The following is a 111,946-nucleotide window of genomic DNA, read 5'->3' on the forward strand; positions in this document are numbered from 1 at the left end:
CGACGAAGTCCTCCATGTCGCGGTAACCGTCGCGCGACCCGATGCACTCGACCTCCAACCAGCGGTCAGGGTCCTCGAGATCGTCCTCGCTGAATTCATCGGTGACGCCAAAGTCCAACAATTCGTCCGGCCAGGTCTGCCCGGTCTGGAGGTCTATGCGGCCGCCGCCGTGCGCGATGTCACCTTCCAGCGACGACGACAGATCCTCGAGATCGATCGGCAACGGACGCAACATCAGGGTGGTCGAGTTCAGCGTGGATTGCATCTGCTCGGCCAGTTCGGCGTCGCCCTCCCAGCCACGGACCTCGAGGGCCGCCACACACTCGCCGGCCACCTCCCGGGCCCCCGCGACGTCGTCCTGGACGGCCTTCATCAGTGCGTCGCCGACGTGTTGGAGCGCGGCATGAAATGGTCTCGACCGCAACAGATCAACGAGCTCGGCACCACCGGAGTAGATCGCACCTCGCAGCGCCGTCACCGACGCATCATCCCAGGGCGGCGACTGTGCGGAGCCATCCCGTGACCCTCCGGTGGCTCCCGGGTATCCGTTTTCCGCGTCGGCGATCCGTTGGTCCAGCCATGTTTCGATGTCGTCGACGGCCACCGCGGCCACCGGCGTCGGATGCGCAGTGAAGCCATGTGGTGCGTCCGGATACACGCGGAGGTCGACGTCGCAGCCGGCGACCGAGAGCCGGGTCGCCATCGCCATGTTGTCCTCCAGCAAGATGTCTCGCTCCCCGATGACCAGCAGCATCGGCGGCAGCTCGTGGAGGTCGGCGTAGATGGGGGAGACGTCGCCGACGGTGCGGTCAGACACCTCACCGGCGTATGCCTGCAGGAAGTACTCATCGGCTATCCGACGTCCCGCGGGTGTGGTGCCGCTCAGATCCCAGGTGCCGAACTGCAGTGCAGCACCGACGATCTGATCCGCCATCCCCGCGTCGCGCAACCTCACCAGCGTGGTCATGGCCAGGGTGGCCCCGGCGGAGAATCCGCCGAGTGTGACGGTCGGAGTCCCGAATCGAGTCTCGGCGAGGTTGACGACCCAGAGCGCCGCCGTGCGGCAGTCATCGGGGGCGGCCGGCCACGGGTGTTCGGGTGCCAGCCGGTAGTCCACGCTCACCACGGCGATCCCCAGCGCCTCGGCCAGCTTCCGGTTGCGCGTGTCGTCGTCGGCCGCGGCACCCATGTAGAAGCCACCGCCGTGAAAGTCGAGGTGCACGGCACGGGCCGGCCTGCTGCGAGGTGTGATGATCCGGATCGGCACACGACCAGGTCCGACCTCAGCGATCTCTTCTACGACCTCGTCGTCGGTCGCGGTCGATGTTCGCCGCGCTCGGGCCTCTCGGAGCTCATCTGGGCCGTCAGGTCCACGGCCCCTCGGTGACGTGCTGTAGAAGGTTCTCGTCTCTTCCAGCGCCGGGTCAGACACGGGTACCATGACGTCGTTCAGCCTCAACCGCATGTGTCCTCCTCGCTGTTCCACGGTACTCAAGAACCCCTCGAGATCGAAGGCAACCCGGGCCCGCGCCGTCATACGTCGGGCGCAAACCGACGGTAGATGAACCAGGAAGACGCCCCCACGATAGGCACCACGATGATGACCGTCATCCACAGCGCGCGCCGCGACCCGGGCATCTCCTTCTTGGCAAGCGAAAACATCGCCGAGGTGGCAGCCACAATCCACATCAAGAGTGCGATCGGTCCGAAGAATAAACCGATCAGGAATGTGCCGAAGCCCGGCATACAGTTGTCCATGCCGGCGTCGACGCAGTCCTGTATCCCCGCAGCCACCTGCTCATGCTACTGATTCCCACACCGACTACCGTGCCGCTTCGGACAGATGGTGACGTCGACGGCACCGGCGGAACCGCAGTAGCTTGCCTCGGCTACCGACGGCTGACCGCGTAGGTCAGGTGGGTCACCTGCCGCGTCGCCTCGGCGCGGACCTGCGCGAGGGCAAGACTGTTCGCCTCCACGTGCTCGAACAAGCGTATCCCGGAGCCGAAGAGCATGGGGGAGAGCGCGATCGAGAACTCGTCGATCCGGCAGGCGTTGAGGTACTCCACGATCGTTGCGCCTCCGCCCGCAATGCGGACGTCTCGCTCAGCGGCGGCGTCGCGGGCCTGATCGAGCGCGGTCTCGATGCCGTCGTTCACGAAGTGGAAGGTGGTCCCACCCGCCCGCACCCAGGGCTCACGCTTGTCGTGCGTGACGACGAAGACCGGTGTGTGGAACGGCGGCTCCTCCGGCCACGCGTGCTCACCGGCATCGAACATGCGTTTCCCCATCACGCTTGCTCCGGTGCGTTCGAATGTCTCCCGCAGGATGTCGTTGTCGCGCCCTTCATCGCCGCCCTCGCCGAGCTTCAGATTCTCCCGGAAGAACCGCTGCGGGAAGATCCACTGCTGCAGTTCCATCCACTGTGGGCCCATCAAGTCCTCGGCGGACTCGGGCGCCACGAACCCGTCCACCGACATCGTCACGCTGAAGAACACCTTTCCGGCCATCAGTCGTCACCTACTCGCCGACCGATCACGGCGACATAGTCGGCGAGGTGACGCAGGGTCTGCTGACCACCCTCGATTGCGTGATACTTCTCGACGGCCTCGTCGCGCGACTCCTTGGTGGGAAACACCGTCCGCATCTCGATCCGGGTCGCCGGTCCGTCGGATGCGAACGTGAGAACGGACTCGAACGCGTTCGGGTCATCACGGAACTCACCGTGGCGCAGTGTGATCCGCTCCGGTGAGGAGATCTCGATCCAGGAGATCCACTCCGGGTAGTCCGTCCCGTCCGGTCCATGCATCACGAACTCCCACTCACCCCCGACGCGGAACTCGAATGCCCGGGTGTTCGTGGTGAACCCGTCCGGTCCCCACCATTGCGCCAGATGCCTGACTTCGGTGAACGCCTCGAACACCAGCTCTCTCGGGGCACTGATGACCCGAGAGATCACGACCTCGCGGTCCGCTGTCGCCGATTGTGCCGGCGCGTTCCGTGCAGTTGCTGCCATCGGTCACTCCTGTTTCCGTGATTGCTTGAGGTCTTGTACGTACGCGTCCAAGCGGTCGAAACTCTCGTTCCAGAACTGCTCGAACCCTCCGGTCCACTCGTGCACCGGGCGTAATCCTCGTGCGTCCAGGCCGTACAGGCGTTGTTTGCCCACCTTGCGGTCCCGCACCAGCCCGACCTCACGGAGCACCCGGAGATGTTTGGACGCTCCCGGCTGCGCGATCCCCAGCTGCTGGGCCAACTCGGTCACCGGTCGCTCACCCGCACGCAGCAGCACGAGGATCTCCCGACGTTGCGGCTCGGCGATCGCGTTGAAGACGTCCGATGTCGTCGCTGCTCGTGCCATTCTCCCATCATATTCCCATATCGGAATGCGTCAAGACCGGATCGCCGAACGGAGGACCGGATGTGGCCGCGTCGGGAACCGTCAGGTCAGCTGATCGACGAACCAGTCAGCGGTGAGCGCGTCGCGTTCCTCGGCGTGGTTGTGCAGGGCGTGGTCGCCATCGGGCCAGATCTGCAGATCTCCCTGACCACCGGCCGCGTCGACGAAGGGTTGCTGGATGTCGGGTGAGACGATCAGCGGGTCGCTGCCGCCATGGAGGACGCGGACCGGACAACCGATCGGGTGGGCATACGGGTCGAAACGCAATTCGGTGAGCACGCGATCAACCTCGTCGGGGTCGGAGGTGCCCAGGGCGGCCGCGAATTGTTCACGGATACTGCGGAACTCCGGCAACGTCGGCGCGGCGGGCGCACCGTTGACCACGCACGCGCGGATTCGGTCGTCGGCGGCGGCCAGGTGGGCGGCGAAGAGGCCTCCGGAGCTGTTGCCCTGCAGTCCGATCGCGCCGCCGAGCCGCGGGTCGCGTGCCACGACCTCGACGAACCTGGCAAACCCTTCGACGACTTTCGCGTCGATGAACAGTCCGTCTCGCAGGCGTGGTTCCCCTTGGCCGGGCCCTTCGGCGAGCAGACACGCAAGTCCGCGCTCGGCCAATGCGTCGGCCGACCGCAGATACAGCGCACCCCAGCCACTGAGTCCGCCCCACATGATCACCGTGCCGTTGGCGGTGCCGGTGTCGGGCAATCGCAACCAACCGACGAGATGGCCATTACGGTAGGGCGTTTCGATCCGCTCCAGTACGGGGGGCCGCAGCGAAACCAGCTGTCGGACATGATCGACGTATCGGCCGTAGAGCGAGCGCTTGAGGTCGGTATCGGCGTTCTCGGCCATCTGGGCGAATGCCGCGGCGCCGACAGCCCATCGTTGCATCAGCTCCGCTGTGCGGTTCTGCCCTCGGGCCAGAGCCTCCGCTGCCGCGCCGGCCCGCCGGTCCGCCAGGCACGATGCCGTTTCGGACCAGTTCGTGCCTGACGCGGTTTCGGCGAGCAGCGAGCGTGCGTCGGAGGGGTTCATCCCGCCATCGGTCAGCCGGCTGTACGACATCGCCCGATGAAGCGCGGCGGTGGCCGCACCCATGTCCTCGATGGCCGCCCCGCTGCGCTCACCCGGCGAGGTCATGGCGACACCCCCGTCGTCGGCAACTCGTCTCGCGTGGCCACCGCGCGAATTCTACGGCTCGCAGACCCGACCTCGAGCCGGAATGCGGGGGTTGATTCGATGGCGACCTGGTCACCTCCCTCTCGGTGATAGCTATCGACGACCGCCTACGGTCGCCCGGCATGCCCGACCGGGACCTCGACGGCGCGGATCGTCGCCTCCCGAGCGGCCGACCGTGCATGCTCATCGAAATCCGGTGCGCAGCAGATGAACAACGTGGTATCCGCGCTTCCACCGAGCATGCACGCAAAGGCGCCGGTGTCGAGTGCGACCTCATCGACGATCTCACCGCCCTCGCGGACCCGGATCACCCGGTTGCCCACGGCATCGGCGGCCCACAGGCACCCGTCGGCATCCAGACCGCAGCCGTCAGGCGCGACCACAGCTCCCGCCAGCACGTCGCCGAGTACGTTCGTCGCCGGTGGATCGCCGAAGGTCGCCCAATCGCGCCGGGAACCCAATGAACCGTCCGCTGCGATGGCGAACGCACTGATCCGGTTGCCGAGGGTCTCGTCGACCAACAGGGTGGCGCCGTCGGGCGTCACCACGCTGCCGTTCGGGAAGTAAAGCCCTGCCGCAACCGTCGTGACAGTTCCGTCCGGGTCGATGCGCAGCAGATCGGCGGTCTCGAGGTCGGCGCCGGCCATGAGGTCGAAACCGAAATTCCCCAGCCATGCACGGCCCTGCTCGTCGACGACCATGTCATTGGGGTGTCCGGTGACGTGGCCACTCACGTCGGCATGCACCGCGACCGCGCCGTCGGGTTCGACCCGCAGAATCTTCCGGTCCTTCATCGACACCACCAGCAGTCGACCATCCGGAAGCCACCCGAGCCCCGACGGCTGTGCCGGCACGTCGAGCTCGGTGCGCAGATCCGTCCCGTCGGCGTTCACCGAATTCACGGTGTGGGTGTAGAAGTCGACAAACCACAGACGATCGTCATGCCAGCGTGGGCATTCGGTGAAGGACATGCCGGAAACCACGGTGCGGATCTGCGATGAACTCATGGAGCGACTATAGGCAGGCGTGGCGGCCGCTCGATGGTCATTCGACCTGGTTCTCAGTCCGCCGCCATCACTGTCTGGTCCATCCACATGATCTGCCATGAGTGACCGTCGAGGTCGTCGTAGCTGCGGCCGTACATGACCTCGTTACCCTCGGCGTCGCCGGGCTTGCCTCCCGCGGCGATTGCTCGGTCGACGAGTCGATCGACGGCCTCGCGACTGTCGACGTCGAGGCAGACAACGCACTCCTTGCTCATGGTGGCGTCTGTCGTCTGCACTGGGTGGAACGTGTCGAAGAAATCGCGCTGCAGAAGCATTGCGACCAGATTCTCACCGAGTACGACAGAGACCGCTCTGTCGTCGGAGAAGTTCTCGTTGAACGCATATCCGAGCTCGGCGAAGAACGCGCGCGAACGCGCGACGTCGGCCACGGGCAGGTTCACGAACATCATGGTGTGCATCGGGTTTCTCCTGGGGTCTGCGACGTCCGCTGGTGAACATCGTCAGTGAGGTGGACACCGGACTGCGGCGAAACTCATCGGAGTTGTCGATCGTCGGCTCACGACAACGGGCGGCGATCGGCGGCGAATGCGATGCCCGCACGCATCATCGCGAGTTCTGCATGGATTCGCGGTCGCCAGGGTCGATCAGTGAGCCGGCTCAGCGATCGCTCTGTTCGGACCGTGTAATCTCGGCCACCACACGCTGCGCGGACTCGAGGGCGCCTTCGATATAACCGGCGTGTTCGGCGGCGGTCTCGGTTCCCGCCCAGTGGATGTCACCGACCGGGAAATGCTCGACGGCGTAGAACCCTTCGCGCGTCCCCAACCGAGGCAGGGACGCGTATCCGCCACCGACGAACGGGTCCAGATGCCATGCCTTGTCGTGCCAACCGATGGGCCGCCGTTTGCCTGCCCCCAGGGAGCTTTCGAGTCGGTCGAGCAGCAGCCTCATGCGTTCGTCGACGGGCAGATCGCCGACACGGCGGGCCCCGGAGCCACCGACGAGCAGGGTGAGATGACCCGGACCGTCCGGTGGTGAGGAATCGAAGACGGCGCAGCCCGGATCGCCCGACACGATCATTTCGGCTTCGGTGTGATCGCGCCAGAACGGCGTGTCATACACCGCGAGCGCTTTGTACACCGCACCCATGTAGGTGTTGCGGTGCAGTCGGTTTCGGCTGTCCGGCAGCGGGGGATCGAACGTTATCCGGGCTGCGATCGGCGGAGGCACCGTCACGACGACATTGGCGGCGGTGATCGTCGCATCCGCCGTCGCAACGGAGACTCCGCGGTCGTTCTGCGCAATCGCGGTCACCGCACTGTTGAGGTGCACCCGGTCGCCCAGCCTTTCGGCGAGTCGGCCGGCGAGTTCACCCGCACCCTCGACGAGTAGCGAATCCTGAGCACCGCCAGTTGTTTTCATCATGGTCATCAGACCACCCTGGAAACGGATGAGCTTGAGGAACGCCGTCAACGACAGCTCGTTGGTATCCGCGCAGCAGGTGACCGCGATGACGACGTCGAGTATTCGTCGCGCACGGGCCGACGGAATGCGGTCCAGCCACTGCCCGATGGTCATCGTGTTCTGTTTGTCCCCGGTCGGCAGATGCGAGGCCAACTCGAACCCCACCAGAGTCGCGTTGGCTGCCAGCATCGCCGGGGAGATTGCGCTGATCGCGCCGTCGTCGTCGGCCACCATCGGCGACTTCGGACTACGCATCTGATATTGCGTGACGCCCAGCTCAGCGGCCAGTTCTTCAAACCGGTGGTGACCCTTGCCGACCCACTGGCCCCCGAGGTCGACAGCCGAGCCGAGGGCAGTGGTCTCCACCATGACACGCCCGCCGACCCGGTCAGCCGCCTCGAATACGACCACATCGATGCCCCTGTGGTGCAAGTCGTCGGCAGCGGTGAGACCGGCGATGCCGGCGCCGACCACCACCACCTCAGCGTGCCGGGGGAGTGGCGAACTCGCGGAATCCATCAGTGCTTCCCGGTGCCGGCGCGGTCAGTTGCTGCCGTCGAGGATCTCGGCGGCAGCGCGATAGCCGGATCGGACGGCGCCGTCCATGTAGCCATTCCAGATGTCGGAGGTCTCCGCTCCGGCCCAGTGGATACGACCGACCGGAGCGGCGACGGCCTTGCCGTAGTTGGTCCACACACCGGCAGCGAGTCGGCCCCCATAGCAGCCTCGGGTGAATTCCTCGGCATTCCAGTCCAATTCGATGATCTCGATCGGATCCGCAGCCCGCTCGCCGAAGTACTTGACCAGATCGCCGAGGATCAGTTCGCGACGCTGCTCCGCAGTGAGCTCGGCAGCAGCACGGGCGTGGCGGCCTTCGAGGAACCCGACGAGCACGCCACAGGAGTCGTCGTGCGGCGAGTTGTCGAGTACCACATTGAACGAGTCATCGAGACTCATCACCAGTCCGTTGAGGCCGTCCTCCCGCCAGAACGGCGTCGGGTAGGCGATGTTGACCTTGATGACCGACCCGGCGGGAAACTGTTGGGTGACCCCATCCCGGGCGGCGGGCAAGGGCGGCGAGTACCGCAACCGCCCTGCGAGGGTCTGCGGGATGGCGACGACGGCGTGGTCGGCGGAGACCTCGCCGCCATCGAAGGTGACGATCACACCGGTGTCGGTCTGGGCGACACCGGTGACCACAGTGCCCAGGTGCACCGCATCGCCGAGGTCGGCGGCCATGCGTTCGGAGATCTGGTGGGTTCCGCCGACCACGCGAGACTCCTGGGCGCCGCCGGTGGTGGAGAGCAGGACCTCGAGGCTCGTCCCGGACTTCATATAGAAGAGAAAGTGCAGCAGGGACAGTTCGTGTGATTCTGCGGAGAACAGGGCGGGTACGACCAGGCGGAAGAAGCGGATGACGACGTCGTTGGCGGTTTCGGCGACCAGCCACTGGTCGAAGGTCTGCCGGTCGAGGTCCTCGGCGCCAGTGGTGGTCCACGGCGTCGCCAGCTCGACACTCTCCGCGAGTACTGTGATCGTCTCCCAGAGCCGGCCGATCTCGGTGACGTCGGCTTCGGCCAGACCGAAGCTTTCGTCGGTGTATCGGTGGGCTGCCCCGTCGTAGTAGGTGATGGCCGCACCGGTGTCGTAGGACCGATAGGTCTTCAGCCCGAGTTCGGAGATCAGCGCCAGAACGGCGTCCTGCGTGCGGCCCACCCACTGGCCGCCCATCTCGATCGGGACGCCGTTGCCGAAGGTGGCGCCGTGGTTGCGCCCGGCGACGCGGTCGCGTGCTTCGAGCACCGCGACGGTCTTTCCCGCCCGCGTGAGTCGGCGGGCGGCCGACAACCCGGACAGGCCGGCTCCGACAATGACGACATCGACGTGATGCATGGTGAATCTCCTTATACAACAAAGTGGTTGAGTGGCGGATGACTGGCGACTGGAACTGTCGATCCTGGAGCCTGGGTGATGCCGCCGCCCGTCTCGTGCATGCCCGATGGCCGCGGGCGGTATCCGGCTCGCCGCGATGAACCTGTTCTCAGTCATACAACCGACTGAAAACTAGGCTAAGGGAGGTTCAGGTGATCTGCAATACGCTCGGCGAAAATTTGCTGATACTCTCGCCCGCCGACGTCCGGGGTTCGTGCCGGCACCATCGGGACGGCACGCCGCGCGTCTGGGCGCCGCACCGTTCGGCGGTGCCGATTGGGTCAGTGCTTGTTCGTCGTCGCCGATCGCGGTGCCGCGAGTCCGACGAGCATCTCGGTGATCGTGTCCAGGTCCTGGTCGGCACGTTCGTCGTCAGGGTCGCACACGTATTGCAGGATGAGCCCGTCGATACAGGCCACGATGATGCGCGCCAGCTGGGGGAGCGGTATCGCAGACACTTCACCAGCCGAGGTCGCCGCTTCTGCACACCAATTGGCCACGACGTCGGCATAGGACTCGTACTGCCATCGGGCGAGTTCCTCTTGCCCCTCGGTCCGCAGCGAGTAGGTCGTCAGTTCGTACTGCATGACCTGCAGATCTCGATTGGACACCAGTCGCTTCCAAAAGGCCCGCACCCCGTCGCGAATCGCATGGGCGAGCCCATCACCGGTGTGCGCAGAATCGGCGAACACGTGGCCGATCTCGGTCACCACGTCCTCGATCACTGCGCGTAACAGCAATTCCCGGGAGGGGAAGACATACTGCAATGTGCCCAGCGGAACGTCACCTTCGGCGGCGACCGCGCGCAGCGGCGTGTTGGCGACACCGTCACGAGCCAACACATCACGCGCTGCTGCGACCAGTTGTCGGCTGCGAACCGCCGCCTCGACACGCGCCATCGGCTGCCCTTTCGCCCGGTGACCTGGCTGTTTCAGTCAGTTGTATGACTGCGAATGTAGGCCCTCGGAGCGCCCGCCACAACTCATCGGTACTTCAATCCAGCGTCAGCCCCCGCCATAGGGGCGCGTGATGATCTCGAGGCTGTGCCCGTCGGGATCACTCCAATAGAGGCCTCGGCCACCGTCGTTGGTGTTGATCGTGGCGGGTTGTCGGTGAAACGGATCGGCCCAATAGTCGAGACCACGATCGACGATCCGGTCGTGGATCGCGTCGAATTCGGCCTCTGTGACGAGGAAGGCGTAGTGCTGGGGAGTCACCCGCTCGGCATCGGCGTAGTCGAGCGAGAGTCGGCCGACCTGGACAATCTGGAACGGCCCGAACGGTTTCGGCGTCGGCAGGTCGAGGATGTCGGCGAGGAACCGGGCGGACACGCGACTGTCGCGTGCGTACACGATCGTGTGGTTGAGTTCGACGGTCACGGACGACACCTCGCTCGGGGATCTGGCGATCAGACCTGCTCGTGGTGGCACCAGTTTACCGGCACCCCCGTTCCCGATGGCCACATGTGCGATTCTCGCACATGTGTGCGAACATGGTCAGCGTGAATTCGCGCAGACCGATCGGTTTGACTCCCGACGACCTCGAGTCTCTGTCCGCGGGACTTGCCGCCGGCAAACGCGTCACCGTCTATCTCCGTGATCCGATGCCGTCGTTGGACCTCGATGCCGGCGCGTCGGCGCGCGTCGTGTCCATCGAGGGATCCACGGTCACGGTGAGCCCGAAGGGGGTCGACGATCAATTGCCGTTCGAGCCCGACGAACTGCTGAGAACACGTGCCGCAGCAACGTCCGCCACGTCGGCGAGACGGCGACCGGCCAAGGCGGCGTCCACGTCTGGGCCGATCGCCAGGTCATCAAGAACCGTTGTGACCGAACCGAAGCCGACGCCCGAACCTGCACCGCCCACCGAACCCGCACCTGCACCTGCACCGCCGAGACCAGTGAAACCGAACCCCGTCCAGGCGAAAGCGCCGCGACGTTCCAAGGCTCCGGGCGCGCCGGTCAGTGTGACCGTCACATCGACAGGGGAGAGCACGTGGACGGTCTCGGTATCCCACGGCGCCAAGAAGCATGGCAAACCCACCGAGGTGACCGCCGACCGGGTCGCGCGAGCCATGCGCGAGCTCGGCGACGACGCCGCGATCACCGCGGTCGACGGGGCGATCGAGTCGGCGCGTGCGGCCGCCCAGAAGAGAATCGACGAGCTCAGCCGCGAACTCGAAACCGCACGAGCAGCGCTGGCTCATCTCGACAGCAAGGTCACCGATAGCTGACAGCGGCGGGTGCAGCAGAGCCGGATCGCGTTACCTGATGCGCACCCCTTGCGGGCTGCGCAGGTGTCGATCGGGCAGTTGTCAGACGAGACCCTTTGTCAACGTAGCCCTTTCACGACGTCACGGACGCCAGCAGTGAGCGTGCACCAAGGATTGCTCCCTCTATGTCGTCACCGAGAGTGTTGTCGGGCAGCGCCCCGATCTCATCACTCAAGAGATCGACATCCTTCACGAGTAGGTCGAACTGAACATCGATGAAGTTGTCGCTCATCCAACTCTGGCCTGTCGAGGCACCGATCACGTCGAGAAGACTCGTCGCCGGCGTCCCCAGTTTCTCCGCGAGACTCAGCATTCGTGCTGTCGCCGCGAGATTGCACGTCGCCAACATGTTATTGAGCAATTTGACCAGTGCGGGCTGTCCGTAGGATTCCAACCGGAAGGTGCGGCCCGAGATGTTCTGCAGGAGAGCATCCTCGGCAGCGGAGGTCGGAGGGCCACTGAGAAATATCGACAGGGTGCCTTCGCGAGCACCTCGCGGTCCGCCCGATACGGGTGCTTCGAATACGCGCCAACCTTCGGGTGCGCACGACATGATTCTCCGCGCGTCGGTGGGAGCGAGGGTGGTGTGGACGAACACTGTCAGCGGTCGCGCGGTATGTGCGGTCAGCGCATCCACGACGGCGCTGACCTGATCAGCCAGGCGCACTGCGATGTGGACGCTGTCGACCGTCGTCCACTCCACTTCTGCCACACTGGTGGCTGCCGGCGACCCGGTTTCCGCGGTCCACTCACGGACCCGCTGAAGGTCGAAGTCACAGCCATAGACCGGCTGTCGCTGTTCGGCAAGATGTGCGCCGATGTTCCCGCCGATGGGGCCGAGACCGATGATGAGATGCATGTGCCTCTCCGATTCTGTAGATGCGATCGGTTGTCAGACGTCTGCTGGGACCAGCCCTCGCTCGGCCATCACCTGCTGCAGGAGCGTGAGGGCGTTGAGCACGCGGGGAAAGCCGACGTACGGGATGCAGTGAATGAGAGCACCGACGATTTTCTCTCTCGTCAGACCCACGGTGAATCCCGTGTTGATGTGCAGTTTCAGTTGCGGCTCGGTCCCCAAGGCCACCAACGTGGCGATGGTGATGAGCGTTTGTTCCTGTTGGCTCAGACTCTTTCGCGAGTAGATGTCGCCGAAGGCGAACGAGACGATGTAATCAGGAAGGTCGGGATCGAGATCCTTGTAAGCTTCGATGAGTTTGGCGTGGTCGAACGTGTTGGAATGCTCGGTGGAGACGAGTTCCATCATTCGGTCGAGGCCGTGCTGGTAGCGATCTGTGATCATGTGTACTGACCGCCTACTGGTGGTTCGGATTACGGACGAGCTTCTTGTTGGCGAACTCGGTGAAGCCGTATCGGCCGAGTTCACGGCCGAAGCCCGAACCCTTGACGCCGCCGAACGGCAGGTCGGGGGAACTCTTGCTGGTGTCGTTGATCCACACCATTCCGCTCTCGAGTTCTGCGGCAACCCGATCGGCCATGTCGAGGTCACTCGTGAACACGGTGGCACCGAGACCGAACGGCGAATCGTTGGCCAGATCGATTGCCTCGTCGACAGAGTCGACTGCGTAGACCACCGCCACCGGGCCGAAGAGTTCCTCGTCGAAGGCCCGTGCCTCACGGGTGACGCCGGCCAGCACGGTGGGTGGATAGAACGCGCCGGCTCCACCGGGTCGATCGCCGCCGAGCAGTACCTCGGCTCCGGTCGACACCGCATCGTCGACGAGGTCGGCGAGCTCGTCGACGGCCGACATCGACGACAGAGGCCCGAGTTTGACGGTGGCGTCGGTCGGGTCGCCGGGCTCCCAGGCGGCCATTCCCTGTACGAGCTTGGCGACGAACTCGTCGTACACCTGCTGCTCGACGATGAATCGTTTGGAGGCGGTGCAGGCCTGACCGACGTTGGCGAGCCGACCGATGACTCCCGCGCGGGCGGCCTTGTCGATATCGGCGTCGGCGAGCACGACGAACGGGTCTGAGCCGCCGAGTTCGAGGACGCATTTCTTGAGATGCCGACCGGCGACTTCACCCACGGCCGAGCCTGCCTTCTCCGACCCGGTCAAGGACACTCCTTGCACTCGCGGGTCGGCGATGGCCGCGGCGACCTGAGTCGAGGAGATGAAGGCGTTCAGGTACACACCGGACGGCAGTCCGGCTTCGGAAAGGATCCGCTCGATGGCCAGCGCTGACTGCGGGCAGTTTCGTGCGTGCTTGATGATGATCGTGTTGCCCAGCGCGATGTTCGGGGCCGCGAAGCGCACCACCTGGTAGAAGGGGTAGTTCCACGGCATGACACCGACGAGGGGGCCGATCGGTTCGGTGCGAACGACGGCTGTGCCCGTCCCGGCGATGTCGAGAGTTTCATCGGCGACGAACTCGGCGAGATGGTCGGCGTAGTACTGGTAGATCGAGGCGACCAGTGCCACCTCACCCTTGGCCTGGGCGATGGGTTTGCCCATCTCGAGGGTGGCGAGTTTGGCCAACTCGTCGGCCTGCTCGCGGTGCAGATCGGCGACCCGGGCGAGCAGGGTGCGCCGCTGGTCGAGGTCAAAGGTGCGCCATTCTCGATAGGCCATCGCGCTGTGGCCGATCAGGTCGTCGAGTTCGTTGTCGGATATCTCCGGGTACTGTGCTTGTTGTTCGCCGGTGGCGGGGTCGGTGGTGGTGTACACACCCACGGGTGTCTCCTATTGCTGTTGTGCGCGGCGGGTTGTCAGATGACGGCATCGCGCCGCTGAGGTGTCGTGGTCAGGCGTCGACTGTCTGAGGGGACTTCACGTCGAAGCCCCGGTAGCCGGTGGCAGCGACGTCGGCGAGGACTGCCCGATAGTTTCCGAGGCCCCCGAGGTAGAACAACACGCTGGGCTTCTTGCCCGGAATATTGGCGCCGAAGATCCATGAGTCGACCTTGGTGAACAGGGTGGCGTTGGCGATCGTCGTGCAGGTATCGGTCCATTCCGCCTCGGCTTCCGGCGTCGGCTCGATCGCCGAAACACCCCAACGCTCGGCGTATTCGATTGTCTGACTGATCCATTCGACCTGGGTTTCGATGCTCGGCGGCAGATTGGTGAACGGGCCGTTGGGCCCAAGGACCATGAACCAGTTCGGAAAGTTGGCGGTGGCCACGCCCAGGTAGCTGGTCGGTTGCCCGTTCCAGTGGTCATTGATGGCCAGACCGTTACGGCCGCGGATGTCGATGCGGCGGTAGTTGCCGTCCACAGCGTCGAACCCGGTGGCGAAGACGAGGACGTCGAGTTCGTGCAGGACTCCATCCTGGGTCACAACTCCTCGCCGGGTGACCTCGCGGATGGGGGTTTCGCCGATGGCCACGGCTTCGACATTGGGTCGATTGAACACCTCGTGGTAGCCGTCATCGCAGAGCGGGCGGCGGGCGAACAGTCCCGTCGGAGTCAGTTTCCGAGCGGTTTCCGGGTCCTTGATGACTTCGGCGATCTTGGCGCGGATGAACGATGCGGCCGCCTCATTCGCCTCCTCGTCGGTGGCGATGTCGCCGAAGGTGCCGAACATGAACCGGAAGCCGCCGCCGTGGTTCCAGGTGTCCTCGAAGACGCGTTGCCGTTCCTCGGCGGATACCCTCATCGCCGGCACGGTGCTCTCTTCGAAGCCGAACGCCACACCGGAACTCTTCACCTGTTCCCAGATCTGGTCATAGTCGGCCTTGACAGCATCGATCTGTTCGGGTGTGACCGGCCGCTTGCCGACAGGCACCGAGTACTGCGGCGTCCGCACGAATACCGTCAGGTGCTCGACGTCGGGGGCCAGCGCGGTGATGACCTGCTGGCCGGTCGAACCTGTGCCGATGACACCGACGCGACGGCCCGAGAGATCCCTGCCCTCGGGCCACGCGGCGGTGTGGATGACCTCTCCGTCGAAACTGTCCAGACCCGGCAGTTGCGGCAGATTGATCGCCGAGAGCAGCCCGACCGCGTTGACGACATAGGTTGCGCGGTACACCTCACCGGTGCCGGTGGTGACCTCCCACGATTCCTCGTCGTCGAGGTAGATCGCCGAAGCGACCTCCGTTCCGAACCGGAAATGACGACGCAGGTCGAAACGGTCGACGACACCTTCGAGGTATTCGAGGATCTCTGGCTGGGTGATGTAGGTGTGTTTCCATGACCCGTCGGCCAGCAGATCCTGATCGAAGGAGAAGCGGTAGACATGGCTCTCGGTGTCCGACAACGCACCTGGATAGCGATTCCAGTACCAGGTACCGCCGGGGCCGTCTGCCTTGTCGAATCCGATGGTGGAGAGTCCGAGATCGTTGGCCAGTTTGTGGACGGCGTAGATGCCGCCGAACCCGGCGCCGATCACGATCGCGTCGACCGTCTGGATGCGATGCTCAATGGTCATGATCAATCCAATTCCTTTGCGCTGGTGATGAGGTGAGATCGGGATGTCAGGCGCGGTGCCACGCGGCGAGTGCATCGAGTTCCGCCCGGACCAGTGCCGAGCGTCCGGCCAGGAACGGGTACACGTGTTGCTGACCTTCGGCGATCGACAAGGTCACGTCGACGCCGGCGGCCTCAGCACGCTCGGCCAACCTGGTGGCGTTGTCCAGAAGCGACTCAACGCTTCCGGCCGTGATGTAGATGCGAGGAAAACCGGCGAAGTCGGCGTGCAGCGGGTTCGCCAGAGGCGTGGCCGGATCAATTGTGCCGCCGAGCACGCCCTCGAGTAGTTCCGGGGTGATCAATGCGTCGCTGTCGTTGTTGGTGATCAACGTTTCATCCTTGTTCTCCATGTCGAGCCACGGAGAGAAGGCGATGACCGCACCGGGTCCTGCCTTCTGCCGGCCACTCAGGGACAGGGCGATCGCGATCGCGAGGTTGCCGCCGGCGGAGTCGCCGATCGTCGTGATGTCAGCCGGTTTGATCCCCGATTCGACCAAAGCCGAGAAGACCGCGACGCCGTCCTCGACTTGAGCCGGATGTGCGAACTCGGGGGCGCGGCGGTAGTCCGGTACGAAGCTGTGGGCGCCAAGGGCAGCGGCGACGTGGCCCGCCAATTTGCGGTGGCTGGCTGCCGAGCCGACTGCGAACCCGCCGCCGTGGGTGTAGAGCAGCACCTTTGCCGCGTCGGCTCCCTCGGGTAGGCACCAGATGCCCGGCACGCCACCGACGGTGTCTTCCCGGTAGGTCACGCGCTCCGGTTCTGCGGTGGGTCGATGCCACTCGTCGAACAACGACCGAAGCAGCCGGATCGTCAGTTCGGGTGTGGACGCCATGATCTGTGACCAGTCCGCGTATAGCTCACGCAGTGCATCGGAGCCGTCGTCGCCGACAGCTGAGAGGTCGATCTGTTCGGACATGGTGGTGTTCATCAGGGCCCCTTGGCGTAGTGCGCCGAGCCGAGTCTCATCCCGGCGCAAATGTGTTGTGACAACACGTGGCGGCCGCAGATGTGATGGCGACCACGTTCTCCAGATCAACGCTAAGGGCGTATCGAGAAACACATCTGTTCCGATGTGGAACACTGCGGTGAGCGTCGTCGTCGATACCGTGAGGTGTGTCCACACACGACCGACACACGAAAGAGACTGTCTCGCATGCAATCATTCGCCCTACAGCCCGACGACCCCACTATCCATGACCTGACCCTGCCGACACCCGAGCCCACCGGCCGAGAGGTGCTCCTGAGAGTGTGTCGTGCGGGCGTGTGCCACACCGATACCCATCTGCGAGCCGGCGGATACGACCTCGGAAGCCGAGGTGTCATGAATATGAAGGACCGCGGAATCCCTTATCCGATGGTGCTCGGTCACGAAGTTGTGGGTGTGGTCGACGAGGTGGGCGACGACGTCCGAGGTGTCGTGAAGGGCGATGTTCGGCTCGTCTACCCGTGGATCGGTTGCGGCGATTGCCGCCGGTGCCGCGGCGGCGAGGACAACAAGTGCGTCGCCGGGCAGAACCTCGGCGTGGCGCGCCACGGCGGGTATGCCGAGTACATCGTCGTCCCCGACGAGAAGTATCTCGTCGACATCGCCGGCCTCGACTACAGCTGGGCCGCCACTCTCGCGTGTTCCGGCCTCACTGCGTACAGCGCGGTGGACAAGATCCTGCCGCTCGACTCGAACGAGCCGGTCGTGGTCTTCGGTGCCGGCGGTCTTGGTCTGACCGCGATCGCGTTGCTACGGGCACGCGGCCACGGCAACATCTGCGTCGTCGACAGGTCCGAGCAGAACCTGACGCTCGCGCGCGATATGGGCGCCACCACCACGGTGCTGTCCGGACCTGACACGGACGCGGGGAGTATCCGCCGGTCCGCCGGTGGCCCCGCCGGCGCCGTGATCGACTTCGTCAACAACGGGGAGACGGCGACCGCCGCGTTCGATGTGCTGATCAAGGGTGGCATCATGATTCAGGTCGGCTTGTTCGGCGGCGAGGTCACGGTCCCCACTGCGCTCCTGGCCTTGCGGATGGTCCGCGTCGAAGGCAGCTTCGTGGGCACATTGGCGCAGCTCAGAGCTCTGGTGAAGGTGGCACAGGGCGGTTCTTTGCCTGACATTCCGCTCGTCGAGCGTCCGCTGTCGGCGCCAGAGGTGTCCCGGGCTCTCGATGAGTTGACCGCCGGGGGAGTCGCTGGACGCATTGTGTTGTCTGCATCACACTGACATGGTGAGGCAGGATCGGTTCGATCGCGAAGATGCGATACGGAGTGCGCGTGAGCAGTTGCTGACCAAGGGACTTCTGCACGCCTCCGTTCCTGCCTCGCTGGTCGCCACAGAGATCGAACAGAGTTGGCGACGGTCGGTTTCGCTCCAGGTGGATCCGGGTACCGGCCCCCACGTCATGGGTGAGATCGATCCCGACAGTTCCATCCTCCGCGCCGCCGGCCGGATCCTCGACCAGTGGCAGACCAATCTCAGCGACTCGCGGATGACACTCTTCCTCGCCGATGGCGATGGCCGGATCGTGTCTCGCCGAATCGTGGACGCCCAAGACCAGAAGGCACTCGACAAAAGCCAATGCCGCAGAGGGTTTCGACTTCTCCGAACAGGCCCTCGGTACCAATGGCCTGGGCACACCCATCGAATCGAGAGGAGTCGTCTTCGTCCGCGGCAGCGAACACTTCAACGACGGCTTGTCCAGCCTGGCCTGCGCCGGCGCACCGATCAGACATCCGATCACCGGCCGGATAGTGGGTTCGCTGTCCATCGCCTCCCACGTCGACTCCGCAAGTCCGCTGATGGTCGCCATGGTCCGCCTGGCCGGACACGAGATCTCCGAGGCGCTCGAACTGATGGCGGATTCGCGAGACCTCGAACTCGCCCGGACTTATCGCAGTTTCCGGTCATCCACGCACCCCGTCCTGGTCATGAATTCGGGAACGGTGATGACCGACCTTCCCGCGCTCGCCCACTTCGACGCCGATGCCCACGCCCGCCTCTGGGACACGCTCCGCAAGCAGCACTGGGATCAGGACCGTCTCCAGCTCGAACTCCCGTTGCTCGGCGCGCAGGCTATCGTGCGCCGGCTGGGTCGATCGGGAGCCGATGCGATCTTCGCTCTGGAGTTCACCGAGACTGACGGAGCGGACCGAGAAGACGCCGATGATCAACCTGTTCGGATCGGCTCTCCGAGCGACGAACGCGATGTCCGGCCCACCCCGTTCAGCCGCTACGAACAGGCCGAGCGAGATGCAATCAGTGCCGCGCTCAGCGACGCCGGCGGTAACAGATCCCGTGCCGCAGAGTTGCTGGGAATCGGTCGAACAACCCTTTACCGGAAAATGCGTGCCCTGAAGATCAACTCTTAGGAGTTGTCACAGGTGAGTATGCGCCCGCCGTGGCCGCACCACGCGAGCTCCGACAGCGGGAAGCGCTGCCGGAGCTCTCGCATCACGATCGGGCGTATCAACCTCTGAGCGCAGAAGCGGGGCCCTCGACCGGCACGACAACCGAATCGGCTGCCGCCTCGCCGAGCAGTTCGGTCCTGCTCCGCCCACCGAGTAGTTCGGTTGGAGTCAGGTATGTCTCGCGCATTGCAGCGACTGCCAGAGCTGCGATCGCTGTGGCGACTGCTCCGAACACTGCGACCGGCACCCATCCGGAAGGGCCCTCTGCGAGGATGACCGCGGCGATCAGCGGTGCGAATCCGGCGAGGAGGTTGCCCAGTTGGTTACTGACGGCCATCCCGGTGAATCGTACTGGGGCCGAGAACTGTTCGGGGAAGAACGACGTCCAGACACCGTTGTAGCACGTGAAGAACAGTGTCATGTTGATGAAAGCGAACACCGCGATCAACGGCACGTTTGCCGACGAGATTGCCCACAGGTACCCGAAGATGCTCAACCCGCATCCGCCACAAGAGATCAGCATCGCCGGCTTCCGGCCGATCTTGTCCGACAGATGCCCGGCCGCGGGAATCCCGATGATGGTCAACGCGATTGCAGCGGAGATGATCGCAAGCATCGCTCCCTTGTCCACGCCTGCTGATGTTGCGTACGAAAGGCTGAACACCGAGAACAGCGTTTGAATCGAAGCCATGAGAGTCGCCCCGGCAACGCAGATCACGTCGCGACGATGGTATGTGAAGACGTCACGGAGCGGTCGTCTGCGCACCTGATCGGCACTCTTGGCCTCGACGAACGCAGGGGTTTCATCGAGGCGGCTGCGCACGTAGTAGGTGATGACCACGACAGCTGCGCTGAGCCAGAACGGAACACGCCAGCCCCAGGCGTAGAGCGCATCATCAGGCAACAGTGCAACAGGCAGGAAGACCACCGTTGCCAACGAATTGCCCACCGCGTAGCCGACCATGACGAAGCTCGCGAAGAAGCCACGGCGGCCCGCCGGCGAATGCTCCACCGTGAGCGTCGATGCCCCTGCCGATTCGGCTCCGGCCGAGAAGCCCTGCACGAAACGTAGTGCCACCAACAGAGCAGGAGCGAGAGCTCCGACCTGACCGAAGGTCGGAAGGCAGCCGATGGCGAAGGATGCGGCACCCATCATCAGCACCGTCGCCAGCATGACTCGTTTGCGCCCGAGACGATCTCCGTAGTGACCCATCACGACCGCCCCGACCGGCCGGGCGACGTATCCCACCGCGAACGTGGCGAATGACGCGATCAAAGCCACCGCGGGGTCACCCGAGGGGAAGAACAGCACATTGAACACCAGGGCGGCTGCAGCGCCATAGATGAAGAAGTCGTAGTACTCCAGCGCACTGCCGAGCAGTGCGGCAGTCGCAGCGCGCCGGGGAGTCATCACCGGCGACGATGAGCTTTTCATTGATTCTCCTAGTTGTAACGGGGGTGATTCAAAGCTAGGAGTGAGGGCCCGGTCACAGTTGTTCCGATCTGAAACAGGTCCTCGTCGATTGGGAACCAGATGGCGCCATGGCAACGTATATCGATTGGCTACTTCACAAGATGGTTGGTCAGTGCCACGCTGGAGAGTGTTTCGAATTTCTCAAATACGAACGGTAGAAAGGTTTTTTCAGCGTAATCAACAAGAGCACGACTGATCTGTTGAGGAGGAAGTCATGGCTCGTGTGGAAGGTTTCGAACCAGCGCACAGTGGACAATCACCCACCGACCCCTGTGGGGTGTGGGGTGACTCCGACACTGGCGCAGGAGTTTTGGGTACGAGCGGAGTTCTCCCGGCGGGGGAGTTCAACCCGCCGACCGGCACCGCCGGCGTGGAAGGACATGGTGTCGACAGTCTCGGAGTGTACGGCCGCAGCCAGAACGCGACCGGCATCCTCGGCGTCACGTTCTCGCAGGAGGGCGGAGCCTCGGGGGTCTTCGGCTCCAGTGTCGCCGAGGGTAACGGGGTGACGGGTTTTGTCGGCAGCGCCACGGGAGTCCGTGGATCGAGCGTTCGCGGCGGTGGCGTGCACGGGAGTGGCGCCACGTACGGTGTGCAGGGCGAGACCTTCGGCGGCCGCAACGCGGTCGCCGTCGAAGGCCGCGCCGGCAGCGGCCTGGGCGTACGCGGAAAGAGTCAATCCAACAGCGGCGTCGTCGGCGTCACGACCGGCTCGGGTTACGGCACCTTCGGGCTCCACTTCTCGGAGGACGCGGGTACCGGGGTCTTCGGCGAAAGCGTCCTGGGCGACGGCGTGGAAGGTCACAGCTTCACCCGCTTCGGTGTGCGCGGCGAGGGAAGAGGTGGTGGGGTCCACGGGGTTTCCACGTCCACCGACCCCGCCGCCGCCGGGATCGTCGGCGAGAACCCGAGCGGCTATGCCGGGACCTTCTTCGGCGACGTCCGCGTCACGGGCTTCGTCTCCAAGGCGGGCGGCGGTTTCGAGATCGACCATCCAAGCGATCCGACCAACAAGTACCTCAGGCATTCGTTTGTCGAGAGCCCGGACATGCTGAACGTGTACAGCGGCAACATCAGCACCGACGACGACGGCGCGGCCAGTGTCGAGCTTCCCGACTACTTCGAGGCACTCAACGAGGACTTTCGGTACCAGCTGACTGTCATCGGCGAATTTGCGCAGGCCATCGTGGCGCAGCAGATCGCGGACAACCGATTCGTCATCAAGACCGACCGACCGAAGGTCCGGGTCTCCTGGCAGGTGACCGGAACACGAAAGGACAGGTGGGCCGCCGCTCACCGACTCACCGTGGAGGGTGACAAGCCCGCAGCGGAGAAAGGCCGCTACCTACATCCAGGATTGTGGGGACAACCCGAACACGGGACCACCGATCCAGAGTCCAAGCTCGAGAACCATCAGCGGCAACTGACCCAACTGATGCCCGAACATCTTCGACACCGCGTTGAACCGGCTCTACGAGAGGCCGAGCACAGCGATGGCAGCGCGTTGCGGCGGCTCGTGGCGGACATGGTGGCGGAACTGCATCCGCAAGCGAGTGAAGAAAGGGAGCGCGTTCTGCGTGGTCGTGTCGAGGAGGAGCTGCGGAGGGTCCACGAGGGACTGGGCGGGGTGACGCCTGGTGGATCCGGCGCCTGACCGATGAGTTCCGCATTCGTATGAATCCATTTCCGATCTAACTGCTGCGTTCGTACGAGGTCGGCGTTCTGCCTGATGGTCGCCCGAAGCCCGCGACCCGCTGACTCGGTGGAGGCCGCGCCCGGCACGGTCGCGCTGTGCCGAGCGGCCGTAGCCGGACGTGGGGTTGACCATCGTCTGGGGTAGCCATCACGCCTCCTGGTGGTCGGCGAACTGCGGGTCAGGCGTCTACGGGACCACCGACAGCAAACATCGCCGATGCAGTGGAACGGCGGTTCGCGCGATCATTGACTGACTCTGTCCCCGTTCCGACCTCGTTCACACAAAGTCGAAGATCGGTGGGAGACAGACCACCACGAGAGCCGCCCAGATGCCGAAGACCGGCAGATAGCGCGTCTGCCAACCTTCCATCGCGCTGAATCCACAGCGGCCGCGGAGGAAACCGAGGAGCAGCCATGCCGACCAGCTGAGGTTGACCAGCAGGACGACGTTCATGCCGAGTGCGGCCGCCTTGTTGGGGGTGAAACCCCACTCCGCGATCCTGCTGAGCATGACGACCAGCATGAGCGCGTCGACCGCCAGAGCACTGCCGACCAGGACCAGTTGCAGACGGTCGAACACATTGGGCGCCAGCAGCGGGTCGCGGGCCGAGATGGCGTACAACAGCAATCCGAAAACGAGAACGAGGATGACGTCCATCAGGATCAGCAGGTTGCGGTCGACATCGACGACGCTGCCCTTCATCGCGAGCGCGACCAGTAACACCAGCAGCATGAGAGTCGTCAGCGGGGTGAACACTCGTGTGAGCACGGGGGCGATGTTCTCCACCACATTCTGTTTGGCCTCCACCAGCCATGCGGCGATGATCATCGCGCCTGCCGCGCCGAACGGCACGATCCAACCCTCGGCCGCCCACTCGACATCCATGCCGAGAGCGTCGAAGGCCTGGATCGTGAGCGCGATCAAGACCCCGCCGCCGAGACCGAGCAGGACGAGATAGACCAGCCATTCTCCGGTGAATCGAATGAAATCCATTCGCCGCCGGTCGGATCGCCATTGGCCACCGACATACGCGATACCGACGACGAACCACAGCGCGATCGGCGCGTGCAGCGCCGCAATCACTTCCGTCGCACCCTCCGCGGCGAAGGGGTACACGTTCAGTACGATCGCGGCAACCGCGAACGGCAGCAGCAACGCCGCGGCGCCGCGCGGTGTCATCTGCCGCTTCCAGGCGAAGTATGCCGCGAGGAAGGGCAGCACGAAAAGGCTCGCATTGCGGGCGAATACGTCGTCTGCGAGTGTCGCCGAACCGATCTTCAGAGCGATCGCCGCAGCGCCTGCGAGCCCGATTGTCACCATCAGTTCGCCCTGGGGACGGCGGCCTTCGGCGTCGGCAGGCTCGGGCATCAGCACGAGCTGTTTCCAGAGGCGATCAGAATGCTCGCGCGCGAACTCACGCGATATGGCGTTGACGTCGCCCATGCGTTTGACCGCGACGAGAAACGCCTCATCGGCCATCAGCCCGCCGGCGGACAAGTCTGAGATCTGGTCACGCAGATGGTCTTCCATCTCGTCGACGTCATCGGCCGATATCGCACGGTGACGTTCGACGAAGCCGCGCCACTGTCCGATCTGCGATTCCAGGCCGGAGTCAGCTTCCATCAGGTCCACCCCTCGGCAGCCGGTGGCAGCTGGACGCTCCGCCACACCTGATCGAGGGCATCGGCCACGACATCCCACTGAGCGCGCCGTTCGGCCAGCATCTCGAGGCCTGCGGCGCTGATCGCATAGTGTTTGCGGCGACGGCCGCTGTCCGAGACGCCCCACGACGCCGACACGAAGCCCAGCCTCTCCAAGCGATGCAGCAGGGGATACAACATCCCATCCGTCCACTGCATCTGCCCGCCGGAGAGTTCGTTGACCCGCTTCAGGATCGCATAGCCATAAGACTCGCCGTCGGCGAGAATTCCGAGCACCAGCGGGGTCGCCGAGGCCGCCACGAGGTCCTTGTCGATGAACATCTGCGCTCCCATACCTAGAACAGTGAGGGTAGCAGCTCTAGGTATCGGTCGTCACGGACCCTGGCCATCGGCGACGAGGTGCGGTGGGATGGCCGATGTCGACCGGTCGGTTCCGAACTTTTCGGTCATGACACTCAGTCGGGAATGCTGGTTAGTGTGAGGATGCCGGCTCGGGTGCCGGTGGACGCCGATGCCGGATCAGGGGACCACGATGACGAAGACCGCGGTGATCACGGGTGGCGCCGGTGGGATGGGACTGGCCACTGCAAAGTTGATGGGCGGCGACCATCGGATCGTGATCGCCGATGTGGACCAAGAACGCCTCGACGCCGCGGTCGAAGAGCTGACCGCGCTCGGTATCGACGCGAGTGCGGCGAAATCCGACATCACCGACCGCGCATCGGTGGACGCCCTGTTCGATGAGGCCGAGTCCGGTGGTCATGTTCGTGCGGTCGTCCACGCCGCCGGCGTCTCGCCCCAGATGGGCGATGCAGCGTTCATCGCCCGCATCAACGCCGTCGGTACGGTCAACGTCTGCGAGTCGTATCTCCGGCTCGCCGGGGATACGGACGCGATCGTCAACGTCGCCTCGATCGCCGGGCATATGACCCCCGGGTTTCTCCAGCCCACCCGGACCTTCAAGCTGGCCATGACCGATGTCACGAAGTTCGCCGAGAAGATCGAACGGTCGGCGAAACTGTTGCCCAACTCGGCCCGTCCAGGGGGCGCGTACAGCACGAGCAAGGCGTTCGTCATCTGGTATTCCCGGCAGATGGCTGCCGCTTTCGGCGCGAAAGGCGCACGCATCCTGTCGGTCTCGCCTGGATCATTTGATACCGCGATGGGGCGGCTCGAGGAGAAGTCCGGCTCCGGCAAACTCGTCCAGTACGCCGCACTCAAACGATTCGGCACTCCCGAGGAGGCCGCCGCCGTTCTGGCCTTCACGGCGAGCGAGGAACCGGGGTACCTCACCGGCACCGACATCCTCGTCGACGGAGGCGCCACAGCCGGTCTGACCCTCAAGGGCATGATTGCCATGGCTCGCGGCGACTGACGCGCGACGACGGAAGGTCGCTCGGTCGGCCATCCGCCTTCCCCTCACCGGCGGTCGCTTCGCGTTTTGCCGATGCCCGCGAACGAGCACTGCGGCCGCCACTCCCACCACGACACCGATCACCGTATCGATCCCGCGCGCCACCAACAGCGCTGTTGCGTCGCCGGGATCAGCGAGTTCAGTCATCAGCATGACGAGCGGGGTGAAGAAGCCGATCGCCACGGCGTAGTGGCGTGTCATGAACAGTTCGGTCGGGAACAGCAGCGTCATCATGATCGCAGCGAGGATGCTCGGCCCGAGATCACAGGTCAGCAGGATGGCAGTCGCGACCAGACCCGCGAACGTCCCTTCGGTACGGTGGATCGCGCGGACCAGCACGAGTCGAACCTCGCGTTCGGACGGGCGCCCGACGTCCATCGCCCCCAGCGGGACGGCTGCCGACGCCATCGCCCAGTTCACGTGATCGAAGCCGAAGAACATTCCGAGCCCACCCGCGGCACCCACCGCGACGGCGTATCGCGCCGCGTGCACGAGCGAACCACGCGGCAGTCGCCGACGTGCGCGGTGCGTCGTGTGGGCGTTCCGAGGCGCCCCGACGAGTCCGATCACCAGCGACAACGCCGCCGCGGCCACGCAGATCCCGATCGCGGAGGGCGGAGCCGCCAGAGACGGCGGAACGGTGGCAGTGGCACCGAGCGCGAAAAGGAAGAAGAACGGCCCGGCCGGCCGCAGCTCCAGTGCGTCGGCGATCACCGAGGCCGAAGCGGCGAACACGACGCCGACGACGACCACCACCCACATCAACGCCGACGACGAGCCCAGTAGAACGCCGAGCGACACCCCCGCGGTCAAGAGCACCGCTGCCCGGACCTGCTGGCCGATGCGTTGCCCACCGGTGCAGGATCGTCCGTACATTCCCGCAAATGATCCGAACGCGGCGTAGACCATCAGCTCTGGGCGCCCCGCGGCCAGCAACGCGACCCCGGGGACCGCGAGTCCGACTGCGACGCGCATGGCATGGCGTCTGTCGGCGGTGTCGGGCCGAATGGCCGTGGGCATCGTGAGTGCTTCCACGAGATCGTCGTTCTCCCATCCGGCGTCACCGATGTGTCTGCGGCTCATGTGCGCCCGATGCGCAACTCCTCGACAAATGTTCCGCCATCAGGCGACACCACGTCCAAGTGATAACCCAACTGAGCCGATCGGCGGCGCCTATCGCCCGTGGTAGAACGGTTTCATGCTGTTTCGTCAGCTCGAATACTTCGTCGCGCTCGCGCGGGAGCAACATTTCGCCCGCGCCGCCGCTGCCTGCTATGTGTCACAACCGGCACTGTCGGAGGCCATCCGCAAACTCGAACGGGAACTCGGGGTGCCGCTGGTGCGGCGGGGATCGAGTTTCGAGGGCCTGACTCCCGAGGGAGAACGGCTCGTCCTGGGTGCTCGGCGCATCCTCGCCGAACGTGATTCCCTCGAACACGAGGTGGCGGCAATGCACACGGGCCTCACGGGCGAGATACGGATCGGCGCGATTCCGACCGCGACCACCAGCGTCGCCGACCTCATCGGACCATTCTGTGCCACGCATCCACTGGTGCGTCTGCGACTGGAAACAGCGTTGCGCTCCGACGAGATCATCGAGCGGATAAACCGATTCGAGCTCGACGCGGGGGTTGTCTACATCGACGGTACCGATACCGCGGGTCTGGTCACCACAAGCATCTACGACGACCACCACGTGCTCCTCGTCGCCGAGGATCTGATCGCCGGGGTGACCGGACCGGTCACCTGGCGGGACATCTGCGAGTTGCCGATGTGCCTGCTGCACAGAGGGATGCGCGGCCGCGATCGTATCGAGGAGGTCGCCGCGCAGCATGCGGTGACCATCTCACCGCGTCTCGAGGCCGATTCGATCGCCACGCTGCTTGCCATGGTCGACCACGGCGGGTGGGCGACCATCGTCCCACGCGCCTGGGCCGATGCCCGGTCCACAGAGGGCACCCGGCGCGTCTTCGAACTCGACGGCGCCCCGCTCGGCGGCCGCATCGCGCTGGTCCGGGCCGCCGGAGACCCGGCGTCGGTGCTGGTGAAGGCGCTCGAGGAGGTCGCCGTGGCCACCAGGTTGTCCCCGCCGGGGTGAGTCACGCCTGCCCGTGATCGGAATCGCCTATCGTGACGTCGAAGCCATTTCTCAGACGAACGCTCTCGACGAATCGCGAATGAAGGACCTTCATCCGCGATTCGTCGGCGTTGCGGTGACCGGCGCGCTCGGCCTACCGGTATTCCGGATTCTGGAAATCGTAGCGGCACCCCGCGTCCCAGCCCGAACGGATATTCCCGTACGCGGGGACACCGCCGGCATCTTTGAGCACCCGCGCGAGGTGGATCAGGTTCCAGGTCATGAATGTCGTGTTGCGATTGGTGAAATCGTTCTCCGGGCCACCAGAGCCGGGGTCGAGGTAGGAGGGGCCGGGGCCGGCCTCACCGATCCAGCCGGCGTCGGCCTGGGGCGGGATCGTGTAGCCGATGTGCTGCAGCGTGTACAGCACGTTCTGTGCGCAGTGCTTAATGCCGTCCTCGTTGCCGGTGATGAGGCACCCGCCCACTCGGCCGTAGTACAAATACTGTCCGGCATCGTTGAGTAGATGTGATCCGCCGTAGAGCCGTTCGTGCACTTTCTTCATCACGGAACTGTTGTCGCCCAACCAGATCGGTCCAGCCAAGACGAGGATCTCCGAGGCGAGCACCTTCTCGAAGATCGGGGGCCAGTCGTCGGTCGCCGCGCCGTGCTCGCGCATATCGGGCCAGACCCCGGTGGCGATGTCGTGGTCGACGGCCCGTACGACCTCGACGTCAATGCCATGGGCGGCCATGATCCTCGTGCTGATATCGATCAGGCCCTGAGTGTTGCTCAACTCGGGCGACGGCTTCAGCGTGCAGTTGATGAACAGCGCCCGCAGGTCGCTGTAGTCGGCGGGCGGATTCGGCTCTGACATGGTCCCGATTGTCCCGCTCCGGGACGCGCGACATGCCAGTATTGCGGAGATAATTCCGCTGCCGGGGCCCGAGTCCGGACCGACACTCGTGCACTCGCCAGAAACCGGGCCGCTGCGCAAATCGGGCACGACGGCCGACGCGCGAGAGAATACTGGGGTTGTGAGCCCGCTGCATCGCTACATCGCCGAGGAGATCGCCACCGATCACGCCGACGGTCTGCTGACACGTCGCGAAGCGCTGCGCCGATTAGGACTGATGGGCTTGTCGGCAGTCGCCGCATCGTCGCTGCTCGCGGCCTGCGCCGGCGACGACAACGGCGGATCTGCGTCGCCCAGCAGCCCGGCGCCCAAGGCCACAACGACCGGTAGTCCCCGCGCGGACGCACCTGGAATGGATACCGCAGTGGCCACCGAGCCGATCACCTGGGCAGGACCGCGCGGTGAACTGCAGGGCGCATGGGCGGCCGCCGCCGATCCGCGCGGCGGCGTGGTGGTCATCCACGAGAACAAGGGCCTCAACGACTGGGTCCGCTCGGTCGCCGGCCGGCTCGCCGGTGTGGGTTACTCAGCCCTGGCGGTCGACCTGTTGTCCGAGGAGGGTGGCACGGCAACCTTCGACGACCCCGCGGCGGCGACGGCCGCACTCGGCAACGTCGCCCCCGAACGGCTGATCGCCGACGTCGGGTCCGCCCTCGGCGAGACCGCCAACCGCTTACCCGACAAACCGCTCGCCGTCGTCGGCTTCTGCTTCGGCGGTGGAGTGACCTGGCAGCTGCTCGCGGCCGGCGAACCACGCGTCGCGGCCGCCGTGCCGTTCTACGGCCCTGCCCCGGACAACCCCGATTTCTCCGGATCCCGTCAGGCTGCGGTTCTGGGTTTCTACGGCGAACAAGACGCCAGGGTCACCGCCACCCAGGCCACCGCGCAGCAGGCCCTCGACAACGCCGGAATGGTGAACGATCTCGTGGTGGAGCCGGGCGCCGGACACGCCTTCTTCAACGACACCGGGCCGCGCTACAACCCGACGGCCGCCGCCGATGCGTGGCAACGGCTCCAGGATTGGTTCGCCGAGCACCTGGGTTGAGGGTCGTTGTAGACCGCAGCACGGCTGCCGACGACGGAACGGTAGTCGTTTGGTCGGGGTCGAAATGAGAAAGGACGACCTGTGCACAGCACTGATCATGTCGACGGCATCGAGGTCCTGTGGCGTCCCGGCTGCCCTTTCTGCGTGCGCCTGCGGAGGGGTCTGCGTCGGCGCGACATTGCGACCACGGAGTTCAACATCTGGGACGACGAGAACGCCGCCGGACGCGTCCGCGACGTCACCGGCGGTGATGAGACGGTTCCGACAGTATTCGTCGGGACGGTCGTCATGGTCAATCCGAGTGTCCGGCAGGTCGTCGCCGCCATCGAATCGGAGTTTCCCGATCGCACCCACGAGTTCCTCGGCGAGCAACGAGGCCCAACACGAAAGTCGTGGTGGACGCTACTGCAGCGCTAGGGGCAGCCGAATCAGCGCGCCGTACAAATGATTCGATGATGAGAACACTGGCAGATCACCAGGTGGAGTACGCGTCAGACAGGTCGACGCGCGGCACACCGTCGTCGCGGGAAGCAAACCCACCGATGGCGGTTCGGGACGCGCGGTGGTCGCAATTGGCGGCGTTCAGAGATTGATCTGTGGGATGCAACCGAGGCTGCCGAAGAAGAAGTAGCCCGGAGGCAGAGCGGGTCCGGAATCAACGGGCTCGCAGGTGATTGTGAGTGCGGATGCGGGTGCCGCTCCACAGACGAACAAGGCACTTGCGGTCAGCAAGACAGTGGCGAGAGCGCGCTTCATGTGACATCTACTCCTGCGTGATGAGAAGAAATGGTCGGCGCCGGTGCCGAGTGGTGCCTAGATTAGAGCATTGCGCGGCGCAATTTCGTCGTCCACATGGGCGACTCCGGCATCGCCTCGGCGATGCCGGGTGCTGACGCACGGCCGCAGATGTGGGAAGTGATCGATGCGAATCTCGGCCGATGGGTCGGACACAACATCGACGACTTCAGGCCGGCTCCAGCGCGCGCTTGGCCTTCTCCAACGCAGCGAGCGTCCGCAGCACGAACTCACGTTTCGCGGTCAGCTCGGACACCTTGGCCTTGCCGCCCAGACCGGCGTCCTTCTGCGCGGCAGCAAGTCGGTCCTCGATCTCGGTGAGCTGCGCCAACAGGCCCTCGGCCCGGCTCGCGAGCTCGGCTCGGTCGGGCCGAGAAATGTCCGACGGTCGAGTCGCCGTCGACGTGGCCTTCTGCGCCCTGCCGGTCGCCGCCTTCACATCGGCCTTCGGGGCGGTGGGCGCGGATCCGGGGGAACGCTGCCCAGACCGCGATGTGCGGCGCGGGGGAGTGTGTGTTCGGATCCGGGTGAGCTCCGCCGACGCCTCGCGAGCTGCGACCCGATGCTCGCGCTCTTCCTCGTCGTCGGACTCCACGGACCCGCCCAACGGTCGCAGACCGTAGTAGCCGACGAACTCGCGCGCCGCAGCGATGGTTTGTTCCGCGGCGCGGCAGCGCGCGCACCGCGGTTCATTGCGAAGGTCCGCGACGTCGTCGTCGGACGAGCACCACACGCATATCCGGGAAGTGACGTCGGTCATGGGGGCATCGGCAGCGCGGGGGATCACGGGTGAAGAGAGTACGACACAAAGCTTTTCACATCGAAATCGGGGCTTCACTCACACCGGTGTTCCGGTGTGAGATCGGTGGGCTCGACGTCAGCCGTGCGCTCCCGGTAGGTCACCACGAGCGGGGCGTGATCGGACAGGCGCTCGGCCGGGAGCGGTTCTTTGTCCACCACGACCTCGGTCGCGCGGCGAGCGAGATCGGGTGTGGCGAGTTGGTGGTCCACGCGCCAGCCCACATCCTTGGTGAACGACTGTCCCGCCCAACTCCACCACGTCAATGGCCCCGGACGATCTCCATGCACCCGTCTCACCACGTCGACGAGCCGACGGCTGCCCAGGATCGAACTGAACCAGTCACGGTCTTCGGGCAGGAAACCGTCCATGGTCCGAGCGGCACGCCAGTTGGTCACGTCGTGCTGTGTGTGCGCGATGTTGAGGTCGCCGACCAGGAGGAACTCGCGCCCCTGGCGCAGCGCCACGAGACGGTTACGGTTCAGTTCGCGGGTGAACGAGGTCAAGAACCGCTGTTTGCGCGCATACTTCACGCCGCCGTCCGGCTTGTCACGCATCGCTCCCGACCGCTGGCGGTCCGCGGGCAATCCGCCCTTGGGGAGGTAGAGGCATGCGACCGTCACGGGTCTGTCGGCGAGGTCGACCTCGATGTATCGGCCGTGCGTGGCGAACTCGCGGAGCCCGCGTGCTCGCGGCGGATCGGTCACCCATGTGCGCACCGCCACGGGAGGCAGTCGTGTCAGCACGGCCACACCATTGCGGCCGGCCACGGATCCGACATCCGCCGCCACCGAATAGCCCGGGAAGTCACCGAGCTCGGACTCGCGACAACGCAATTCCTGAATCGCGATGACATCAGCCGACCGCGCTGCCAGCCAACGATCGAAACCGCGACGTCGCGCCGCCCGGATCCCGTTGACGTTGAAAGAAACGACCGTGAACGAATCGGTGGTTGCGGGACTCACACCGAAACTGTGCCGGATTCAATAGAATGCCGAACATTGAGGGGCTCTCAGATCCTGCGGGATACCGCCGAACGACGTCAGTCGTGAGGCTCGCGCCGCCAGGTTATGTCGCTGGATTCTCGACCGTCCGTGCCAGGATTCCGAGCGTCGCACGCAACGCTGCTTCGGGGATGATCGGGAAGATGTCCATGTCGCGGTAGCGGCCGTCGATCTGGCTCCAGTCGTAGTACGACGTCGCGCGGGTCCCCTCCTCGGTGGGTTCGAGTCGATAGCCATAGATGTGTTTGATCGGCGGTTGAATGGCTCCCGAGATCGTCCACTCGAGGAGTGAATCCTGTTCGTACTGCGTGATGATCACGGTGACGTCGTATTTGCCCATCGGGATGTCGTTCAGCGACTCGCGATCCATGTGAACGACGAATGTGTCGCCGGCGGCGCGCACCGGCTCGCCCTCGGCCGATTGCAGCATGCCCGAACTGTCGATCTGGACGTGGCCTTCCGGCCGAGTGAGAAGGTCGAACACCGCTGCGGGTGGTGCGGCAATCTGTCGGGCAACCTCGAACCGTTCATTCGTCATTGCACCGACCCTGCCAGATCCACGGTTCGCACACGAGCGAATGCCCACCGATGGCGGCCGCCACGTCGGAGCGTCGTTGCCAACGCTCACATCTTTGGGCACGGTGGAGGGATGAGTGGACAAACGAGCGTCACAGTGGAACGTGTCATCGACCTGCCGGTCGACACGGTGTTCGAGGTGTTGAGCAACCCGGAACATCACCCTGAACTCGATGGTTCGGGATTCATCCGCGGGGTTGATCACGCGGACCGAATTCAGCACGTCGGCGATGTATTCACGATGAACATGAACGGCCCGCACATGGGCGGCGACTACCAAACCGACAACCACGTCACCGGTTACGCCAAGGACAAGCTGCTGGCCTGGCAGACCGCGCCGGCCGGTACCGAGCCGCCCGGATGGGAATGGGTGTGGGAACTCGAGTCGCAGAATCCCGACAAAACGCTGGTGCGCCACACCTACGACTGGTCCAAGGTGACCGACAAAGATCTGCTGGCGCAGGTGAAGTTTCCGTTGGTGACCAGAGATCAGCTCGAGGAGACGCTGAGCCGCTTGGCCGCCGCCGCGAACGGATAGTTGCCCCGCCCACGTCCTGACGGCGAGAAGCGTTCGATAACTGCGCCTTTCGCGCACGAATCTGCGACACCTTGTGCACAGTGGTCGGCCGGCCGGTTCGCCGATGACGGACGCCGAAAGCCGTTCCGGTCACAGTGGGAATCGATCCGGTGGCGGCGCCGTTGGTGCCACCATGCGAGCAATCACGTACTCCCGCTTCGGCGGACCCGAGGTCCTGGCGCTCACCGAGCTCCCCACGCCCAAGGTGGGGCCCGACTCCGTCTTGGTGCGCGTGCAAGCGACCAGTGTCAACCCGGTGGATTGGAAGGTCCGCGGGGGCTACCTCGACCAAGTGCTGGACACCGTGTTTCCCGCTGTCCCCGGCTGGGACGTCGCGGGCATCGTCGAGCAGGTCGGCCTGGATACACCCGAGTTCGAGGTCGGCGACGAGGTGTTCGGCTATGTCCGCAAGGATCTCGTGGGCGGGACCGTCGCCGGCGGCACCTTCGCCGAGTTCGTCGCTGCGCCGGTACGCACCCTGGCCCGTAAGCCGGCTGCCTGGACGTTCGAGGAAGCCGCCGCGGTTCCACTCGCCGGACTCACCGCCTACCAGACCATTCGCCGGGCCGGCCTGCAGCCGGACCACACGGTGCTCGTCCACGCCGCCGCCGGCGGTGTCGGATCGTTCGCGGTGCAGGTGGCCCGGTCAATCGGTGCACGGGTGATCGGCACGGCCTCGGGCAACAATCACGACTTCCTGCGCGGGCTCGGCGCCGAACCGGTGACCTATGGCGACGGACTCGCCGATCGCGTGCGCGCGCTCGCCCCAGACGGTGTCGACGTGGTCCTCGACTACGTGGGCGGTGACGCGCTCGACTCGGTGCCCGACGTGGTGCGCGACGGCGGCACGGTCGCCTCGATTACCGATGCCCGGGCCCGTGATGAGTTCGGCGGCCACTACGTGTGGGTCCGCCCCGACAGCAGCGACCTCGCCGAACTCGCCCGCCTCGGCGATGCCGGCAAGCTGAAGCCCGAGATCGCGGAGGTGTTCGACCTCGCCGATGCCGCCGCCGCCCACGAGCGCAGCGCGTCGGGTCACGTGCGCGGCAAGATCGTCGTTCGGGTGTGAGTTCACGAAGCTGTGGTCGCGCCGGCCGCCCGAGGCCGGTAACACGCATCGGCCGGAGAGCGATCACCTGGTCACATGACAACCTCGACGATGGGCAGGGGCGACGGTGGGTAACGGCAGAAGAGTCGCGGCCGGATTGTCCACGCTGGCAATAGTTGCGGGTGCGGGTGCCGTGACGGCGGCACAAGCTGCTGCGGCACCCATCGGATGTTCGGTCTACGACTATCGACACGGCGTGTCCGCCAACTGCCCGCCCGGGCGGCCATACGTGGTGGAGCTGGACTGCCTCGGTCTCGGCCGCAACACCGGGGAGACCACCGGCGTGCGCATTCTCTACCACCGCACCAGCAAACCCGCCGACCGGACCGGGTTCGCGGCAGTGGACTGTGGTCAGGGTAGCTACATCGGGATCGGCCTCGTCTCGAGGGCGTGGATCCGATAGGGCAGACGTGGCCCTGGCAACTGCATCGCCGGGTAGCTCACACCGGAGTAAAGTCCGGGAAAACAAGCCCGTCCTCGTCTGTCACCAGAGTGTGACGGTTTCGCCGAGGAGTCAGCCATGTCCACCGCCGTTCCCGGGTCCGCCGCCTCGTTCGCCGACGTCACCGACTACGTCTCCGGCCCCTACGCCCCGGTCGCTGACGAGATCACCGCCTTCGACCTTGCGGTCGACGGCGAGTTGCCGGCCGAGCTGAACGGACGCTACGTCCGTAACGGGCCGAACCCCGCCGATCTGAGATCTGTTGATCTGCGCACCACTGGTTCGTCGGCGACGGAATGGTGCACGGCGTCCGACTGCGCGACGGCCGCGCAGAGTGGTACCGCAACCGTTTCGTCGGGTCGGCGAAGCTTTCCGCCGCCCGCGGTCAGCCCGATATCACCGGCCCCAACTGGAGCGGAAATCCACTCGGCCCCAACACGAATGTTGCCGGTTTTGCCGGCACGACGTGGGCGGTGATGGAAGCCGGCGCCTGCCCGGTCGAACTCGACTACGACTTGGAAACCCTGGGTCGCAATGACTTCTACGGCACACTGCCAGGAGCGTTCACGGCACACCCGAAGCGGGATCCGCGCACCGGCGAGTTGCACGCGATGGTCTACGCGTGGGCGCAGTGGATGGATCACGTCCAGTATGTCGTCGTCGGCGTTGATGGGAGAGTGCGGCACACGCTCGACATTCCGCTACCGGGTATGACGATGCTCCACGACATGTCACTCACCCCACACTGGACGATCATCTACGACCAGCCCTGCACCGTCGACATCGACGTGGCCATGACCGGTCGTTTTCCGTTCCGATGGAATCCCGATTACGGCAACCGAATCGGCCTGTTGCCACGCACCGGGGACGGCGGCACGGGAGCCGGCGCAGCCGACATCGTCTGGGTCGATATCCCACTTGGCTACGTCTTCCACCCCATGAACGCGTTCGAGCGCGATGACGGCACTGTGGTGATCGATGTCTGCAACTACCAGAAGATGTTCGCGCGAGATGTCTTCGGACCGTTCGGCGACGGGCTCAGCCGACTGGAGCGCTGGGAGGTCAACCCTCGCCGACGATCCTGCTCCGTCTCCGTCGTCGACGACACGGCAAACGAGTTCCCGGTGCACCGCGGATCGGTCGGACTTCACGAACACCGGTACGGCTACTGCTCAGCACCGTCCCTCGACCGTTCGCAGGGCTGGCCCACTCTCAAGCACGACCTGCTGACGGCGAACGGCGCGTGTTCGATCACGGCCCGGGACGGGCCGCCGGAGAACCCGCCTTTGTGGCGCGGTCGGAGGGTGACGGCACCGAGGACGACGGATGGCTCATCACCTTCGTCCACGATGTCGCGGCCGGCACGGCCGAGTTCGTCGTGATGGACGCCCAGGAGTTCGACCGCCGCGGGTACGTGGCGCGAGTTGCGCTGCCACAACGCGTTCCGTTCGGATTCCACGGCAATTGGATCAGCGACGAATCGGTTCCGCCGCCGGATTGAGGTGCGCATCTGCTATCAGCGGCATCAGGGCAATTGAGACGAGACCGGAAGCGACACAAGGTAGGTCGAGTCGCTGTATCAAACAGCGGCCGTGACCCCGGGGTAGCGATGGGCAACTGTTGAACTACAAGTGCGTCCACCAGGCATGCGAGCAGAGCGCCGTCGCTGTCCGCGACGACCGTTAGATCTAGTCGCGGACATACCGCCCAGGGGCCGGATCGAGTACCGGGTGTAAGGAACTACCGAGATCCTCGCCGGCACTCACCCGCGGGCCACCTCGCTGGCTCACCCAATCGGCCCAGACTTCCCACCAGCTGCCTTTCTCACGGGTTGCCTCATCGAACCACGCTTGCGGGTCGGGGCCAGGTCGCTTGCCAGTCCAATAGTGCGCCTTGGGGTTTCCAGGCGGATTCACCAGACTGGCGATATGTCCGGAGTAACTGAGAACGAATGTGATGTCGTCACCACCGAGTAACTGAGTGGTGCTATAGCACCCCCTCCACGCGGTGAGATGATCGGCGATCGCCCCGGATACGAAAGTGGGTATCTCGATGCGGGACAGGTCGATCGGAGTGCCGAGCACCGTGAGAGCTCCTGGGGTCGCGAGCAGATTGCCGCTGAAGATGTCCAGGAATTGACCATGCAATGCGCCCGGCAGATTGGTGCCGTCCGCGTTCCAGGCCAGGATGTCGAAGGGTGGTGGTTTCCGGCCCATCAGGTAGTTGTTGACGACGTAGTTGAAGACAAGTTCGTCCGGACGCATCCAGGTGAAGGCACTCCCCATGTCGCGAGCGCTGATCAGTCCCTTGCGGCGCGAGCGGGATTTGGCGAACGCGAGCAGTGCTGAGGAGCGGTAGGTCGAAAGCTGCTCGCTGTGGCCGAAATCAAGCATGGTGACCGCGTACGAAATGCTGTTCACCCGGTTATCGCCCTCGGCGGCGAGATGGTTGAGCAGCAGGGTGGTGATCAGACCACCCGCGCAGAATCCGATGAGGTTGACGTCATCGCTGCCGGTGACCTCACGGACTTCGTCGATCGCCCGTGACACCCGCCCGGCGTAGGTGTCGAGGTTCCAGTCGCTCTGCTCTGCCTGCGGATTACGCCATGACAGCATGAATGTCTGCAGACCCCGCGAGACCGCGTACTCGACAAAGCTGCGCCCAGGCCGAAGGTCCAAGAAGTAAAAGCGACCGATCGGTGGCGGCACCACCAGTACCGGCCGTTCGTGCACGGTCTCGGTGGTGGGTCGGTACTGCAGGACCTCGGCGATCTCATCACGGGCGATCACGGCACCGGGAGTCAGCGCCAGGTCGGCACCAACGGCGAACGCACCGGGTTCTATCATCGACGGCATACCGCCGTTGTGCCGCACGTCGGACACGTAATGACCGATGCCACGCGCCAGGCTCAGGCCGGCCGTGTCGAACGCTTCCTTGAGCGCGGCCGGATTGGATGCCAGGAAGTTGGTTGGCGCGACAGCCGAGGTCAGTATCGAGGCCGCGAACTTCGCCTGCTGGCCGCGTGCAGGCTTGTCACCCTTGTCGGCCCATTCGTCGACAACCTCACCCAGCGCGCCCGTCGAGGCCAGGTAGGTCTGCACGATCCGGTGAAAGACCGGGTTTGTCTTCCAGGCGGGATCGGCGAAGCGTCGATCTCCCTTGGCCGGCGCCACCGAGGAGCGCCCGACGGTGATCTTTGCCAACTCACCTCCGAGTCGCAGCCCGGTGCGAGCCACCACTCTGCCCTGTCCCATCGCGCTGGCGAGGGCGCGCCACACCTCCGACGACCCGGGGGGCATACCGACGTCGTCGCCTCCACCAATGGCTTCCTCAGTGCGAGAATCTATTTCGGTCACGGTGCCCATGGCGACTTTCCTTTCGGGCGTACTGATCGTGGGGTTGCGCCCTCCTTGTGAAGGCTACCGTCGGCAACCGGGCAGCTGCGGCGTTTCCAGACCCTCGGCACCTCCAAACTCCTTCGAAGAAGCCGCGTACAGTGCTGGGCGATCATCGACAACCCTCGAGCGAGTGGGAGCGAGCAGGGGAGTGGCGAACCGCAAGTCTCTGACCTGCAGCTCGCCAATTCGGGTGAAACAGGAGGAACCTGATTCTCGCCACGGATCGGTCGCGAATGTTCGACAGCCCGTTCACGGAACGATCAATGGTGGAGAACCGTCGCTGATCTGGGGACGGTGAAGTGGCGATGATCGAGAGTGGCGACCGTCCTGGTCCGGTACACATCGGCCGAGACGATGTTCGACGCGTCGGCGAGTCCCACGGGTTCGTCGGATGCATCGATCAAAATCGAGACCCCCTCATGCTGCGGTTCAGCTGCGTCGAAGTAGGCCAGCACTGCGCTCGTGTCGACGATCACTCGCCGAAACCCCCCGCAAATCGTCGACACGCTCGGGCAATGGGTTCATTGCCCGAAACAACGCACCTCGAGGCCGAGGGGTGTTCCCGCTCAAAATTTTTCGCAATGCCTGAAGCGCGATCTCGGCCTCCGGAAGCGATCGCCGGGACGCTTCGAGCTCGATGGCCCGCTTCAAGTCATCCGTGAGGTACGAGGTCGTTTTGACCTTTCCCTACATGGTATTACCTGCGGTTTACCGCAGACGCTGAATTGAGTCCCATCCACCCGGACATTCCCATTCACACGGTTAGACTGTCGGAGGACATCGGGAACTGCCCACGGGCTGGATTGAGGTGCGCAAAGCATCGACCATGCGGTACACCCGGTCGGGCATGGCGGCGGCCGCGGTGGGTGTCACCGAGCACTTCACGCTGCTCAGTCACCGTCCGGTTGGTGGCGGTTCACCGGTGACTGTCCGACTTGCACGATCCAGCTACTCCGATGCACCGGCGTGCAGCCACGTACCGCTGACAGCCGACGAAACTCGAGGAGTGTCCCATGGGCACAGTGGTCATGTACGGCTCGGTGTCGGTCGACGGTTTCATCGCGGACGAGAACGACCAACCCGGCCCACTGTTCGAGTGGTTATCCGCCGGCGATGTTCCCCTCGACGGGAGTGGCATGTTGAACGTGTCGCAGACGTCCTACGACTACATTCGACCGTACTGGGATCAGATCGGGGTCACCATCGTCGGCCGCCACGTCTTTGACATCACCGATGGCTGGGGCGGGGTGCCTCCGAGTGGCATCGACCACGTGGTCGTCGTGACGCATCGACCGGCGCCTGACGACTGGAACCTCGAGGCGCCCTTTCACTTTGTCGACGGCGTCGCCACGGCCGTGGCCACAGCACAGGAACTTGCCGGTGACCGGATCGTCGAGGTCGCCGCGGGTGAGGTCGGTGGCCAGGTGTTTACCGCGGGCCTCGTCGACGAGGTGCGGATGGACGTGGTACCCGTCGTCCTCGGGGTCGGCAAGCGGTTCTTCGGGTCGGTCAACGCGCAGCACCTACTGGAGGATCCCGACGCGGTGATTCCGGGTAACCGGGTGCTGCACCTGCGCTATCTGGTATGCCGCTGACGCAGGTCGACGCCGCGACACCGTCTGATCGTCCGAAGGAACATCACGTTCCGCAGAACGTCTGGAATGTGTTGGTGAACGATTCGGGCGCCGGCGCAGCGAAAGCTTCCCACTCGCCGCGATGCTCGAAGGGGTGAGTTACCGCCGCCAAGAGTAGCTCGAACGGGGCCATATCCCCGTGTGTGGCTGCGCTCAGCGCAGCGTCGAGGTGGTGATTGCGTGGAATGTAGAGCGGGTTGATGCGGTCCATCGCGTCCGCGGTCTGATCACGGTCGCGACCGAGACCATCCAGCGCGGCGTGCCAACGGTCCAGCCACGGCGCACTGTGCTCACTCGGTATCAGCGCCGCCAGAGGGGAGTCGTCACCGCGCAGTTCGTCGGCGAGCGCGCGGAAGGTTCCGGTCCAATCTGCGCGGTCATCCCTCATCAAGAGCAGCAGATCATCGATCAGGTCGCTGTCACCGACGACGCCGGCCAGTCCGATCTTCGCACGCAGGCCCTCAACGAGGTGTCCGGTGTAACGATCATCGAACGTGACCAGGACGGCGGTCGCCGCGTCGATCGCCTCGTCCGGTTCTGCACCGATGAGGGTCAGCAGTGTCTCGGCGAAGCGTGCGAGATTCCATTTCAAGACGGCCGGCTGATTGCCGAAGGCGTAGCGGCCGCCGTGATCGATCGAACTGAACACCGCCGAGGGGTCGAAGGCATCGATGAAGGCACACGGGCCGTAGTCGATGGTCTCGCCGGAGATCGTGGTGTTGTCAGTGTTCATGACACCGTGGACGAAGCCGACCAGCATCCACTGCGCCACCAAGGCAGCCTGCCGATCGAGCACCGCGTCCAGGAACCTGAGGTACCGATCGCCGCCCTCGGGGAGGTCGGCGAGCTCGGGATAGTGGCGCGCGATCGCATAGTCGGCGAGTGGCCGGAGAAGCTCGGACTGGCGGGCCGCGTACTCGAAGGTCCCGACACGCAGATGGCTGGCCGCGACCCGGGTGAGCACCGCGCCGGGTTCGATCCCAGTGCGGTGGACACCTCGTCCGGTCGCGACGACCGACAGGGAACGCGTCGTCGGAACACCCAGCGCGTACATGGCCTCGCTCACCAGGTACTCGCGCAGCATCGGAGCAACCACCGCGAAGCCATCGCCGCCTCGGGAGAACGGTGTCGGTCCGGAGCCTTTGAGCTGCAAGTCAACTCGATGTCCGTCGACGTCGATGACTTCACCCAGCAGCAGGGCCCGCCCGTCGCCGAGCAACGGCGCGTACCCGCCGAACTGATGTCCGGCGTATGCGGTGGCGACCGGCGTCGCATCGACGGGCGCTGCCGCACCGGACAGGATCGCGACACCGTCGGCCGACCGCAGGGCCGCCACATCCAGACCCAACGTCGCCGAGAGTTCCTCATTGACGACGAGCAGCGCCGGCTCGGGCACCCCGGCGCCGCGCCAGGGTACGCTCAGCGGCGGCAACTGGTCGGCAAATGTGCGCTCGAGGCCGGTGATCGCCGGGCTTGTGCGGGTGGGAGAGTCGGACGGTGCTGGCACACTCCGAGCCTAACCCCGCACACGATGGTCCACCCGTCTCGGATCCCTGGCACGTGAGAGCAGAAGCGTTGGCGATGCGTTCGAGGCGGCAGTGACTTCCTGCCGGTACCCGCGTGGCCTTGTTCCACGCTGGTGTAACGCTCGTCGATGCATCCCACATGTCGAGCGTGCTCACCCGAGAGGCATACCGGACGGTTTGATCACCTTGACACTTTGAGCACGGAGAGCAAGCTCGACCTGGGTCAGAATTTGCGCGACAATCGGACTTGAAAGCGCTGCGCCGCCGCCATGGCCTTCTCAGCGCGGCTGCCCTGTGCCGGCAGAGTTCCCATTTGCCTGGCGATGTTCGCGTTGTCGCTCACCACCGTGAAATAGCTCCCAAGGCCGTCCCGCAACTCGATGGTCTCGCGGACGTCGAAGCTGACGTGATTGCCGGTCGGCGCAAGTCCCGGTGGCTCGAATATGCCGCCGTGCGTTCCGGTGAGTTTCCAACACAGGCTGATACGCGGCGCTGCGGGGTGGAAGAACGGCCCGTCGTCGAGCTCGAGCAGTAGATCGGGGAATGCACGCCACACCCGCTTGTAGTACTCACCAACCGGCCGGCGGCCGTGCAGCGTATCGGGGATGTTGCTGTGCTCGAATACAACATCCTCGACCATCACTTCGGTGAACTTTTCAGGATCATGCGCGTTGAACCCGGCCAGCAGTCGTTCCACGAAGACCCTGGCCGTGGCCTGGTCGACTGCGCCGGCGTTGAGGCTGTCCGAACTCACGGTGGCTCCATCGTTGATGAACACGACAGGTACATTCTGCGCGGCCGCGACTACTCGACGCGGGGTATCCAGCGGGATTTGCACCGTCCGAACGACCTCGGTGCGAAAGCGATCGAGCACAGGGGAAAGGCGCGTCTGCCGCTGCAGCGCGAGGCCTGCGATTCCCAGCCTCATGCCGGCCGAGGTGGGCGACGATCTCGCTCGTTGAGCAGCGAGATCACTCGGAGCGTCGCTGTCTCGCGGCTGCGGTTTGTAGACTGCGGGTAACGGACATCAATCGTGAGGAGCTGAATACGTTGGCGCGGAGTGCAGTTCCGATAACGGTTGATCCGATGGTCGATGTGGTGTTGGCGCGATATCGAGCGGAACTCGGGCCAGACGAACCGACGTATCGCAATCACATACATCGCTGCGCGAACTACCAGCGGGCACTGCTCGGAAACGAGCTGCCGACTGCGGCCGTGGTGGCCTGGGTCGTGCACGACCTCGGAATCTGGACTGCAAGTACATTCGACTATCTCGCTCCCTCGGCTGCGTTGGGCGACGCACTTGCGCCCGAATTCGGGATCACGGAGCCGGAACTGGTCCGGCGAATGGTCCTCGATCACCACGGTCTGCGTTCCCGGGCAGATCCATTGATCGAGACGTTCCGACTGGCCGATCGCGTCGACGTGAGTAGGGGATTGCTCCGTGGCGGCATCGATGGAGGCTTCCTCGCGGACGTTGTCGCACAATTCCCCTACGTCGGGTTCCATCGATTTCTGGTGCGGACGGGAATCCGGCACGCTATCAGACACCCCACCCGCCCCCTGCCGATGATCCGTTGGTAGCAGCATTTCAGCATCTTCGATCCATCGTGCATCGGCGACCGTGTTGCCGACGAAAGCTTCGTCATCGAATGGCTGGACGCTCAGGCGATGGAGACCCGTGTACCCGTCGGCGGTTGCGGTCGGCGAACTCGGTATGGCATCGCGGCGATGACGCCCGGGCGCAGTCGCGACCGGCACCACAAATGGCTGGAGAAGACGTCAACTCGTGATCACAAGCGCGCTCAGCGTGCGAACCTCACGTCTCTGAATGGAGGCTCGCCAATTCGGGTGACACTAGAGCAACCTGATTCTTGTCACAATCATTGGCGAATGTTCGGCAGCCCGGCTTACGGAATGATCAGTGGCGCCGAACCGTCGCCGAGACGGAGGACGGTGAAGGGGCGATGATCGAGAGTGGCGACCGTCTTGGTCCGATATGCGTCGGCCAAGACGATGTTCGACGCGTCGGCGACGCCGATAGGCACATCGGCGTACTGTCGAACGATCGCCGAAGCGGCCGACAGCCGCTCGCGCGACATGGCGGCGAGTTCCCAAGCGCCCGAAGTCAGTTCATCGAGCACAAGGCGCTCGATGTGAGAGCCATGGCGCGTCAACACGAGGTGGTCGAGCTCGGCCACGATGTACGGCGATACGACCAAGGGCTCATCGGATGCTTCGATCGCCACCGTGACAGCCTCATGCTGCGGTTCGGCTGCGTCGAAATAGGCCAGCAGTGCGCTTGTGTCGACGATCACTCGCCGAAACCCTCGAGCAGCTCGTCAACACGTCCGGCAATGGGTTCATTGCCCGAAAACAACGCACCTCGAGGCCGAGGAGTGTTCCCGCTCAGAGCTTTCCGCAATGCCTGCCGCACGATCTCGGCCTCCGGAAGCGATCGTCGGCGCGCTTCGAGTTCGATAGCCCGCTTCAAGTCATCCGGGAGGTACAAGGTGGTCTTGGCCATGCCATATATGGTACCACCGGTGGTATACTCTCAGACGCTGAACCGAGTCCACGGCGCCAGAAGGTCGGCATCACGATCCCGAATGCCCGGGAAGGACGCACGCCTGCCGGCCGGACTCGCGGTTTCGCCGCACTACTTGGGGCTGGGAGAACAAAGACAGGAGGCATGACGTGGCCGACATCCAGTTGCCGACCGAATGGCCATCGAAGGCTCGAGCCATCGCGCAGGCCACCGAGCGGGGCATCGGTACGGCGCGCGCACACGACCTCGACGGTTTCGGAGAAGCACTCAAAGTGCTCGAACTCCACCCTGAAGCGCGAGACGTACACGCTCACATGATCCGAGAGCTCGTCGAGACCCGGTATCAGGACGGTGTGACCGGGGACGACGTTTCCGAGGTATTGACCCGCACGGTCGGTGATGCCGGCGCCTGGAATGCGCCCATCGATCCGTCGGCCGTGGTGGTGGTGCTCACTGGCAGTCTGGCTGTGGTCGACCGTTCTGACGATGACGGCCCGGCAACGGATTTCCCGCCGGCACAGCTCAACGGCGCATCGGTCCTGGTGATCGCCGATATGGCGGCCGCTGCCGCGCTCGATCATCGTCCGTACCTGGTGCGCGCCGTCGAAGAGATCCGCCGCGCTCAGACGGTGGAGATGCCCTGAGAGAACCCCACCGAGCCGGCGGCATTTGACCTGTGATCATCCTTGACACCAACGTGATCCGCGAACCCACCGCCAAGACTCCGAACGAGTTCGTCATCGCCTGGTTGGACGCCCAGGCGATCGAGACCCTGTACCTGTCGGCGGTTACCGTCAGCGAACTGCGATGTGGCATCGCAGCGATGCCGCCCGGGCGCCGTCGCGACGAGTACCACACGTGGCTGGAGGACGACACCCTGCCAACGTTCACGGGCCGAGTCCTCGCCTACGACCTGGACACCACCGCACCTTATACGCACCTGATGTCCCGAGCCCGGGCCCCCGGCCGGCCGATCACCGCTCGCACGACATGGCGGCGAGTTCTCCTCGCCGACAACGGTAGTAGCGTGCCCGATGCCGCCAGCGATCCCACCTGCTCCGACCGGATCAGGTCACCGTTGACGCTGGTCGGCAGCGGGTTCGGCGGTGAATAGAACGATTCCCCGGTCGCGACAACCTCGGCGCAGGCCGCATGCCCGCGGGTCTGTTGTCTGCGCTATGCCACAGCCGCGGCAGCCAGCTCGGATATGCGCGCCCAATTCTTTGTTGTGACAGCTTCTTTGGGTGTGATCCAGGAGCCGCCCACGCACCCGACGTTGGGTAGTTCGAGGTAGCGAGGGGCGTGTGCGGGGGTGATGCCGCCGGTGGGGCAGAACCGGGCGTCGGGGATCGGACCACGAATCGCCTTCAGATGGTCGACGCCGCCGGCGAACTCGGCGGGGAAGAACTTGAGTTCGGTGTAGCCGGACTCCATCGCCGCCAGGACCTCGGAGACGGTGGACACGCCGGGCAGGTGCGGGAGCCCGGTGTCGGTCATCGCCGACAGCAACGTGGGCGTGCTGCCGGGCGAGACGAGGAACTGAGCGCCGGCTTCGGCGGCGCGTTTGGCTTGCTCTGGTTCGACGATGGTGCCGGCGCCGACGTAGATCTCGGGTACCTCGCCGGCGATCCGCTCGATTGCCGACAGCGCCACCGGCGTACGCAAGGTCAGTTCGATGATCGATATTCCGCCCGCGACCAGCGCCCGGGCGACCGGCGCGGCGTCCTCGATGTGATCGAGGACGACGACGGGGATGACCGGGGACACGTTCAGTAGCGAGGTGCTCATGGAGTTCTCCTGGGTTCTCATGCGACAGTTCTCATGCGACGTAGGTGGGGAAGATGCTGGCGCCCCGATCGGCGGATCCGACCGCGGCCCGCATGCTGGCGAAGAGCTCGCGTCCAGTTCCGACCATCTCGTGGGTCTTCAGGGCTCGGCCGGTGGCAGGCCGCGCGGCGAGTTCGCCGTCGGGGACGTGGAGCGTCAGGGTGCCGGTGGTGGCGTCGACGGTGATCTGGTCTCCGTCACGGACTTTGGCAAGTGGCCCGTCGGCGGCGGCTTCGGGGGTGAGATGGATGGCCGCGGGGACTTTGCCCGAGGCGCCCGACATCCTGCCGTCGGTCACCAGGGCGACCCGCCGGCCGCGGTCCTGCAGTACACCCAACGCGGGAGTGAGTTTGTGCAGCTCGGGCATCCCGGTGGCGCGTGGTCCCTGGTATCGGACGATGGCGACGAGGTCCCGGTCCAGGTCCCCGGCGTCGAACGCGGCGAGGAAGTCGGCCTGGTCGTCGAAGACCACCGCGCCGGCGGTGATCACGCGGTGCTCGTCGGCGACGGCCGAGGTCTTGATCACGCACGAGCCGAGATTGCCTGTGAGGGTTTTCAATCCGCCATCTCCGGCGAACGGGTCGTCGGTGCCGCGCAGCACCGTCGTGTCATGGCTGGCGGTGGTGCCCGCGCGCCACTCGACGGTGCCGTCGGCCAGGACCGGTTCCTGGGTGTAGCGATGCAGCCCCTGCCCGACCACAGTGGCGACGTCCTCGTGGAGCAATCCGGCCTCGAGCAACGTGGTGATGGTGAAGCCCAGACCGCCGGCGGCGTGAAAGTGGTTCACGTCCGCGCTGCCATTGGGATAGATGCGTGCCAGCAGCGGAACGGTGGCCGACAGATCGGAGATGTCTTCCCACCGCAGGTCGATGCCGGCGGCCTGGGCGATGGCGACGAGGTGCATGGTGTGATTGGTCGAGCCGCCGGTTGCCAGCAGCGCGACGACGCCGTTGACGATCGCGCGCTCGTCGATCATCTCCCCGACCGGGGTGTAGTGGTCGCCGAGTGAGGTCAGCTCGGTCACCTGTGCGCCGGCTGCGTCGGTCAAGGCGCTGCGCAACGGGGTGCCGGGATTGACGAAACTCGATCCCGGCAGGTGCAGACCCATGACTTCCATCAGCAGCTGGTTGGAGTTGGCGGTGCCGAAGAACGTGCACGTGCCGCTGCCGTGGTAGGAGGCCGCCTCGGCATCCAACAGCGCCTGGCGGCTGACCTTGTTTTCCGCATAGAGCTGGCGGACACGGGACTTCTCGCCGTTGGGCAGCCCCGATGTCATCGGTCCGGCCGGGACGAACACCGTCGGCAGATGACCGAAAGCCAGTGCGCCGATGAGCATCCCGGGGACGATCTTGTCGCACACGCCGAGCATCAACGCGGCGTCGAACATGTCGTGTGACAGTGCGATCGCGGTCGACATGGCGATGACGTCACGGCTGAACAGCGACAGCTGCATCCCGTGGCGGCCCTGGGTGATGCCATCGCACATGGCCGGCACGCCGCCGGCGAACTGCGCGATGCCGCCTGCCTGTATGACGGCCTGTTTGAGTTGGTGGGGAAAGGTTTCGAACGGTGCGTGTGCGGAGAGCATGTCGTTGTAGGACGACACGATCGCGACGTTCGGTTTGACCAGTTCCCGTAGAGCCACCTTGTCCCGGGCGCCGTTGGCGGCGAAGCCGTGGGCGAGATTGGCACACGCCAGCCGACCGCGCGCCGGGCCGCGGTCGGCCGCCTCGCGGATGTGGCGCAGGTAGGTGGCGCGAGAATCGGCGCTGCGGGTCCTGATGCGATCGGTGACAGTGTCCAGGGTCGGATTGATAGTGGTCACAGGGCTGCTCCCCCGTGCCAGGTGCGGCCGTCTCGTTCCAGCAGTGTGATCGCCTCGACGGGGCCGTTGGTGCCCGCGGGGTAGCGGCGTGGTCCGCGCTCCTGCGCTTGCCACGCCACCAGAATCGGTTCGACCCACGCCCAGGCCGCCTCGACCTCATCACGGCGCATGAACAGGGTCGGATCGCCACGCACCACGTCCATCAGCAGCCTTTCGTAGGCGTCCGGGGAGCGGCGCTGGAAAGCGTCGACGTAGTTGAGGTCCAGCGACACCGGCTTGAGCCGGATGCCGCCGGGGCCCGGCTCTTTGGCCGTCATGAACAGGCGCATGCCTTCTTCCGGCTGCAGCTGGATGACCAGCTTGTTGGGTTCGGCGTCGCCGTCGCTGCCGGGGAACATCGGGTGCGGCACCGGCTTGAACTGGATGACGACTTCAGAGCTGCGGTTCTCCATCCGTTTACCGGTACGCAGGTAGAAGGGCACTCCGGACCAACGCCAGTTGCGCACTTCGGCTTTCACCGCGGCGAAGGTCTCGGTGAGGCTGTCGGGGTTGTCGGCGTCGTCGCGGTAGCCGGGTACGGCCTTCCCGTCGACCAATCCGGCGACATATTGTCCGGCGACGGCGAGGGTGTTGACATCGTTGGGGCTCAACGGTTTCAACGCCTGGAGAACTTTGAGTTTCTCGTCGCGGACGGTTTCACGATCGACGCAGGTGGGCGGTTCCATCGCCACCAGACACAGCACCTGGAGCAGGTGATTCTGCACCATGTCGCGCAGGGCGCCGGATTGGTCGTAGTACCCGGCGCGGCTGCCCACCCCGAGGGACTCGGCCACGGTGATCTGGACGTGGTCGATCCAACTGGAGTTCCACAGTGGCTCGAGGAACGTGTTGGCGAATCGGGTGACGAGCAGGTTCTGCACGCTCTCTTTGCCGAGGTAGTGGTCGATCCGGAAGATCTGGGATTCGTCGAAGACCGAACCCACCGCATCGTTGATGGCACGGGCGGAGGTCAGGTCGTGGCCGATGGGCTTTTCCAGGACCACTCGGCAGGTCTCGTCGACGAGGCCGTGTGCTTCCAGATGCTGGGAGATCGGACCGAACAGGTTCGGCGCGCAGGCCAGGTAGTAGACCCGCCCCCTGTCCGTGGGCTGGTTCAGCAGCGCGAGGAGCTGATCCCAGTCGTCAGGGGCGGCGGCATCGACGCTCGCATAGTGCAATCGCGCGAGAAATCGATCAAGTGTTTGGGAGTCCAGCGCTTCTGCGTCGACGAAACGGCCCAGCTCCCCCCGTACTTTGTCGCGGTAGCCGACGTGGTCGAGCCCGGCCCGCGACGTCGCGATGATGCGTGTTTCGTCAGGTAGCTGGCCGTCGCGGTCGCGCAGGTAAAGCGCGGGGAGGAGTTTGCGGACGGCTAGGTCACCGGTTCCGCCGAAGACAACGAAGTCGCATGGTGCGACGGGATTAGCACTCGACATAGGTCTTTCTCCTGAAGTTGTCGGGGGCTTGCGTGTCGAACGCTACGGACAGTTCGGCATTCTTGCAACCGATCTTATGACTTTGCGCGTGCAAAAGTAGTTTCGGAGCCTATGCCGAACTGCGTCCTATTTGGTTGAATGACACATATGCGCATGTCACGCTCGACAAAAGCGACAGCGACCGTCGGCGACGTGCTCGCACTGATCCGCGACGGTCTCGTGGCGACCCGCAGCGACATCACCCGGGTGACCGGGCTGTCCCGAACAGCGGTTGCTGCGCGGCTGTCGGCACTGGAAGCGTCCGGACTCGTGCTCGAACTCCCCGACACCGAGTCCACCGGGGGGCGCCCGCCGTCGCGGCTGACCTTCAACGCCGATGCCGGCGTCGTGCTGGCGGCCGCGATCGGTCGTAGTCGAACCCAGCTCGCCATCTGCAATCTGTCGGGTCAGGTACTGACGTCCGTCGACATCGACCAAGAAATCGGTACCGGCCCAGACGAACTGATGCCCGACATCGTCAAGCGCCTCGAGGTGCTCCTTGAGGACACCGGTCGGCGACTCGACGAGATCCGTGGTGTCGGTCTCAGCATCCCGGGCAGTGCCGACAGTGCCCGAGGATGCAGTCTCGATTCGCCGGCGATGAGTGGATGGGATGGTGTGCCCCTGCCGCCCTACCTGCAGTCGCTCACCACCGCCCCGGTGCGGCTCGACACCGATGCCAACGTCATCGTGCTCTCAGAACGACGCGGACAACACGACCGGTTCGACGACATGGTGCTCGTCAAAGCCTCCACCGGTTTGGGCGCCGGCATCGTGGCCGGCGGAGTGCTGCAGCGCGGAGCAGTTGGAGGCGCAGGACAGTTCGGCCACACCAAGATTCCGGAGGCCGCCGGAAAGGTGTGCCGATGCGGTGACACGGGTTGCCTGGAAACCGTTGCCTCCGGCTGGGCTTTGGTGCGCGCGATGCGCGAACAAGACCGCGACATCGCGCACATCCGTGAACTCGTCGACCTCGCGCTGGCCGGTGATCCTCAAGCACGCCAACTCATCCGTGAAAGCGGGCGCCACATCGGCGAAGTACTCGGCGGCGCCGTCAATCTGCTCAACCCCGCGGCCCTGGTGCTGGCAGGAGACATGGCCAAGGCCTACGACATCCTCGTAGCTGGATTACGGGAGACCGTCTACGCCAACGCCACCGCCCTGGCGACCCGTGAACTGCAGATCCTGCCCTCGACCCATGGCGCGCAGGCCGGCATCGTCGGTTGTGCGGCACTGATTCTCGACCACGTTCTGAGTCCGGCTGTGGTCGACGCCATGCTGGCTTGAGACTGTCAACGGCGACCGATCGGGCGAGGGTGACCTGGATTCTGGTCTCGGTGAAAGACATCAACCACCGGGGTGACGAGAACGTCGTCGAGGCACAAGTCAGCGACTGCGGCGTCGCATCGATGAACATTCGGCGCCAAGACAATCGATACCGTTCGCGGGGTCGGCTACCAGTTGGCCGTCGATGTCACGGGTTGATGCGGTGTGGTCCTGATTCCATACGCAATGTGAAGCCCACAGGACGCGACGATGGGCATGTGCGGGTCGGCGGCACAGAAGGTATCTCGAACGTCGCCACCAACGGATCCAGCGGGCGCTCACCCAAGGCGCTCAACCCCGGGCCGTGTTCTCGAGCAACCTCTCAGGCCAGGACCCGCACGAGGAAGTCGACCTCGTCGGCGAGCACCATGGCCTGCCATGGGCCGGCGTATATGTCGAAGTGGTCGACCGGGTACTCCAGCACCGTGGTCGGACCACCGGCACGCCGCGCTGACTTCCGTGCTGCATGCGGCGGAGCCACCAGATCGTCGCTGCCGATCTGAACGAGCATCGGGCACTTGATTTTCGACGCCTTTGTGATCGGCCGGTTGAATGCGACCTCGAGCGCCGTCCGGGCGCACACCTCATTTCGCCACGTCGGACCGGCGATCGATTCGTATGCTTCCATGGTGCCCGAAGTGGCCATGATCGCCACCGATCCCGGCTTCGCGGCGAGCGGAATGCGGTGCGGCTCGGCGCCGGTCACAGTCGTGATGGCGTCACGCAAGCCGTGCGCCACCAGTTTCATCGGTGCGATCGGTCCCGCGTTCCGGGCGATCTGCAGAACCGCCGCCAACCCATCAGGTGCGGGCACCAGCGCCGCGACTGCCGCGATCCGCGGATCCTCCGCCGCGACGGCCATCACGTGGCCGCCCGAGTACGACGTACCCCAGAGTGCAATCCGATCGGGATCGACGCCTGGCATCCGCCGGGCGGCATCGATGGCTGCGCGGTAGTCCTGGCGCTGCATGCGGACGGAGACGACCTGACGGGGGGCCCCCTCGGACTCGCCGAAGGTGCGGTAGTCGAAGACGAAGGAGTCGATTCCGGCGGCCGCGAACCCGTCGGCGAAGTCCATCAGCGCGGTGTCGCGGGTGCCGCCGAATCCGTGCGCGATCACGATGCACGGCCGTAATCTGTTGCGTACGAGATCATCCGAGGTGGCGCGCGCATGCCAGGCGACGCATTGCACACCGTGGCTGGTGAACGTCACGTCATCGGTCTGGTGTGATGTCATCACCCGACCGTCGCGAACTCGGGGGTGATCGACTCGAACTTCAATGCGGGGTCGTCGACGGGGCCGTGTTCGAGGCGCTCGACGTCGTCCTCGTAGGCCATCTTGACCGTCCACGGTCCCGTGGTGCCCGCCTTGGGGAAGGCGCCGATCCGGCGCTGCACGTAGCCCGAGCTCATGTCGAGCAGGGGAGTGCATTCCATCGTCGGATCGGGCAGGACCGGAGTGACGACGTTCTGCCCGTGCTCGTCCATGTAGTTGAGCAGCCTGACCATGTGGGTGCAGACAAGGTCGACCTTCAACGTCCAGGCAATATTGGTGTATCCGATGGCGAACGCGTAGTTGGGCACACCGCTGAGCATCATGGACTTGTAGACGACCGTATTCGCGACGTCGATTGGATCCCCGTCGACACTCAGGTCGATGCCGCCGAGTGGCAGCAAGTCCAGACCTGTTGCCGTCACGATGATGTCGGCGTCCAGGTGCTGGCCCGACGTCAACGCAATGCCTGTTTCGGTGAAGGACTCGATGTGGTCGGTGACCACGGACGCCTTGCCCGACGAGATCGCGGAGAACAAGTCGCCATTGGGCACCATGCACAGACGCTGATCCCACGGGTTGTAGCTCGGGTTGAAGTGGGTATCGACGTCGTAGCCCTTGGGGAGCCGACGCTTGGCGTCGGACATCAGCAGATTGCGGATGAGCTTCGGGGCGCGCTTGCTCGCCTTGAAGATGCCCCGGTTCAGCGTGATGTTCTTCCGTCGGATGATCCCGTAGGCGCGATCGGGTCCGATCAGCTTGTTCAGTGTGTTCGCGATTGCGTCCTCGCCGGGCAGCGACAACACGTAGCTCGGGGACCGCTGGAGCATGGTGACGCGGGCGGCCTTGTCGGCCATGGCCGGAATCAGCGTCACTGCGGTCGCGCCGCTACCGATGACCACCACCTTCTTGCCGGTGTAATCGAGATCTTCGGGCCACTGCTGCGGGTGGATGACCTGACCCGTGAACCTCTCGCGTCCCGGGAATTCGGGCGTGTAGCCGGCCTCGTAGTTGTAGTACCCGGTTCCGGAGTAGACGAATCGCGCTGTGTACGTGGTGGGTTCGCCGGATTCCGCGTCGGTGGTACGGATCGTCCATCGGCCGGTCCGGGTATCGAAGTCGGCGCCGTCAACCTTCGTGTTGTACCGGATATGGGCACGAATGCCGTTCTCGTCGACAGCCTCGTTCAGGTAGTCGAGGATGACGTGCGCGTCGGCGATCGACTGCTTGTGCGTCCACGGCTTGAAGCCGAAACCGAACGACGGCATGTCCGAGTCGGACCGGATGCCCGGGTATTTGAACAGGTCCCAGGTTCCACCGAGGGCCGCACGACCTTCGAGAATCGCAAACGACGTCGACGGGCGCTTGGACTTCATCTTCGTCTCATGTCGAGCAACCAGTGATCGCGGCTGCTCCACGGCCACTCCGTGATTCATTGGCTGCACAGTTCGCGCACCAGCACTGTGATTTGCCGACCTTGACAACCAACTCGAGTTCATCGAGCGTGGTGGCCACGCCGTCCGGGCCGTCGGAGATCCGGCAGATTCCGGTGAGGCCGATAATCTCACTTTCTGTCAACTAGTTGCGTAGCACCGAGCGGCTCGGCGTAGTTCGCTTCTGACGACCGGCCCACCAAAGCCGCATGGTCACAGCTGTATCCGGGCTTTGACGAGTCTTTCAGCGATCCGAGTTGATGACAGTCCGCGTGGACATGTTGCCTGATACCGCTCGAGGATGGCGACCTCAGCGTGGATGTCGCCGGCTTTGCGATAGAGGATGGCCGCTTGTTCTGTGTACCAGGGTGGTGGGGCGTAACCGTGGTGTTGGGCATCGCGTTCGGCGGCGTCGATGCATTCGAGGACCAGGTTCAACGCGTCGTCGAAGCGTTTGGCGCGTTTGAAGTCATTGATGGTCTCGACCCATTCCGTAAAGTCTTTGTCTCGCACCAGGCGCCGGCGTTGGTCAGCAGCCTCACGTCCACCTGCGGCGAGGCGGTTGAGTCGGAGTTGAGCTTGTTCATCGGCTGCTTGGCGAGCCCGCGCGGCGGCTTCGGTTTCGTCTTGGTGGGCGATGACCTGTTCGTAGGGCCCGAGTGTGATGCGCGCGTGTGGCCGCGTGCCGTTCGACAGGAATACGCGGCATCGGACTCGGCAGTCTCGACCCGAGTATTCGTCGCGGCGGATGACATCGCGAACGATGTCGGATTCCAGCGATCCGACGTAACCGACGAGGTGGTGGTCGATGTAGGTCGCAATGAGTCCCCGACCTCGGGGCGCATGGGGGAGTTCTCGGACGATCGCGAATGTGTGGAGTGCTTCGCCTGGTGGCACGTGAGCTGAATCGAGCACCGTGCGAATGGTGTCCATGAAGTTCTTCTCATGGGCCAGTTCAGCTGGCTGGGGGATCATCACATCAGCACCGGGTAGAGGGTTGTGAAGGACGGTCGGAGAACTGTGTGTGTTGTCGACAACCGTTGTCGGACGCGGTGGCTGTCCTACGGTGGGTTTGCCGGCGAGTTGACGCGCCCGTGCTAGGCGGGTTTGTACGCCCTTTGTGCCGCAGTGGTCGGGGTCTGCGGCGAGGAATCTTTCGAGGACAGCGACTTCTGCGTCGTAGTTCTTGAGGGAGCGGTGGATGATGGCGGCTTGCTCGGTTGGCCACAATGTGGGTCGTGAGAAGACGATCGCCGCGCTCTTTTCAGCCGCCGCGATGCACTTCTCGAGAAGCGATAGGGCCAGTGTGGTGTCACCTTCGGCGCGTGCTTGAGCGATGTCGGGGCGGAGGGTCTCGAAATCACGGCCTTCGACGAGTTTGGCCGTGTCTCTGGCTTCGATCTGGCGCCAGAGTCCACTGTCGCTGAGGCGCTCTGTGCGGTCAGGGCTGACGCGTCCTGGCCAGGCTGCGCGGTCGACGTAACGCCAATCAGGTTCGCGTTGCTCGGTCGGGTCGAGAGTGACGCGTGCCCACCATTCGCGGTCTTCACATCTTGCCCAGACTCGGGCGGGTACAGCGACGCTGTGGCGGTTCTTGTTGGCGCGAAGGATCTTCGGCTGAATGTTGGGCGCCAGTTCGGCCGGAATGTACCCGACGATGTGTCCGCCAATGCGGACCGCAACCGCATGGCGATCGTGTGGGTTGTTGGGTTCGGCAACGAGTTCGGCGTCCCGCCAGATTTGCCCACCCAACGGTTTGCCGTCCGTCGCGAACAGCTTGGCGAAGGCCGGCGCGTAGTAGCTTTCTCCCACTACTTCAAGGTCTTGAACGGGTAGAGAGGGCGCCGAGCTGCGAGATGCCGACGGTCGCTTCGAGTGCGGGGTGCGCTCGTCGGTACGCGCCGCGACCTCGCGTGAGGGCGCTGTGGCACCAGCCGGCGACACCTGTGATGGTCCGTGGGAACCGGGGTCGGCTGTTGCCGACCGTGACAGGGGCTGAGTCTGGTGAGTTACGTCGCTGGGAGGCTGTTGGTGCCTGGAGTCGCGCGCGTCGCCAACCGGGTCGGCGTCCGCGGGGTTGTGGCCAAGTGGCTGCGTGGCAGTGGACGTCTCTATGTCCGACGGCGCGAGCGGAGAAGGTGTAGCAGTTGGATGATCAGATCGATTCCAGAGCTGGGAACGGTTGATTCGCACAACAGTGGAAAGCCAATCACGTAGCTGCTCGAAGTGCGGTTGCTTCTTACGGGTGAACAGCACTGTCGCGGGATCACTTGCGGTGGGCTTGGCATCGGGTGACTCGGCAGTGAGCACCTGAAGGTAACCATTGACGAGAAATGAGGCGGGCTTGTAGCGGAGTCCGGTGACATTGGTCAGCGGAACGCTCGTACCGTGTCCGAAAGCTGTTGCGGTGACGGAGCCGCTGACTTTGGTGATCGATGCGTCATCGACATCGAATCGAGCGCCGTGTCCGGGGTAACTCTGCCGGCCAGGCACAGGCTGGCGATTCTCCATTCCGCACTCACTTCCTCGAGCGTGCGACGAGGACGTGCACGCACAATGCTTCGCAGCTGCCAATGGCATCGATGTCGGTCGACACCCGCGATTGTGATTTGACTCTAGTGGGCCGAACGCACACGAGTTGCGCGAAGGATAAGTCTGGTTGCTGCGATGCGGTCGGCGCCGCCAAAGACTGTGCGGGAATCACCAGTACGGAGTAAGCGCATCTATATTCGTCACTGTGACGTAACTCCCGCCCGGGCGCCGCCGGCTGTAGCATGAGAGAGGCGCCCGGCAAGGTCAGTATCGCGGATACATATTCCGAACAGTAAGCCGGACAGAAGATCCGGCAGATTCGTTGCAGCCAGCAGTTTCGCTCGAGATCCGCCAGGACGAGTCCTCTCATCTGTTTGAACTCGTCCTAGTTTGCCGCCGATAAGATACATTATGTCAAGTAAAGCTCTGGATATCACGCTGCCCGCAACACTATTCAGCAGCGGACCGTTGTCGGATGACAAGGTAGATGAGACTTTGACACCCAAGTTTGAGACTCGATGACACAGATCTGAGACTCCGAACTCAATGAGCCGGCGTGTGCGCTATCCGCGAGCGGCTACTGCCAGTTTGGCCGACTCAACCAGGTGCTGCGCTGCGCGGATCATCCGCTTTAGCTCCGCGAAGGTTAGGTCCTGATGCGTGTACGCTGCCTTATTCTTCAGGTTCAACAGCGTGTTCAGGTGTCGCTCGGATCCGCTGTCTGCACGCTTCAGGAGGGCTGCAGCCTCGGCGTGGTTGCCGGTATTGGAATGCACACCAAGGCGAACACAGCAGATAACGTCTGAGGCTGCGATGCCAGCGTCGACGTACAAGTCCCCAGCGGCGTTGGGCATCTCCTCCCCGAGATGGTCAGCGGCATCCAAGAACTCGTTCGCCTTCGACATCCGCCCTGCGATGACCGCGGAGTCACAGTCGCGCTGCGACGCCATCAGAACCTCCCCGACGCGGGGCGCAGCTGCGCGTTGAACCAGGACCGCGTACCCGCAACGGTGAGGCCTTGCTTCGCCACGTCACGAAGCAGAGGTTCACCCGCGGCAGCCGCGGCGCGGAATTCGTCCGCAGCGTACTCGACTATGCGGCCGTCGTTGCCGGTCCACGCTGTGATGAGCCGGGCAACCTCGGTCACCCGATGCCCCCACACGTCGTCGCCCTCGCGGCCCCAGTCCCCGGCGCGCACCAGGATCAGGTCAATGTCGCTGTCTCGCCGCATATGCCCCGTCGCCGCCGACCCGAAAACCGCAGCGTACCGCAGTGTCTTACCCCACTCTCGTAGGTGCTCTTCGAGACGGTTCAGAAACGCGGAGTTCAGACGTGCCAACGCCATGATCGGCTCAGCGGCGAGGTGTTCAGTGTTGAGTCGATAGGTATTCGTCCTACCCACCTGGTCGTGCAACACCACGCCCTGAATGGCGAGTCGGTTGAGGACCTTGCGGATGCCCTCAGCCGACGCCGTGGTGAGAATGCGATGGACCTGGCTGATCGTGAACGTGGCGTCTGCGGACGCCAACACCGCGAGTACGTCTCCGTCCAGGGTCGGCGTTACCGTGGCGAATGGCTTGTTCAATTGCACGCCCGACACCTCCTGAGATTGCAACTAAAGTTAGAGTAACACAACTATAGTTGACTTCGATCGCATGGAGTCGCCCAAGCGTCACGCGGGAGATTCCCGCGAACCGGAGTCGTACGGCACAGCGAAGCGGCCTATCTGACCGGTCAGCACCCCGCTCGTTCATTCGCCACGCCGCACCACTTCCGACGCCTAGGCTTGCTCCCGCGCGAAGCTACCAGTTAGCCAGACTGCGCGCCCCGGTTCGAGTGATTGAATATGCAGCAATTGAACATGCAGCGTTACCACCAATAGCCTGCAGATGGGTAGCAGTGCAAGAAGATCCAAGCACAGGACCACCACCACTACTCCCGAAGTTGCGCTGCCGCTTGGTTATCACATCATTGCGCGAGCCCCAGGAACGCCATCAGCGAGCGTTCAACTTCCACCAGCTGTTCGGACGTCAGCCGGCCAACACGCGTCAGCACGTTCGACCGTCGGACCGCGGTCAGCTTGTCAACCATCACGTCACTGTCCCGCTCGAGACCCGAGATCGCGTCCCCGTCGCCTCGGATGCGTATCCGCATCAACGGCGCATCGACAAGCCGGCTCGTCATCGGCGCAACCACCACCGACAGAGTTGAATCGAAAAGGTCATCCTGGACGATGACCACAGGCCGCGGCTTGGACGCATACACACCGCCCGCCACTGTCCAGATCTCACCGCGAATCACGTCTCGTCATCCCATGGCACCGCAACGGCCTCGACGAAATCCTGCGCGTCCCCATCGCCATCGGCCTGCGCGACGAGAAGCGACTGCATGTGGGCTTGCGCGGCAAACTCGGGCGTGCGCACGTCAGGGACCCAAACCTGCAACGGGCGCAAACCGCGCTCACGCATCCGGCGTCGATACTCACCCACCCTGTCCCTCACAGCCATGAGCTCATGTTACATGTAACGCTACGGAGTGGCCCGGCTATGCGTCGACTGCGAATATGCAGCAATCGAATATGCATGGGTTACCCGTAAATCACTGCATATTGCGCTGCACCGCAACGCCACTCCACCTGCAAAAGCCGGCGTGTTGTCATGCAAGCGCCATACCCCAGACCCAAGCTACGCCTTATCAGTCTCGATCAGCGCTCGCAGTTCTTCGGCGATCTCGTCCACGAGTAGCCGCCCTGGCCCTTCGTAGAGATTCTGTGAGCCAGGTCCAGATCTCTTCCAGGAACCTCGCTTCGACGGATACCTTGCGCCGAACAGAATGATCACTTCTTCAGGCGGCTTCCCGGTCAACTCAGCCTGACGAGAATGCCAGATCAGTCCTTGCAGCGGTGAATCATGCCGTTGCGCTAGGGCCGCGATTCCCAGCCGTCTGGTGCACGGGTAATGCTCGGCAGGACTCGTGATCACTTGACTGCGATCGAGGCCGAGCCGGGCAAGTTCCGGATCGCGAAGGTCGCCCAGCCTGGCATCAGTCGGAACCTCGATGTGTGCCAAGAGCTTTTCGTGCAGTTGTGTGTCGTAGGCGATCATGCTGCCCAGTTCGTGCACGTCATGGAAGACTGACTCGAGCAGCACTCCCGTTGGTGATTCTCCCAGATACATACTTGGCAAACGCTTTGCAGTAGTGGGATCGTCTACCGGAGCGAAACGAGTATCGCCCCAGCCTGGATTGAACTCGTCATAGCCCCATTTTCCGTCGTAAACGCGATAAAGCAGGCGGCCTTTATTGAGGGTCACCGTACTCAACGCGGGCAGCTCCGCGGCGACGGTACAGCCAGCCGGATGAGGGCACACCAAATCCTGCGACGGTGGTGTCGCGGTCATGTGGACCTCAACTTCTAGGCGGCCGCGCCCGCGGCGAAGCGGTCGGCCGCTCGCAGCGCGCGTGCCGGATCAGTCGATGCGATGCTCTCTGGTATCTCGCCTGAGAGAAAGCTCGTCGGGCTCGTGAGCCACGACCACAAGGACCACTCCCGCACTCCCCCCTGCGCGAGCGCTGCCAGGATCGGTGCCAACTCTGGGCGCAGCTCGCCGTTCTCATCGAATTGGAACGCAGGTATCAATGTCCTCCCATGAAGATCGACGGTGAACAGTTCGTGCGCTCGGCGGCGCCGCGCCACCCACGTTCTGGCGCTGGATTCTGGCGAGTTGCGCTGCTCGCTGAGCGAGACGTAGGTGTGGAAGGGCGTCGCGAGCAGCTCGTTGCGGTGTGTCGCCAAACGCCTCGACTGCGAAAGTGACGCAGCAGGCGTCAGGTTGACGCCGTGGCCCATCAGCGCCCGAAGAAGTTCTTCACGGGACGCTTCAACGTGCTCAGCTTGCAGTTCGCGAACAGCGTTGAACAACTCAACGAACTCGCCGACGTTGACCTCTGGTCGTCCGTGGACGAGCGCATTGCGCAACCGTGTTACCGACACATCGTAGGAAGCGGAGCCGGTTGACTCGTATCGGCCTGCGGCACTTTTGGAAAGGCTGAGAAGCTGAAGCGCCCCGACGAGCTCTGATCGGGTTACACCATGGACCGCCAGCCAGTCGACCAACTCGGCGATATCGTAATCCGGCACCATGTAGCGAGTGTAGCACCAGATTCAAAATCGGAACGTCGCTACATCACCGATGCGGCCACGCGCAGCTCCTGACGGCTCGTGCAGAGTGACCGGCCTGCCGACCTTGGCGCCGGTCCCCCGGCATCGGCGCTACAGGCTCGCGAGTTGCTCGAGCTGCGGGTGGACAACCGAATATGCAGCGATCGAATATGCCGGGTTACCGGTAGACCACGGCATATTGCGTCAGATGAATCACGACCAGACTTCCGCACGCCACCCATTGGCTCGCGTACGAGTCGATCGTCGCAGGTCGGTAACTCCCAAGTGGCTATCACCACTCCCAGATCCGTTGTCATCCGACGACACCCGCTCGCGCAGAGGGCCGCAACGACTGCCGAGGTTGACTCGAGCATGCAATGGCGACGACGGCAACAATTCCCTAATCTGACTCGAGCTCGTCCAACTCTTTCGCTAGCAACGCCGTTATCGCCGCGGTGAAGTTGCGGAGCTGAAGAGCGAGCACCGATTGCGCTTGGAGATCATCAAACCCGTACCGATCCTTAAGCGCCTCGGCGACCATGTCTTCGCTCAGTCCCTCGGTGGCCACCAGATCGAGGACGTCCCGACGGTTCTCAACAGCGGTGATCACAGCTCGGAGAATCAACACCCGCTGAGAAGATTCATTTGACAAAGCATTCTCCATTCATCCGGTAGTGGCCAACGAGCCAATTGGCCGCGATCCATCTAATCGAAAGTCCTGAAATTCAAAGTCGAGGGCTTTTCTGGATTCTTAACGCGGCGGTGAAAATAAGCGGATCGTTGGTGGTGCATTGCTTTTCGATTAGTGGATCGCGACCCACCTCGTTAGGGCACCTACTCCCAGGGATTGATCAATGCGATTCCGAGATCCATGAAATCATCGACGTTGCGGGTGGCGAGCTGGGCGCCGAGTCGACCGCAGATCGCTGCGATTTGCGCGTCAGCCATGCCGACCGGTTTTCCGAGGCGCTCTCGCGCGACGACCATCTCCGCATACATCACCGCAGCGGGCGCGTCGAATGGAATGACTCGCCCGCGAAAATCATCTTCAAGGAGCCCTTGTACTCGAGAACGTAGATCCGTTTGTCGGCGCCCTTTCGGTAACCGCTCGACGCCGTACCTCAACTCTGCGGCCGAGATCGCCGTAATTGCGATGTCAGCGGACGGCCAGCCATCCACACGCTCCAGAACGCGCTCATCGGGATCAGCGCGCATCAGTTCCGACACCACATTGGTGTCGAGAATGATCATCAAAGCTCGGCCGCCCGCGGAGCATCAGTCCGTAATGGAGGTTCGACTACATCCGCGTCAGATCCGGCAAATCGCCGACGAATCCGCGTGCCCATACCGACGTCGTCAATCGTCGGTGCGAGAACTTCACGCAATATTGTTCGGACCTCAGCCTCCATCGATCGCCCGTGGCTGGCAGCACGCATCCGCAGGGCCACCTTCAGATCGTCATCGAGATCCCGAATCGTCAAGCTCGCCATTTCGCACCTGTCCATATGATTGCAGTGAAATCAATGCTATCAGGACACGCTAGGCGCCGACATCCCGAACCGTCACCGGAAGCTAACAACCTCAACCCTGCTGCAGGGAACATGATCAACTCGATATTGACGGTATCCAGTAATGCACTGCATATCGCATTGCGCAGCAACGGAACTCAAGCGCCCCACCACCCAACCCGCCGCGGTACGCCACTGCGCATGACGTCATCGCGCAAGTCCCAGAAACGCCATCAACGAGCGTTCGACTCAATGAGCTGTTCGGACGTCAGGCGGCCGACACGCGTCTGAACATTCGACCGTCGTAGCGCGGTTAGCTTGTCAACCGTCACGTCACTGTCCCGTTCGAGGCCCGAGATCGCATCGCGATCACCCGGGATGCGAATCCGCAACAAGGGCCGCATCGATGAGCTGGCTCGTCATCGGCGCACCACCACCGACGGAGCTGAATCGAGAAGGTCATCCTAGACGCTGACGGCCGGCCGCGGATTGGACGCGTACACGCCACCCGCAACGGTCCAGATTTCGCCGCGAATCATGCTTCGTCTCCCCAAGGCGCGGCGACAGCCTCGACGAAATCCTGCCCATCCCCGTCGGCCTCGGCCTCTGCCACGAGAACCGACTGCTTGTGGGCTTGCGCGGCAAACTCTGGCGTGCGTACGTCAGGAACCCAGACCTGCAACGGTCGCAAACCGCGCTCACGCATCCGACGCCGGTACTCGCCGACCCTGCCCCTCACTGCCATGCCCGTATAAGTTACAGGTAACGCTCCGGACCGGCCAGCGTGCGCAGCCCCGAGATGGATATGCAGCAATCGAATACGCAGCGTTACCAGTTTTCTTTACATATTACGTTGCTGCGCAACGTGATTCGTGGACATCACTTTGCCGCTGACACCCATCGGCGCCATCAGTTCCCGGCTAGTCTCAACTACCTGCCACTTGTCTCAGGCGTGTTGTCGCCAGACAGCGGTACGGCACTTTCGTTACTACCGCACGAGAACCACGCGGAGCGCAGCGTCGACGCGTCTCAATTCTTCATGGGTCAGGTAACCCGCACTCGCTCCGAGTCGCTGTGGATCAACCGAACCAAGTGAAGAGATCCGACCCTCAGGCTCCAGCGTCTGGATGCGTCACCGAACGTAGATCCAATTGGGGTATGCCAACAAACTCGCTTGGGTTGCAGGTGTACAGCGGAATACCGTTCGCGATGGCACTGGCAGCGATCAATGCGTCATATGCGCGCGCTCTGGGCTTTCGCCCTGATGAGCGTAATGCGGCCGCGACACCGCCGAAAGCTCGCGCACTCTCGGCAGTGAATGCCAGCACCTCGAAATCCGCTTCCGCCTGCTGGACGTGCTGTTGTCGGGCACTTCGCTCGTGATCGGTTCGCGCGACGTGCGGGCCCACTGAAAGCTCCGCAAGGGTGATCGCACTGATCACCGACTCCTCGGGCAGCTCGTCGGGATCGGCCAGTCTGCCGAGCAGAATCACGGTTGAGGTGTCAAGCACCCCTCGCGTCGTACCGACCGACCCCGTCATAGGGACGAATCCAACACGCTGTCGATGTCAGAGCGCAGGACGTCCGGGTCGATCTGCGGAAGATGGGCGCGCCGGCGAATCAACTCCGCCGCGCTCGCACTCTTTCTGGGCAGAGACCGGAGTTCGGCCACTGGCTCGCCATCGCGCGTGACCACGATTCGCTCACCCCGCTCGACTCTGCGTAACACCTCGCCACCGTGGTTACGCAGATCTCTGACACTCACCACCTCGGTCATGCCACCAGTGTATCACCGGTGATACACGCGCGGTCGGTGAATATGCAGCAATCATACGAGCGCGAGTCGCCGAAACTCGCTGTGTGGGGGTTCATCTGGGGTGGCTTCGCCGCTACATGGGCGATCGCCGTGCACGGCAACAATGCGCTGATCGACCTCTACGCAACGTTGATCTCCCACGAATTCGCCCTCAACTGGGGCCGCCGCTGGCGGCTCCGTTCGTCGAGGAGAGCGCCAAGGGCATCGGCTTCGCGCTGATACTGGTCCTTGCCCGTCACGCTGTTCGCTCCGCATTCGACGGTCTGATCCTCGGCGCGTTCATCGGTCTCGGTTTTTCAGGTGCTGGAGAATGTCCACTACGCACTCGGCGCGGCCGAGACCGCCTTCAGCAGCGCCAACATCAGCGGTGTGATCGGTACCGTTTTCGGCCGCGGCATCATGAACGGTCTGTTCTCGCACGTATTGTTCTCCGCCGTGGTATGTGGCGGCCTCGTCTATCTGATCGGCACGCCGAGTGAACCGCGGAATGTGACGCGTGGACTCGTTCTCGTTGTCACTGCGGTGGTCGCCCACGGGTGCTTCGACGCGATCGCCCTCCGCCTCGGATTTACCGAGGTCCCTCCTTGGTCTGTTCGTCATCGAATTCTGCTTGATCTGGCTGGCCTTCCGCTGGACGGTCGGGCGCGAGCGCGGCTGGCTACGCGACGCTCTCGCACCCGAGGTCGACACAGGAGTGATCACCGTCGAAGAGCTGGCCGCGCTCACTGGGAAGCGCAAGCAGCGTCGTGCCTACATCAAGTCCAAGGACAACGACATGTCCCGGAAGCAGGCGGAGAGTGTGTTCGTCGCCGCCACGGACCTCGCCGACGAGATCGCCAAATCGGGTGCGGCCGAAAGTGAGGAAGTAGTTTTCGCGAGGTCAGAGATCGCGAGGGTGCGGACCGCATGAGGCGAGGCGGGGCGGGCGGTTCTCTCGTGTCGAGCATGTCGTCACCGGGACACGTCCCCGCGCCTCGCGAACGTCCTGCTAGGTACGACGACATTTGATATGACGACGCTGACGCGGTCCACCGAGGCGCCAACCTCTGAGACGAGAACCGACTATTTGCGGCTTCCTTGGCAAATCCGGGCGGAAAGCCAGCGCGAACCTTGATACGGTCCAGATGAATCAATCCGTGAATGAGCGGTGACGATGGCCGTCGTGGAGGCCGACCCTCGAAAGGACGCTGCGATGGACATCCGGTCGTCATTCCACCTTCGCCAGATTCGGCGCGCGAAGCATCCCACCTCGTGGTGGGGATCGATCATCCTGAGCTTCCTACTGATCCTCTTCCTCAGCGGCGCGGGCGCGCCAATCGTCAGGAACTTCACCAGCGACGAGGACGGGACGGTCGGCGCCCAGGTGGTCGAGGCGATCGGCGGCGTCTTCATCATCGTGGCGCTATCGCTCTGGGTGCTGGCGAAAGAACGACGGAACCCACTATCTCTGGGATTCTTGGGTTCAGGCATGACGGGTTTCCTGCGCCTGCTCCTGGGACTGGGCATCGGCGCCGCGATGTTCAGCATTACCGCGGGAATCGCCCTGGCCATCGGCGCGGTTGAGGTCCGCGACAACCCCGACGGGGTGACGACGGGCTCAGCCGCCGCCGGCGTCGCGTTGATCATGGTTCTCGCCTGGCTCTTCCAGGCAGGTTCCGAGGAGATCGTGGTCCGCGGCTTCATGTTCCAGTCAGCGGGGCGCCAGCTGCCGACGTTTCTCGCGGTGGCCGTTCCCGCAGTCGTCTTCACTGCGCTGCACCTGCTGAACCCAGGTGAGAAGACACCTGTCGTGATCGCCAACCTACTGGTGTTCTCCGTTTTCGCGGCCTTCATCGCGGTCGCGGACCGCGGACTGTGGCTCGTCATCGGCATCCACACGGGATGGAACTGGTTCCAGGGCAACGTCTTCGGTGTCGCAGTGAGCGGCGAATCGCATGCAACCTCCATCATGTCGCTGACCCCTGGCGACAATTCGGCCGCCATCACCGGCGGTGATTATGGGCTTGAAGGCTCCATCTCGGCCACAATCGTTCTGATCCTGGCGCTTGTCGCGTCGCTGTGGTGGATGAGGCGGCGCCTGGCCGCCGAACCCGCCCAACCGGCGCTTCAAGAAGCCTGACGTCAACCAGAACCCACACTCATCGTCGCCGCGCACGAGCACCGGTGCGGCGCACATCGACCGGTCTACTTCAGACCCGATGGCACGACCGTGCCGTCGACCATCACAGTCACCTCTCCGGTCTTGGTGTTCTCGGTGACCTTGCCGTTCTCGAACGTCACCACCTCCAGATCACCCTCGGTGGTCAAGTCGCTGGTAGGAACTCCCAGGGGCCCGGGAGAGCCGTTCATACCGCTGAGCGACGGGGTACCGTCCGGGGCACGTTCAGTGTTCCAGGCATCCCGAATCTTGCCTGACGTGACGATATATGCCGCCGTCCCCGGGTCATCGTTCTTCGCGATGATCACGCCGCCCTGGAACTGTTGAAACACGACGCCACTCTCGCGGATCCCTGCGTTGTGGTCGCCGGTCAGCGGCTTGCCGAGGGCATCTTTCTGAGCGTCGGTCGCCGACTCGTACTTGACGGCGAGCGGGCCGGTCAGGGTCACCTCAACGTCCCGCTCCCCCACAATTGTCACTTCGGCGGGGTCGGCATCGGGCGTCGTCTCTTCGACGGTGGCCGAAGGTGCATCCTCGCTGGCCTCTGACGTCGACTCCGACACCGAAGCCGCAGCCGACGAGTTCTGCGACGCGGCGTCGTCCGTCGTGTCGTCGCTACCGCAACCTGCGGCGATCAGCGTGACCGCCGACAGTCCGGCGACGAAAACGGCACGACGGTAAGAGAGTTGCCTCAATGTATTCCCCTCAGTTATTCGGCACATGCCCCGGTCCAAAGTGCGCGAACCGGACACTCTGTTCGACTCTATCGGTACGACGGCGCGGATTCCTCCCAGCGATCTCGTCCTGTCGATGTGGGCGCCCATATTCAGGGCGTCGACCAGACAGCCCCGCCTACAGCGAACACGAAACAGGTTGCGGCTGGATGTGTTCAATTACGAGCTGCAACCACCACCGCATTCGGCCGGTGAGTCACCTCCGCCAGCGCAATCAAACCTTCTCGATCTCCCCCGGCTGCCAAGACTTGTCGAACCACGGCTCGAGCGGGCCATAGATCCGGAGAACGGTGAACCAGCTCTTGTTGGGGAGTGTCTGGATCCAGTTGGAGTCCTTGCCTGCCGGCGCCGTCGGCGCGAACCAGAGAACGGTCGAACCGTCCGGTTCTGACATCACGGTGTCGCCCAAGCTCATCAGGCTCGGATAGGGATTGTCGGTCTGCAGCAGTGACCGGGTTTGGGTGTCGTAGACGTCGACCGACCAGAAGTTGGCGGCCGGCGGATTCGGCGGCAGCACAAGGCGGTATGTTGCCGCACCATCGAGGATGCGGCCCTGCGAATCCTGGGCGGTGTAGGTGTAGGCCGACCCGGCACCGACCTGGGCGTGCGACATGGCCGGGGTGATGACCGTCGCCGTGTAGTGATACATGGTCCGGGCATCAAGGAGCCGGACCTGATCCTTGACGAATTCGTAACTGCCACCGACGAATGCGTCTTTCCAGGACGATCCCTCGAACGTAAGGTTCGCCCGGTCGCGCGGAAAGTAGAGCAGCGCGCGACTCATGCCTGCGGCAGTCTTGGCCGCCGCGTCGAGGATTGCGCGGAGCCGATCATCAGGCGTGAACGGTTGGCCGTGAACGATGCCGATCGCGGCGAGCTGACCAGCCCGTTCCGGATCGATCGAACCAACGGGTTCGGACTGAACCAGTTCGTTGATCTCCTCGAAGAAGTGGAAATCGTTGGCGTGCACGGTGTTGAAGACCTGTTCGGCCATGTTCACGAACTGCATGGCAGGCGGGTCCGTGGCGTCGGCGAGCAGATAGACGCGTGCCTGCTTGATGGCGTCGATGCCGTCCAATGCCCGAAGAACAGTCCACACCGTGAACGTGCTGCTGCGGTAGACGAAGTAACCCTCGGGTTCCTCCCCTGTGTAACCGGGTGGCAGAAACAGATACTTCCCACCCTGACCTTTGTCCGGCCCGGCCAACCCCATATCGGCGACGTATCTGAACCAGAAGTCGTCGACCACACACAGCGAGTTGGTCGGTGGTTCGATGACCACGGGCCCATCTCGCAGATCAAGGAACATGGTGCCGTAGGCCGTCGACGTGTTCGCCGTGAGCAGCAACGATCCCGAGTTGGCACGAGGATCGGTGATTCCCAGGACATTCAACCCGTCAACACCGATGCTGCGCAGACCGTGGCGCATAGCGACGAGAGACGCTCCGGGCACGGCATTGAGGAACACGTCGATCCCGCGAAGATAGTCCAGGCCCTCGTACAACTTGGCGGTGGTTTCCGGCTTTGGCACCCCGTCGAAGAAATCGAAAGTCCCCAACGGGGTCTCAACGCTATCGGGCAGACCAAGTGCCTCGAGTTCCGCCGTCAGATCGGTATTACCTGCAGTGCCATCCACTCGGTCTGCACTCCTTCATCAGGATCGCCCGGCACAGCCGAAACGATTCAGTGTGAGAACGCCACCATCCGCGGGGTTCCGCATCAACCGTAGTAGGAATCGCGCATCGCTGGTGGGTGTCGGTGGATGCCACCCGATCCCTGAGGAGCCTCGCGAGGAACGAGCGACGCGTCACCACCCGATCCCTGAGGAGACTCGCGAGGAACGAGCGACGCGTCACCACCCGATCCCTGAGGAGACTCGCGAGGAACGAGCGACGCGTCACGAAGGGGCCGGCCCTTCGTGACGGTCCTCCGCTGGCGCTCCGGACCTCCTCAGGGACCGGAGGGTGACGGTCCTCCGCTGGCGCTCCGGACCTCCTCAGGGACCCGAGGGTGACAGTCACCGAGACGGCGCTCCAAACCTCCTCAGGGTGACGGTCCTCCGCGCTCGCTCCCAGCCTCCCCGGAGGGTGATCTAGTAGGCGTTCTTGATGACGAAGTAGGAACCTCGGATGGTGCCGGCGAGCTTTGACTTCTGCCGCGCGAACTTGAAGGTCGATGCAAGCTCGTCGGGGATCTCCATGCCATCGGACAACTTGAAACCGACCGCGCGCTTGCCCCCATCCTCGAGCGAGTACATCACGTTGATCGACAGACCACTTTCGTAAAAGACATACGCCATCCGAATGCCGTCGACCTCGAACTCAGTCGCCTCGAGGGGCCGCGACCCGATGACGAGGTCACGCTCCTCCTTGAGGATGCGGTGTACCCAGTCGACAGTCGAGGTCGCCTCATCCGCCGGTTCGACGGTGAACACGTGGTTGTACTTGTTCTTGAAATAGCGCGCTTCGTTGGCCCGTAGCCCGGCCAGCGCATCGACGACCGGCGACGATTCGAGTCCGATGGTCGAGACGTCTGTGAAATCTACCGCGTAGGCCATGGCCTTTCTTTCCTTCCCGTCCGGTGAGTGCCACCCGAGTGTCAAGTCATTTCGGGTCGACCGCGTCATCCCCCAACCCTGCCAGCTTCGACGTCGAATCGCCGCCGATCTGCGTCATCGAGGGTTCTAGGACTTAAACAATCGCCGGCGGCATGCCAAAGTGAAGCCTGCGCGAGCGGGGCAGACCGCCGGCACTCGCCAGGTCTCTCGAGACCCAAAGCTCGCCCGGTCGAGCCGTCACACCCCCGGGTCGGGAACCAGCCGGAAGATCGGCGGCACCCGCCCGAGCCTGCGTTCGTAACGGTCGTAGTCGGGCGCGATCGTGAGGATCCATTGCCATCTGTCCACGGCCTCGTCAGCGGAGAGCGGTTCGGCACGCAATCGCATTCGGCGACCGTACAACTCGCCGACGAGCGACGGGTCGGCGCTCAGGTTGTGGTACCAGCCCGGCGGCGTCGCCATCCCGCTGTTCGCCGCGACGACAAACAGGTCCACGCCGTCCTCGAAGACCTGCACCAGAACGGTGCGAGGACGCCCCGACCGGCGGCCGGTGGTGGTCAGGACGATAGCGCGGCGCCGCCACAGCGAGGTGATCCGACCGCGAGTGCGCCGGTACAGCCACACTCCGAATGCCACGGACTTGGTGTCCAGGGCGTGCTCGATCCGAGTCTTCTGGTCCTCCGAAAAGATATGAATCGACATATCTTCATCTCAGCCCTCGAGACCTGACACGGCCAGAGCCGTAGGTCACTCGACCGGCGACTCCAGCGCCAGTGCCGTCGGCCTTCGCGCATCGCATCCGCGATGCAGTATCGGCGGAAAACACGTGTCGCGTAGGCTTGCCCATATACCCCCTAGGGTATATGGGCCGCGTGGCCCGATACCCACGTTCCGAAAGGAGGCAACCAGCACATGATGGGAAGTACGGGCGCGATGGGTTCCGGTATGGGCTGGGTGTCGATGGCGCTGATTGTCGTCGGCCTGGCAGTGATCGTCTACGTCGCGGTTCGACTCGTCCGACGTGACAGCACCCCGCCGTCTGCCAACGCGTCAGAGCCGCTTTCCCCGTCGAACGCCGGGAGTCCAGCGCAAACGATTCTCGAGGAGCGCTATGCGCGCGGAGAGATAGACACCGAGGAGTTCACCGCCCGCCTCCGCATCATCCAGGGCCGATGAGCCAGCCGATCAGTCGCCGGAAGGCGCTGACGCTGGGAGTGCTCGGGGTTGGCGCCGTGGCTGCCGGGGCGACCGGCCTGGTGGTCGGAACCCGGTCGTCGGGGCCGGACACGGCGGCCGGCGGTTCGGGCGCCGCATGGGGCGAGCCACCGGTGCTGTCATCGACCGATGGCGCCCTCGACCTGGAGTTGCGGATCGCCGAGACCGACGTCTCGATCGACGGCGACACAGTGCGGATGCTCAGCTACAACGGCACCGTGCCGGGACCGACCCTCCACCTCCGGCCGGGCGACCACCTGCGCGTGCACCTCCACAACGGACTCGACCGACCCACCAATCTCCACACCCACGGTCTCGTGGTGTCCGCCGCCGGCAACAGCGACAACCCGTTCATTCGCGTCGAACCCGGCGACACCTTCGACTACGACATCCACCTTCCCGACGACCACCCGGCCGCGGTCTGCTGGTATCACCCCCACCATCACGGCACCGTCGCGGATCAGCTGTTCGCCGGGCTGTACGGCGCGATCATCGTCGACGATGACGACTGGGCGACAGCGCCGCCGCGCATCGTCGTCGTCTCCGATGTGACCATCGGCGACGGCGGCGTCGCCACCGTCTCCGGCGCCGAGCGGATGGCCGGGCGCACGGGCAAGACCCTGCTGACCAACGGTCGGATCGCCCCTGCCCTCCACTCACGCGCCGGCGGCAACGAACGGCTGCTGCTCATCAATTCCTGCTCGAGTCGTTACCTGGATCTGCAACTGTCCGACTTCGGCGCCCGATTGCGCGGCCGGGATTCCGCGCGCCTCCCGGCGCCGGTGCCCACCGATCGGCTGCTGCTGCCACCCGGCAGTCGAGCCGATCTCGTCGTCACGGTGCCGTCGGCGCCGACCGATCTGATCGCTGCCGCCGTCGACCGCGGCCAGGTGGGCATGGGCATGATGAGTGGACAATCCACCACCTCCCCCGAATCGACAGTGCTGTCGGTGGTACCTGATGCCGCAGCCGCGCCGTCCGCTGTCGCCGATTCGACGTCAACCGCGCCGCCGGATCTGCGCGACCGCCCCGCTGATGCTGCCCGCACGTTGACGTTGAGCATAGGCGGTGGCCTGGCAGGTGGCGGTGGCATGGCAGGTGGCGGCGGCATGCGATTCGTCATCGACGGTCGCGCGTTCGATCACGAACGGATCGACCAGGCCGTGCGCACCGGCACCGTCGAAGAGTGGACCATCGTCAACAGGTCCCCCATGAATCACCCGTTCCACCTGCACATCTGGCCCATGCAGCTGATCCGTGAAGGCGGGTCGGACGTGACCGCCGTCGACGTCCGCGATGTCATCGACGTTCCTGCGCGCCAGTCGATCACGGTCCGGATCGCGTTCGACCGGTTTCCCGGGAAAACGGTGTACCACTGCCATATCCTCGACCACGAGGACCTGGGGATGATGGGCGTCATCCAGGCCCGATGATGGTCAGCGCGGCGGCCCCGATCTCAGAGACGCTCGGACACCCACGGGTTTCATCAACAGCCGACAATGATCGCCGACGACCGATGAGTGGAACCCATTTGGCAAGTCGGTCTTGGCAAGAGATGACGATCGATGACCGGAGGACCAATGCGCACTGTCGAGCTGTATCACGAGACCTATGGCGAACTCGGCGACCGGACACCGCTGGTCCTCGTGCACGGAGGTGCCGGCACGATCGGGTCGAACTGGGGCGCGGCGATCCCGCTGCTGTCAACGGACCGGCTCGTAATCGGCGTCGAGTTGCAAGGGCATGGTCACACCCCACACTCGGAGCGGCCATACACGTTCGAGAACTCCGCCGACGACATCGCCGCGGTGGTGCGGAAACTCGATGTGCCGCGCGTCGACGTCATCGGCTTCAGCAACGGTGGACCGACCGTGCTGCGGTTCGCCATGCGCCACGCCGACTTCGTGAGGCGCGTCGTCGTCGCGTCCGGGTTCTACCGGCGCGACGGCATGATCGAGGGGTTCTGGGGCAACTTCGGCGACCCGACGATCGACTCGATGCCCACGGTGCTGGCCGAGGCCTATGGCGCCATCAATCCCGACCCCGCTGACCTGAAACGCATGTTCGACCTTGATGTCTCACTGATGCGTGGATTCACCGATTGGGATGACGACGATCTCGCGACCGTGACCCAACCGGTCCTCTACGTCAGTGGCGACGACGATGTGGTTCTCCCCCAGCACACCGTGCGTATGGCGCAGCTGACGCCTCATGGGCGCGCCCTCATCCTCCCCGCCGGCCACGGCGACTACCTGGGCAGCACCGACACCGGTTCGGTCGACCACGGCCTCACCGAACCGTGTCTCACCCTGATCCGGCGATTTCTCGACGATAACCAGGAGAATGCGTGAGATGTGGACCTCCGAGGACTTGCACCGGATCGCCGTCACGGACGAGCTTCTGATCGCCGCACAGCGCGCCGACGGATCGCTGCAAGATTGGGTTCCGATCTGGACGGTCGCCACAGGCGGTGAGGTTTACGTCCGCACGTGGTACCGACGCCGGACGGGGTGGTTCGGAAGCGCGGTGCGCTCGCGCCGAGCACGCGTCCGCGTCGACGGATATGAGGCGGACGTCGAGATCGAGGATCTCGGTACCGGCACTGCTGCTCTGCGCGCCGATATCGACGCAGCGTACCGTGCGAAATACGGTCGCTACGGCGAGGCGACGGTTGCCCGGATGGTCGGCGACCAGGCGGCAGCGGCGACGCTGAAACTCGTCCCGCTCGACGCCCGCTGAATCAGCCACTGGCTGGAAGACATTGGCGCGGTGTCGATCTGCACCTGCTCACTCAGCGGACTCGTCGAGCAACTGTCGAATCGCGGTGATGAGTTGCTCGCGCCCCGGAACGCGGTCGTATCCGGCGTCCGTCAGGTACCTGCGGCAGGTCAGGGACTCGGCGACCGTGCCGTCCGGGGCCAGGGGATCGATCCCGTTGACGGTCATGGTCGGGGATCCGGCGAATGCGGGGTGCGCAGCGATGTCGTCGTCGGACCCGAGCACGATGGTGGCAACCGAGGTCGCATCCAGGTGGAGCTCGCCCAACACGTCGACGAGGAGATCGTGGGCGATCTGCTGATTCGGGCAGTCAGGTATCACCAGCAACTCGAAGTGCGGTGTGGGCATGCACCCACGGTAACCCGGAGCCGAGCTGCCTGACCCGAACCCCGTGAGGGCACTCGACATGGCCTGCCGCGTAGCCACTCTCGGGATCGGGCCGGGCGGCGGGCGAGCTGTGCTGGTGCCAGATCACCGCTGGGACGCCTCATTTGTCGATGATCGGGGCGAGCAGTTCCGCGGCTCGGGCGAAGGTGATGCCTTGGTCGTCCGGCACGTGGTGATCGCCGTGGACTCGCAATCGGCCGTTTCCGGACGGCGACCCTCTGATCGCGAGAGAATGACGCACAAGCGGGACAGCTTCGGCAGCAACATCCGCCACAGCGCCAGGAGGGCACAATGACTCAGGCCCAGCACTATGAACAGTTCCTGGCACTGCATCAGCGGCCCGGGGCATTTGTGATGCCCAATGTCTGGGATGGACTGTCGGCGCTGATCTGCAAACACGCGGGCTTCGGAGCATTGGCCACCTCATCGGCCGCTTACGCCGCCACTCTGGGCCGACGCGACGGGCGACACGCGGTCAGCGCCGCCGAGCACCTTGCACATGCACGGCTTCTGATCGACGTGAGCGGCCTACCCATCAACGGTGATTTCGAGGACGGCTACGGCGAGACACCCGACGACGTCGCCGCGACGGTGAACGCCTGCATCGACACCGGCCTTGCCGGAGTGGGCGTCGAGGACTCGTCCGGCGACCCCGACAACCCGATTCGCGACTTCGACGACGCCGTGGCCCGGGTGAGCGCCGCGTCGCGTGTGGCGCGGGGGCGGATCGTGCTCACCGGTCGAACGGACAATTTCTTCCAGGGCCGCATGGACCTCGACGACACGATCCGTCGCCTGACGGCGTTCGCCGAGGTGGGTGCCGACGTCCTGTACGCGCCGTTCCCGCCCGACACGGCGGCTGTGCGGGCGATCGTCGCAGCCGTATCCCCGAAGCCGGTGAACATCGTCGTCGGCACCAAGTCCGAGAGGCCCCCGGTCGCCGAACTCGCCGCGGCCGGGGTCAAACGCATCAGCACCGGGATGGCGCTCTATGCCCACCTCGCCGCGTCGCTGCAGGAAGCGGTCGCAGCGTTGGGCGACGGTGATATCGCGAGCGCAACGACGGGGATCTCGTTCGCGGAACTCGGCAGCCTCCTCGACACGGCGGCAACTCGGAACCTTCCGGGCACGTCCTGACCCATCGTGACGGCATCCGGCATTACGCTGAACCATCGTGGACGACGCCAGCCAATCCTCGTCGCGGACACCGGCACGGCGCGGACCCGCGGCGAGCACCTTGACCCCGGTGCGACTGGTCGCGTTGGGCTTCGCCACGGCGATCATCGTCGGCACACTGCTGCTCTTGGTGCCCGCGGCCACCAATCCCGGGCTGCACACCAGCGTGTTGCAGGCATTGTTCACGGCAACATCGGCGATGTGTCTGACCGGACTGGCCGTGGTCGACACCGAATCGCATTGGTCGACCTTCGGTCACGTCGTCATCCTCGGTCTGATCCAGATCGGCGGCCTCGGGATCATGACGCTCGCGTCGGTCGTCGGCCTGATCCTGGCCAACCGCATCGGGTTGCGCGCCCGATTGAACGCCGCCGCCGAGGTGCGCGCCTCCGGACTCGGTGACGTACGCAGTGTCGTCGTCAGTGTCGTCCGGGTCAGTCTGGGCATCGAGGCGATCATCGCGGCATGTCTGTGGGTGCGGTTCGCCGTCGCTTATCACGAGCCGGTCGGATATGCACTGTGGCTCGGCGTGTTCCATTCGATCTCGGCGTTCAACAATGCGGGCTTCGCCCTGTTCGGCGACAACATGATCGGGTTTGCCACCGACCCCTGGATCTGTGTGCCGTTGATGGTCGCGGTCATCCTCGGCGGCATCGGATTCCCGGTTCTCGTCGAAGTGGGCCGGCGAGTGCGCGGTCATAGGCGGCGGTGGAGCCTGCACACGCGCCTGACGGTGACGATGACCGCGTTCCTCCTCATCGCCGGCCCTCTGATCGTCTTGGTGCTGGAATGGTCTCGCACGTTGCGTGGCTTCGACTTCGGCGCCAAGATCCTGGTCGCGACGTTCCAGGGAGTCATGCCGCGCACGGCCGGCTTCAACAGCGTCGACTATGCCCAGATGGACCATGCGACCTGGCTGGCCACCGACGTGCTGATGTTCCTCGGCGGTGGGAGCGGCGGGACCGCCGGCGGCATCAAGGTCACCACCTTCGTCCTGCTGTTGTTCGCGATCGTGGCCGAGGCACGCGGAGACCGCTTGGTCACCGCATTCGATCGACGGATCGACGGCCGCGTGATCCGGCAGGCACTCGCGGTCGCACTGCTCGGGGTGGCGTTGGTGATGGTGCCGACGATGCTGGTGATGGCCGGCACCGATTTCGATCTCGACGCCGTGCTGTTCGAGGTCACCTCGGCCTTCGCGACGGTCGGACTGTCCACCGGGATCACCGCGCTGTTACCGGGGTGGGCTCAGGTGATCCTCGTGGTGCTGATGTACCTGGGGCGCATCGGATCGATCACCTTGGTCAGTTCGCTGGCAGCGCGTCAACGCGACCGCCGGTACACCCTTCCCACGGAAAGGCCCTTCATTGGCTAGGAGACCCTCATCCGACGTCGTGGTCGTACTCGGCCTCGGCCGGTTCGGAGAATCGCTTGCCATCGAACTGATGGCCCAGGGCACCGAGGTCCTCGGACTCGACGCCGATGAGTCGGTCGTCCAACGCATGTCGCACCAGCTCACCCACGCGGTGGCCGCCGACACCACCGACGAGGAGACACTCCGGCAGCTGTCGGTACCCGAGTTCGACCGCGCGGTGGTCGGGATCGGTCACGACCTGGAAGCCAGCCTGCTCACCGCGTCGGCACTCATCAACCTCGCGGTACCTGTCGTGTGGGCCAAAGCGGTGACCAATGCCCACGCCCGCATTCTCCGTCAGATCGGTGTGGATCATGTCGTCCGTCCCGAACATGACATGGGCAAGCGGGTCGCCCACCTCGTCCGGGGCCAGATGATGGACTACATCGAGTTCGACGATGACTTCGCCATGGTGAAGACCGATGTTCCTGCCTGGCTTGTCGGAAAGAAGTTGGCAGATTCCTCGATCCGGCAGAAGTTCGGTGTCACGGTTGTGGCGGTGAAGAACCAGGGAAGCCGATTCACCTACGCCACCCCGGACACAATTCTGTCCAGCGAGGACACGATCATCGTGTCGGGCGAGGTGGCGCAGGCCGAGAGGTTCTCCAACCAGCGATAATCACCTGGCCCACAGGGCGCACGGTCGGACTCCTCGCGACACCGGCAGAGATCGACCTCGTGCGTCCATGCGCGCAGCACCGTGTTCATTCCGGGCACCGGAGACATCGACCGTCTCGAAGCCGACCTGAACGTCGGCGACGTCGGTCCAGTGTCGACAGCGACGCCGATCGAGGCGCCGCACTGGCCCGCTGAAGCGCGTGGACGCCCCGATCCGGTTCACCGGCAGAACCCGGTTTGTACGCACCGCTCAGTAGTTCCGCGCGACAACCGGACTCGTGCCGTATCGATCCCCTCCCTGGGCATAGTGCAGATGCACTTGTGCGTAGATCTCGTCGGTGTCGTCGAACGCGTTGTGATCCTCGTCCATGTATTCGCGCGGGACGAGCATGATCTTCAGGTAGCTCAGCCCTTGATCCGTGGCGAGCAGATGCCCGCCGGGCATGCTGCCCGTTCCGGTGGCGAGTCGTTCGAAGACGACGTCGTCGGTACCGGGATCGTCGGCCTTCAGGGTGTAGGTCACTCCCCCGGCACGCTGGTCGTTCATGTACTGGATGATGGTCTCGGCATCGATCCGGCTCATCGGAAAGACGCCTTCGATGGTGACCCGGATGTTGTATGCATCGGGTGCGTACACCGACAGGCGCGTGCCCGTCGCCCGCGGTGCGGCATCGGCAAGGCCGGCCGACCCGACGGTGAACAGTCCGGCGGCGATGGCGACGGCCCCCACCATGGTTCCGAAACGTCCGGTGAACTTCGGAAAGCTCATTTGTTTTCTCCTGCAGTGTGGATGGTGACGCAAGTGCTTCGGTGACCACTTGCCCAGGTGCGGCCGGTCGACCAGCAGCTGGGGCGCTCCGGCTGGTGGAAGCGCCGACATCAGCATTGCCGCAGATCGATCCGGGCGAATCGGGAAAAGCTCCCCACATTTCGACCGGCGTGTGGGCGATCGTGCATGGGGAGATCGCGCGCTATCCCGACGTCGGCTGCCACTGCGCGCCCCGTCCGACGGCGATGCTGCTCCGGGGGGCCGGGCATTGATGGACAATCGAACGGTGACCACCGAGCGTCCACCGAGCCGCGACGTCATCTCCCCCACCGACGTCGCGAATCTGGTGTTCGACACCGAGGATCGGGTCAACACGTTCATGTTGGCCGGTCGCCTCGGGCCGGGCGGATTCGTCCTGCCGGACGGCACCGTCGATCTGGACCGCGCACGGGATGTTCTCATCACCCGCGCCGAGGCCGTACCCCGACTCGGACAGCTCGCCAATAGGTCCGGACGGGTGTGGCGATGGCAGGACACCACGATCGAGCCGACCCATCACATCCGCTCGGTCGACGCAACGAGCCTGACCGACCTCTGTGCGGCGTGCATCGCCCGTCGCCTCGACCACGCACATCCGCTCTGGGAGATTCTCCTGGTCCCTCGCATCAGTCCCGGATGCGCAGGCATCGTCATCCGCATTCACCACGCCGTCGCCGACGGGCTGGCCGCGGCCGTTGGGGTTGCCGCACTTGCTGACACGACGTCCCTCACCGCGCGAGTCAGACCGACAGATGCGACGGATGCGACGGCCGGCGGCCACGGTCGCCTCGGGCAGTTGTGGCGCGTGGCCACCGGCGCGAAGGTGCCGACCTCCAGCGTGCTGCTCGGTCCCACCGATGGGCCTCGCGCGGTTCGATTCGCCGACGTCGATCTCGCTGCCTTCCGTGCCGGTGTGGCCACGGCCCAAGGCACCATCAACGACGGGGTCCTGGCCGTGGTGGCGGGGGCCGTGGGCACGGTCCTCGGCTCCCTCGGTGAGAATCCACCTGCGTCGGTGACCGTTTCCGTTCCGGTGGCACTGCGCCGCCGCGGTGGCGAGGGCAACGCGATCGGGTCCGCGATCGTGCCCCTCCCGCTGCGCATCGACGATCGCGCCGAACGAATCCGCCAGATCCACAGGGTGGCAGCGGTGGCCATCGCGGACGCGCATCGTGCCGGCACCTTCCCACCGGTGAACAGCCGTTGGATGATGCGACAGTTCGACCGCTACAGCCGACACCAGCGCAGGATCGGCCTCGTCACGAGTGATGTCCCGGGACCCGAACAGACACTGACGTTCGACGGAGCACCCCTGCTCGAGATGCACGGCGTAGGGATGCTCGGCGGCAACGTCCGGATCAGCGTGGTCGCCGCGTCGTATGCCGGCGTGTTGTCCTTCGGATCACACACCGCCGCGGCAATCCCTGCCGACACCCTCGCCGATGCCCTGAACACAGAGGTCAACGCCGTCACCACGCTCGCTCCGGGCCACCCCCACTGAACGGCCCGGCGACAGCCGAAACCTGCTGCCCGACCTCGATTCCCGGAGTTCTGGCGAGCAGTCAATCGATGACGCCGACCTCCCGCCCGCGGCGGACCGCCTCACGCCGGTTCGGCACCTCGAGGCGGGTGAGGATGGCCGACACATGGTGATCGACCGTCTTCTCCGAAAGATAGAGGCGTTCCGCCAGTTCAGCATTGGTGAGACCTTCGCCCATCAATGCCAGCACCTCGACCTGCCGCTTGGTCAGCCCCGCCGCGTTGGCCACGGTCGCAGACCGCCGTCGCGCGGGGACCGCGGTCATTCCGTTCAAACGGAGATCCCGTCGGATCTTGCCGGCCGTCGCGTGGGCGCCGAGCCTGTCGAGTGTCAGGAGACCTTTGCTGACACAGGACGGATCTCCGGTCTCGGTGAAGGCCACCGCCGCATCGAACTCCAGACCACGCTCCTGCAGCATTCGGGCGGCTCCGAGGATGTCGCCGGCGACATAGGCCGCGTAGGGCGGTGCCATGTCGGCCGGCTGCACCTCGACCCCCACGCGCCCCAGCCAGACGGCCAGATCTCCTCTTCCCCATTGCAATCCGTCGCCTCCGTGGGCAGCAAGGTGCGCGAACTCACCGCTCCTCGCATCCGCCGAGCCGGTGAGCCACATACGCTCGACAAGCGCGGTCGCCGCCGGGACGATGCGCAACGGCCCTCCGTAGCAGACGCTCAACTCCCACGCCCGATCCAACTCGTCGCCACCCTCGCCGCGAGAACGCAGGGCGACGAGACCACGGACGAGTAGCGGCCAGGGCCGAGCGAGCGGTGCCGACGGTCCATCGAGCACCACCGCACAGTCTTCCAGGGCCTCATCCCAACGGCCGCTGAGGAATTCGAGGCGACCGCGGGCACCCAACTGCCACACACGACACACCGGGAGATCATTGTCGATGGTCATGTCGATGCTGATCGCCAGCAGATCCGCCGCCTCGTCGAAGCGACGTTGCTCGACGTCGAAGTAGGCGAGATTGCTGTAGCCGCTGGAATGGATCTCATCCAGGTGTTCGGGAGCGTGGGAGAGGACCTTCAAGATGCGCTGGCGACCACCCGGCACACCGGCCAGCACGTCGCACATACCGTCGATGATCTCGATGCGTGCGCGAAGCCCCGGCTCGCCGACGACCTCGGATACGCGGCGAGCACGTTCGATGTGCTCGCGTGCCACGGCGACGGAGGCCGAGTGCAGTGCAAGAAACGCCCGCATCGCGAATCCATGACCCAAGGGGGCGGCAACCTGGTCTGACCCGTCGAACACACTGATCGATTGGGCGACATGGTGATCGGCGCGTTCGCGATTGGCGTTGTACCACTCATAGATTGCCAGTGCGTTGTGGTCGGCGCTCATGCCGGGCACGTCGCCGGCCGCGCGACGGCGATCGAGCGCCCGCTCGCACGCATCTATCGCATCCTCGAGCCGATCGATCAGGTAGAACTCCGCCGCCAGCAACTCCAACAGTTCGGTGTCGTCGGCGCCGGCGCCATCCTGGACTGCGAGAGCTGTCCGGAAGAAGTCCGCGCTCTGGCGATGTGCACCCGAGCGAGCGGCGGCGCGTCCGGCCGCAGCAGCAGCGGCACGCACACGGGCATGATCCCCGGCACCCTGTGCGTGGTGGACGATCGTGGCGGGATCGGGATCTCCCACGGCGTCGTACGCGCTGATCAAGCGCCGGTGCAGGCCCACTTCGGCGCCCGGTGGTATCACGTCCACGACCGCCAGGCGGCACAGATCGTGCCAGAACGAGACGCCACGCGCGGTGCTGCGGACCAGATGCGCAGCACTCAGGCGCGCCAAGGCCTCACCGCTGGCGCCCAGCGTCGCCATCACCTGGCCTGGTACGGCGCCCGGTGAGCATGCCAACAGGTTCAGCACGTCCCAGCAGCCGGTGTCCAACCCGACGGTGCGAGCCAGGATCGCGTCGCGCACGGTGGCAGGCAGGTCGTCGCCGTCGTGGTCCAGCAATTCGGTGACGAAGAAGGCATTTCCGCCGCTGAGTCTGTGCAGAGTCGTCGCATCGAGGTGACGGTCGCCGATGAGCTGCGTGACACCGTCGACCGACAGTGGTTGTACCGGAATCGAAATGGCCGACGAAGAGCGCGCGACGTCACCCAGGAGGAGTCGCACCGCATCGGCTTGTCCCGGAGCCTCGTCACGACGCGCGGTGATCACCACCAGGGTGGTGAAGTCGCGGATGCGCCTCAGGATGTGCCGCAGGAAGTCGGTGGTGCCCTGATCAGCCCAGTGCGCGTCATCGATGACCAGCAGAGTCGGCGTCGACGCGAGATCGAGCGTCACGGCGTCGAAGATGTCGTAGGCGTGCTCGGCCCCGCGCAACGTCTCGCGGGTCTCCGGGGAGAGGGCGTCGACGACGTCGAAGAGTGGGCCCAGCGGCCGCGGGGTCTCCAAAGGGTCACAGGCACCCCACAACACCCGAAGGTCACCTGCGGACTGCCGCACGAACTCTTCCACGAACGCTGTCTTGCCGGCGCCGGCCTCGCCGGTCACCATCACGACACCGCCTTCACCGCCACGTGCCCGATCGGCGCGTGCCATGAGCGTTGTCAGCTCTTCGTCGCGCTCGATGAGGGCCACGAATAGACGATAGGCATCGCGTTGACCAGCACACAAGACCACCGAAGATGGGGAGCAACTCCCGATGTGAGGGATGTTCGCCGAGGACGACGCTGGTCGAGTACATCCACCCTCCGAGAACAAGGAAACCGACCATGAAAACCTTCGTCATCGAACGCGAATTCCCCGGCGCCAAGGATCTCGACACCGCCGCGCTCGCGGAGATCGCGCGCACGTCCAACGCGACCGTGGAAACCCTCGGCGTTCCGTATCGATGGATCACCAGCTTCGCAGCGGGCGACAAGGTCTACTGCGTTCACGAGACCGCGGACGAGGCCAGCGTCTGGGAGCATGCACGCCGCGCCGGCTTCCCGTGCACCACGGTCACCGAGGTGTCGTCCGAGTTCGGCCCACAGACGGCTGATCGCTGACGGCTGACCGCAAGGGCACAACCCGCGCTCCACGAGGCCACCGAAAGCCACAGTGGAGCGCGGGTGTGCTGTGGTGGTGCGGGCTACAGACCAGCGGCGTCCGAGGCGTCCTCGTGACGGGCGAGCCACGCCAGCACGCGGCCCTTCGACCAACAGCGGCCGACGGCCTCGCTCCGCAGGCAGGAATGCTCGACGATCGCCAGACCGATGATGCTGTGACCAGAGGCGTGACGGTCACCGAATGTCGGTATCGATGGCGCGACTCCCACACCCTCCACCGACACCCAGGCAACGGACCGCGCGGTTGCTGCCCCATCCAGACTCTGCAGGAAACGCAGACGACCCTCCACACTGAGTTGCGACAGTGCCCAGGCCGTCATGACGACCGGCACGGCGTCCGCGGGTACGCGGGCGATGGCGTCGGACAGCACGTCGACCGCATCACCTCGGACGAGGAGCGGCGGTGTCTCTGCCGCCACTGCGATCTCCGCGTCGAGCCTCGCCGCAGAGTCGGCCTGATCGGGTGGCAGGCAGGCACGCAACCAGCGGGTGTCACCTTCGTCGGTGACATCGATCGGATCCTCATCCACTCTGATCCGCGAAACGACCTCGGGGATCGGCGTCGCCGGAACACCCTTGTCCCCCACGATCGATGCGGTCATCTGTACCGGTGACGACAGGACACCGAGCGTTTGCCCGTTGCTGTAGCTGACGTTCACGCGATCGACATTCAGATCCAGTCCGGCGGACCTGCCGACGTCGATCAGCCCGACCCTGGCTGCGCCGGTGCGGCGCGCCGCCTCGGCGATCGCGGGGTAGAGCACGGCGCAGTGACCGGTCTCGCCGCTCCGAATCGTCCGGCGCGCGGCGGCCGCGAGTACGGAGTCGTCCAGCCGCACCAGAGTGTCGATCGCCGCGGCGGCGGCAGCATCCCCGTCGGCGGTGGCATACGCATCGGCGAGTGCGGGGGCGTGTCCGCTCAGCGCCAGATCGTGCAGCACGGCGAGAACGACGGCGGGGCGACGTCGGCGAGCCGGTGCCGCCTCGATGGCGCGCAGTGCCGCCGCGGACCTGCTGACCGCCGTCGCGATCCGCGCGTACAGCGCCGAACCGTCGGCTGGTTCGGTCTCTCCGAAACGGCGATACAGCTCGGCAAGCGCATATGTCGTCGCCATCACCCTCCGCTCTCCTGCCGGCCGACGCCCGACTTGTGGACGGCGTGCGGCACATTCGTCAGACGCGGCCACGGTGGTTGCCGCAGGACCGCGGCCGAACCGAGCGTTGCCGCGACGAGGCCGGTGATCACTCCGATCAGTGCGACTCGTCCACCATCGACGATCGGGGTCCACGTGGTGGCACCGTCGGTCACGGTGAAGGCGCCCACTGCGACGGGCCTGCCCCGCAGGCCGCGGCGTGAGACGGGGATGAAAGTCGTGTGCTCGTCGATCGTCACCGGAGCACCGAACCGTTCGACGGCGGTCTTGTCGGCGGAATACTGGCGGTTGGACATCAGCTCTCCCTTTTCCTGTCGGCTTGTGGGATGTCTCATCCGATTGCAGGGCCCGGGGCCGCATGCGTCAAGACCGCGGCCTCGGCCTGTACTACTCGATCGATCGGTTCTGCGGCACGTACGTAATTGGAGTAGCCAGCTACCCACGCGGCGTTCACGGCGCCCATCGCATACTTGTCACGATCTCATTGGACTCCAGCGAGCCGAGGTACCGCCATGACGATCATCTCGCCCATCCCCGCGCATCCGTCCGCGTTCGACAACGAACACGATCTCCAGGTGGCGGCCGCCGAACGTCGACTCCGCGAACGCGCCAGACCGCGAGGTGAGCACAGCCGCGTTCTCGTCGAGGCCGACGGACTTGCGAAAGCCGATGACCCAGAACGTATCACGCAGCGACTGGCGCGCATCGCCAACTACTACACGCCCGCCGACACGATCATCAGTCCGCAGCCATCGGTGACCGATGGCGTCGAGCAGGCTGCCGCGATCATGGACCTCCCCGGGGCGGACCTCGAGAAGATCATCAACACCGCCGACTTCCTCGGTGTGCGCTACCTCGACGATGGCGTTCTCGCCAGCCGCGCGATCGGCCGGGTCCAGATCGGTGTCATGTCGGGTCGATTGCAGGGCTACGGTACGGGTTCGATGGTCTCCCCCACGTTGTTGCTCACCAACCACCACGTGTTGCCCGATGCGCAGACCGCTCGCACGAGTCGGATCGAGTTCGACTACCAGGACGGACCAGGCGGAACAGAGCTGAGATCGCATACCTTCGGCTTGGATCCCGACCGGTTCTTCCTCGCGGACCGGCAACACGATTTCGCCCTCGTGGCCGTGGCGGGCGACCCGGACCTGTTTCGCCAGTACGGGTTCAACCACCTCACCGCGGACCAGGGCACGGTCATCATCGGCGAGTACATCACCATCGTGCAACATCCGGGTGGGCGCAAGAAGCAGATCGTGCTGCGCGAGAACAAGATCGTCGACATTCCCGCCGGCTTCGTCCACTACAGTGCCGACACCGAACCGGGCTCGTCGGGATCCCCCGTGTTCAACGACCAGTGGGAGGTCGTCGCGCTTCACCACGCCAGCGTGCCCGCGCCCGGGCGAACCGAGTTCGGCGGCTTCCTGAACGAAGGAGTCCGGGTGAGCAGCATCCTGGATTTCATCTCCGCCAGGACATTCCCGGCTGATCAACAGAAGCTGGTCGACGAACTGCGCCGAAACGATGTTCCGGTCACGCCCACTGCGTCGCACTCCCCGGTGACCGTGCAGCCGCGCACAGCACCGGAAACCGTGACCCCACCCGCGCCCGATGGGACCGTCACCCTCCGGGTGCCGATCGAGGTCACCGTGCGCCTCGGTGAACCGTACGCACCGGGAGCGGTACCGACGACGGTTCCGGAACCCGCTGTCGCCGAGGCGGTCACCATCGACCCCGACTACTCCGCGCGCGAAGGGTACGACCCGATGTTCTTGGGCTCCTCGGCGCCGCTACCGACCGTCGGCGCAGACCTGGTCGACGTCGCCTCCGGCGAACTGCGTTATCACCACTACAGCGTGGTGATGAACCGCCGCAGGCGGATGGCACTGTTCACCGCGGTCAACATCGACGGAAATCAGGCCGCCGACATTCGACGCGAGAGCGACCGCTGGATCCGCGATCCGCGGCTGCCCGCCGACGAGCAGACCGATGAGAGTGTCTACACGAACAACGACCTCGACCGGGGACACCTCGTCCGTCGCCTCGATCCGGCGTGGGGCCCGAATGCCAAGGCGGCCAACGACGACACCTTCCACTTCACCAACTGCACACCACAACACCACGACTTCAACGCAGGCCGGACACTCTGGCTGGGTTTGGAGGACTACGTTCTCCGCAACAGCGCCGCCCATGGCCTGAAGGTCAGCGTGTTCACCGGACCGGTACTCGCCGACGACGACCCGCCCTACCGGGGCATAGCGCTCCCCCGACAGTTCTGGAAGGTCGTCTCCATTGTCACCGCCGACGGCACCCAGGCGTCCACCGGCTATCTCCTGAGCCAGGCAGCGTTGCTCGAGGAGTTCGCTGCCGGTCCGGAAGCATTCTCCTACGGCGCCTACCGGACCTATCAGGTTCCGGTTCGCCGCATCGGCGACCTCACCGGACTCGGTCTGGGCCAGTACGTCGCCGCCGACCCACTGGAACACCTGGAGTCGGCGGGCGACGCACGTGAGTTGCTCCGCCCCCAAGACCTCATCCTCTGCTAAGGAAAGATCATGACCAGCATCGAACCACCCCTCGTGCGCCAGTGCGCGACGATGGAGATCCACCGCCGCCTGCTGACCGAGTCGGCACAGTATCGTGCCGCGCGCTCATCACTCGAGAACGAGACCATCCGCTTCGTCAGCCTCGAACGCACCACCGACGAGATCCTGCAGATCCCGGTGGTCGTCCACGTGGTGCACCGTACTGCCGTCCAGAACATCTCCGATGACCAGATCCACAGTCAGATCGACGTCCTCAATCGCGACTATCGCGCCACGAATCCCGATGTGTCCTCGGTACCGGACGTGTTCGAACCCCTGGTGGCCGACGCGCGGGTCGAGTTCCATCTCGCGTCCATCGACCCGGACGGCAACCCCACCGACGGCATCACGCGCACCCAGACCGGCCGGAACACCTTCGGCACCGATGACGCGGTCAAGTCGGTCGCCTCGGGCGGCGCCGACGCGTGGCCGGCAGATCGCTATCTGAACATCTGGGTGTGCCAACTCTCCGGCGGTCTGCTCGGCTACGCACAGTTTCCCGGCGGCCCGCCCGAGACGGACGGCGTGGTGATCACCTACACCGCATTCGGCACGACCGGTACGGCCACGCAGCCGTTCCACCTCGGGCGTACCACGACCCACGAAGTCGGCCACTACCTCAACCTGTTCCACATCTGGGGCGATGACGGCACCGGTTGCGGCGGCTCCGACGAGGTCGACGACACGCCCAATCAGGGATCGGAGAACGTCGGCAAGCCGACGTTTCCCAAGGTCAGCTGTCACAACGGGCCGAACGGCGACCTGTTCATGGACTACATGGACTACGTCGACGACGATGTGATGGTGATGTTCACCGCCGGGCAGGTCGCGCGGATGCGCGCGTGTCTGCACGACGCGCGCAAGCCGTTGTGGTCGGGCGTCTGAGGCGCACATGAGCGAACTGTGCCGACGATGGTGGCACTCCTTCGAGGAGGACCATGATCACATCCGGGTGTACCGGCCCGACGGTTTCGACTTCCCACCCGCCCGCGGGCGCCGCGGTATCGAATTGCAGACCGACGGAACCTGTACCGAGTTCGGGCTGGGACGGGGCGATGCGCCCGAGCCCACGACCGGGACCTGGACGGCCGACGACAATCTCGAACGACTCGACATCAGCGACCCGGCCGGGTCCACCCGGACCCTGCGACTCGTCCACCTCGGACCCGATCGCCTCGAACTCGACCCGCGGGACGACCAGTGACCACTCCATCCGACACCGCGACAACAGAATTGGGCCCGTCTGCACACAGCTGCCGACAAGCGGCGGCCCTTCGCGCGACCTCGGAGCTGGTCCGGCCGAGCCCGGTGGCCCGCGAACGTGACGACGTCACCGCGGCGTTGCTCGAGCAACTGTCGGCCGAGCGCTACACCGCCACCCATGCGGAGATCGCGGCACCGATCACGCGGCACTCGGCGAGCCCGGAGTTCCGGAAAGTCCTGACGAAAGTCGCCGAAGTCCTATCCGACCTCGGATGTCGGATCACCCGAACAACATTCGCCATCCCGGGCGGGCACAGCGAGAACTGCATCGCCGAGTACCCCGGAACCGGCGACGACCGCGGCCTGGTCGTGATCTCCGCACATCTGGATTCGGTGAACCGACACGGCGCGGATCTGCCGGCCCCGGGCGCCGACGACAACGCGAGCGGGTCCGCGGGGGTACTCGAACTTGCGCGTGTGCTCACGAGCCAGACCTGGCGCAACGATGTCCGGTTCATCCTGTTCGGCGGCGAAGAGCAAGGACTCTTCGGCAGCATCGACTATGTGAACGAACTCGCGGACACCGAACGTGACCGCCTCACCGCAGTGATCAACATGGACATGATCGCGCGACGCAACACCGCCGAACCCGGCGTCCTGATCGAGGGCGCGCCGGCGTCGCAGACATTGATCGACGAACTCGCCACCTCCGCTGCCACCTGGACAGAACTCACGGTCACGACGTCGACGAACCCGTTCGCCAGCGACCACGTCCCGTTCATCGACGCCGGGCTTCCCGCGGTGCTCACGATCGAGGCCGACGACGACACCAACACCGATGTACACACCGAGAACGATGTACTCACGAAGGTCGACGTCGGGTTGGCCATGGCCATTCTGAGGATGAATCTGGCCGTGGCAGCAGCGCATCTGCGACGCCCGCGCGAGGTGTAGTGGCGTGAACCGCTGCTCGTCAGGCCGGCGAACTCAGAACATGTCAGCGACAAGGCTCACTCACAGCCGATGGCACTAGGCTGAACCGATGTCGTCGCTCTTACTCGGACCGATCCTGCGCCATGTCGGCGAGACCACCGCAACAGTCTGGGTGCAGACCGACGAGGCGGCCGACGTCGAGGTGCTGGGATGTGGTGCCCGCACATTCGCCGTCGAGGGCTGCCACTACGCGCTGGTCGTGGTCACCGGCCTCACCCCGGATTCGACCACTGAGTATCAGGTGAATCTGAACGGCCGACAGGTGTGGCCCGACCCCGCCTCTCCGTACCCGCCGAGCGTGATCCGTACGCGGGGGCCTGCGCGCGCCGACCACCTGCGAGTGGTGTTCGGATCCTGCCGATTCCCGAAATCCGGCGATGCCGCCCTGGACAAGAAGAACGGACTCGACGCACTCGACTGCTACGCGCGGCGACTGGCCGAACACCCTGCCGATGAGTGGCCGGACGCCCTGATCCTGCTCGGCGACCAGGTGTACGCCGACGAGTTGACCCCGGACGCCCGCAGACGACTCGCCGGTCGCGACCGCAGCCCCAGAAGAAGCGCGAAGCGTCCGCCGGATGAGGTCGTCAGCTTCTCCGAGTACGAGGGCCTCTATCGACACACCTGGGGCGATCGGGAGATCCAGTGGATTCTGTCCACCGTCTCGACGGCGATGATCTTCGACGACCACGACATCCGTGACGACTGGAACACGTCGGCTTCCTGGCGTTCTGACATGCAGGAGCTACCGTGGTGGCGAGATCGCATCCGCGCCGGACTCGCCTCGTATTGGGTGTATCAGCACCTGGGCAATCTCAGCCCCGACGAACTCGCGCGCGACGACACTTATCAGCGCATTCTCGAAGCCAAGGGCGACTGCTGGGACCTTCTGGTCGATCTTGCCGACCACGCGGATTCGGACACTTCCGCCGACAAGGGGCTACGGTTCAGCTATCGATGGGATCTGGGACGCAATCGCCTGGTCATGGTGGACTCACGCAACGGCCGCGTTCTCACCGGCCGACATCGGAAGATGCTGAGTGACAGCGAGTTCGGGTGGCTCGAGGATCAGGTCACGAACGACCTGGACCAGGTCGATCATCTGATCCTGGGCTCGTCGCTGCCGTGGCTGATGCCGCCGGCGATCGGCGACCTGCAGACGATCAACGAGATCGCGGCCGCCCGCCCCGGCCGGCGCGGCAGGATCGGTGAGAAGATTCGTCGCGCCACCGACTTCGAGCACTGGCCGGCGTTCATGAACTCGTTTCTGAGGTTGAGCGATCTGATCCACGGCGTCGCCCGCGGATCATCCGGACCGGCAACGATCACTGTCCTCTCCGGCGACGTGCACCACAGCTATGCGGCGCGGGCCGACTTTCCGGGCGGCACAACGGCGGTGGTCCATCAACTCGTCTGCTCGCCGGTCCACAATCATGTGCCCGGCTACGTCAAGCCGGTGTTCCAGCACGGCTGGTCGCCACGGATGGCGCGGCTGACCCGGGTATGGGCGCGGCACGTCGGCGCACCCACACTGCCGCTGAAGTGGGCGAACACCGCCGGGCCGCTGTTCGGCAACACGATCGCGACACTGCGCACAACTGGCCGTGACGCCGAGGTCGTGTTCGAACAACCAACCGAGGACCGGGGCCTCGCCACGATCGCGAGACGCTCACTCACCGACTGAGGCCGCCGACGTCGCCGGCGGGCCTGCGCTCATCGCAGCTTGGCTCCATAGACATGACTGATCTCGAGTGCCATGAGCACTCGTCGGTCCGACACCATCACGGCGCGGTACTCGTTCCAGTCGGGATGCTCACCCGCGCCACGCCGGTAGTAGTCGACCAGGGCATCCACCACGGGTCCGTTCGGATCCGTACCCGGCCCGATCAGACTGACATTGCCTTCGGCGGTCGCCCATGTGTAGCCGTCCGGCCCGGTGAACTCGATCGCCGCGCGCGGATCGCGACGGAGGTTTGCGGTCTTGGCGCGTCCCTCGGTCATCGAGACGAAGATGGTGTCGGTGTCCCGGTCGTAGACCGTTGTCACCGGCGACAGCTGCGGCACCCCGGTCGACCTGATGGTGGCCAGGACGCCGATCCTGGTGTCGGCGATGAGCGTGCGCGGATCGAAATCTGTGGCAGCCATGTCCATGCCAACCCGGGCACCGACCGAGTCATTCCGCCGAGGTGGACGTTGTCCGTGCAGGACCTTCGTCCCACCCGATGGCGGGGCCCTCTCCTCTGGTGCCGTGACATCATTCGTTGTCCACTGGACGTGGAACGTCGCCGAGGCCAGGAGTCGAGATGCGAGTACTGGTGGCCACCGCCAGCAGGCATGGTGCCACACGAGAGATAGGAGCCCGGATCGGCGCCGTCCTGTCCACGGAGTTGACGAACCGTGGACTCGATTCCGACATCGACGTCGTCGATGCCGCACAGGTGCACGACGTGGGCGCCTACGATGCGGCGATCATCGGCAGCGGGATCTACTTCGGCCGCTGGCTCTCAGACGCACGCAAACTCATCGACAACGAGGAGTACCACCTGCTCGGTATTCCGGTCTGGCTGTTCTCGAGCGGCCCGATCGGCGATGACACCCAGTCGACGAGGTCGCCGGTGACTGCTCCGTGGGCGCGCGAACATCGCACGTTTCCCGGCAAACTCGATCGCTCCGCACTCAACGTCGGCGAGCGCTTGGTCGCGTCCCTACTGCGGGTCCCGGACGTCGACGGCCGGGACTTCGCCGACATCGAGAGCTGGGCACGCGAGATCGCCGCCGCGGTTTCCGGCGACGCCCCATCGGGAACCACGCGCTAGGTTTGACGGACCGGAAAGCCCGAGACGACCGTTTCGGGCCGTGGGAGACAGCGGTCAGCCGTCGGTCCGCGCGATTTGTCGGCCGTCGATAGGAAGGGCAGGTCGTCAGTGCGCGCCCCGAAGGTCTGGATCGGCATCGCGATCTGGGCGCTCTATGCCGTGACCGTGTTCATCGTGCAGGTGGCGATGGGAGTTCCCTACGACGAGTGGGGTGACTCCGCGGACAATCTCTGGCGCGGCGCCGTGGTCTCACTGGCCGTCGGTTCGCTGTTGATGGCGGTGATCGCGACAGTGCTGGGTTGGTGGCGTCCGGCACTGTTCGAAGCCTCCCGCACCACTTTGCGCTGGGCGTGGGTGGCGCCGATCGCGATGCTCGTACTGCTCGGGGTGAACCTGGCGGCCACCGACTTCGGCGAACTCGGGACCGACTTCCTGGTGGCGGCGCTCGTACTCGGCGTCGGGGTCGGGTTCTCCGAGGAGATGATGTCGCGCGGACTCCTGCTGGTCGGCTTGCGGTCGACGTTGTCCGAGCGTTGGGTCTGGATTTTGACGAGCGTACTGTTCGGGTCTTTTCATCTCATCAACATCGGCCTCGGCGCACCGGTCCTGCAGACGGTCGTCCAGGTGGTGACCGCCTCCCTGTCGGGGTCGATCTTCTATGTGACCCGCCGACTCACCGGCTCGTTGTTCGCCCCGATGCTGCTGCACGGGCTGTGGGACTTCTCCACATTTGTGCAGCCCCAAGCGCCGACATTCGACCCGCCGGCGACCCTGATCGTGTTCGTCGGGATCTTCGCGGCGGTCGCTGCGTGGCGTATGACTGCCCCTGCCCGCATCGACGCCGAGACCTCGAGCGTGCCCACGTCCCGCGCCTGACCGAAGACCGATCCATCACGCGATAGATTTGGTGGGTCGAGGACCTGTCCGACGGAAGAGTTGGCCCGTGGTGGCACTGCACGACTTCGCTCTGATAGCGGTCATCCTGGCCATAGCGGCGGCCGCCGGGTTGCTCGCGACCAAACTCCGCCAGCCGATGATCGTCGCGTTCATCGGTGTCGGCATCGTGCTGGGTCCGACGGGCGCGGGGTGGGTGGTCACCGACGACACGATCGAACTCCTTGCCCGTCTGGGCATCGCCATCCTGTTGTTCCTCGTCGGCCTGCGACTGGACATGCACCTGATCCGCAGCACCGGTCCGGTCGCGCTGATCACCGGCCTCGGCCAGGTGTTGCTCACCGCCGCGATCGGGTATCTCCTCGCGATCGCGTTCGGCATGAGTGCCATCGCCGCCATGTACATCGCGCTGGCCGTGACGTTCTCGTCGACGATCATCATCGTCAAACTCTTGTCTGATACGCGCGAGATCGAACAGCTCCACGGACGGATCGCCGTCGGCCTCTTGATCGTGCAGGACCTGGTCGTCGTGGTGGTCATGATCGCGATCAACGCATTCGGCAAGGACACCGACGACACGATGGCGGCCAGCGTGGCCCTCGTCTTCGTCAAGGGGATAGCCCTGCTCGTCGGTATCGGCCTGCTGATGCGATTCGTCCTCCCTTGGCTCCTGCACCAGGTCGCCCGATCCCAGGAACTCCTCGTGCTGTTCGGTGTCGCCTACGCGATCGCGCTGGCCGCCGCCACCGACAGTCTCGGATTCAGCTCGGAAGTGGGCGCCTTCCTCGCCGGGGTGTCGCTCGCGGCCACACCGTATCGAGATGCGCTGGGCGCCCGGCTGGTGAGCCTGCGCGACTTCCTGTTGCTGTTCTTCTTTCTCGACCTCGGCGCCGGACTGGATTTCGCCGACGCCTCCGGGCACATCCTGGAAGTTGCCGTCTTCACGATCGTCGTCCTGATCGGTAAACCCCTGATCGTCATGGCGCTCATGGCTGTGCAGCGCTATCCACCCCAGGTGGGCTTCATGACCGGTCTGCCCATGGCACAGGTATCCGAATTCTCGCTGATCCTCGCCGCGTTGGGTCTCGGGTTGGGCCATATCTCGAACACCACGGCCAGCCTCATCACCGTCGTCGCCCTCATCACCATCGCGGGGTCGACCTACCTGATGCTTTTCTCCCATCAGCTCTATCGCCGACTCGAGCGCGTGTTGAGCATCTTCGATCGCACCGCGGCGCGGCGAACCGAACTGTCGGAAAGCGATGAGGAGATCGACGCGATTCTCTATGGACTCGGTAGGTTCGGTCGCCACCTGGCGGACGAGTTCAGTGCGGCCGGCCACCGGATCCTCGCCGTCGACTTCGACCCGCACCGACTTGCGGCCAATTCCCGGCCGGGCATCACGTCGGTGTACGGCACCGCGACCGACCTCCACTTCCTGGAATCCCTGCCCTTGGGACAAGCCAAGTTCATCATCAGCACCATTCCCGCGACAGACGCCAACCTCGCCCTGCTGCACGCGTTGCACCACCACGCCTACCGCGGTCACGTCGTCATGACCGCCCATCACCCGCGGGATGCCGAGCAGCTGCGAGCCGCGGGTGCCGACACCGTGCTCGAACCGTTTTCGCTCGCGGCCGAGGCCACCGTCCACGAACTCAGTCGGCTCGTCGACGGCGACGGGGGCGAGTCCGACCCGGAGGATCGCGGACCATCCGACCAGTGAGAACGACCACGTTTCCCACCGCCCCGGCCGGTACACGGCCTGCCGGTTCGGTAGACCTGAGTGAGGACCCGCCACGCATCCCAGACCCCGGAGGCAGCAGTGCAGCTCGGTTGGACGCATCATCTGGTCGGCGCCGCGGCCGGCGCCATCGCCGCCAACGTGGTGCCTCATCTCGCACACGGCATCGCCGGCACACCGTTCCCGACGCCATTCTCCGACCCGCCCGGGGTGGGTGATTCGTCCCCGGCACGCAACCTCGTCTGGGCGTCGATGAACGTGGCCGCGGCATCGGGTCTGCTGTACGCGGAGCGATCCCGGCTGAACTCGCCCGTGTTCTGCGGGGTCGTCGGTGTCAGCGCCGCCGCTGCAGGTGTCGGACTACGAACGTACTTCCGAGGCGTCCGCGGCGCCACGACCTGAGAATGCCGTGTGATCGCACATGACCGACCATCCGAACCACCAAGGAGGCGCACCTTCGCAATGAGCAATCAGCTCACCTTCACCATCGGCCACGACGAACTGATCATCCGGCACCGCTGGGAGGTGATCAGCATCGTCAACGACATCCTGATCGCCGCCTGGTTCGTCATCGGCAGCGTGTTGTTCTTCAATGAGTCGACAACCACCGCGGGCACCTGGCTTTTTCTGCTCGGCAGTATCGAACTGATGATCCGGCCTGCGATTCGCCTGGCTCGCCGAATCCACCTCCGGCGTGTGCGTGGCGGACAGCTCAGCACCGATTCCGACACCGACTACTGAGCCGCCACCAGAGTCCTGGGCGCAGGTGCGCGATTCGCCTCACCGCATGACACAGCCGCCATCCCATTAGGGTGAGGCGAATGGTTTCGCAGCAACAATGGGAGCGCCGGACCGAATGGCCGATGGCAGGGGTGGCCCTCGCCTTCCTCATCGCCTACAGCTGCCAGGTCTTGATGGACCTGTCAGGAGCCGCCGAGCACATCTGCGCGGTCGTGATGGCCGCGTCCTGGGTCTTGTTCCTCATCGACTACCTCGGGCGTCTCGTGCTCGCCGAACGGCGGGTTCACTGGTTCTTCCACCATCTGGTGGAGTTCGCCGTGGTCGTGCTTCCGGCGATCCGGCCGCTGCGCCTGCTCCGGCTGGTGGCGATGGTCACGATCATGCAGCGAGCCGTCGGTGGCGCCATCCGCGGCAAGGTGTTGATGTACACGGTCGTCACCTCGTCGCTTCTGATCTATGTGGCGTCGCTGGCGATGTTGGAGGCCGAACGCGGCCAACCCGACTCGACGGTCAACAGCTTCGGTGAGGCACTGTGGTGGTCGATGACCACGGTCACCACCGTCGGCTATGGCGACTACGCACCGGTGACCACGACCGGCAGGTTCATCGCGGCGGGTCTGATGATCGGCGGCATCAGTCTGATCGGTGTGGTGACAGCCACCATCGCATCGTGGATCGTCGAACAGGTCGCCGAGGAGGACAGCGCCCAGCAGGCCGCGACCGCACGGCAGATCGAAGAGTTGCGTCAGGAGGTCGGCCGGCTGACCGAGCAGGTCGAGGCGACGACGGTCAGCACCCGCTGACGTCCCTCACCCGCGGGGCGTGAGCGCCAGGATGGGGATCGTGCGGTCCGTCTTGGTCTCGTAACCGCCGAAGCGACTCGAGGCAGCCACCACCTCAGCCCACACCCGCTCTCGTTCCGGGCTGTGGAGTTCTTCGGCGTGCACGTGCATCTTCTGTCCGCCGACCTCGATGCTCACCTGATCGGGATGGGCGGCGATGTTGTGGTACCAGGCCGGATTGTTCGCCGCACCGGCAGCGGACGCGACGATGTAGCGCGTGTCGCCGGGCCCGGGAAACCAGGCGACCGGCGTGCTGCGCTCCGCTCCGCTCTTACGCCCGGTGGTCGTCAGGGCGAGGACCTGCATCCCCATCATCTTTCCGGACTTGCCGGCACGCTTGGCCATCATCTTGTTCATCCAGCGCATCACCGCGCCGTGCGGCTGACGGGCACCGTAGGTTCCTCGTGGATTCGAGAAAGTCATGTCATTGTCTCCCATCCTCGTTGGCGTCGCCGTGGAGTGATACAGACCTGCCTACATCATGGAGAGATCACACGCCGCTGTCCATCACGCGGGCAGCTTGAGCGGTCATACCCGCAATCACGGCCGACGCCGATTCGACCGCGACGATTGCGCCGACCCCCATCCCGGCATCCACCGCGGGTGGCGCCCAGTCACGCAGGCCGGCACGATCGGCATCACCGAGCACCTGCTCGTGCAGGTCGCGTGACCAGCGGTCGGTGAACCTGTTGCGCAACACCCGACTGGGGAATCGCTGCGGCCATGGCCATTCGTTTATGCGGTCATAACCCTGGGTGAGCACGGTGTCCTCGGGCACGGCACGAAGTAATCGGTCTTTGGCCACCGCCGGGGTGGACGCCTCGACACATGCCGACAACGTCGTGCCCACACCCAGACACCGGCAGCCCCGGCCATGAGCGCGGCGGCGACATCGTGGCCGGTGGCGATACCGCCTGCCGCGAGGACCGGGATGTCGACGGCGGCGAGCACGGCGTCGAGGAGCGGTACTCGAGGCTCGCGCGGATCGCCGTGGCCGCCACCCTCGAGGCCTCGAGCCACCACCACATCGATGCCGGCGTGCTGGGCTCGCTGCGCTTCGACGGCGGAACAGACCTGGGTGACGGTGTGGATTCCGGCGGCGTGCGCAGGCTCGACCCATTCGAAGGTGTCGCCGAAACTCACCGACAGCAGCGTCGGGCGCGCCGCGATCGACATGTCGAGCAGCTCAGGTGCGGCACGGCACACCCAGTCGACCAGACCGATGCCGAAGGGCCGCACGTCGCCGAGTGCGGTGAGTTCACGCGCCAACGTGGCGGCGGTGGCGGCGCTACCCATCCCGATCATGCCGAGTCCCCCGGCGCCCGAGACGGCCGCGGCCAGGTGTCCCCCGGCGACCCCGCCCATCGGGGCGTTGACGATGGGCGTTCGCAATCCCAACCCGTGCGACCAGGCTGTGGCGATCGTGGGCCCCGACCTCATCCCATCCGAGCCAGATTGTCGACGGACGCCCGCACATCGGACTCGATCACCCGCGCGACGAGTCTGCCGACCGGGCCGTTCAGCAGACCGCCACGCAGTTCGGCGCTCAGATCGAAGCGCGATCCGTCGTCGACGGCGATCACCTTCATCGTCAGGTCGATGCGTACGCCACCGCGGCCATGCCCGGACAGTGCGATGGCGTCCGGTTCGTCGTAATGGGTCACCGTCCAATGGATGACGTTGCGAAAACCCTTGACCTTGATCACCGACGACACCTCGGTGCCCCGACCGATCTCGTCGGGAAGGTCGCTTTTCCAGCCCCCGAAGATCGTCAGCCATTCCGAGAACCGGCTCAGGTCTGACGCCAGCGCCCATGCCGCTTCGGGTGTCATGTCCGACTCCACACCCACATCCACTCCGGCCATCAGGCCCTCCCCTTCGTCGCGTCTGCACGAGAACGCTTGCCCGGTGTCTCGAACGTACGATGTGCAGATGAATCCCGCCGACCCGTTGTCCGCCGACGATACCCAGTCCGCGGTTCCGACGTTCGGCGTGGAGGAGGAGTTCATCTTGGTCGACCTCGCGACCGGCCACCCGGTGGGCCGCAATCGGGACGTGGCCGCAGCGGCCTCCCGCCGCGGTGTCGACCTCGATCTGGAGCTGACGTCATGCCAGGTGGAGATCGCCACCTCGACCTGTTCCACGAGTCACGACGTGCTCGCCGAGCTGCGGCGGCTTCGGTCGGTCGTCGCGGAGGCAGCTGCCGAGGTGGGGATCGGTGTCATCGCGGTGGGCGTACCGCCGACGGTCCCCGATCAACTCCCGATCACCGATACCGAGCGTTATCGGCGAATCGGCGAGGGCTTCGGCATGCTCGCCCACGAACAGGGGATCAGCGGTTGCCATGTCCACGTGGGCGTTCCCGACCGCGACATCGCGGTCACGGTCAGCAACCACCTGCGCCGGCGGTTGCCGATACTGCTCGCGTTGGCGGCGAATTCGGCGATCTACCGGGATGCCGACAGCGGGCATGCGAGCTGGCGGACGATCTTGTGGTCGCGCTGGCCGGCCGCGGGCCCACCGCCACATCTGCGCTCGCGCAAGCACTTCGAATCCCTGGTCGACATGCTCGTCTCGAGCGGGGCGATTCTCGATGACCACATGGTCTATTGGGACATCCGCCCCTCCGATCATCTGCCGACGATCGAGGTCCGGGTCGGCGATGTGCAGCCGCGCGCAGAGGATGCGGTCGGGCTGGCCGCGATCGTGCGTGCGCTGGTCATCACCGCCATGTCCGACGACGCGGCGGGGGTCAGCGCCCCGGTCATCGACGCCGAGGTGCTGTCCGCCGCGCTGTGGAAGGCGGCACACGACGGTATCGACGGCGACGCGATCGATGTGTCCACCCAGCAACGGGTTTCGACGCAGAGCCTGGTTGGCTCGCTCATCGAGGACGTGACTCCGGCGCTCGACCTCGCCGGCGACCGTACGCTCGTGGAGACGTATCTCGCGCGTGTCCGCTCGCACGGCAACGGCGCCTCCCGCCAGCGCGCGCAGTTCGCGGCGGGTGCCGCCGGCCTCGACATCGTCGAGACCGCCATCGCCGAATTCACCAGGTGATCATGCCCTCGAGACGCCAGTTTGCTGCCGCGTCGGCTGGTTGAGGCGATTTCACACGTGAGTTGGTGCAGGTGAGGATCAGTACGGCGAGGTCGATCGTGGTCTTCGCTCCCATCGCGAAGCAATTTTTCCGCACCTACTGGGACGTCGGTCATGGACATCGCGTTCACCTCGGACGGCCGGATCACCGCGATGGACTCGACGCTGCGTCGTCGGCGGTCCAGGCGGTCGCGGTGACCGATCTGTAGTCCCGATTCGGCGTCAGGGCCGCACAATCGCGCCACAGCGCGGCCGACGGCTCTATCGTGGCCGACATGACCAACCGAACCGGCACCGACATCGACATCAAACCCCGTAGTCGCGACGTCACCGACGGCCTGGAGAAGACCGCGGCCCGCGGCATGCTCCGGGCCGTCGGGATGGGCGATGACGACTGGGTGAAACCCCAGATCGGCATCGGGTCGTCCTGGAACGAGATCACCCCGTGCAACCTATCGCTGGACCGCCTGGCGAAAGCGGCCAAAGAAGGCGTCCACGCGGGTGCCGGCTACCCGCTCGAGTTCGGCACGATCTCCGTGTCGGACGGCATCTCGATGGGTCACGAGGGCATGCATTTCTCGCTCGTGTCGCGCGAGGTGATCGCCGACAGTGTGGAGACGGTGATGAGTGCCGAACGCCTCGACGGCTCGGTGCTGCTCGCCGGTTGCGACAAGTCCTTGCCCGGGATGCTCATGGCGGCGGCCCGACTCGACCTCGCATCGGTGTTCCTGTATGCCGGATCCACTCTGCCCGGCTACGCCACGCTCTCCGACGGATCCGAGCGTCAGGTGACGATCATCGACGCCTTCGAGGCTGTGGGTGCATGCTCACGCGGGCTCATGAGCCGCGAGGACGTCGACACCATCGAACGCGCGATCTGCCCGGGCGAAGGCGCGTGTGGCGGGATGTACACGGCGAACACCATGGCCAGCGCCGCCGAGGCGCTCGGCATGTCGATCCCGGGTAGTGCCGCCCCGCCGGCACCGGATCGACGGCGCGACCGGTATGCACGCGAGAGCGGAGAGGCGGTGGTCGAGTTGCTGCGCAAGGGCATCACCGCCCGCGACATCATGACCAGGGAGGCCTTCGAGAACGCGATCGCGGTGGTGATGGCGTTCGGTGGCTCCACCAATGCGGTCCTGCATCTCCTCGCCATCGCCAATGAGGCCGAGGTCGAGCTGTCCCTCGACGACTTCTCCCGCATCGGATCGCGGGTTCCGCATCTGGCCGACGTGAAACCGTTCGGCAAGCATGTGATGACCGACGTCGACCGGATCGGCGGGGTGCCGGTGATCATGAAGGCGTTGCTGGACGCCGATCTCCTGCACGGGGACTGCCTCACGGTGACCGGCAAGACGGTGGCGGAGAACCTCGCCGACATCGATCCCCCCGATCCGGATGGTCTGGTTCTGCGGGCCACGTCCTCCCCTATTCACCCCACGGGCGGGATCACCATCCTGCGTGGATCGCTGGCACCGGAGGGGGCGGTGGTGAAGTCGGCGGGTTTCGACTCCGATGTCTTCGAAGGTGTGGCAAGGGTTTTCGACCGTGAGCGCGCCGCTATGGACGCTTTGGAAGACGGCACGATCACCGCCGGGGATGTCGTCGTCATCCGCTACGAGGGACCCAAAGGTGGGCCTGGCATGCGGGAGATGCTGGCGATCACCGGGGCCATCAAGGGCGCCGGCCTGGGCAAAGACGTCCTGCTGATGACCGACGGCAGGTTCTCCGGAGGAACCACCGGACTCTGCGTCGGCCACGTTGCCCCGGAGGCCGTCGACGGCGGGCCGATCGCGCTCGTGCGTGACGGCGATCGCATTCGGCTCGACGTGGGCACGGGGACGCTCGACCTGCTCGTCGACGAGGATGAATTGTCTTTGCGCGCAGCAGAGTTCACGCCGTTGCCGCCTCGCTACACCCGCGGGGTACTGGCGAAGTACTCGAAACTCGTGACCTCGGCGTCGATGGGTGCGGTGTGCCGCTGACGGATCGCGCCGACAGCGACATGTGACATCGCACGTATCCTGATGGTCATGAACCTCCAGGAGATCATGCCGACTGTTCCGACGACGACGTCGGAGGCCCTCGATCTGTTCGACGCCTCCGACGCCGTCGACCCGGATTTCGTGATCGGCACGTGGCACGGGGCGGAACTGCCCACCGACCATCCGATCGACGGACTGCTGGCGGCCAGCGGCTGGTGGGGCAAGCAGTTCATCGATCCCGAAACCGTGCATCCGCTGTTGTTTCGCACACGCGACGGGTCCGCCTTGTGGGCGATGAATCCTGTGCTCGCCTTCGGCGGCGTGCCACTCGCCAACCGTGTACCCCAGGTGAAGAAACTCTCCCTCGGCACCGCGATCGCCTCATCGCGACTGCTCTACCAGACCCGGACATCGAAGGCCCGCCTGCGGACCACCCGGTTTCGGGGGACGGATACGGCGACGATGGTCTATGACCAATTACCCATCAACGATGTGTTCCACCGACTGTCCGATGATGTGGTGATCGGCGCGATGGACCTCAAGGGAATCGACCGACCCTACTTCTTTCTCCTCGAGCGCAACGATTCACTCGCCCTGCGCTGACACGACACCGACACCGTCCCGAGCTCGTCTAACCGGTCCCTGAGGAGCGAGCCTGCGAAGGCCCCAGAGGACCACCACCCTCCAACCCGTCCCTCAGGAGCCAGCCTGCCAAGGCCCCAGAGGACCACCACCCTCCAACCCGTCCCTCAGAAGCCAGCTCGCGAAGGCCCCAGAGGACCACCACCCTCCAACCCGTCCCTCAGAAGCCAGCTCGCGAAGGCCCCAGAGGACCACCACCCTCCAACCCGTCCCTCAGAAGCCAGCTCGCGAAGGCCCCAGAGGACCACCACCCTCCAACCGATCCCTGAGGAGCCTCGCGAGGAACGAGCGAAGCGTCACGAAGGGCGCCCTTCGTGACGCCCCTCCGCTAGCGCTCCGGGGCTCCCCAGGGATCGGGGCAGGCGCTTCTCCGGCACCATCGCCCACCAATGCAAGGCGCAGGCGCTTCTCCGGCACCATCACCCACCAATGCAAGGCGCAGCCACTACTCCGGCACCATCACCCACCAACAGCTGATTCCCGCTCAGTCGAGGCAGAATTCGTTGCCCTCCGGATCGGTCATGACGATGTGCCCACCTTGGAGCGGCGGTTCGGGCTCGTGTCGCCGGACACGGCTCGCGCCGAGGGCGAGCAGGTCCGAACACGTGGTTTCCAGCGCGGCCATGCGTTCGTCCCCCGCCAATCCGGGGGCGGCCCGGACATCGAGGTGCACCCGATTCTTCGCGGCCTTGCCTTCCGGTACCCGCTGAAAGAATATCCGCGGACCGGCGCCGTCGGGATCGACCAGTGCCGACGCGTCATTGCGACGCTCGGGTGGAATCCCCATCGCGTCCAGTGCCGCGTCCCAGGAATCAAATCCCGGCGGTGGGCTCTGGATGCGGTAGTCGAGCACCTCTGCCCAGAACCCGGCCAGAGCCGCCGGGTCGCCGCAGTCGAACGTCACCTGGATCTCCCGAGCCATCAGCTTCCCTCTCGATGATGTTGTCCTGACCTTCGCGTCATCCCATCGTGGCACCGAACTAGGACAACCACGGTCCGCCGTCGAGCGACGCACCGACTTCGGTAGGTTGTCGGCATGAAACTCCGTCGTGGCGCTCTCCTGTCGGCCGTCGTTCTCACCTTGACGTTGTCCGCATGCGGTTCAACCGATTCGTCATCAGAGACGACCGCTGCGGACGGCGCGACGTCGGCAAACGCAGCGTCCACGACCTGTCCGAGCGCCGCACCAACCGATTCCACCGATCCGGAATGGGAGTTCGACGGCGCCACCGGCAAGATCGCGGTCACCGGATCGACCGATTCGGCCGCGCCGCGTGTCGACGTCACCACCCCGTTCTCCGTCACCGAGACCGAGGTCCACACCTTGCAGAAGGGCAGCGGCCCCGTCGTGGCGGACACCGCGACCGTGTCCGTGTGCTACATGGGTGTCAACGGCCGAGACGGCAAGGTCTTCGACAGCAGTTATGAGCGCGGAACGCCTGCCGACTTCCCGCTCGACGGCGTCGTGCCCGGCTTCCAGAAGGCCATTGCCGGGCAGACGGTGGGCTCGACCGTCGCGGTTGCCATGACGTCGGCGGACGGCTATCCCGACGGCCAGCCCGACGCCGGCATCGAAAAGGGCGACACATTGGTGTTCGCGATCAAGATCCTCGACGCACAGCAGAGCTGACCGCATCGAACTCAGCCCTCGCCGCCGTCGGAAGACAGCTCGGCGAGCCGGCGGCGCGCCGACTCGAGTCGCTCCGCGGCCTCGGCACATGTGCGTGCCGCGCTACGCTGTTCACCGGAACGGACCTCGACCTCACGGCGGGCAAAACGGAGCTCGTCCTCGCATCGGGCCAGTTCGGCGCGGAGCGACTCCGCGCGTTCGCCGAGTTCATCGGCGCGGTCGGTGGACTCCGTGAGAGCGTCGTCGAGCGCCGCCAGCGCTTCGCGGGCCGCGCGTTCAACTCTTGCCGCTTCGCCGACCGAGGCCTCCGCTTCCGCGATCTGTTCGGAGCGACGGTCGTCGTGGTCGGTGGCGTCCTGCGCGGTGGCATGCTCGCGCGCTTCGGCTGGGGGCACGTCAACCGGTTCGGGCACGACAAAGACGCCGGCCGGTCCGAATCCGCTGTACTCGGCTGTCGCGGTGAGGCGACCGCGACGGACATCATCGGCCACCTCCGGATCGGCGATGGCGGCCCGCAGCGTCTGCGTGATCTCGCGGGTCGCCCCGTCTGACAACGTCGTCTGCATCGTCTGCGCGGTGCGCGTGATCTCGGCGACGGTGTCGGCGACAAGGCGTTGACGACGACCGGACAGTTCGCGCAGCCGATCTGCAGACGACCGGCGCTGTGCGCCGACCAGTTCGGCTGCGAGATCGAGGATGGCCGCGACACCGTCCGGCTCCCGCCGCGCCCACTGATTGACCGCCCAGGCCGACTGGGTCGGCCGACGCAGCGCCGAGATCTGCTGCGCGAGTTCGCGATGGCCGTCGGCTTTGGCCTGCTTGGCGAACTCGTTCCGACGGCGGACAAAATCGCCGGGCGCGAACCCATACAACTCGTCGATCACATCGTCGAGATCCGTCACAGGCATACCCCTATCTGTACCGGGTCGAAGCCGGGCGGTGTACCGGTATCCCATGGACGGCCGCGGCAGTACCCACACTGCCGCACTCCGTTGCCGGGCGCGGTGGCTGCGGCGTGTCTCCCAATTCCCTTTGCGGGCATTTGCGAGACACGCCCTAGGCTCAACTCATGCGTGCACTGTGGACCCGCCGAAGCCTCCTGGCCCTCGGCGCCTCAATCGCCGTCGCCATGCTGCCGATGGTTCCGACCGCTGCGGCGGCGCCGCTGAGTGACGACGCACTCGCCGTCGCGCTCCCGGCGCGACTGGCCACGGCAAACGCCTATGCAGCGACCCGCCCCGGCACGGTCGGCATCGTGGTCACCGACCGGCGGACCGGGCTCACACTGGTCAACAACTTCGCCGACACGCCGGTCTGGACGGCCTCCACGATCAAACTCGCGATGGCCACCGACCTGCTAGGACGAAATCGAAGCGGCGCAATCCACCTGGATGCGGCAGATCGCGACGCCATGCACGCGATGTTGCATTCATCGGACGACGACGCGGCCGATCGGCTCTGGTACGCCTACTCGGGGCCGCGGCACATGATGTTCAACAAAGACTTCGCCCGGTTCGGCATGACGAGACTCGCTCCTGCGCGCGGATTCTCCGCCTACTATCCGTACTGGGGGTTTCAGAAGGACACTCCCCGTGACCTCGCCGCCCTGGTCAGGTATGTGTTGTCAGACCTTCCGGCCGCCGACCGCGAGCTCCTCGTCCGTGAGATGCGTGGGGTGGCGACGAACCAACACTGGGGTCTCATGGACCTGCCGGCCGGGTTGCAGCCGGGGAACAAGAATGGTTGGTCCGACGAGCAGGGCGGGTCCGTGGTGAACAGCATCGGGTTCGCCGGCACAAACCAGCGTTTTGTCGTGGCGATCATGAACTCTTTACGCGGACAAGGGAACCAGGCCGACGGCAAGGTCACGGTGTCGCATGTCGCGCGTGACCTCCTGGCCTGACCGCGCCGTTCGCGCGATCCCCCGGGCCGGCGGTCCGTCCCCGCACCGGCCCAGGCCCGACGAACGTTGACACCGATGACCTGGACGTGTACCCAGACCTCATGACCGCTACACCGAAGTTCCGAGCGGACCGATTCGATCAGGTGACGGTACTCTCGTCAGCCCACGGTGGCGCCTACCCGTACGGAAACACTGTGGTGGTCAACGGGTCCGAGTCAACCCTGGTCATCGATCCGTCCCTCGAGATCGACCACGACCCCGTCGGAGCCGACGCGGTGATGATCAGCCACGCCCACGAGGACCACCTCGCGGGCCTGAAGCATTTCACAGCCCGGACCTTCGCACATGGCGCCGACGTCGACGCAGTCCGATCACTCGAGGCGCTCCTCGACGGCTACGGCCTCACTCCGGCGGAAAAGGTGGCCGTGGCCGACGAGATCGACGATCAGTTCGGCCTGCCTCCCGGATTTCCCGGCGCCGAGGGCGTGACCGGCGGTCACGTTTTTGAGCTCGGCGACGTGACGGCGACGGTCATCCACCTGCCGGGCCACACCGCCGGCCACTGTGGCGTTCTCGTCGAACCGACAGGATTCTTCTACATCGCCGACATCGATCTCACCTCGTTCGGCCCGATGTACGGAGACGTCGGCAGCAGCGTCGAGGCGTACCTGCGGTCGATCGACCGGGTTCGCGAGATCGACGCGCGGTGGTACGGCACCTTCCATCAGAAGGGGGTCATCGAGGGCGCTGACGAGCTGCGCCGCAGACTCGATGATTACGTCGGCGTCATCGACCGCAGAGAGAATCGGCTGTTGTCGTTCCTGGACCGGCCGCGGACCCTGTCCGAGATCGCGGCGCATCGCCTGGTCTACCGGCCGCACGTGGACCTGCCGTTCGCCGATGCGGTCGAGCGCCGCACCGCCGAACTCCATCTGGACCGACTCATCGCGCACGGCCAGGTGAGGGTGACCGAGACCGGCGCCTACACCCTCAGCTGACGCCGGTTGCGCGTCGATCACCCCGCGCCCGTCGTTCTGCGGAAAGCAGCCGAATCCGTCTCACGTCCATGGGAGTATCGAAACCATGAGCGATCACACATATCGAGTCATCGAAGTCGTCGGATCGTCACCGAACGGTACCGATGAGGCGATCGCGAACGCGATCGCGCGCGTCACCTCGACCACCCGGAACGTCGAGTGGTTCGAAGTGGTCAGCACCCGTGGCCACATCGAGGACGGCGCGATCGCCCACATGCAGGTCACGCTGAAGGTCGGGTTCCGCATCGAATCGGATTGACCGGCCGATATCACGCATCGCCTGAGCGGATTCCGTCCGAAGTCTTGACTGAGTCCAGAAAACGCGACATATTGTGTGCGTGCCATCACACTCGGATCATGCGGATCGACTCCGCGATGCCGATCTGCGGGTGACTCGCCCGCGAGTCGCCGTTCTCGACGCCGTGTGCGCACATCCTCACGCCGACACCGAGACAATCGTCGGGGTGGTCCGTGCCGGACTGCCCGACGTCTCCCGACAAGCGGTCTACGACGTACTGCGTGCGTTGACCACTGCCGGCTTGGTGCGTCGAATCCAACCGTCCGGCCACGTGGCCCGTTACGAATCACGTGTCGGCGACAACCATCATCACGTCGTCTGCCGGTCCTGCGGGATCATCGGCGACGTCGACTGCGCCGTCGGGGAGGCTCCCTGCCTCACACCGTCGGACCACCGAGGTTTCGTGCTCGACGAGGCCGAGGTCATCTACTGGGGTCTCTGCACAGAGTGCGCGGCCTCTCCCCCTTCGGGATCACACCCGTGATCACAGCCCGAATCACTCCGAAAGGATTGTCGTGACCGAGGAAAATCCCGCCCAGGCGACTGAGCATCCGCCGATCGCCGAGGCGCAAACCGAGCCCGCCGAGGGCGGATGCCCCATGCGGATCAAGCCGCCGGTCGAGGGCGGCGGGAACCGTGACTGGTGGCCCAATCAGCTGAATCTCAAACTGCTGGCACACAATCCGGATGTGGTCAACCCGTTGGGGGCCGACTTCGACTACGACGCGGCACTCGGGGGCCTCGATGTCGACGCGCTCAAGGCCGACCTCGTCGATGTCATGACGACCTCGCAGTCCTGGTGGCCCGCCGACTTCGGCCACTATGGCCCGCTCTTCATCCGTATGTCCTGGCATGCCGCCGGCACCTACCGCGTCGAAGACGGTCGCGGTGGCGCGGGTTCGGGCATGCAGCGGTTCGCTCCCCTGAACAGCTGGCCCGACAACGCGAGCCTCGACAAGGCCCGTCGTCTGCTGTGGCCGGTGAAGAAGAAGTACGGCAAGGCCGTCTCGTGGGCCGACCTGCTCGTCCTGGCTGGAAACGTGGCACTGGAGTCGATGGGCTTCAAGACGGCCGGTTTCGCTTTCGGCCGCGTCGACGAGTGGGAGCCCGAAGAGGTCTACTGGGGCCCCGAGGCCGAGTGGCTCGGCGACAACCGCTACAGCGGTGAACGCGATCTGGAGAATCCTCTGGCCGCCGTCCAGATGGGCCTGATCTACGTCAATCCGGAAGGGCCCAACGGCAATCCGGATCCGCTGGCCGCGGCAACCGACATCCGGGAGACCTTCAACCGGATGGCGATGAACGACGTGGAGACCGCAGCGCTCATCGTCGGCGGTCACACCTTCGGCAAGACCCACGGCAACGGTGACGCCGAGCTCGTCGGCCCCGAGCCGGAGGCCGCGCCCATCGAGCTGATGGGACTCGGCTGGGTCAACCCACAGGGCACCGGCGTCGGCGCCGATGCGATCACCAGTGGTATCGAGGTGACGTGGACCAACACGCCGACCAAGTGGGACAACAGCTTCCTGGAAATCCTGTACGGCTACGAATGGGAACTCACCAAGAGCCCGGCGGGCGCCAACCAGTGGAAGCCCAAGGAAGATGCCGGTGCGGGCACCGTGCCGAACGCCCACGGTGAGGGCACCACCCATCCGTCGATGCTCACCACCGACCTGTCGATGCGGTTCGATCCGGGATTCGAGAAGATCACTCGACGTTGGCTCGAGCATCCCGAGGAACTCGCCGACGAGTTCGCCAAGGCGTGGTTCAAGCTGCTGCACCGCGACATGGGTCCGGCGATCCGCTACCGCGGCCCGCTCGCACCGTCGGAAACCTACCTGTGGCAGGACAATGTTCCCGCGCAGGAGGGCCCGGCCCTGTCCGATGCCGACGTCGACTCGCTGAAGGCGCAGCTGCTCGAATCGGGTCTCACGGTGTCGCAGTTGGTGTCGACGGCGTGGAAGGCGGCATCGTCGTTCCGCGGCAGCGACTTCCGTGGCGGCGCCAACGGCGGTCGCATCCGCCTGCAGCCGCAGGCGGGCTGGGAGGTCAACGAGCCGGATGCGCTCGGCGAGGTGGTCGCGAAGCTCGAGCAGATCCAGGAGTCCTTCAACGCCGAGGCCGGCGCGAAGGTGTCCTTCGCCGACCTCGTGGTCCTCGGCGGCGTGGCCGGCGTGGAGAAGGCGGCCAAGGATGCCGGTGTCGCGGTGACGGTTCCGTTCACCCCGGGCCGCACCGATGCCACCCAGGAGATGACCGACGTCGACTCCTTCACCCACATGGAACCGAAGGCCGACGGCTTCCGGAACTACGAGGGCAAGGCGAGCGAACTGCCGGCGGAATACCGCCTCCTCGACAAGGCCAACCTGCTCACCCTGTCGGCCCCGGAGATGACCGCACTGGTCGGCGGTCTGCGTGTTCTGGGCACCAACTACAAGGGCTCACAGCTCGGGGTGCTGACCGACAAGCCCGGACAGTTGACCAACGACTTCTTCGTCAACGTGCTGGATATGAGCACCGAGTGGACGCCTTCGCCGGCCGATGACGGCACCTATGTGGGCAAGGACCGCGAGTCCGGCACACAGAAGTGGACGGGCAGCCGCGCCGACCTGGTGTTCGGTTCGAACTCGCAGCTACGGGCGCTGGCCGAGGTCTACGCCGAGGACGACGCGCAGGAGAAGTTCGTCAAGGACTTCGTCGCGGCGTTCGACAAGGTGATGAACCTGGACCGTTTCGACATCTGATCCGGGTTCGGCGATCGACTGATCGACGAGGGCGCCCTCCTGCCGTGACAGGAGGGCGCCCTCGGTGTCGAATGCCGGGTCAGCCGCCCGCCGGTCCATAGTTCAGGTGCAGCACACCGTTGCTGTACACGTCGGTGCCCTGCAAAGACAGGGTCAGTTCGTCGGCCTCGGACCACAGCCGCTCACCAGTGCCGAGAACGACGGGATAGACAAACAGGTGCAGTTCGTCGGCGAGCAGTGCCCGCACGAGGGTGCCGCTCCCTGAGATGTAGATGTCACCGTCGGTCTCGTCACGAACCCGACGGATCGTGTCGGCGTCATAGGCACCGATCACGGTCGAGTTGGCCCATTCGACCGCGGGAGTCCCGCTGGTGACCACGAGCTTCTCGGTGTCGTTGAAGAACGGCGCACCCGGATCGTCGTCGGCCGTCCGCGTCGACCAGGCCGGCGCGAACATCTCGAACGTGTTTCGGCCCAGCATGATACGCGTCGAGCGCGCACAAATGGCGCCGATGGTCTCCCCCATCGCCGGATCGAATCCGAAAGGTGCTGTCCACGATGGATTCTCGTAGACACCATCCAGTGACATGAACTCGTGCACGGCGATCATTGTTGATTTCCCATCCTCGTTGTCGTTACTGCTGAGGTTGACTCGCGGGGTGCGCGGAACTCATCGGCGCCGTAAGACTCCCGATGAACGGCATCCTCGAGGGGCCGGCGCCTGCGCCATCCGAAGCGTTCCAGATCGGGAACCGTCTGCAGACGGGTCACCGGTCCCAGACACAGCCACGCGACCACCTCGACCGACTCTGGAGCTCCCACCAGATCGCGGAGAAACCGATCCCGATAGAAGGAGACCCAGCCGACGCCGAGCCCTTCGGCAGTGGCCGCGAGCCACAGGTTCTCGATTGCCAACCCGACCGACAACCGCCCGGTCTCGTCGATGGTGTGCCGGCCCAGGATGTGGCGGCCACCACGACTCGAATCGTAGGTGACCACGATTCCGGTGCCCGATTGCTCGATCCCCTCGACAACGATCGGCCCGAAGGTCGCCGCGCGGTCGGCCGGCAGGGACCGTGCGAAATCCTCCCGGCACTCGGCGACGTGACCCGCGAATCGCGAAAGGGTGTCGCGGTCCTGCACCACGACGAAATCCCACGGTTGGGTGTTGCCGACGCTCGGCGCGGCGTGCGCGGCGTCGAGGACCCGCCACAGTTGTGCTTCGTCGACGACCTCGCCGCTGAACTCGTTGCGGACGTCGCGACGGGCGCCGATCGCCTCGTAGACGTTCATCAAGAACTCCCTTGTTCTGACCTACAAGCACTGTGCCACGATGAACCGTGGCCACTCGTTGGGACGACACCGACGCACCCAGAGGTGAAGAGTACGACGCCCGCTGGGCACGATTGGCGGCCACCGGTCAGAACATCCACGGCGAGGCCGACCTCGTCGACTCACTCCTGGGCGAGTTCGGCGGCGAACGGGTTCTCGATGCCGGATGCGGGACCGGCCGGGTGGCGATCGAACTGCACCGTCGGGGCTTTCATGTGGTGGGCGTCGACGCCGACGAACCGATGTTGGCGACCGCCCGGCACCGGGACCCGTCGATTGCATGGATCCACGGGGATCTGGTCGAACTGGCGTCACACGTCGACGAACGATTCGACGCCGCAGTACTCGCCGGTAACGTGATGATCTTCGTCGACCCCGGGACCGAGGGCACGGTCATCGACCAGATATGCGGCCGGCTCGAGCCACCGGGACTCCTGATCGCGGGTTTCCAGGTCAACCGCCACCGGTTACCGCTCGCGACCTACGACGAGCACGCCGAGCGCAACGGCTGCGAGCTGATCGCACGGTGGTCCACCTGGCAGCGCGATGCCTATGCAGGTGGCGACTACGCGGTGTCGGTCCATCGACGCGCGGTGTGAGCGTCGGATCGCTGGGCCCCGAACTGTTACCGCGCTCGTCCAGCAACCGTTGCCCGATGTCGCTATGCTGGCGCTTTCCATTGGGCGACCGCAGTCGACGCCGACGTCGCTCGGACGGACAGGAGCGACGATGACCGCAGATCCGAGCACGACTCCCTTGTCGTCGGACGAGCCCGGACGACATATCCGTCTGACCTCGCACAGCGGTGGCGCCGACGCGCTGCCCATCCGGTGGGGTGCTGCCACCCCCGCTGAGCGGGGACCCGTCGTCGGCACCACGGCGCGCCGCGCCGACCGCAATGTCATCGGCACGCACAGTGGGTCCTACAGCGTCTACCGCGCTCTGGCTGTCGCATCCGGCGCGCTGTCCCGCGATCACCGTGCCGACCTGACCAACACCGCGCCGACCGATGTCATCGGGCCCTATCCGCAGTGGTCCGATCCAGCGGCGATCGTGAGTCTGGACCCATGGGGTGCGATGACCTCGCAGGCGTTCGCCGACGAGCTCGCCGCCGGACGCGACATCCGGCCCACCATCGCGATCACCAAGGCACACGTCGTGCTCCCGGAGATCGCCGATGCCATCGCGAAAGGTCGTCTGCGTCCGGACGGCACCCATCTGCTGGACTCCGGCGCGGCCCTGGTCACCAAAGCGGCGGTCGAACCCGTCTGGTACCTGCCCGGTGTGGCGGCGCGCTTCGGATGCACGGAAGGCGAGCTTCGGCGCGTGTTGTTCGAGGAGACCGGTGGGATGTACCCGGAGTTGGTGACCCGCTCCGATCTCGAGGTCTTCCTGCCACCGATCGGCGGCCAGACCGTCTACATCTTCGGCGCTCCGCGAGATCTGTCGAACCCGTTGGTTGAACTCACCGCGCGAGTCCACGACGAGTGCAACGGGTCCGACGTGTTCGGGTCGGACATCTGCACGTGCCGTCCCTACCTCACACATGCGATTGAAGAATGCATCCTCGGGGCACAGCGAGGTGGAGTCGGGTTGGTCTCGTACTCCCGCAAGGAGGGTCGCGCGCTCGGCGAGGTGACGAAGTTCCTCGTGTACAACGCTCGCAAACGCCAGGAAGGCGGCGACACCGCCGCTCAGTACTTCGCGCGCACGGAATGCGTTGCCGGCGTTCAGGACATGCGATTCCAGGAGTTGATGCCCGACGTGCTGCATTGGCTCGGCGTGCGCAAGATCCATCGTCTGGTGTCGATGAGCAATATGAAATACGACGCGATCACCGGTTCGGGCATCGAGGTCGGCGAGCGCGTCAACATCCCTGACTACCTCATCCCGGAAGATGCCCAGGTCGAGATCGACGCCAAGATGGCGGCCGGCTACTTCACCCCGGGTCTGGTGCCCGACGCCGTCGAGCTCGGCAAGGTCAAGGGCCGGGGGTTGACCACGTGAGCGTTCAGACCAACACGAGCCCATCGGATACGCGGATCAAGGCCGCCGCGGCACATCCCGCCGACCTACTCCGTACCACCACCGCCATTCGGGAGCGGGCGGGGCAGCTGCTGGCCCGAGCCCGCGCGGGCTCATCGGCGTGGTTCGTCGTTCACGATGATGCGCTCGCGGCCACGGCGGCCACGGTCGCCACCGTCACCCGAGAGCGCTACCCTGATCTGGACATCCCCTTCCACAGCCGCTGGCGGCATTTCGAAACCGCCGGGGTGGACCGGATCGAGCCACTGCGCGATCGACTGTCCACCGATCCCGACGAGCAGGCCCGCACGTTCATCGACCTCGCGGTGGTGAGTGTGCTGCTCGACGCAGGCGCCGGCGCGTCCTGGCGTTTTCGCGAGCAGGACACCGACCTCGTCATCGGGCGCTCCGAAGGGCTGGCGGTCGCCGGTTGGCACGCGTTCTCCAACGGGTTGTTCTCCAGCGATCCCGACCACCCGCAACAGGTGGATGCGGGCGGCCTGCAGGCGTTGTCTGCCGATTCACTCGCGTCCGCATTCCAGGTCGACGGGGACAACAGTCTCGTCGGACTCGATGGGCGGGTCGAACTCCTGCATCGTCTCGGTACCGCGCTCACACAGCAGCCGGACGTCTTCGGCGACGCGGCCCGACCCGGCCGCCTGTACGACGCGCTCAGAGGTTCGGACGCGGACGCGATCCGGGCCCATGACATCCTTTCCCTGCTACTCGCCACGTTGTCCGGAATCTGGTTGTCCGACAACATGGTCGGCGGCCAACCGGTCGGCGACTGTTGGCGTCACGACGCCGTCGCCGGCCCCGGCGACACCGCCGGCTGGAT

Annotated in this window: 117 protein-coding genes and 6 pseudogenes (2 of these 123 only partly in view); 54 read left to right on the top strand and 69 right to left on the bottom strand. The window is 65.0% G+C overall.

What is annotated here, in order from left to right; translation table 11 throughout:
* The 13 genes and pseudogenes from AC4AMJ_RS07610 to AC4AMJ_RS07670 all read right to left on the bottom strand — a co-directional run.
* Nucleotides 1-373 carry the 5' portion of a UPF0158 family protein gene (locus AC4AMJ_RS07610; RefSeq protein WP_489918393.1) on the bottom strand. 209 nt of this gene lie to the left of the window's left edge, so the window shows 373 of its 582 coding nt (coding positions 1-373); its start codon is at nt 371-373; the stop codon falls past the left edge of the window.
* 186 nt (nt 374-559) lie between these two features.
* A pseudogene (locus AC4AMJ_RS07615) lies at nt 560-1,465 on the bottom strand (alpha/beta hydrolase); the annotation flags it as partial.
* Between the two features lie 68 nt (nt 1,466-1,533).
* The gene (locus AC4AMJ_RS07620) at nt 1,534-1,794 is read right to left on the bottom strand and encodes a PLDc N-terminal domain-containing protein (protein ID WP_489895495.1); all 261 of its coding nucleotides are present in this window, start codon (nt 1,792-1,794) and stop codon (nt 1,534-1,536) included.
* A 95-nt stretch (nt 1,795-1,889) separates the two neighbouring features.
* Complete coding sequence (locus tag AC4AMJ_RS07625) at nt 1,890-2,510, bottom strand: dihydrofolate reductase family protein (protein WP_489917691.1); 621 nt, start codon at nt 2,508-2,510, stop codon at nt 1,890-1,892.
* The gene (locus AC4AMJ_RS07630; protein WP_489917692.1) at nt 2,510-3,016 is read right to left on the bottom strand and encodes an SRPBCC family protein; all 507 of its coding nucleotides are present in this window, start codon (nt 3,014-3,016) and stop codon (nt 2,510-2,512) included. The genes AC4AMJ_RS07625 and AC4AMJ_RS07630 overlap by 1 nt, the downstream gene beginning before the upstream one ends.
* 3 nt (nt 3,017-3,019) lie before the next feature.
* Nucleotides 3,020-3,361 (bottom strand): ArsR/SmtB family transcription factor, encoded by a 342-nt coding sequence (locus AC4AMJ_RS07635; protein ID WP_489895501.1) that lies wholly within the window; start codon nt 3,359-3,361, stop codon nt 3,020-3,022.
* 81 nt (nt 3,362-3,442) lie between these two features.
* On the bottom strand, nt 3,443-4,540 hold the full coding sequence (locus AC4AMJ_RS07640) for an alpha/beta hydrolase family protein (RefSeq protein ID WP_489917693.1): 1,098 nt from the start codon (nt 4,538-4,540) through the stop codon (nt 3,443-3,445).
* A 146-nt stretch (nt 4,541-4,686) separates the two neighbouring features.
* Nucleotides 4,687-5,586, bottom strand: a complete 900-nt coding sequence (locus tag AC4AMJ_RS07645; protein ID WP_489917694.1) for an SMP-30/gluconolactonase/LRE family protein — start codon at nt 5,584-5,586, stop codon at nt 4,687-4,689.
* A 53-nt stretch (nt 5,587-5,639) separates the two neighbouring features.
* Nucleotides 5,640-6,044, bottom strand: a complete 405-nt coding sequence (locus AC4AMJ_RS07650; protein ID WP_489917695.1) for a VOC family protein — start codon at nt 6,042-6,044, stop codon at nt 5,640-5,642.
* A 199-nt stretch (nt 6,045-6,243) separates the two neighbouring features.
* Nucleotides 6,244-7,569, bottom strand: a complete 1,326-nt coding sequence (locus tag AC4AMJ_RS07655; protein ID WP_489917696.1) for a flavin monoamine oxidase family protein — start codon at nt 7,567-7,569, stop codon at nt 6,244-6,246.
* A gap of 24 nt (nt 7,570-7,593) precedes the next feature.
* Nucleotides 7,594-8,943 (bottom strand): flavin monoamine oxidase family protein, encoded by a 1,350-nt coding sequence (locus tag AC4AMJ_RS07660; protein ID WP_489917697.1) that lies wholly within the window; start codon nt 8,941-8,943, stop codon nt 7,594-7,596.
* A gap of 320 nt (nt 8,944-9,263) precedes the next feature.
* Nucleotides 9,264-9,881, bottom strand: a complete 618-nt coding sequence (locus AC4AMJ_RS07665) for a TetR/AcrR family transcriptional regulator (RefSeq protein ID WP_489895513.1) — start codon at nt 9,879-9,881, stop codon at nt 9,264-9,266.
* 105 nt (nt 9,882-9,986) lie between these two features.
* Nucleotides 9,987-10,361 carry a VOC family protein gene (locus AC4AMJ_RS07670; protein ID WP_489895515.1) on the bottom strand — a complete coding sequence of 125 codons (375 nt, stop codon included), beginning with the start codon at nt 10,359-10,361 and terminating at the stop codon, nt 9,987-9,989.
* A 113-nt stretch (nt 10,362-10,474) separates the two neighbouring features.
* Between AC4AMJ_RS07670 and AC4AMJ_RS07675 the strand changes: the two genes are divergently transcribed.
* Entirely contained in the window at nt 10,475-11,215 is a 741-nt protein-coding gene (locus AC4AMJ_RS07675) for a DUF6319 family protein (RefSeq protein WP_489917698.1), read from the top strand.
* 112 nt (nt 11,216-11,327) lie between these two features.
* On the opposite strand, the gene AC4AMJ_RS07680 is transcribed toward AC4AMJ_RS07675, so the two are convergent.
* The 5 genes from AC4AMJ_RS07680 to AC4AMJ_RS07700 form a co-directional block, all read right to left on the bottom strand.
* Nucleotides 11,328-12,113: an NAD(P)-dependent oxidoreductase gene (locus AC4AMJ_RS07680; protein WP_489917699.1), complete on the bottom strand. Its 786-nt coding sequence runs from the start codon at nt 12,111-12,113 to the stop codon at nt 11,328-11,330.
* A 33-nt stretch (nt 12,114-12,146) separates the two neighbouring features.
* A complete protein-coding gene (locus AC4AMJ_RS07685) occupies nt 12,147-12,554 on the bottom strand; it encodes a carboxymuconolactone decarboxylase family protein (RefSeq protein WP_489917700.1) in 408 nt (135 codons plus the stop codon).
* Nucleotides 12,555-12,567: 13 nt separating this feature from the next.
* The gene (locus AC4AMJ_RS07690) at nt 12,568-13,947 is read right to left on the bottom strand and encodes an NAD-dependent succinate-semialdehyde dehydrogenase (RefSeq protein WP_489917701.1); all 1,380 of its coding nucleotides are present in this window, start codon (nt 13,945-13,947) and stop codon (nt 12,568-12,570) included.
* 70 nt (nt 13,948-14,017) lie between these two features.
* On the bottom strand, nt 14,018-15,643 hold the full coding sequence (locus AC4AMJ_RS07695) for a flavin-containing monooxygenase (RefSeq protein ID WP_489917702.1): 1,626 nt from the start codon (nt 15,641-15,643) through the stop codon (nt 14,018-14,020).
* A 46-nt stretch (nt 15,644-15,689) separates the two neighbouring features.
* A complete protein-coding gene (locus AC4AMJ_RS07700; protein WP_489917703.1) occupies nt 15,690-16,613 on the bottom strand; it encodes an alpha/beta hydrolase in 924 nt (307 codons plus the stop codon).
* 225 nt (nt 16,614-16,838) lie between these two features.
* On the opposite strand from AC4AMJ_RS07700, the gene AC4AMJ_RS07705 reads away from it, so the two are divergent.
* The 3 genes and pseudogenes from AC4AMJ_RS07705 (at nt 16,839) to AC4AMJ_RS07715 (ending at nt 19,048) form a co-directional block, all read left to right on the top strand.
* Nucleotides 16,839-17,903 carry an alcohol dehydrogenase gene (locus AC4AMJ_RS07705; RefSeq protein ID WP_489917704.1) on the top strand — a complete coding sequence of 355 codons (1,065 nt, stop codon included), beginning with the start codon at nt 16,839-16,841 and terminating at the stop codon, nt 17,901-17,903.
* A gap of 1 nt (nt 17,904) precedes the next feature.
* Nucleotides 17,905-18,195 (top strand): annotated as a pseudogene (locus tag AC4AMJ_RS07710) (hypothetical protein); the annotation flags it as partial.
* Nucleotides 18,194-19,048: a helix-turn-helix domain-containing protein gene (locus AC4AMJ_RS07715; protein ID WP_489918394.1), complete on the top strand. Its 855-nt coding sequence runs from the start codon at nt 18,194-18,196 to the stop codon at nt 19,046-19,048. The pseudogene AC4AMJ_RS07710 and the gene AC4AMJ_RS07715, both read left to right, overlap by 2 nt.
* A gap of 97 nt (nt 19,049-19,145) precedes the next feature.
* Here AC4AMJ_RS07715 and AC4AMJ_RS07720 read toward each other — a convergent pair whose 3' ends face one another.
* Nucleotides 19,146-20,522 carry an MFS transporter gene (locus AC4AMJ_RS07720; RefSeq protein ID WP_489917705.1) on the bottom strand — a complete coding sequence of 459 codons (1,377 nt, stop codon included), beginning with the start codon at nt 20,520-20,522 and terminating at the stop codon, nt 19,146-19,148.
* A 253-nt stretch (nt 20,523-20,775) separates the two neighbouring features.
* On the opposite strand from AC4AMJ_RS07720, the gene AC4AMJ_RS07725 reads away from it, so the two are divergent.
* On the top strand, nt 20,776-22,215 hold the full coding sequence (locus AC4AMJ_RS07725; protein ID WP_489917706.1) for a hypothetical protein: 1,440 nt from the start codon (nt 20,776-20,778) through the stop codon (nt 22,213-22,215).
* 318 nt (nt 22,216-22,533) lie between these two features.
* Here AC4AMJ_RS07725 and AC4AMJ_RS07730 read toward each other — a convergent pair whose 3' ends face one another.
* Together AC4AMJ_RS07730 and AC4AMJ_RS07735 are read right to left on the bottom strand one after the other, a co-directional pair.
* On the bottom strand, nt 22,534-23,880 hold the full coding sequence (locus AC4AMJ_RS07730) for a permease prefix domain 1-containing protein (protein WP_489917707.1): 1,347 nt from the start codon (nt 23,878-23,880) through the stop codon (nt 22,534-22,536).
* Nucleotides 23,880-24,239, bottom strand: a complete 360-nt coding sequence (locus AC4AMJ_RS07735) for a PadR family transcriptional regulator (protein ID WP_489900891.1) — start codon at nt 24,237-24,239, stop codon at nt 23,880-23,882. The genes AC4AMJ_RS07730 and AC4AMJ_RS07735 overlap by 1 nt, the downstream gene beginning before the upstream one ends.
* A 211-nt stretch (nt 24,240-24,450) precedes the next feature.
* Here AC4AMJ_RS07735 and AC4AMJ_RS07740 point away from each other — a divergent pair, with 211 nt between their 5' ends.
* The gene (locus AC4AMJ_RS07740) at nt 24,451-25,293 is read left to right on the top strand and encodes an SDR family NAD(P)-dependent oxidoreductase (protein WP_489917708.1); all 843 of its coding nucleotides are present in this window, start codon (nt 24,451-24,453) and stop codon (nt 25,291-25,293) included.
* A 108-nt stretch (nt 25,294-25,401) separates the two neighbouring features.
* Here the strand turns inward: AC4AMJ_RS07740 and AC4AMJ_RS07745 are convergent.
* Nucleotides 25,402-26,415 (bottom strand): annotated as a pseudogene (locus AC4AMJ_RS07745) (FUSC family protein); the annotation flags it as partial.
* Nucleotides 26,416-26,530: 115 nt separating this feature from the next.
* Here AC4AMJ_RS07745 and AC4AMJ_RS07750 point away from each other — a divergent pair.
* Nucleotides 26,531-27,430: a LysR family transcriptional regulator gene (locus tag AC4AMJ_RS07750; RefSeq protein ID WP_489895529.1), complete on the top strand. Its 900-nt coding sequence runs from the start codon at nt 26,531-26,533 to the stop codon at nt 27,428-27,430.
* 133 nt (nt 27,431-27,563) lie between these two features.
* On the opposite strand, the gene AC4AMJ_RS07755 is transcribed toward AC4AMJ_RS07750, so the two are convergent.
* Nucleotides 27,564-28,286 carry a flavodoxin family protein gene (locus AC4AMJ_RS07755; RefSeq protein WP_489895531.1) on the bottom strand — a complete coding sequence of 241 codons (723 nt, stop codon included), beginning with the start codon at nt 28,284-28,286 and terminating at the stop codon, nt 27,564-27,566.
* Between the two features lie 160 nt (nt 28,287-28,446).
* On the opposite strand from AC4AMJ_RS07755, the gene AC4AMJ_RS07760 reads away from it, so the two are divergent.
* Together AC4AMJ_RS07760 and AC4AMJ_RS07765 are read left to right on the top strand one after the other, a co-directional pair.
* Complete coding sequence (locus AC4AMJ_RS07760) at nt 28,447-29,370, top strand: dienelactone hydrolase family protein (protein ID WP_489895533.1); 924 nt, start codon at nt 28,447-28,449, stop codon at nt 29,368-29,370.
* An 81-nt stretch (nt 29,371-29,451) separates the two neighbouring features.
* Complete coding sequence (locus AC4AMJ_RS07765; RefSeq protein ID WP_489895535.1) at nt 29,452-29,787, top strand: glutaredoxin domain-containing protein; 336 nt, start codon at nt 29,452-29,454, stop codon at nt 29,785-29,787.
* Nucleotides 29,788-30,334: 547 nt separating this feature from the next.
* Here the strand turns inward: AC4AMJ_RS07765 and AC4AMJ_RS07770 are convergent.
* The 3 genes from AC4AMJ_RS07770 to AC4AMJ_RS07780 form a co-directional block, all read right to left on the bottom strand.
* Nucleotides 30,335-30,925, bottom strand: a complete 591-nt coding sequence (locus AC4AMJ_RS07770; RefSeq protein WP_489917709.1) for a hypothetical protein — start codon at nt 30,923-30,925, stop codon at nt 30,335-30,337.
* 74 nt (nt 30,926-30,999) lie between these two features.
* A complete protein-coding gene (locus tag AC4AMJ_RS07775) occupies nt 31,000-31,929 on the bottom strand; it encodes an exodeoxyribonuclease III (protein ID WP_489895539.1) in 930 nt (309 codons plus the stop codon).
* Nucleotides 31,930-32,032: 103 nt separating this feature from the next.
* Nucleotides 32,033-32,506, bottom strand: a complete 474-nt coding sequence (locus AC4AMJ_RS07780; RefSeq protein WP_489895541.1) for an SRPBCC family protein — start codon at nt 32,504-32,506, stop codon at nt 32,033-32,035.
* Between the two features lie 111 nt (nt 32,507-32,617).
* Between AC4AMJ_RS07780 and AC4AMJ_RS07785 the strand changes: the two genes are divergently transcribed.
* From AC4AMJ_RS07785 to AC4AMJ_RS07800, 4 genes and pseudogenes are all read left to right on the top strand, one after another.
* On the top strand, nt 32,618-33,082 hold the full coding sequence (locus AC4AMJ_RS07785) for an SRPBCC family protein (RefSeq protein WP_489917710.1): 465 nt from the start codon (nt 32,618-32,620) through the stop codon (nt 33,080-33,082).
* Nucleotides 33,083-33,254: 172 nt separating this feature from the next.
* Nucleotides 33,255-34,190 (top strand): NADP-dependent oxidoreductase, encoded by a 936-nt coding sequence (locus AC4AMJ_RS07790; protein WP_489895545.1) that lies wholly within the window; start codon nt 33,255-33,257, stop codon nt 34,188-34,190.
* 106 nt (nt 34,191-34,296) lie between these two features.
* The gene (locus AC4AMJ_RS07795; protein ID WP_489917711.1) at nt 34,297-34,632 is read left to right on the top strand and encodes a hypothetical protein; all 336 of its coding nucleotides are present in this window, start codon (nt 34,297-34,299) and stop codon (nt 34,630-34,632) included.
* A 335-nt stretch (nt 34,633-34,967) separates the two neighbouring features.
* Nucleotides 34,968-36,172: pseudogene (locus tag AC4AMJ_RS07800) on the top strand (carotenoid oxygenase family protein).
* 187 nt (nt 36,173-36,359) lie between these two features.
* Here the strand turns inward: AC4AMJ_RS07800 and AC4AMJ_RS07805 are convergent.
* On the bottom strand, nt 36,360-38,036 hold the full coding sequence (locus AC4AMJ_RS07805; protein ID WP_489917712.1) for a PHA/PHB synthase family protein: 1,677 nt from the start codon (nt 38,034-38,036) through the stop codon (nt 36,360-36,362).
* Between the two features lie 293 nt (nt 38,037-38,329).
* Complete coding sequence (locus AC4AMJ_RS07810; RefSeq protein WP_489917713.1) at nt 38,330-38,545, bottom strand: PIN domain-containing protein; 216 nt, start codon at nt 38,543-38,545, stop codon at nt 38,330-38,332.
* Between the two features lie 537 nt (nt 38,546-39,082).
* Here AC4AMJ_RS07810 and AC4AMJ_RS07815 point away from each other — a divergent pair.
* A complete protein-coding gene (locus AC4AMJ_RS07815) occupies nt 39,083-39,664 on the top strand; it encodes a dihydrofolate reductase family protein (protein ID WP_489917714.1) in 582 nt (193 codons plus the stop codon).
* Nucleotides 39,665-39,707: 43 nt separating this feature from the next.
* Here the strand turns inward: AC4AMJ_RS07815 and AC4AMJ_RS07820 are convergent, their stop codons facing one another.
* The 5 genes from AC4AMJ_RS07820 to AC4AMJ_RS07840 form a co-directional block, all read right to left on the bottom strand.
* A complete protein-coding gene (locus AC4AMJ_RS07820) occupies nt 39,708-41,210 on the bottom strand; it encodes a protein adenylyltransferase SelO (protein WP_489917715.1) in 1,503 nt (500 codons plus the stop codon).
* A gap of 242 nt (nt 41,211-41,452) precedes the next feature.
* Complete coding sequence (locus AC4AMJ_RS07825) at nt 41,453-42,157, bottom strand: ester cyclase (RefSeq protein WP_489917716.1); 705 nt, start codon at nt 42,155-42,157, stop codon at nt 41,453-41,455.
* Entirely contained in the window at nt 42,154-42,990 is an 837-nt protein-coding gene (locus tag AC4AMJ_RS07830) for a hypothetical protein (protein WP_489917717.1), read from the bottom strand. The genes AC4AMJ_RS07825 and AC4AMJ_RS07830 overlap by 4 nt, the downstream gene beginning before the upstream one ends.
* Before the next feature lie 149 nt (nt 42,991-43,139).
* Entirely contained in the window at nt 43,140-43,547 is a 408-nt protein-coding gene (locus tag AC4AMJ_RS07835; protein ID WP_489917718.1) for a PIN domain-containing protein, read from the bottom strand.
* Complete coding sequence (locus AC4AMJ_RS07840) at nt 43,544-43,756, bottom strand: ribbon-helix-helix domain-containing protein (RefSeq protein ID WP_489917719.1); 213 nt, start codon at nt 43,754-43,756, stop codon at nt 43,544-43,546. The genes AC4AMJ_RS07835 and AC4AMJ_RS07840 overlap by 4 nt, the downstream gene beginning before the upstream one ends.
* A gap of 170 nt (nt 43,757-43,926) precedes the next feature.
* Between AC4AMJ_RS07840 and AC4AMJ_RS07845 the strand changes: the two genes are divergently transcribed.
* Both AC4AMJ_RS07845 and AC4AMJ_RS07850 read left to right on the top strand, forming a co-directional pair.
* The gene (locus AC4AMJ_RS07845) at nt 43,927-44,421 is read left to right on the top strand and encodes a hypothetical protein (protein ID WP_489917720.1); all 495 of its coding nucleotides are present in this window, start codon (nt 43,927-43,929) and stop codon (nt 44,419-44,421) included.
* A 32-nt stretch (nt 44,422-44,453) separates the two neighbouring features.
* Complete coding sequence (locus tag AC4AMJ_RS07850; RefSeq protein WP_489917721.1) at nt 44,454-44,891, top strand: PIN domain-containing protein; 438 nt, start codon at nt 44,454-44,456, stop codon at nt 44,889-44,891.
* A 62-nt stretch (nt 44,892-44,953) separates the two neighbouring features.
* Here AC4AMJ_RS07850 and eda read toward each other — a convergent pair whose 3' ends face one another.
* The 3 genes from eda to zwf are packed head-to-tail and all read right to left on the bottom strand — an operon-like array spanning nt 44,954 to nt 48,904.
* Nucleotides 44,954-45,565, bottom strand: coding sequence for a bifunctional 4-hydroxy-2-oxoglutarate aldolase/2-dehydro-3-deoxy-phosphogluconate aldolase (gene eda / locus AC4AMJ_RS07855; RefSeq protein ID WP_489917722.1), 612 nt, complete (start codon nt 45,563-45,565; stop codon nt 44,954-44,956).
* Between the two features lie 31 nt (nt 45,566-45,596).
* Entirely contained in the window at nt 45,597-47,429 is a 1,833-nt protein-coding gene (edd, locus tag AC4AMJ_RS07860; RefSeq protein WP_489917723.1) for a phosphogluconate dehydratase, read from the bottom strand.
* Complete coding sequence (gene zwf / locus AC4AMJ_RS07865; protein WP_489917724.1) at nt 47,426-48,904, bottom strand: glucose-6-phosphate dehydrogenase; 1,479 nt, start codon at nt 48,902-48,904, stop codon at nt 47,426-47,428. Before zwf ends, edd begins: the two co-directional genes overlap by 4 nt.
* A 147-nt stretch (nt 48,905-49,051) precedes the next feature.
* On the opposite strand from zwf, the gene AC4AMJ_RS07870 reads away from it, so the two are divergent.
* Nucleotides 49,052-50,230 (top strand): ROK family protein, encoded by a 1,179-nt coding sequence (locus AC4AMJ_RS07870; RefSeq protein ID WP_489917725.1) that lies wholly within the window; start codon nt 49,052-49,054, stop codon nt 50,228-50,230.
* A 361-nt stretch (nt 50,231-50,591) separates the two neighbouring features.
* On the opposite strand, the gene AC4AMJ_RS07875 is transcribed toward AC4AMJ_RS07870, so the two are convergent.
* From AC4AMJ_RS07875 to AC4AMJ_RS07940, 14 genes are all read right to left on the bottom strand, one after another.
* Complete coding sequence (locus AC4AMJ_RS07875; RefSeq protein ID WP_489917726.1) at nt 50,592-51,506, bottom strand: alpha/beta hydrolase; 915 nt, start codon at nt 51,504-51,506, stop codon at nt 50,592-50,594.
* A complete protein-coding gene (locus AC4AMJ_RS07880; protein WP_489917727.1) occupies nt 51,506-52,918 on the bottom strand; it encodes a flavin-containing monooxygenase in 1,413 nt (470 codons plus the stop codon). The genes AC4AMJ_RS07875 and AC4AMJ_RS07880 overlap by 1 nt, the downstream gene beginning before the upstream one ends.
* Before the next feature lie 270 nt (nt 52,919-53,188).
* On the bottom strand, nt 53,189-55,486 hold the full coding sequence (locus tag AC4AMJ_RS07885) for an HIRAN domain-containing protein (protein ID WP_489917728.1): 2,298 nt from the start codon (nt 55,484-55,486) through the stop codon (nt 53,189-53,191).
* Between the two features lie 584 nt (nt 55,487-56,070).
* Nucleotides 56,071-56,457, bottom strand: coding sequence for a hypothetical protein (locus AC4AMJ_RS07890; RefSeq protein ID WP_489917729.1), 387 nt, complete (start codon nt 56,455-56,457; stop codon nt 56,071-56,073).
* Nucleotides 56,457-57,098, bottom strand: coding sequence for a nucleotidyltransferase domain-containing protein (locus AC4AMJ_RS07895; protein WP_160904325.1), 642 nt, complete (start codon nt 57,096-57,098; stop codon nt 56,457-56,459). Before AC4AMJ_RS07895 ends, AC4AMJ_RS07890 begins: the two co-directional genes overlap by 1 nt.
* Nucleotides 57,099-57,475: 377 nt before the next feature.
* A complete protein-coding gene (locus AC4AMJ_RS07900) occupies nt 57,476-57,808 on the bottom strand; it encodes a type II toxin-antitoxin system PemK/MazF family toxin (protein ID WP_489917730.1) in 333 nt (110 codons plus the stop codon).
* Nucleotides 57,805-58,014 carry an antitoxin MazE-like protein gene (locus AC4AMJ_RS07905; RefSeq protein WP_489895650.1) on the bottom strand — a complete coding sequence of 70 codons (210 nt, stop codon included), beginning with the start codon at nt 58,012-58,014 and terminating at the stop codon, nt 57,805-57,807. Before AC4AMJ_RS07905 ends, AC4AMJ_RS07900 begins: the two co-directional genes overlap by 4 nt.
* A 177-nt stretch (nt 58,015-58,191) precedes the next feature.
* Nucleotides 58,192-58,905, bottom strand: coding sequence for an RES family NAD+ phosphorylase (locus AC4AMJ_RS07910; protein ID WP_489895652.1), 714 nt, complete (start codon nt 58,903-58,905; stop codon nt 58,192-58,194).
* 14 nt (nt 58,906-58,919) lie between these two features.
* Nucleotides 58,920-59,648, bottom strand: coding sequence for a hypothetical protein (locus AC4AMJ_RS07915; RefSeq protein ID WP_489917731.1), 729 nt, complete (start codon nt 59,646-59,648; stop codon nt 58,920-58,922).
* A 418-nt stretch (nt 59,649-60,066) separates the two neighbouring features.
* Nucleotides 60,067-60,276 (bottom strand): hypothetical protein, encoded by a 210-nt coding sequence (locus AC4AMJ_RS07920; protein WP_489917732.1) that lies wholly within the window; start codon nt 60,274-60,276, stop codon nt 60,067-60,069.
* A gap of 224 nt (nt 60,277-60,500) precedes the next feature.
* Nucleotides 60,501-60,917, bottom strand: coding sequence for a type II toxin-antitoxin system VapC family toxin (locus AC4AMJ_RS07925; RefSeq protein WP_489917733.1), 417 nt, complete (start codon nt 60,915-60,917; stop codon nt 60,501-60,503).
* Entirely contained in the window at nt 60,917-61,171 is a 255-nt protein-coding gene (locus AC4AMJ_RS07930) for a FitA-like ribbon-helix-helix domain-containing protein (RefSeq protein WP_489895660.1), read from the bottom strand. Before AC4AMJ_RS07930 ends, AC4AMJ_RS07925 begins: the two co-directional genes overlap by 1 nt.
* Nucleotides 61,172-61,407: 236 nt before the next feature.
* Complete coding sequence (locus AC4AMJ_RS07935; protein ID WP_489917734.1) at nt 61,408-61,578, bottom strand: type II toxin-antitoxin system PemK/MazF family toxin; 171 nt, start codon at nt 61,576-61,578, stop codon at nt 61,408-61,410.
* Between the two features lie 131 nt (nt 61,579-61,709).
* A complete protein-coding gene (locus AC4AMJ_RS07940) occupies nt 61,710-61,919 on the bottom strand; it encodes an antitoxin MazE-like protein (protein WP_489917735.1) in 210 nt (69 codons plus the stop codon).
* A gap of 54 nt (nt 61,920-61,973) precedes the next feature.
* Between AC4AMJ_RS07940 and AC4AMJ_RS07945 the strand changes: the two genes are divergently transcribed.
* Nucleotides 61,974-62,270 (top strand): hypothetical protein, encoded by a 297-nt coding sequence (locus tag AC4AMJ_RS07945; RefSeq protein ID WP_489917736.1) that lies wholly within the window; start codon nt 61,974-61,976, stop codon nt 62,268-62,270.
* Between the two features lie 13 nt (nt 62,271-62,283).
* Here the strand turns inward: AC4AMJ_RS07945 and AC4AMJ_RS07950 are convergent, their stop codons facing one another.
* Together AC4AMJ_RS07950 and AC4AMJ_RS07955 are read right to left on the bottom strand one after the other, a co-directional pair.
* Nucleotides 62,284-62,685 carry a type II toxin-antitoxin system VapC family toxin gene (locus tag AC4AMJ_RS07950; RefSeq protein ID WP_489917737.1) on the bottom strand — a complete coding sequence of 134 codons (402 nt, stop codon included), beginning with the start codon at nt 62,683-62,685 and terminating at the stop codon, nt 62,284-62,286.
* A 26-nt stretch (nt 62,686-62,711) separates the two neighbouring features.
* Nucleotides 62,712-62,951: a type II toxin-antitoxin system Phd/YefM family antitoxin gene (locus tag AC4AMJ_RS07955; RefSeq protein ID WP_489917738.1), complete on the bottom strand. Its 240-nt coding sequence runs from the start codon at nt 62,949-62,951 to the stop codon at nt 62,712-62,714.
* 42 nt (nt 62,952-62,993) lie between these two features.
* Between AC4AMJ_RS07955 and AC4AMJ_RS07960 the strand changes: the two genes are divergently transcribed.
* The 4 genes and pseudogenes from AC4AMJ_RS07960 to AC4AMJ_RS07975 all read left to right on the top strand — a co-directional run bounded on the left by AC4AMJ_RS07960 (nt 62,994) and on the right by AC4AMJ_RS07975 (nt 65,109).
* Complete coding sequence (locus AC4AMJ_RS07960) at nt 62,994-63,209, top strand: hypothetical protein (protein ID WP_489918558.1); 216 nt, start codon at nt 62,994-62,996, stop codon at nt 63,207-63,209.
* 81 nt (nt 63,210-63,290) lie between these two features.
* Nucleotides 63,291-63,539: pseudogene (locus AC4AMJ_RS07965) on the top strand (PrsW family glutamic-type intramembrane protease); the annotation flags it as partial.
* A 61-nt stretch (nt 63,540-63,600) separates the two neighbouring features.
* Nucleotides 63,601-63,900: a hypothetical protein gene (locus tag AC4AMJ_RS07970; RefSeq protein WP_489918559.1), complete on the top strand. Its 300-nt coding sequence runs from the start codon at nt 63,601-63,603 to the stop codon at nt 63,898-63,900.
* A 243-nt stretch (nt 63,901-64,143) separates the two neighbouring features.
* Nucleotides 64,144-65,109, top strand: coding sequence for a CPBP family intramembrane glutamic endopeptidase (locus tag AC4AMJ_RS07975; protein ID WP_489917739.1), 966 nt, complete (start codon nt 64,144-64,146; stop codon nt 65,107-65,109).
* Between the two features lie 65 nt (nt 65,110-65,174).
* Here the strand turns inward: AC4AMJ_RS07975 and AC4AMJ_RS07980 are convergent, their stop codons facing one another.
* From AC4AMJ_RS07980 to AC4AMJ_RS07995, 4 genes are all read right to left on the bottom strand, one after another.
* Nucleotides 65,175-65,843 (bottom strand): LGFP repeat-containing protein, encoded by a 669-nt coding sequence (locus AC4AMJ_RS07980; protein ID WP_489918395.1) that lies wholly within the window; start codon nt 65,841-65,843, stop codon nt 65,175-65,177.
* Nucleotides 65,844-66,096: 253 nt separating this feature from the next.
* The gene (locus AC4AMJ_RS07985) at nt 66,097-67,518 is read right to left on the bottom strand and encodes a DUF1254 domain-containing protein (RefSeq protein WP_489895674.1); all 1,422 of its coding nucleotides are present in this window, start codon (nt 67,516-67,518) and stop codon (nt 66,097-66,099) included.
* Between the two features lie 456 nt (nt 67,519-67,974).
* A complete protein-coding gene (locus AC4AMJ_RS07990; protein ID WP_489895678.1) occupies nt 67,975-68,439 on the bottom strand; it encodes a DUF8821 family protein in 465 nt (154 codons plus the stop codon).
* A gap of 237 nt (nt 68,440-68,676) precedes the next feature.
* On the bottom strand, nt 68,677-69,141 hold the full coding sequence (locus AC4AMJ_RS07995) for a nitroreductase/quinone reductase family protein (RefSeq protein ID WP_489895680.1): 465 nt from the start codon (nt 69,139-69,141) through the stop codon (nt 68,677-68,679).
* 210 nt (nt 69,142-69,351) lie between these two features.
* On the opposite strand from AC4AMJ_RS07995, the gene AC4AMJ_RS08000 reads away from it, so the two are divergent.
* From AC4AMJ_RS08000 to AC4AMJ_RS08015, 4 genes are all read left to right on the top strand, one after another.
* On the top strand, nt 69,352-69,615 hold the full coding sequence (locus AC4AMJ_RS08000; protein WP_489895682.1) for an SHOCT domain-containing protein: 264 nt from the start codon (nt 69,352-69,354) through the stop codon (nt 69,613-69,615).
* Nucleotides 69,612-71,087, top strand: coding sequence for a multicopper oxidase family protein (locus AC4AMJ_RS08005; RefSeq protein ID WP_489917740.1), 1,476 nt, complete (start codon nt 69,612-69,614; stop codon nt 71,085-71,087). Before AC4AMJ_RS08000 ends, AC4AMJ_RS08005 begins: the two co-directional genes overlap by 4 nt.
* Nucleotides 71,088-71,219: 132 nt before the next feature.
* Nucleotides 71,220-72,005: an alpha/beta fold hydrolase gene (locus tag AC4AMJ_RS08010; RefSeq protein WP_489895686.1), complete on the top strand. Its 786-nt coding sequence runs from the start codon at nt 71,220-71,222 to the stop codon at nt 72,003-72,005.
* The gene (locus tag AC4AMJ_RS08015) at nt 71,998-72,393 is read left to right on the top strand and encodes a DUF2255 family protein (protein WP_489917741.1); all 396 of its coding nucleotides are present in this window, start codon (nt 71,998-72,000) and stop codon (nt 72,391-72,393) included. Before AC4AMJ_RS08010 ends, AC4AMJ_RS08015 begins: the two co-directional genes overlap by 8 nt.
* Nucleotides 72,394-72,441: 48 nt before the next feature.
* Here the strand turns inward: AC4AMJ_RS08015 and AC4AMJ_RS08020 are convergent, their stop codons facing one another.
* A complete protein-coding gene (locus tag AC4AMJ_RS08020) occupies nt 72,442-72,780 on the bottom strand; it encodes a hypothetical protein (protein WP_489895690.1) in 339 nt (112 codons plus the stop codon).
* A 330-nt stretch (nt 72,781-73,110) separates the two neighbouring features.
* Here AC4AMJ_RS08020 and AC4AMJ_RS08025 point away from each other — a divergent pair, with 330 nt between their 5' ends.
* From AC4AMJ_RS08025 to AC4AMJ_RS08035, 3 genes are read left to right on the top strand one after another with little or no spacing between them, the layout of a single operon-like run.
* Entirely contained in the window at nt 73,111-73,956 is an 846-nt protein-coding gene (locus AC4AMJ_RS08025; protein ID WP_489895694.1) for an isocitrate lyase/PEP mutase family protein, read from the top strand.
* Nucleotides 73,957-73,993: 37 nt separating this feature from the next.
* A complete protein-coding gene (locus AC4AMJ_RS08030; RefSeq protein ID WP_489917742.1) occupies nt 73,994-75,370 on the top strand; it encodes a TrkH family potassium uptake protein in 1,377 nt (458 codons plus the stop codon).
* Between the two features lie 19 nt (nt 75,371-75,389).
* Complete coding sequence (locus AC4AMJ_RS08035) at nt 75,390-76,028, top strand: potassium channel family protein (RefSeq protein WP_489895698.1); 639 nt, start codon at nt 75,390-75,392, stop codon at nt 76,026-76,028.
* Between the two features lie 249 nt (nt 76,029-76,277).
* On the opposite strand, the gene AC4AMJ_RS08040 is transcribed toward AC4AMJ_RS08035, so the two are convergent.
* The gene (locus tag AC4AMJ_RS08040; protein ID WP_489917743.1) at nt 76,278-76,796 is read right to left on the bottom strand and encodes a hypothetical protein; all 519 of its coding nucleotides are present in this window, start codon (nt 76,794-76,796) and stop codon (nt 76,278-76,280) included.
* Between the two features lie 286 nt (nt 76,797-77,082).
* On the opposite strand from AC4AMJ_RS08040, the gene AC4AMJ_RS08045 reads away from it, so the two are divergent.
* Complete coding sequence (locus tag AC4AMJ_RS08045; protein WP_489895702.1) at nt 77,083-78,336, top strand: wax ester/triacylglycerol synthase domain-containing protein; 1,254 nt, start codon at nt 77,083-77,085, stop codon at nt 78,334-78,336.
* Nucleotides 78,337-78,397: 61 nt separating this feature from the next.
* Here AC4AMJ_RS08045 and AC4AMJ_RS08050 read toward each other — a convergent pair whose 3' ends face one another.
* A complete protein-coding gene (locus tag AC4AMJ_RS08050; RefSeq protein ID WP_489895704.1) occupies nt 78,398-80,968 on the bottom strand; it encodes an ATP-binding protein in 2,571 nt (856 codons plus the stop codon).
* Nucleotides 80,969-81,102: 134 nt separating this feature from the next.
* Here AC4AMJ_RS08050 and AC4AMJ_RS08055 point away from each other — a divergent pair, with 134 nt between their 5' ends.
* The gene (locus AC4AMJ_RS08055) at nt 81,103-81,378 is read left to right on the top strand and encodes a DUF4242 domain-containing protein (RefSeq protein WP_489895706.1); all 276 of its coding nucleotides are present in this window, start codon (nt 81,103-81,105) and stop codon (nt 81,376-81,378) included.
* Nucleotides 81,379-81,461: 83 nt separating this feature from the next.
* On the opposite strand, the gene AC4AMJ_RS08060 is transcribed toward AC4AMJ_RS08055, so the two are convergent.
* Nucleotides 81,462-82,553: a DUF2332 domain-containing protein gene (locus AC4AMJ_RS08060; protein WP_489917744.1), complete on the bottom strand. Its 1,092-nt coding sequence runs from the start codon at nt 82,551-82,553 to the stop codon at nt 81,462-81,464.
* Nucleotides 82,553-82,888 (bottom strand): hypothetical protein, encoded by a 336-nt coding sequence (locus AC4AMJ_RS08065; protein ID WP_489917745.1) that lies wholly within the window; start codon nt 82,886-82,888, stop codon nt 82,553-82,555. The genes AC4AMJ_RS08060 and AC4AMJ_RS08065 overlap by 1 nt, the downstream gene beginning before the upstream one ends.
* A gap of 216 nt (nt 82,889-83,104) precedes the next feature.
* Between AC4AMJ_RS08065 and AC4AMJ_RS08070 the strand changes: the two genes are divergently transcribed.
* The 5 genes from AC4AMJ_RS08070 to AC4AMJ_RS08090 all read left to right on the top strand — a co-directional run bounded on the left by AC4AMJ_RS08070 (nt 83,105) and on the right by AC4AMJ_RS08090 (nt 89,060).
* The gene (locus AC4AMJ_RS08070; RefSeq protein ID WP_489917746.1) at nt 83,105-85,141 is read left to right on the top strand and encodes a DNA/RNA non-specific endonuclease; all 2,037 of its coding nucleotides are present in this window, start codon (nt 83,105-83,107) and stop codon (nt 85,139-85,141) included.
* Between the two features lie 9 nt (nt 85,142-85,150).
* A complete protein-coding gene (locus tag AC4AMJ_RS08075) occupies nt 85,151-86,065 on the top strand; it encodes a zinc metalloprotease (RefSeq protein ID WP_489895714.1) in 915 nt (304 codons plus the stop codon).
* A gap of 7 nt (nt 86,066-86,072) precedes the next feature.
* Nucleotides 86,073-86,384 carry a hypothetical protein gene (locus tag AC4AMJ_RS08080; RefSeq protein WP_489895716.1) on the top strand — a complete coding sequence of 104 codons (312 nt, stop codon included), beginning with the start codon at nt 86,073-86,075 and terminating at the stop codon, nt 86,382-86,384.
* Complete coding sequence (locus AC4AMJ_RS08085; protein WP_489917747.1) at nt 86,381-87,337, top strand: M28 family metallopeptidase; 957 nt, start codon at nt 86,381-86,383, stop codon at nt 87,335-87,337. Before AC4AMJ_RS08080 ends, AC4AMJ_RS08085 begins: the two co-directional genes overlap by 4 nt.
* 88 nt (nt 87,338-87,425) lie before the next feature.
* Complete coding sequence (locus AC4AMJ_RS08090; RefSeq protein WP_489917748.1) at nt 87,426-89,060, top strand: alkaline phosphatase D family protein; 1,635 nt, start codon at nt 87,426-87,428, stop codon at nt 89,058-89,060.
* 29 nt (nt 89,061-89,089) lie between these two features.
* Here AC4AMJ_RS08090 and AC4AMJ_RS08095 read toward each other — a convergent pair whose 3' ends face one another.
* Complete coding sequence (locus AC4AMJ_RS08095; protein WP_489917749.1) at nt 89,090-89,521, bottom strand: PPOX class F420-dependent oxidoreductase; 432 nt, start codon at nt 89,519-89,521, stop codon at nt 89,090-89,092.
* Nucleotides 89,522-89,679: 158 nt separating this feature from the next.
* Between AC4AMJ_RS08095 and AC4AMJ_RS08100 the strand changes: the two genes are divergently transcribed.
* From AC4AMJ_RS08100 to AC4AMJ_RS08125, 6 genes are all read left to right on the top strand, one after another.
* Nucleotides 89,680-90,192 (top strand): flavodoxin domain-containing protein, encoded by a 513-nt coding sequence (locus AC4AMJ_RS08100; RefSeq protein ID WP_489917750.1) that lies wholly within the window; start codon nt 89,680-89,682, stop codon nt 90,190-90,192.
* 108 nt (nt 90,193-90,300) lie between these two features.
* Nucleotides 90,301-91,068: a CPBP family intramembrane glutamic endopeptidase gene (locus AC4AMJ_RS08105; RefSeq protein WP_489917751.1), complete on the top strand. Its 768-nt coding sequence runs from the start codon at nt 90,301-90,303 to the stop codon at nt 91,066-91,068.
* Between the two features lie 67 nt (nt 91,069-91,135).
* Nucleotides 91,136-92,812, top strand: a complete 1,677-nt coding sequence (locus tag AC4AMJ_RS08110; protein WP_489895728.1) for a cation:proton antiporter — start codon at nt 91,136-91,138, stop codon at nt 92,810-92,812.
* A 99-nt stretch (nt 92,813-92,911) separates the two neighbouring features.
* On the top strand, nt 92,912-93,232 hold the full coding sequence (locus AC4AMJ_RS08115) for a hypothetical protein (protein ID WP_489917752.1): 321 nt from the start codon (nt 92,912-92,914) through the stop codon (nt 93,230-93,232).
* A gap of 60 nt (nt 93,233-93,292) precedes the next feature.
* The gene (locus tag AC4AMJ_RS08120; RefSeq protein WP_489895732.1) at nt 93,293-93,571 is read left to right on the top strand and encodes a YrhK family protein; all 279 of its coding nucleotides are present in this window, start codon (nt 93,293-93,295) and stop codon (nt 93,569-93,571) included.
* Between the two features lie 80 nt (nt 93,572-93,651).
* The gene (locus tag AC4AMJ_RS08125) at nt 93,652-94,374 is read left to right on the top strand and encodes a potassium channel family protein (RefSeq protein ID WP_489917753.1); all 723 of its coding nucleotides are present in this window, start codon (nt 93,652-93,654) and stop codon (nt 94,372-94,374) included.
* 6 nt (nt 94,375-94,380) lie between these two features.
* Here AC4AMJ_RS08125 and AC4AMJ_RS08130 read toward each other — a convergent pair whose 3' ends face one another.
* From AC4AMJ_RS08130 to AC4AMJ_RS08140, 3 genes and pseudogenes are all read right to left on the bottom strand, one after another.
* On the bottom strand, nt 94,381-94,836 hold the full coding sequence (locus AC4AMJ_RS08130; protein WP_489917754.1) for a nitroreductase/quinone reductase family protein: 456 nt from the start codon (nt 94,834-94,836) through the stop codon (nt 94,381-94,383).
* A 67-nt stretch (nt 94,837-94,903) separates the two neighbouring features.
* Nucleotides 94,904-95,853 (bottom strand): annotated as a pseudogene (locus AC4AMJ_RS08135) (NAD(P)H-dependent flavin oxidoreductase).
* Nucleotides 95,850-96,278, bottom strand: coding sequence for a type II toxin-antitoxin system Rv0910 family toxin (locus tag AC4AMJ_RS08140; RefSeq protein WP_489895740.1), 429 nt, complete (start codon nt 96,276-96,278; stop codon nt 95,850-95,852). The pseudogene AC4AMJ_RS08135 and the gene AC4AMJ_RS08140 overlap by 4 nt, the downstream one beginning before the upstream one ends.
* Before the next feature lie 67 nt (nt 96,279-96,345).
* Between AC4AMJ_RS08140 and AC4AMJ_RS08145 the strand changes: the two genes are divergently transcribed.
* From AC4AMJ_RS08145 to AC4AMJ_RS08155, 3 genes are all read left to right on the top strand, one after another.
* Nucleotides 96,346-97,473, top strand: coding sequence for a carboxylate-amine ligase (locus tag AC4AMJ_RS08145; RefSeq protein ID WP_489917755.1), 1,128 nt, complete (start codon nt 96,346-96,348; stop codon nt 97,471-97,473).
* Between the two features lie 314 nt (nt 97,474-97,787).
* Nucleotides 97,788-99,497: a dihydroxy-acid dehydratase gene (gene ilvD / locus AC4AMJ_RS08150; RefSeq protein WP_489917756.1), complete on the top strand. Its 1,710-nt coding sequence runs from the start codon at nt 97,788-97,790 to the stop codon at nt 99,495-99,497.
* A 48-nt stretch (nt 99,498-99,545) separates the two neighbouring features.
* Nucleotides 99,546-100,100 (top strand): DUF4334 domain-containing protein, encoded by a 555-nt coding sequence (locus AC4AMJ_RS08155; protein ID WP_489917757.1) that lies wholly within the window; start codon nt 99,546-99,548, stop codon nt 100,098-100,100.
* A gap of 523 nt (nt 100,101-100,623) precedes the next feature.
* On the opposite strand, the gene AC4AMJ_RS08160 is transcribed toward AC4AMJ_RS08155, so the two are convergent.
* Complete coding sequence (locus AC4AMJ_RS08160; RefSeq protein WP_489917758.1) at nt 100,624-101,061, bottom strand: VOC family protein; 438 nt, start codon at nt 101,059-101,061, stop codon at nt 100,624-100,626.
* Nucleotides 101,062-101,175: 114 nt separating this feature from the next.
* Between AC4AMJ_RS08160 and AC4AMJ_RS08165 the strand changes: the two genes are divergently transcribed.
* Nucleotides 101,176-101,769: an FKBP-type peptidyl-prolyl cis-trans isomerase gene (locus tag AC4AMJ_RS08165; protein WP_489895752.1), complete on the top strand. Its 594-nt coding sequence runs from the start codon at nt 101,176-101,178 to the stop codon at nt 101,767-101,769.
* Between the two features lie 11 nt (nt 101,770-101,780).
* Here AC4AMJ_RS08165 and AC4AMJ_RS08170 read toward each other — a convergent pair whose 3' ends face one another.
* Complete coding sequence (locus AC4AMJ_RS08170) at nt 101,781-102,677, bottom strand: hypothetical protein (RefSeq protein WP_489917759.1); 897 nt, start codon at nt 102,675-102,677, stop codon at nt 101,781-101,783.
* A 161-nt stretch (nt 102,678-102,838) separates the two neighbouring features.
* Between AC4AMJ_RS08170 and AC4AMJ_RS08175 the strand changes: the two genes are divergently transcribed.
* From AC4AMJ_RS08175 to katG, 5 genes are all read left to right on the top strand, one after another.
* A complete protein-coding gene (locus tag AC4AMJ_RS08175) occupies nt 102,839-103,672 on the top strand; it encodes a serine hydrolase (RefSeq protein ID WP_489917760.1) in 834 nt (277 codons plus the stop codon).
* Between the two features lie 101 nt (nt 103,673-103,773).
* A complete protein-coding gene (locus tag AC4AMJ_RS08180) occupies nt 103,774-104,670 on the top strand; it encodes an MBL fold metallo-hydrolase (RefSeq protein WP_489917761.1) in 897 nt (298 codons plus the stop codon).
* Nucleotides 104,671-104,755: 85 nt separating this feature from the next.
* On the top strand, nt 104,756-104,968 hold the full coding sequence (locus AC4AMJ_RS08185; RefSeq protein WP_489895760.1) for a dodecin: 213 nt from the start codon (nt 104,756-104,758) through the stop codon (nt 104,966-104,968).
* A gap of 79 nt (nt 104,969-105,047) precedes the next feature.
* A complete protein-coding gene (locus AC4AMJ_RS08190; RefSeq protein ID WP_489895762.1) occupies nt 105,048-105,491 on the top strand; it encodes a Fur family transcriptional regulator in 444 nt (147 codons plus the stop codon).
* A 31-nt stretch (nt 105,492-105,522) separates the two neighbouring features.
* Entirely contained in the window at nt 105,523-107,751 is a 2,229-nt protein-coding gene (katG, locus tag AC4AMJ_RS08195; RefSeq protein ID WP_489917762.1) for a catalase/peroxidase HPI, read from the top strand.
* Nucleotides 107,752-107,830: 79 nt separating this feature from the next.
* Here katG and AC4AMJ_RS08200 read toward each other — a convergent pair whose 3' ends face one another.
* Nucleotides 107,831-108,361 carry a dihydrofolate reductase family protein gene (locus AC4AMJ_RS08200; RefSeq protein ID WP_489917763.1) on the bottom strand — a complete coding sequence of 177 codons (531 nt, stop codon included), beginning with the start codon at nt 108,359-108,361 and terminating at the stop codon, nt 107,831-107,833.
* The gene (gene bluB, locus AC4AMJ_RS08205) at nt 108,358-109,044 is read right to left on the bottom strand and encodes a 5,6-dimethylbenzimidazole synthase (protein WP_489917764.1); all 687 of its coding nucleotides are present in this window, start codon (nt 109,042-109,044) and stop codon (nt 108,358-108,360) included. The genes AC4AMJ_RS08200 and bluB overlap by 4 nt, the downstream gene beginning before the upstream one ends.
* Nucleotides 109,045-109,091: 47 nt before the next feature.
* On the opposite strand from bluB, the gene AC4AMJ_RS08210 reads away from it, so the two are divergent.
* The 3 genes from AC4AMJ_RS08210 to AC4AMJ_RS08220 form a co-directional block, all read left to right on the top strand.
* Nucleotides 109,092-109,682, top strand: coding sequence for a class I SAM-dependent DNA methyltransferase (locus AC4AMJ_RS08210; protein WP_489895770.1), 591 nt, complete (start codon nt 109,092-109,094; stop codon nt 109,680-109,682).
* Between the two features lie 130 nt (nt 109,683-109,812).
* Nucleotides 109,813-111,090: a GTP cyclohydrolase II gene (locus tag AC4AMJ_RS08215; protein ID WP_489895772.1), complete on the top strand. Its 1,278-nt coding sequence runs from the start codon at nt 109,813-109,815 to the stop codon at nt 111,088-111,090.
* A 35-nt stretch (nt 111,091-111,125) separates the two neighbouring features.
* Nucleotides 111,126-111,946, top strand: the 5' portion of a protein-coding gene (locus tag AC4AMJ_RS08220) for a URC4/urg3 family protein (protein ID WP_489918396.1). The gene runs 403 nt beyond the window's last position; only the first 821 of its 1,224 coding nucleotides appear in the window; it begins with the start codon at nt 111,126-111,128; its stop codon lies off the right edge, out of view.

The organism is Gordonia sp. LMA484, assembly GCF_058129505.1.

Coding starts and splice junctions, on each gene's coding strand:
- AC4AMJ_RS07995 (WP_489895680.1), bottom strand. CDS start 69,141: ATGTCGATTCATATCTTTTCGGAGGACCAGAAGACTCGGATCGAGCAC.
- AC4AMJ_RS07700 (WP_489917703.1), bottom strand. CDS start 16,613: ATGAACACCACCATGTCCGAACAGATCGACCTCTCAGCTGTCGGCGAC.
- AC4AMJ_RS07975 (WP_489917739.1), top strand. CDS start 64,144: ATGGCCGTCGTGGAGGCCGACCCTCGAAAGGACGCTGCGATGGACATC.
- AC4AMJ_RS08020 (WP_489895690.1), bottom strand. CDS start 72,780: ATGCCCACACCGCACTTCGAGTTGCTGGTGATACCTGACTGCCCGAAT.
- AC4AMJ_RS07815 (WP_489917714.1), top strand. CDS start 39,083: ATGGGCACAGTGGTCATGTACGGCTCGGTGTCGGTCGACGGTTTCATC.
- AC4AMJ_RS07645 (WP_489917694.1), bottom strand. CDS start 5,586: ATGAGTTCATCGCAGATCCGCACCGTGGTTTCCGGCATGTCCTTCACC.
- AC4AMJ_RS08175 (WP_489917760.1), top strand. CDS start 102,839: ATGCGTGCACTGTGGACCCGCCGAAGCCTCCTGGCCCTCGGCGCCTCA.
- AC4AMJ_RS08215 (WP_489895772.1), top strand. CDS start 109,813: ATGACCGCAGATCCGAGCACGACTCCCTTGTCGTCGGACGAGCCCGGA.
- AC4AMJ_RS08145 (WP_489917755.1), top strand. CDS start 96,346: ATGAATCCCGCCGACCCGTTGTCCGCCGACGATACCCAGTCCGCGGTT.
- AC4AMJ_RS08125 (WP_489917753.1), top strand. CDS start 93,652: ATGGTTTCGCAGCAACAATGGGAGCGCCGGACCGAATGGCCGATGGCA.
- AC4AMJ_RS08080 (WP_489895716.1), top strand. CDS start 86,073: ATGAGCGAACTGTGCCGACGATGGTGGCACTCCTTCGAGGAGGACCAT.
- AC4AMJ_RS08010 (WP_489895686.1), top strand. CDS start 71,220: ATGACCGGAGGACCAATGCGCACTGTCGAGCTGTATCACGAGACCTAT.
- AC4AMJ_RS07880 (WP_489917727.1), bottom strand. CDS start 52,918: ATGAAGTCCAAGCGCCCGTCGACGTCGTTTGCGATTCTCGAAGGTCGT.
- AC4AMJ_RS07750 (WP_489895529.1), top strand. CDS start 26,531: ATGCTGTTTCGTCAGCTCGAATACTTCGTCGCGCTCGCGCGGGAGCAA.
- AC4AMJ_RS07740 (WP_489917708.1), top strand. CDS start 24,451: ATGACGAAGACCGCGGTGATCACGGGTGGCGCCGGTGGGATGGGACTG.
- AC4AMJ_RS07625 (WP_489917691.1), bottom strand. CDS start 2,510: ATGGCCGGAAAGGTGTTCTTCAGCGTGACGATGTCGGTGGACGGGTTC.
- AC4AMJ_RS07715 (WP_489918394.1), top strand. CDS start 18,194: ATGGCCGGATCGTGTCTCGCCGAATCGTGGACGCCCAAGACCAGAAGG.
- AC4AMJ_RS07655 (WP_489917696.1), bottom strand. CDS start 7,569: ATGGATTCCGCGAGTTCGCCACTCCCCCGGCACGCTGAGGTGGTGGTG.
- AC4AMJ_RS08140 (WP_489895740.1), bottom strand. CDS start 96,278: ATGGCCGGAGTGGATGTGGGTGTGGAGTCGGACATGACACCCGAAGCG.
- AC4AMJ_RS07705 (WP_489917704.1), top strand. CDS start 16,839: ATGCAATCATTCGCCCTACAGCCCGACGACCCCACTATCCATGACCTG.
- AC4AMJ_RS08155 (WP_489917757.1), top strand. CDS start 99,546: ATGAACCTCCAGGAGATCATGCCGACTGTTCCGACGACGACGTCGGAG.
- AC4AMJ_RS07770 (WP_489917709.1), bottom strand. CDS start 30,925: ATGACCGACGTCACTTCCCGGATATGCGTGTGGTGCTCGTCCGACGAC.
- AC4AMJ_RS07905 (WP_489895650.1), bottom strand. CDS start 58,014: ATGGCTGTGAGGGACAGGGTGGGTGAGTATCGACGCCGGATGCGTGAG.
- AC4AMJ_RS07725 (WP_489917706.1), top strand. CDS start 20,776: ATGGCTCGTGTGGAAGGTTTCGAACCAGCGCACAGTGGACAATCACCC.
- AC4AMJ_RS08075 (WP_489895714.1), top strand. CDS start 85,151: ATGACCAGCATCGAACCACCCCTCGTGCGCCAGTGCGCGACGATGGAG.
- bluB (WP_489917764.1), bottom strand. CDS start 109,044: ATGAACGTCTACGAGGCGATCGGCGCCCGTCGCGACGTCCGCAACGAG.
- AC4AMJ_RS07915 (WP_489917731.1), bottom strand. CDS start 59,648: ATGGTGCCGGATTACGATATCGCCGAGTTGGTCGACTGGCTGGCGGTC.
- AC4AMJ_RS08130 (WP_489917754.1), bottom strand. CDS start 94,836: ATGACTTTCTCGAATCCACGAGGAACCTACGGTGCCCGTCAGCCGCAC.
- AC4AMJ_RS07780 (WP_489895541.1), bottom strand. CDS start 32,506: ATGACGAATGAACGGTTCGAGGTTGCCCGACAGATTGCCGCACCACCC.
- eda (WP_489917722.1), bottom strand. CDS start 45,565: ATGAGCACCTCGCTACTGAACGTGTCCCCGGTCATCCCCGTCGTCGTC.
- AC4AMJ_RS07840 (WP_489917719.1), bottom strand. CDS start 43,756: ATGGCCAAGACCACCTTGTACCTCCCGGATGACTTGAAGCGGGCTATC.
- AC4AMJ_RS08070 (WP_489917746.1), top strand. CDS start 83,105: ATGACGATCATCTCGCCCATCCCCGCGCATCCGTCCGCGTTCGACAAC.
- AC4AMJ_RS07870 (WP_489917725.1), top strand. CDS start 49,052: ATGCGCATGTCACGCTCGACAAAAGCGACAGCGACCGTCGGCGACGTG.
- AC4AMJ_RS07675 (WP_489917698.1), top strand. CDS start 10,475: ATGGTCAGCGTGAATTCGCGCAGACCGATCGGTTTGACTCCCGACGAC.
- AC4AMJ_RS07735 (WP_489900891.1), bottom strand. CDS start 24,239: ATGTTCATCGACAAGGACCTCGTGGCGGCCTCGGCGACCCCGCTGGTG.
- ilvD (WP_489917756.1), top strand. CDS start 97,788: ATGACCAACCGAACCGGCACCGACATCGACATCAAACCCCGTAGTCGC.
- AC4AMJ_RS08005 (WP_489917740.1), top strand. CDS start 69,612: ATGAGCCAGCCGATCAGTCGCCGGAAGGCGCTGACGCTGGGAGTGCTC.
- AC4AMJ_RS07960 (WP_489918558.1), top strand. CDS start 62,994: ATGCAGCAATCATACGAGCGCGAGTCGCCGAAACTCGCTGTGTGGGGG.
- AC4AMJ_RS07720 (WP_489917705.1), bottom strand. CDS start 20,522: ATGAAAAGCTCATCGTCGCCGGTGATGACTCCCCGGCGCGCTGCGACT.
- AC4AMJ_RS07630 (WP_489917692.1), bottom strand. CDS start 3,016: ATGGCAGCAACTGCACGGAACGCGCCGGCACAATCGGCGACAGCGGAC.
- AC4AMJ_RS08000 (WP_489895682.1), top strand. CDS start 69,352: ATGATGGGAAGTACGGGCGCGATGGGTTCCGGTATGGGCTGGGTGTCG.
- AC4AMJ_RS07730 (WP_489917707.1), bottom strand. CDS start 23,880: ATGGAAGCTGACTCCGGCCTGGAATCGCAGATCGGACAGTGGCGCGGC.
- zwf (WP_489917724.1), bottom strand. CDS start 48,904: ATGTCGAGTGCTAATCCCGTCGCACCATGCGACTTCGTTGTCTTCGGC.
- AC4AMJ_RS07890 (WP_489917729.1), bottom strand. CDS start 56,457: ATGGCGTCGCAGCGCGACTGTGACTCCGCGGTCATCGCAGGGCGGATG.
- AC4AMJ_RS07755 (WP_489895531.1), bottom strand. CDS start 28,286: ATGTCAGAGCCGAATCCGCCCGCCGACTACAGCGACCTGCGGGCGCTG.
- AC4AMJ_RS08015 (WP_489917741.1), top strand. CDS start 71,998: ATGCGTGAGATGTGGACCTCCGAGGACTTGCACCGGATCGCCGTCACG.
- AC4AMJ_RS07990 (WP_489895678.1), bottom strand. CDS start 68,439: ATGGCCTACGCGGTAGATTTCACAGACGTCTCGACCATCGGACTCGAA.
- AC4AMJ_RS08040 (WP_489917743.1), bottom strand. CDS start 76,796: ATGAGCTTTCCGAAGTTCACCGGACGTTTCGGAACCATGGTGGGGGCC.
- AC4AMJ_RS07785 (WP_489917710.1), top strand. CDS start 32,618: ATGAGTGGACAAACGAGCGTCACAGTGGAACGTGTCATCGACCTGCCG.
- AC4AMJ_RS07885 (WP_489917728.1), bottom strand. CDS start 55,486: ATGGAGAATCGCCAGCCTGTGCCTGGCCGGCAGAGTTACCCCGGACAC.
- AC4AMJ_RS07805 (WP_489917712.1), bottom strand. CDS start 38,036: ATGGGCACCGTGACCGAAATAGATTCTCGCACTGAGGAAGCCATTGGT.
- AC4AMJ_RS08165 (WP_489895752.1), top strand. CDS start 101,176: ATGAAACTCCGTCGTGGCGCTCTCCTGTCGGCCGTCGTTCTCACCTTG.
- AC4AMJ_RS07680 (WP_489917699.1), bottom strand. CDS start 12,113: ATGCATCTCATCATCGGTCTCGGCCCCATCGGCGGGAACATCGGCGCA.
- AC4AMJ_RS07665 (WP_489895513.1), bottom strand. CDS start 9,881: ATGGCGCGTGTCGAGGCGGCGGTTCGCAGCCGACAACTGGTCGCAGCA.
- AC4AMJ_RS08180 (WP_489917761.1), top strand. CDS start 103,774: ATGACCGCTACACCGAAGTTCCGAGCGGACCGATTCGATCAGGTGACG.
- AC4AMJ_RS07935 (WP_489917734.1), bottom strand. CDS start 61,578: ATGCGGCCCTTGTTGCGGATTCGCATCCCGGGTGATCGCGATGCGATC.
- AC4AMJ_RS07945 (WP_489917736.1), top strand. CDS start 61,974: ATGGATATGCAGCAATCGAATACGCAGCGTTACCAGTTTTCTTTACAT.
- AC4AMJ_RS08055 (WP_489895706.1), top strand. CDS start 81,103: ATGAAAACCTTCGTCATCGAACGCGAATTCCCCGGCGCCAAGGATCTC.
- AC4AMJ_RS08095 (WP_489917749.1), bottom strand. CDS start 89,521: ATGGCTGCCACAGATTTCGATCCGCGCACGCTCATCGCCGACACCAGG.
- AC4AMJ_RS08200 (WP_489917763.1), bottom strand. CDS start 108,361: ATGATCGCCGTGCACGAGTTCATGTCACTGGATGGTGTCTACGAGAAT.
- AC4AMJ_RS07650 (WP_489917695.1), bottom strand. CDS start 6,044: ATGCACACCATGATGTTCGTGAACCTGCCCGTGGCCGACGTCGCGCGT.
- AC4AMJ_RS08060 (WP_489917744.1), bottom strand. CDS start 82,553: ATGGCGACGACATATGCGCTTGCCGAGCTGTATCGCCGTTTCGGAGAG.
- AC4AMJ_RS07925 (WP_489917733.1), bottom strand. CDS start 60,917: ATGATCATTCTCGACACCAATGTGGTGTCGGAACTGATGCGCGCTGAT.
- AC4AMJ_RS08170 (WP_489917759.1), bottom strand. CDS start 102,677: ATGCCTGTGACGGATCTCGACGATGTGATCGACGAGTTGTATGGGTTC.
- AC4AMJ_RS08160 (WP_489917758.1), bottom strand. CDS start 101,061: ATGGCTCGGGAGATCCAGGTGACGTTCGACTGCGGCGACCCGGCGGCT.
- AC4AMJ_RS08100 (WP_489917750.1), top strand. CDS start 89,680: ATGCGAGTACTGGTGGCCACCGCCAGCAGGCATGGTGCCACACGAGAG.
- AC4AMJ_RS08090 (WP_489917748.1), top strand. CDS start 87,426: ATGTCGTCGCTCTTACTCGGACCGATCCTGCGCCATGTCGGCGAGACC.
- AC4AMJ_RS08025 (WP_489895694.1), top strand. CDS start 73,111: ATGACTCAGGCCCAGCACTATGAACAGTTCCTGGCACTGCATCAGCGG.
- AC4AMJ_RS07640 (WP_489917693.1), bottom strand. CDS start 4,540: ATGACCTCGCCGGGTGAGCGCAGCGGGGCGGCCATCGAGGACATGGGT.
- AC4AMJ_RS07955 (WP_489917738.1), bottom strand. CDS start 62,951: ATGACCGAGGTGGTGAGTGTCAGAGATCTGCGTAACCACGGTGGCGAG.
- AC4AMJ_RS07635 (WP_489895501.1), bottom strand. CDS start 3,361: ATGGCACGAGCAGCGACGACATCGGACGTCTTCAACGCGATCGCCGAG.
- AC4AMJ_RS07940 (WP_489917735.1), bottom strand. CDS start 61,919: ATGGCAGTGAGGGGCAGGGTCGGCGAGTACCGGCGTCGGATGCGTGAG.
- AC4AMJ_RS07910 (WP_489895652.1), bottom strand. CDS start 58,905: ATGACCGCGACACCACCGTCGCAGGATTTGGTGTGCCCTCATCCGGCT.
- AC4AMJ_RS07685 (WP_489917700.1), bottom strand. CDS start 12,554: ATGATCACAGATCGCTACCAGCACGGCCTCGACCGAATGATGGAACTC.
- AC4AMJ_RS07695 (WP_489917702.1), bottom strand. CDS start 15,643: ATGACCATTGAGCATCGCATCCAGACGGTCGACGCGATCGTGATCGGC.
- AC4AMJ_RS07825 (WP_489917716.1), bottom strand. CDS start 42,157: ATGAGGCTGGGAATCGCAGGCCTCGCGCTGCAGCGGCAGACGCGCCTT.
- AC4AMJ_RS07790 (WP_489895545.1), top strand. CDS start 33,255: ATGCGAGCAATCACGTACTCCCGCTTCGGCGGACCCGAGGTCCTGGCG.
- AC4AMJ_RS07875 (WP_489917726.1), bottom strand. CDS start 51,506: ATGACATCACACCAGACCGATGACGTGACGTTCACCAGCCACGGTGTG.
- AC4AMJ_RS08065 (WP_489917745.1), bottom strand. CDS start 82,888: ATGTCCAACCGCCAGTATTCCGCCGACAAGACCGCCGTCGAACGGTTC.
- AC4AMJ_RS08185 (WP_489895760.1), top strand. CDS start 104,756: ATGAGCGATCACACATATCGAGTCATCGAAGTCGTCGGATCGTCACCG.
- AC4AMJ_RS07660 (WP_489917697.1), bottom strand. CDS start 8,943: ATGCATCACGTCGATGTCGTCATTGTCGGAGCCGGCCTGTCCGGGTTG.
- AC4AMJ_RS08120 (WP_489895732.1), top strand. CDS start 93,293: ATGAGCAATCAGCTCACCTTCACCATCGGCCACGACGAACTGATCATC.
- AC4AMJ_RS07930 (WP_489895660.1), bottom strand. CDS start 61,171: ATGGACAGGTGCGAAATGGCGAGCTTGACGATTCGGGATCTCGATGAC.